Origin of the sequence: Cohnella soli (assembly GCF_042655525.1) — a bacterium.
GTDB classification, from domain to species: Bacteria; Bacillota; Bacilli; order Paenibacillales; family Paenibacillaceae; genus Cohnella; species Cohnella soli.
Window position 1 is genome coordinate 288,848 of the sequence record NZ_JBHSMI010000023.1, and the last position, 115,343, is coordinate 404,190.

The following is a 115,343-nucleotide window of genomic DNA, read 5'->3' on the forward strand; positions in this document are numbered from 1 at the left end:
TCATCAGCATATTTTTGAAAAAGCCCACGTTCTGCCGCGCCCCTCTCGTCCGAAATTACAGGGTATTGTTTCCAGAACGGAGGGGGGCTATTCGGCTAAACGGGGGATCGGACTTGTTACAGGCCCAGATGCAGCTTTCGCGTGTTTAGCATGCCTTCGAGGCCCGTCGGATCGTTTTGCGTTTTATGGGCGGTGAAAGCTTCGGCGGCTTCAGAAGTGCGCAGCCGAAGCGGCTTCTCTTCCCGCAGGACAACGTCGAACACGACTTCGGCTACGGAATCCGCGCTTTGCGGGACGGAGGCTCGCTTGGCGAAATTGCCTGCGTAAGTATCTATTAAAGATTTATATTCGTCATCAAGGATGCCGCCGGTCTCGCCCAAATTTTTATAAACAGTCTGGACGAAGTTTGTCGCGATTGCACCTGGCTCCACGAGCGTCACGTCGATGTTGAACAACGGCTTATAGTAGGTCGCCAAGCTTTCAAGCAGACCTTCGACGGCGAATTTGCTGGCGCAATAAATTTCGTTGAATGGCTGTCCAACCAGCCCGCCGACGCTTGAAGTAGCGAGAATGTGGCCTTTGCCGGCTTCGCACAGGAGGGGTAATCCGATTTTAATCGTGTTCATGACGCCGTAGACGTTCGTATCGAATACGCTTCTGATCTCGTCCATGGACGCTTGCCCGAGTGCTCTAAGGTAACCGAAGCCCGCATTGCAGAATAAGACGTCCAGCTTGCCGCCCGTCTTCCCGGCAATTGTTGCGAAAGCCTGCTGCAAGGAATCGGTGTCCGTCACATCCATCTTCAGCCAATGCAAATCGGGTTCGTTACCGTACGTGGCTTGCTCCCGTTCCAGATTCCGTGTGCCGGCGAATACCGTCCAGCCTTTTCTCGCAAATAACAAGGCGGTCGATAAGCCGATTCCGCTGGAGGCTCCTGTAATGGCGATTGTTTTGTTCATGAGGGTTCACTCCTGTTCAGAAATTAATTTGGATTTATAGTCTTCTCATCATAACAAATGCGGAGGTGAAGGAGGAGAAAGGTCGATCTGAAGAGAATGATTTGGGACCTGCATCTGCGGAAAGGAAGGGATGGCATGACGCTAACGATAGATGACGTAATGCTCCAGCTTAAGGAACTCGGAACGGAACAGACGAAGATGACGTTCATTCGCCATGGGGCTGGAGAGCCTTTATTCGGAGTGAAAGTCGGTGATTTGAAGAAACTCGTAAAAGAAGTCAAGAAGGATCAACAGTTGGCAAAAGCGCTATACGATACCGGTAATAGCGATGCGATGTACTTGGCGGGACTGACGGTGAACCCGAAGGCGGTCGATGCGGATATGCTGCGACGGTGGGCGCGGCAAGCCTATTGGTATATGCTCGCGGAGTATACGGTGGCAGGCGTTGCCGCCGAAAGCGAGCATGCGCTTGAGCTGGCGCAGGAGTGGATCGATTCTCCGGACGAGTTCGTAGCGGCTTGCGGCTGGAGCACATGGGCGAATTATATTTCCATTACGCCAGACGGAGAGCTCGACTTGGACAAGCTTCGTACACTGCTGCGACGCGTGGAACAGGAGATTCACGGGGAACGGAATCGTGTCCGTTACACGATGAACGGCTTCGTTATCGCTGTCGGCTCCTATGTGGCGCCGTTGACCGCGGAAGCGTCCGCAGTGGCCGAGGCGATCGGCAAAGTGCACGTCAACGTTGGCCAAACCGCCTGCAAAGTACCGCTCGCAACCGAGTACATCGGCAAAATAATCGACATGGACCGTGTCGGTCGCAAAAGAAAAACATGTATTTGCTGAGTTGCTTTCAGCGGAGCGGCGACGCAAGCGCCGGGAACGATTCCAACGCCAGTCCTTTTTCAGGGCTTGGCGTTTCTGTTCGCGCGCCTGGACTAGGTAGACACAACAGTGACAAAACCGGTTGAGATTCAAGCCAAGTCGCCTGGTTGCTGACGGGCAACTGGTGGAGAGATCCTGAGGTTGAAGCCTGCGACCGTAACATGAAGTGGATCCTGCCGTATCGTCAAAAGAACCCTATAAAGGCAAGAAAGAGCCGAGCCCTGGAATGCTGGGCAAAGACCATGTTTGCGTGAAGCTCAACCACTCCAATACGCACTTCCTTGCCGGCGAAGACGACCGTCAACTTCGATATGCAGCGGGCGCCGCGTCTTTTTGAACTCGAGAATGATGCTTTTGTCGTGAGATTTCGGAATCAGCATAGAAGGGTTCCGGAAAAATTAGGACACCCTTTTGAGGTGAAGTGTCGAGCATTGTTTCCGGCGTTTCGTCCTTCGCACGTTTCTTAAATCATAATTGCTTGCCATGCTTGCCGCAGCAGCCGAATGCCTTGTTCCATTTCTTCCCCGTTCAGACCTCCGTACCCGAGATATATTTCCGCTTCGTCTTGGTTGGCACGCTGCGTCGTATTCTGGTTGCCGTATACGAGCACCCCGACCTCTCTCGCCGATTGAATCAGCGATTCTGCACTTGCATCTGTCGCGATTGTCAAGGCCAAATGCAGGCCTGATCCACTGCTCGTAATTCGCACAGCGGCGGGCAATTCGCTGCGAATAAGCCGCACCAACTGCTCATGTTTGTCTCTGTACAGCCTGCGCAGCCGCCGCAAATGCCGATACCAATGCCCGCGTGCGATAAACAACTGCATCGCCCACTGGTCCATCCGCGAAGGAGAGGACAGCGTGCGTGCGAACGCCCGAAGCCTTTCGAGCAGATTCGGCGGCAAAATCATGTAGTTCAAGCGTAAAGCAGGCGTAAATACTTTCGAGAAGGTGCCAATATAGATGACGGCGCCTTTCTTGTCAAGTCCTTGCAGGGACGGAACGGGCTTACCGGACAGCCGCAGCTCGCCGTCGTAGTCGTCCTCGATTATGAAGCCTTCATGGTCATAAGCCCATTGCAGCAGCCGAAGACGTTCCGCATAAGGCATGGAAGCGCCGTCCGACCGATGCGAAGGCGTTGCGTACAGTAGCGGAGCGGGACGGTGGAGGCCGTCCGGCGAGGGCAAGTTATACGCTAGTCCCTGTTCGCTTACGGTGTAGGGTGCGATGTGAAAGTCGTTCTGTGTGAAAATCGGCCTGACTTGCGCTATGCCGGGATCTTCGATACCGATCGTGGCACCGTTGCCGAACAGCCGGGACAGCACTTGAACGCTGTAGCCAAAGCCGGAGCCAATGATCATCTGGTCTGGCGTGCATACGACGCCTCTGGAATGGCGCAAGAAAGCGGCAAGGCTTTCCCGAAGCGTCCATTCGCCGAAAGGATCGGAGTGATATTCGTGTAAGGAGCTGTTGTTCGCCGACAGCGCCTCCGCCATGGTCGATTTCCACAAGCGGAGTGGGAACGATTGCGGGTCGATGTTCAGAAGGCTGAAATCGATCATGCCGCTTGCCGGACGGGGGTTCGGCGCTTCCGGCAGTAGCGCGAGCCGGGCAGCTTGCTTCGGCGGCGCTCCGCTGGAAGCCGGACGAGTACGAATGTCGGGATTAATGACAATAATACCCGACCGTTCTTTGCTTCGTGCATAACCCTCCTCAACAAGCATTTGGTAGGCAGTTTCGATGGTCGTCTTGCTGACGTTAATTTGTTGGCGCAGCGAGCGGATCGAAGGCAACTTGACGCCATCCTGTACAATTCCGTCTTGGATTAATGTCCGAACATGGAGATAGAGCTGTTGATAGAGCGGCTTATCCGATTGGAAAGCAAGAGAAAGCTCGATGAGGCTCTCCTCCTAATCTGTACTCTAAATATATTGAAAATCTGCACCTTATTTAAGGGTCAATTTAATTATAAACTTGGAGCAGGCTATCAGCAACAGAGGTTATTTCTTAGAGGGACTGTGAGAAACAATGAGAATGGCGTTTATTTTATTCGATGACATGACGATGCTGGACTTTTCCGGCTTTCACAACGCCGTTACATGGCTGAAAAAGTGTGGAGTCATGGACGATCTGACATGGGATTATTGCTCTGGCTCATCAACGGTTCGGGATGATCGGGGCATGGTCGTGCAAGCGGATGCAGTCTATCCCGATCTATCCACGTACGATTTGATTTTTATTCCCGGTGGCATTGGGACGCGGACCCTTATTCACGATCAAGCTTTTATAGAGTGGATTCGGGCCGCGAAGGATGTTCCGTATAAATTTTCCGTCTGTACCGGAGCTCTCGTGCTCGGAGCTGCAGGTTTCACCAAGGACAGGACGATTACGACGAACCCGCTGTCCCTTGAGTTGCTGGAGCCTTATTGCAAGGAGGTGGTGAAAGCTAGGGCAATGCGGGACGGAGATGTTTTTACTGGAGGCGGCATTACGGCATCGATCGATCTTGGCTTATTTTTTATTGAAACGATTACGAATCGAGCGATTATGCAAGAAATTCAACTTCGTATGGATTACCCCTACTACAAATCGAAGGAGGAACAGACATGTCTGAAATCGTGAAAAGATTAAACGCATTAGGTATTACTCTGCCGGAGGCCAGTGACCCTGCCGCCCAATATGCGAACTATGTAAGGGTGCAAAATCTGTTATTTGTTTCTGGTAAAGGTCCGGTGGGCCATCCGAAAGGCAAGCTGGGCAGCGAGTTTACGACTACAGAAGGATATCAATATGCAAGAGAGGCTGGAATCGAGGTGCTCGCCGTCGTTCAGTCTGCTTTGGGCTCATTGGACAAGGTCAGGCGCGTCGTCAAAATCCAAGGATTCGTTAACGCGACTGCCCAATTCGAAGAGCATCATAAGGTGCTTAACGGCTGTTCCGATTTAATGCGGGAGGCGTTTGGCGAACGGGGAACGCATGCACGATCGGTATTCGGCGCTGCGTCGGTGCGCGATAACCTGCCGATAATTATCGATTCTATTTTTGAAGTTGAGGAGTAGAGAGCACTGCAACAGGTGAAAAGCGCAGCAAAGGAGTGAATTAAATGAGATGAAATATATGCAAATTGTATCGCTATTTAGTCTGACCGTTTTGCCGCAATGCCAAGTGACGCTGCGAAATGAGCTGAAGCAGCTTTATTTATTCGAAGGTTCCGCTGCAGTGGAGGTCACCTGGAAAGGTAAATCTACCGTAGCGAATCAAGAGGATATTGTAGTCGGAGAAACGTTTCAAATTAAGAACACGAGCGCAATCGCCGTGAAGCTGAAGGGCATTGCGCTCAGAACGACTCATTTCAAGTTGCCAAGTAAAACGATTGTGTTGGATCGTGAATCCGCGCCGCACATCGCTTGTCTCATTCACTCGAACGAAGAGACGGTCGAACGTCTTCTAACCGAAGCCGAAAATCAAATTGCGCAGTTGTGCGAAGCATCGGTCGAGCAGGTAAACGGTAGACCCGGTTCCAGAGAGGCAACCGATTCGTTGCGAAAGCAGACGGGGAGAATCGATAATCGGCTCATTGTTGCCAACCGACATATCCGGAGGCATTACGATCAGCCGCTTACTTTGCAGGTACTCGCTGATTTGATTTGCTGTAATCCGGTTTATTTTTGTAACACGTATTCGAAAGTGTTCAAAATATCGCCGATGAAAGAATTACAGACGATTCGAATGAATAAAGCGGCAGAATTGCTGCGTTCGACGCACAAGAGCATTAAAGAAATAGCGGCCAATCTTTGTTATGTATCCAGCTCCCAGTTTTCAATGAAGTTCAAGGAATATTACAATTGCACTCCTAACGAGTACCGAAGAGCCACGAGCCTTCAACGTAGCAACGAGGACGCGCGGGATACAGTCAGCTTGTAGGAAAATACGGAAGAGGCCTAGGGAACACTCTCAAGATGGTAGAACTCGAGTACTCGAGTCTGCAGGGGGCGTAGGAACATTCCCGTCTGTAGCACCTAATGGCATTTTCCCAAGGACAGCCCAAGATGGTAAATACCTAAATCTTCGTCCTCCGGGCCGCTCCCGCGCTTCGCTTGGGCTACGTCCTCCACCGGGACAATTACATTCAGTTTTCAAGGAACAAAATCAGAAGAGCAACACCTTAACCAGGAGCTGCTCTTAGCATACAAGGGGATATAAGATGCCAAATAGAGAATATTCGGAAGGTCAGCATAGATGCTCACCGGCAAGTTGGGCTAGCTGTACTTCCCATTCCGTACGAGATCGGCGATGTCCTTGGCATCTTTGTAATCGTTCTTGGTCGGTGAATTTATCCTCTAGCTCCTTGCTTTTGCATACGTTATGCGGGAAACAATAACGAGCCTGGCATAGATTGTTCTTAAACTCCATTTGAACACTCCAATGCTTGTTGCTAAAAAAGTCTATTTTCTTTAGTATATACTAAGGCATTGCTGGATGATAATTCCTTCCATTTAATTGTTTTGCTGTTCAATGATTATATGGAAAATTGAGAATTTACAGGGAAAATCAGTGTAACTCAAGTGATTCATTTCAGAAATTTTTTTGAGGGGGTTAAAAACCAGTAGAGTAATACCACTGAGAAGGTTATCTGGTATGTACTCAATATTGTAAACAAGGAATAAAACAGGTTTTCTAGAAAGAGAAAAATGCCAATTTATTATTTAGGATGTGAGTTAATATGATGAAATCTCTCAAAATTGATTATTATCATGATGCATATAGTACAGAAGCAGTAAATTGTATTGACCAGCCAATTGCCGGTGCGGCAGGAAATTTTAATTATCATAATTTTTTTTATTATTGCTTCTACTTGACTCTGCATAAGAACTGGGGGTTTGCACAAAACAAAGACTTTGTAGAAACTAGAAATCAAATTCTAAATAAAATGGGATTAACATTAAAATATTGTTTAATTGAAGACCCTAATGAACTTCTATCATCAATACATAATTTATTGGACAATAACTGCCCTGTAGTTATTGTTCCAAAAAGGAGAACTTTACCATATGATTATACATATGGGGATTTAAATGTAAATATAATGCATGGGGTTTTATTTACTGATTATGATTTAAATAGATCCGTATTTGTTGTAAGAGATGTTGCGCATATTGAATTGAGTGGAGCCAAATATGCAGGTACTGGGTATGGACTTTTTAAACTTTGGTTAAGCGAGGAAATAGTAAGAGATATTTGGTTGAAAACAAATGAAATTTATAGGAAAGAGGATTTATATTTTCTAAATAAAATTCTTTTTATTGAAAAAAATCGCAGCTCAAAAATTAATAGTTTTTCTGAATTGATTGAGGATTTTATTGAAAATTTTAATTTTAGCCATAATAATTTTGCCAATGCTATTGCTGATTGTAGTGTTGAGGACTTTTTGGATAATGGATTCGTCGCAAACTTACGGAACACTTACCAGCTATCTATGACTGTAGTTTTTGATGTACTTGAAAAATCATTCGAGTCGTTAAGTCAAAATATTGAGGAAAGAAAAACTTTTCATGAATTTAAGGATAAGTATTTAAGGTCAAGATACTTATTGATCTCTAAGCTTCATGCTGCGGCGTTAAGGAATAAATTTATTGAATCCGACGAGAAGAAGAAAATTATTAATGAGATACTTAAAAATGACAATGAATTATATTTACTAATAAACGAACTTTATATTAGAGATAAAAAGAAAATTCAAGGTGACTAACTTGTTAATTTCTCGAATTTTTCAACTGTAGTTGCTGATAGCGAAAATGTAAATCACCCGGCTTTTTTTGCTACTAACGGAAATCTTGATACTATCTGGGTAATTAGCACATTTGACACACATTGGTTAATCCTATGTTTAAAATCATGAGAATTTCCCCAAAAAAATCGCGATGATCTTAGGATGAGAATTTCCAGTACAGTAGACATGGTTTACATGGAGTGGCGGGCATGATAGGCTCAATAGCCTCTGCGAAGCTCGTGGCTTCGCCCTTCGCAGTGAATCATGCTCGTAGAGGCTCCATGTCAACCATGTCGTCAATTTCCAGCTACATACGATTTTTATGGGGAATCTCAGTTGATCAAAGTGGGGAAATTGTCGGGATTAAATACAATCCTAGACTTAGGGCAAGGAAAGATAGGCGACGGCCTGTGCCAGTTGTGCTTTGCGTGATGAGTTTTGCTCTTCGGTAGCTGCGAGCAACCGGGATGCATCCGCCGGCATTTTTCCAAAATGCTCCGGTAGTGGTGGCCGCTTACCGGCTCTTTCCCCAATAACGAGCTCACGAACGCGCCATGCTAAGGTGAAGGACTGAAATAAATTCAGCCCCTCTTCATCCCTCTACAGATTTCCGATGTTCGTCATTCATGTGCATGCGATTACCAAAGCGTTTTTAGTCCGTTACATTTGGCTTAACCACTTAACCTCATGCTCAAAACTGCGCCAGTTACTTCGCTGGCGCTTCTTCGCGTACCACTTCATAAGCCGAGTTCGGATAACCAGTCTAACCGCACCGTCTACGCCTGCCGCAAGGATGAACAGCGTGCTTCGGAAACATTCGAGAAGGAGCATCGCTGCGGGTTTCATACTGTGCAGAAAGTCATTGTCGAAGAGAGAGTCAGCAAGGCAACCCCACCGGGTGAGACCGCCCGTCAAAGGATGCCCGGCATCGAGTAGTTAGACGATCTATCGCTTGCACATCGAGATCGTGGCTCCGAGCGAAGAAGCGCTAGCCCACTTTCGTCACTAGGAGTCGGCATTTGATCTGATGACCGACTTTCGCGACGACCAGCGACTGCCTGACGTACAAGTGTTGCAGCTTTACAAGGAACAGCATGAGGTAGAGGGGCTCCTGAGGAGGCACTATGACCAAATATCGTTAATCCTGCGGTTGTATAGTCAGGGAATCAGCCAACGTAGCATCGCCCCCAGGTACTCCTTCCTACGCAATTCCGTTTCCAATATCATTCAAAAGGTAGCAGAAATTAAGCATCGCCTGGCCGTTAGTAAAAGGAAAAGGAGGGCTCGCGCCTTCCAATGAAATTTCAATTCACTACTCTACTGTGAGGCTTTTAGCTGGCAAAAGCGGGCTCGACTTCGTTCTTAACGAGCGAATAATATTCAGATTCATTGGAGAGTAGTTCATCATGTGTGCCGCTCTCAATAATCGTTCCTTTCCGCAAGATGAAGATACGATCGGCATCTTGTATGGTAGATAAACGATGGGCTATGACGATTATTGTCCGGGTTTTGCGAAGCAGGTCCAGTTCCTGTTGAACTTTTCTTTCGGTTACCAGATCGAGAGCTGAGATCGCTTCGTCCCAAATAAGCAACTCCGTATCCTTCAACAGCGCCCTCGCAAGAGCGATTCGCTACCTTTGCCCGCCCGAAAGCGTAACGCCGCGTTCACCAATGACGGTGTCGTATCCGAGCTGCATGGCTCAACGCCCAACTCGGTTATGACAGTTTCAATCTTTATACTAAAACCCATGGTCGGCCGCCATCGCCTTCTGAGCTATCCAAAATCGTTCTTTTTTTGCGCTTTCACGGCTGGCACGAGCAGATTGCTGGTCGAAAAAACGATTAGTATTGACGAGTACCTAAGATGATGGGATACGAGGTGGATAGGCTTCACGACATTAATCCGATGGATGGCAATGTGCCTGGGTGAAGGCGCATGAGGAGCGAACTGCCCGCAAAGGCTAGTGCCATGTCATGTACTATGTGCTGCCACCTTGACCGCTCCTTCCATCCGCGCTACAATTAAAGACAACTCGAGTCCATAATAACAGGAGGCCTCCCATCATGAAATACTCCAGTGCGACGAATTACGCCCTTCATACGATCGTTTATTTGGTGATCGCGCCTGCGGGCAAGTCGCTTGGGGTGAAACCTCTCGCCGACAAGCAGAATCTATCGCAAGCTTATCTTTCCAAAATTATGGCGAAGCTCGTCAAAGCCGGTTTCGTCGAATCGACGGTTGGTGTCAACGGAGGTTACCGACTGACAAGGCCGCCGGAGAGTATCAGTTTCATGGAAGTTATCGAAGCGATCGAGGGAGAAGAGGCTTTGTTTGCATGTGGCGATACCCACGAGCATGCGATTCGCGTCTCGGGTTGCTTGATTCAAGGCGTCATGGATGAAGCGGAACGCGCGATGGAGCAAGTGCTTCGCGAGCGAACGATTGCGCAAGTCGCCCAGCGGATGGGGGAAGAATGCCGGGCGTTCGTGAGGAGAGAGGCGCAATAATTTTTTTTGTCGGAATTAAAGACAAGTTGAGTCCATAATAGGTAAACATACAAAGGAGATGAACGAGATGTTGGATTGCGCAATTATCGGCGGAGGGCCGGCTGGTTTAAGCGCCGCTCTTGTGCTTGGAAGATCGAGAAGGAATGTCGTTCTGTTCGACGATAATCAGGCACGCAACAAGGTGACGCATGAGTCGCACGGCTTTCTGACACGTGACGGTGTGAAGCCGAGCGAACTGAGAGAAATCGCGCGCCGGGATTTGGCGAAATATCCGTCGGTCGAGCTGCGGGATGTGTCGATCGCGCAAGCGTCCAGGCAAGCGGACGGGACGTTCCTGTTGACGACAAGACAGAACGAACATGTGCGCGCCCGCAAAATCATTCTCGCGACAGGACTGAAGGACATACTGCCCGACATCGCGGGACTCAAAGCATTTTATGGCCAAACGTTGTTCAGTTGTCCGTATTGCGACGGTTGGGAAATAAGAGATCAACCTTTGGTCGTGATTTCTGAGCAGCCGCACGCGTACCATATGGCCATCACGGCGAGCAACTGGAGCATGGATCTTGCCGTGTGCACGAACGGCGTGGATGCGCTGACAGCAGAGCAGATCGCGAAGCTGGCAAGCAAAGGCATCCGCACTTACAGTCAGCGCATCGCCGAACTGCAAGGACGGGAAGGCAAGCTGGAAAACATCGTCTTCGCGGATGGAACGGCGCTGCCGCGAGCGGCGGGTTTCGTCGGCGGTCAGCTTGCGCATGCGGCACCCATCCCCGAGATGCTGGGTTGCGCGATAAATGGAAAAGGCGGCATTGTTGTCGACGAACTAGGCAAATCCAGCGTTGAAGGGGTATATGCGGCTGGAGATAACGCGATCGTGTCGCCGTCGCAGATTGTCATCTCGGCTGCGGGAGGAACCCGCGCGGCGATGGGCGTGAACTCCGCGCTGACGTTCGAGGACTTCTAGAGGTAGTTAACCTTCTCGGTGCTGATTATCGGGCGCTTTGAACACCAACCTCCAATCTTTTCCACCCTGGAAGGAATTGCCCTCTCAACAAGCGAATAAGGATGAAGAACAGCGCATGTATGCGATTTCAATGCTGGTCTAATCACGAATGTTGCGGGGGTACTTCCATGAGAAGCAAGTATGTGAATTCACCGATGATGTACGCGTTCGGCATGCTGGCGATGATGATTCCGAGCCAGGCGTTCAGCACCTTCTACAGCTATTATTATGTCGATACGCTCGGCCTCAGTCTTGCTCTTGCGACGGTCGCCCGCACCGTCTTTCTGATCTGGGATGCGGTCAATCAGCCGCTTGTCGGCTATTGGTCGGACAGGACGAATACGAAATACGGCCGCAGACGTCCATGGATTTACGCGGCGATTCCGCTCTTCATGCTTACATTTACGATGGTGTTCTCCCCGCCGAAGGACTTATCCGAAGTCGGTTTGTTCACTTGGTTCCTGATCGCACTCGTCTTGTACGAAGCGGTTGCGACGGTCATTTGGGTGAACTACGGCGCGCTTTTCCCCGAGCTTTTCCGCGGCGATCGCATCAGGGCGAAAGCATCCGCCGTCCAGCAAGGTTGGCAAATCGTCGGGATTCTAATCGGTACGGCTGCGACGCCGATCCTATATAAGGCGATCGGTTTCGGACCGATGGCGATCGTCTACTCGTTCCTGTTCGCCGGATTCATGCTGCTGTGCCTTCGGAACGTGAAGGAGGACGAGGAAGCGGTCAAGCTGCCGCAGCTCGGCTTAAAGGAAGCGTTCCGCGAGACGTTCAAGAACAAAACGTTCTGGCTCGTCAACGCCGCCAATTCTTTCGCTCAGACGGTGAACGGGCTGCTTGCGGCGACGATTCCTTTTTACGCGAAATACGTCCTCCGGATTCCGGAAGAGCAAAACACGTATTTGCTCGCTGCAGTGTTCGTGTCGGTCATTCCGCTTGTCGGGGTCTGGTTCTGGCTCATTCGAAAAATGGACCCGGTTAAAGGCTGGAGGCTGTCGCTCGTCGCTTATGCGTTGTCCGTAATTCCACTATGGTTTGGCACCGACCTGACGAGCGGCATTATCGCCGGGGTTTTCGCAGGCTTCGGATTAGCAGGTTTCCTCGTGACCCCGCCGATCGTGAACGGTATCATCATCGACAGAGACTCCGAGAAAACCGGAAGTCGCCGGGAGGGCGTCTACACGGCAGTCAGCGGTTTCATTATTCGCTCGAGCGGGCTTATCTCGGCGGTCGCTTTCCTGATCGTCGGCGTGATTTTCGGTTACAAAAGCGGCGACGAGCCCGGGCCGGATCCTGAGTCGACGTTCCGCTACTTGATATGTGTCGTTCCGCTCATTTTGCTGGCTGTATCCGTCGTCATCTCGTTATTCGTTCGTCTGGAAAGGACGTCAACTCATGAGCCGCGCGTCTAATAGACATTTGATCATCAACTGCGACGACTTCGGGCAAAGCGCGCCGATGAACGCCGCGATTATGCACTTGCTGGAGGAGCGTAAAGTATCTTCCGCCACGATTATGGCGCCGGCGCCAGGCTTCGAGGAGGCGGCTGCCTGGTGCAAACGCAGAGGTCAGACCAACGTCGGGCTCCATCTGACGCTGACGAGCGAATTCGATGCCATCCGCTGGCGCAGCTTGACCGGTCATCCGTCTTTGCACGACGAGAGCGGGTACATGCACAAGACAGTCGAGCAATTCGAGCGTCAGGCGGACACCGAAGCTGTCGTGAAGGAACTGCTTGCTCAGCATGAGAAAGCGACGGCGGCAGGCATCTCGCTCAGTCATGCCGACAATCATATGGGCAGCCTGTACGGCACGGAGACGGGCAGAACCCATATTCCCCAAGCGCTTCGCCTATGCGCGAAATGGAAGCTGCCGTTTCGCCTGTTCCGTAAAGTCCATCCTGCCGACCCGTTGCTGGCGGGCATTCCGGGCGTCGAGGGTATCGTCGCTAAAGCATCTGCGTTGGCCGGCGTCATGGGGGTCGCCATTCCGGACTACTTACTGTCGCACTCGTTCCATATCGAGGAAGGCGAGGATTATGAGCGCTTTAAGGCGATGATGATCTCCAAAATGTATGACTTGCCGGAAGGGATCAGCGAGACGTACATCCACCCGGCGATCGAAGATGCGCGGTTGTCGGAAGAAGTGCCCCATTGGGGAAAAAGGGTATGGGAATACCGGCTCATGCTGGATGATGACTTCGCCTATGCCCTGCGAGATGCGGGTGTGAATCTGACGAATTACGATGAAGTGAGGAAGCACGGCAAGCGATCGAGGGTGGGATCGGCGTTCGCGCTTGCGCGGGCGCTCATGCGTAAATAACCGATGCGCCGGGCGACAACGCCCGGCGCATAATTTTTCCATGTGCGGCACAACGTAGAAACGGCCGATCGACATCGGACTTTCACCTCGAACAGGAGCTGCGCGATAGCATGAATGGAAAGAAGATCGGATTATGGACGTGTGCGCTTGTTATGGCTCTTTCATTAACGGGTTGGCCCGCGGGGCGCTCATACGCGAAGCCGGCGACCGGCCTCGAAGCGGCGTTCGTCCGCGATGGGGACTTGTGGGCGAAGAAGGCGGACGGCAAAGAAAGGCGGCTTACGCAAGGGGATAAGGTCCAGCGGCCGCTATGGTCCAACGACGGGGAATGGATCGCGTATCAAGTCGCAAGCGATGCCCGGCAGACGCTTAAGCTGCTCCATGTGCCGACGGGAGCCGTACGGGAGATCGCCTCGGGCGGCTGGATTACGGCGCAGTGGGCGTCGGAGAAGAACGATCTGGCCTACGCGGTCGAAGGCAAGCTAAGCTGGCTGCGCGCGGACAAACCGAAGGAAGCTCCGAGCGAGATCGCCCGGGACATTAGCGGTTTCTCATGGCTACCGGACGGTCGAGGCTGGATCGCTTCCACGCAATCGAAGCTGCTAAAGGAAAACGACTGGACGCCCGTCCGCATTGTTCGCTACTCCAAAGCGGGGACGGCTCCGAAGACGCTAAGGGAACTGCCGAAGCCTTCGGACGCTTTTTTCGTCGTCGGCACGAGCGCGTTCAAATTTTCTCCGACCGGCAAATGGGTGGCATTCCTGGCCACGCCGACCGCTTCGTTGTCTGCCGACGGCAACGCGCTTTGCCTCATGTCTGCGGATGGAGGTGCATTTTCCAAAATCGCGGATATGTTGAACGACGAAGAGTGGTTCCAGTGGGCGGATAGAGGCGAAAGACTTGCGTACATTGAAGGCGTCGGACGAGAGGCGACAAGCAACAAGCGATTGATGCTGTTGAACGCGCCCGACGGCAAACCGATCCGGCTAACTCCCGAAGGATATGTCGACCAAAGCTTCACCTGGCAAGGGGGGGACCGTGTCATCGTCGCTCGCGCCGAAGAGCGCAAGGACGGCGTCAATTCCGCTTCGTACCCGCCGTCCAGCCTGGTCGAAATCAAGCTGCAAGGAAACCGTCCGCACCGGCTGCCGGCACCGCCCGCAGGTTATTCGGATACGGGTCCGCAATATTTTCCGCGCGCGAACCGATTAACCTGGGTTCGAACGAACCGGAGCCAGGCGGACGTCTTCGTCTCCGGCAAATCGGGCAACGGGTCGGCGAACTGGATCCCGAACCTCGATCCCGTCGCCGATTATTACGGCAGATGGAATTGGGAAACCGTACTGGCGATTCGTTCTTGACGATTCGCTGCCACGGTCCCTTGTTAGTTCGAACCTGCGGAAGCCATTCCATTAAAGGCGACCGGCCCGTCCAGAATGAGGGCGTTATCTCCAAGTCTCGCGGTCGACGTAATAAAAAGGCTGTATCGAATTTGTCCTGGAGCGACGACGGAGGCGGACGGGAAATCGCAAGCTGTGATCGAGATCGGTAAAATCGTCAACTGGTTCGTCCCAAAAGTAACGTTCATCGTATAGATGATCGTTCCCGTACTGGGTATGCCGGTACCGTCACGAGTGATCCATAGCGTCATCGTGGGGGGCTCTCCTTCGAAACTGCTTGGCCTTCTTACCGTAACTGTTCCGGACAACCATACCCTTACATTGCTTTGATTCGGGGTTCCGACGACTTGCAGCGTCTGAATACCCAGATCACCGATAAAGAGGGGAACGTCCATTGTGATTTCCTGAGTACCTAAGTTGTCGGAACGGTTTTCCGACAATCGCATGTCTAGAAATTGAATCGACAAGACCATCACTCCTTTTCTACTAAGCTATGCTTGAGTCGGACAAGGAGTGAGCCTGTTTGCGATGAGCGGCGTTTCGGGTTACGATTATCGGTAAAACAAAGCGAATCCGCGCTCTCGCCGGCATAAGCCGTAGCGGCAGAAAGGACATGCCTATGCTCATCGCATTCGTCATCCTTGTCTCTCTCGTATTGATTGCAGTAATCTTCGTCTCCGTGTACCCCGTACTCGGCGGCAGCCCTTTCCGGGCAAGCAGATTGCCGCTGCTGCGTTCCCCGAATTACAGGGACGGTAAATTCATCAATCAAGTCCCGACCTCGCTAAGCATGAGCTTCGGCCAGACGCTGAAGCTCATGTATGAATTCGCCAAAGGCGAACCGAATCGCAAGCCGAAGCAGCCGTTGCCTGTTGTTCCGTTGTCGGTGGACAAGCTGCTGGCAAAGAACGAAGAAGGGAAGGCGCAAGCATCCGTCACCTGGTTCGGGCACTCCGCCGTACTGCTCCGCATCGACGGACTCACCTTGTTTCTCGATCCGATGCTTGGCAGGGCTCCGTCTCCTTTTCCGATATTCGGGAATGCGCGGTACAGCCGAAAGCTGCCGATCGAGATCGAGGAGTTGCCGGAGATTGACGCCGTTATTTTCTCGCACGACCACTATGACCACCTGGATTACGGCACGATTCGGAAGCTGCGTCATAAGGTCAAACGTTTCTTAGTGCCGCTTGGCGTTGCCGCCCATCTAGAAAGGTGGGGCGTTGATCCGTCGTGCATCAGCGAGCACGACTGGTGGGAAGAGATCGAGTATGCGGGCTTGAAGCTGGCTACGGCGCCTGCCCGCCACTTCTCGGGGCGTAACGTCGTCGGCCGGAACGGGACGTTGTGGTGCTCCTGGATTATCGAGGGTAAAAACGAGAAAGTTTTCTACAGCGGGGATAGCGGCTATGGGCCTCATTTCAAGGAAATCGGCGAGCGGTACGGTCCGTTCGACTTGGCGCTTATCGAATGCGGCCAATACGACGAACGCTGGTCTGCCATCCATATGATGCCGGAGGAGACGGTGCAAGCGAATGTAGACGTACGCGGCCGTGCGATGGTGCCGATTCATTGGGGCGGATTCACGCTTGCGATGCACGACTGGTTCGACCCGCCGAAGCGCGCGATCAAGGCGGCCCGGGAGAGGGGCGTAACGATAGCGGTGCCGCGGATCGGGGAGACCGTCGCTTTTCCTGCAGCCGAATACCCGGCCGACGAGTGGTGGAAGTAGCGTCACATTTTCCCACTGGCAATTCTCTCCCATCCTCGCATGGAAAATATGCTAGAATGGGCTTACGAATGTTTGATGTCTGTCTATTGGAGGAGAACGCGATGATCGATTTTTCTGCAGCGGAAACCGGGCATCGGGAGCCTTTGCAGGGGGACGACACCAAGACCGGCCACTACGAGAAAATCAGGGAAGACATCCGTCATGAGATGAAGCTGCGCATGCGCCAACGCGACCGATACGCGGCCCAGATGGCGGTATTGCTTACGCTGTTGTTCGTTGCGGGCGCGATATCGGCCCAATGGCTGCTCGCGCTTGTCGCGGTGCCGTTCCTGTCGGCGTTCTACACGGCGCAATTGCTGTACAGCTATCGAAAGCATGATCTGCTGGCCCAGTATATGAGAGAAGTCGTCGAACCGGAGCTCGCTGATCTTCATGGCACAGACCCGGCACGGGAATGGCAGACATACGAGTACAAGCTGGCGGGAGCGGGCCATTTAAGGGGCTTTTATTTGTGGACGATGTGGGCGGTCGGAGCAGGTGCGCTCTCTTACATTTGGTTTAATATGAACGACGGCTGGCGGACGGCTTATTACGTTTGCGCGGGAATCGGGGCCGTCGGCATGCTGCTCGTGACAGCCGTATTCGCGGGCGATACGTCCAGACGAAGAAAAAGCCGGCGCAAAGGGGCTTCGCAGCGCTCGTTGTCCGGCACGTACTTGTCTTAATTGCACTTGCACTTGCTCGGGAAAATGGAGGAGAATGCGGTATGTTGCCTTTTACGGAACGGGTGGTCAACATCATTCTGGGAATCCCGGAAGGGCGCGTCATGACGTACGGTCAGATCGCGGAAGCGGCGGGCAGCGCGCGAGGCGCAAGGCAAGTCGTGCGTATTCTGCATTCTCTGAGCGAGAAGCACGGCTTGCCTTGGCATCGGGTCGTGAACGCGAAAGGGGAAATCGCCCTCCAGGACGAGGAAGGCCGCTATTCGCAGCGCATGTACCTGGAGAGCGAAGGCGTCGAGATCGGCCTCGGCGGCCGAATCGACTTGGACGAATACCGGTTTATTCCTGAAGTCCCCGCTGCTCATAAAGCTTGATAATCTCGACGATCACCTGGGTCGCTTGTACCATTGTGTCGACGGACACGTACTCGTAACGACCGTGGTAGTTCTCTCCCCCGGTGAAAATATTCGGAGTCGGCAATCCCATGAACGATAGCTGAGAGCCGTCGGTGCCCCCGCGAATCGGTTGGACAAGCGGCTCGATGCCGAGGTTCGTCATCGCTTGGTGGGCAATGTCGAACACGTGCTTCACCGGCTCGATTTTCTCGCGCATGTTGTAATACTGGTCTTTAATCTCCAGCTTCACGCGATCCGCCCCGTAAGTCTCCTGCAATTCCTCCACGATCGTCTGCATCTCGGCTTTGCGGCTTTCAAACCGTTCCCGGTCATGGTCGCGAATGATGTAGTGCAGCTTCGCTTCATCTACCGTCCCGTTAATGGCGACGAGGTGGAAAAACCCTTCGTAATTTTCCGTATACTCGGGCGCTTCCTCGGCAGGGAGGCGGTTGTTGATTTCCATCGCGATCTTCGACGCATTGATCATTTTGCCTTTGGCGGTGCCGGGATGCACGCTTTTGCCTTGGACGGTAATTCGCGCACCCGCTGCGTTAAAGCTCTCAAATTGCAGCTCGCCTAGCGGACCTCCGTCCAGCGTGTAGGCGTATTTCGCGTTGAAAGCGGCGACGTCGAATTTGTGCGGGCCTCTTCCAATCTCTTCATCAGGCGTGAAGGCGACACGCACGCGGCCGTGTTTGATTTCCGGATGTTTGATCAAGTAGTCCATCGCGGTCATAATCTCGGCGATGCCGGCTTTGTCGTCCGCGCCGAGCAGCGTTGTGCCGTCGGTCGTGATGAGCGTCTGATCCTTGTAGCCCGCCAGCTCCGGGAAGTCGCGCGGGGACAGTACGACGTTATCCCGTTCGTTCAGAACGATATCGCCGCCGTCGTAGTTCTCCACGAGCTGCGGCTTTACGTCTTTGCCTGTCAAGTCGGTCGCCGTGTCGAGGTGGGCGAGGAAGCCGATCGTTGGCACGTCTTTATCGGTATTGGCCGGCAGCGTCGCCATGACATAGCCGTTCTCGTCGATCGTAACGTCTTGCATGCCGATCTGCTTCAGTTCCTCGACGAGCATGCGGCCAAGCACGAGTTGACCATCCGTCGTCGGGCACGTCTGGTTGTTTTCGTTAGACTGCGTGTCGACTTTCGCGTACGCGGTGAACCTTGCGATGATGTCATTTTTCACTTTGAACTCATCTCCTTGCCGCTATTGTACCAGAGAACGGGGTCGTGGAAAAATCGCGGGAACAAGGGGGCATGGGAGGGAAGAAGATGGCGCTCACTTATTATGAAAGAACAGAGTTTACAGAACACGCCGATGAGATTGTCGAAAGAATCCTTAAAGACGATAAGTACAGTATGCTTTATTCAAATATTAATTTTGACTGTCAAAAATAGCGAAACAATTGCCTCGGATTGGGATGAGTCCCTGTTCGAAAATCCGAACAAATTTCAAACCAAGCTAGTCCAACTGCTGCGTCATGCTGCGGACGAAGCGTTTGCGATTAGTAAGCAATCGGCGGCGGCGTTGCTGGACCGGCCTCGCCCCCCCCCCTGCCAAAGTGGAGCTGAGAGGGTTCACTTCAACGGATCTGTCCCGATTTTTCGGAGTTTCGCAGACAACGATCAATAAATGGGTAAAACAAAACAGATTCGATATCGCGCGCAGCTATGAGGGGGAGAACTTGTACTTTTCCCCGGACAAATAAAGCTGCGCAGCCTTCGGAAACTAACGATGAATTAGAAATTGCGAGGCAACAGGTGGCCTACTACACAGACAAATATACAGGTTCATACGAAGAGAAACTCGGGGCTAAAAAAGGTCGGTGGACGCCGGAAGAGGAAATGGACGCCGACGCATGGATATTTTATTTGGAGAAGCTCAATGTCTCTAGGGATCCCAGCTAGTCAATTCTTTTTTATCGAACGGGATTTCTCCTACATTATCAATAAAGTCGTAGACGGAGCATTTGGCGACCAAAACATAAAGCCCATACCTTGGCGGTGTGGGCTTTATGTTTGAATCTGGAAAAATCAGTTCAGAAAAGTGGTCATGATTTGTTTGACGTGCCGTAGCTTGGTTCCGGAAATCGGGTTTGCGAACGTGCCGTCTTCGCGGACGGCGGAGCCGAAGTGAACTTCGGTAACCCCGGTCTCGCGAAGGACGAGTTCGAGTGTATCCGGGCTTAGCCCGTGGCCGGCCAGGATGCGCATGTGTGTAGACGCTGCTGCCTGTTGTAACTCGCGCAATCGCGGTAGTGCCTGAGGCGCGGGCTTGCTGCCACCGGAGGTGAGGATGCGGCTGATCTGCGAGTAGGCAGCTAGCGTTCGCAGCGCAGCGACTTGATCGTCGATGTCGTCGAACGCGCGGTGAAAAGTGACGTCGAGACGGGCTTTACTTGCAGTGTCGAGCACCGATTCCAGCAAAGGGATGTCGATGCCTCCGGCCGAGTCGAGGGCACCGAACACGATGCCTGCTGCTCCGGCGCGGCCGATAGCCTCGATGTCCCGCAGAATGACATGGCGGTCGCCCTCGCTGTAGCGGAAAGATTGGCTATGCGGGCGAACCATGACGTTCACCGGGATGCGAGAAGAGGAGACCGCGGCTTCGACGAGGCCGATGCTTGGCGTCAGACCGCCTTCGGCGATGCCGGTGACGAGCTCGATCCGGTCGGCTCCGTATTCGTTGGCGGCCTTCACGTCCGCAAGGTTGATGGCGATCACTTCGAGCAGCATGGCGTTGGCTCCTTTGGATGATTGGAGTTAGGGTGGATCGGTTGAGAGAGTCAATGATGGTTAAGTAGGCAGCACATAGTCAGCGAGCAGCCGAACGCCGAAGCCGGTCGCTCCGATGGCCTCATACCCTCGATCGGACGGGGACTGCACGGTGTTGGCCATGTCGATGTGGGTCCAGCGGACGCCTTCCCCGATGAACCGGCGAAGGAACAATGCCGCCGCCCCCGCGCCGCCGTACGCGCTGGAGCTGATATTGCTCAAATCTGCGTAATCGCTGCGGAGCAGCTCGTCGTCATCGTCGATGAGCGGCATCGGCCAGACGCGGTCGCCGCAACGGTTGCCCGCCGCCCGCAGCTCTTCTGCCATGCCGGCGTCGCCCCAGACGCCGGCGACTCGCAGGCCGAGCGCATGACCGACGCTGCCGGTCAACGTGGCGATGTCGACGATCTCTTTCGCTCCAAGACGTTGCGCGTGAAGAAGCGCATCTGCGAGAATCATTCTGCCTTCCGCGTCGGTGTTGGCGACCTGAACGGTCAGTCCGTTCGGGTATGTAACGACGGAGGAAGGCAGCAGCGCGCCCGCGCCCGGCACGTTGTCCGCGACGGCGATGAGGGCGACGACGTTAACCGGTGCTTCGGTCCGGACGAGCAGGTCGAGCGCCCCGACTACCGCCCCCGCGCCGCCCATGTCGAAGCGGGCTTCGCTGAGGTCGCGTCCGGTCTTGACGTTCATGCCGCCCATATCGAACGTCATGCCTTTGCCGACCAAGGCGACGAGCGGCTTAGAGGGGGATCCCGCGTAAACGACTTCGACGAGCGCGGGTTGCTGGCGGCTGCCTTGGGCGACTGCGCGCAGCCCATTCATGCCATGCCGCTCGAGATCGTCCCCGCGATAGACAGTGACGCTTGTTCCTGTACGCCCTTCGAACAGCTTCGCGATACGCGACGTCAACTCTTCCGGGGTCAAGACGTTGGCAGGCTCGTTGACCCAATCTCGCGCCAGCATCGTCGACTCGGCTCGGAGCCGGGCTCGGTGTACGGCGGCCACGCTGTCTTCCCGATCGAATGTTTTGGTGAATTTGATCGATAGTTTCACGGCTTCAGGTGGTACAGCGCTTGATTTGTATCTATTGAAAGTATAAGCCCCTAGCAGCCATCCTTCCACCCAAGCTTCGATCATAGCATCCATAGACGGAATCCGCGGACGGGAATCGAAACATACGGTTGCGGACTGAAAACCTTCTCTCGCCAACGCTCGAGAGGCAGCGCCTGCCGCACGACGCAGCTTCTCCGCATCGAGAAGAGCGGCGTCGCCGAGACCGACGAGCGCGACGGGCGATAGAGGTGCGGCTGTCGGATTCCCGCCCGCGCCGTACAGGAAAGTGACTTTGCCATATGCGGTCATTCCCGTTCGCAGGTCGAAGGCCAACTCGGGGACTGTTTCACCTTCTGCGACTAAGACGAGGCAAACTTCCGCATCGGCTATTTGACCAGAAGGTCCTTCCTCAGTGACTGTGTCCGCGTCCAGGATGTCGATTATCATCAGGTGTGTCTCCTTTCTTTTCTTGTCCTATGCGATTCATGGATAAATCCATTAAAAAGGCTCCAAATCGAACGGCGTGCCCTAAATTAATGGAAAAATCCATCAAAAATCGCCGTTCGAGTGATTTCAGCGTCGATGCTCGCGAAGTTAATGTAGATTTCCAGCAATTGTTTCCCCGCGGGCCAAAAGAAGATAAATAACTGGATTATTCCATGCGGCGAATGGTGGTCAGACGAAGCCGATCTCACAAGTCGCTAAAGCGGAAGCTTCTCGAATCAACCGAGCTCATCCAAATTAGCCAGCTCGTAGATCGCCCTCGCATAAATAGCGGTCGCTTTCAGCAAGCTGGCGACGCCGATCGATTCGTCGGGCTGGTGCGCCGTATCCGGTTCACCGGGAAATAGCGGGCCGAACGCGACGCAATTTGCCAGCTTGCAGGCGTAAGTGCCTCCGCCGGTCGAAAGCAGAGTCGCTTCCATCCCGGTTTCCTCGGCGTAGACGCCTTGAAGTGTCTGTATCATCAGATGCGCCGCAGGCACTTGGTGCGGACTCTTCAAAGTCGGCGGCGTTAAAACGAAGCCGTACGGCTCCAACCTTTTCCGTAAAGTATCGACGATCCACTCGCCGTTGCCGCCGCAGGCAGGGTAACGGATATTTAAATGAAAGCATCCTTCCTCGGTCTCCGGGTCGTAATTCAGTAAGCCGACCGTAACGGTCAGCGGCCCGGTGACGTCATCCGCGCATGCGATGCCAAGAGCTTCGCCTCGCGTATCCCCGGCCAGCAACTCGAAGGCTCCTCGAATGAACCGGCCGCCGTTGCCCGCGAACGGATGGGCGGCGAGAAATTCGAGCAGCTTCAGCCCGGCGTTAACGCCGGCTTCCGGCATCATGCCGTGAGCCGATACGCCGTTCATTCGGAATAGCAGCGAGCCGTTGGCCAAGGGAGTGCTGCTGCCGTCCAATCCGCGACGCAAACAAAAATAAGCGTAGTCGGCAGTCAATGCTCCAAGCGCATGCGGATCGCCCCGCACCGTCGCTTCGGCCCGGTCGGGAACCATATTGGCCGCAGTACCGGACTGGAAGGCGGCGAGCTCGAAGCGGCCCATCCGGGCGTCACCGGCGGCTGCGCGATTAAACCGCAACGTCATGCGCGTGTTCACTTGGCCTTTCTCCGCGTGCACGATAGGGAAGTCTGCGTCCGGCGTGAAGCCGAAGAGCGGAGGAGGCTCCTTCCTGTTATAGGCCTCCATGCAATTCATGCCCGTCTCCTCGTCCGTTCCTACGATCAGACGCACGCGATGGCGCAAAGGCAATCCGAGTTCCTTGACGATGAGCAGTCCATACAGCGCCGCGATTGCCGGGCCTTTGTCGTCGAGCGCGCCGCGGGCGTACAGCCTGCCGTCTCGAATCGTTGCCTCGAAAGGCGGGGAAGTCCATTCGCCGCTCGCGGGCACGACGTCAACGTGGCACAGCACAGCGACGTACCCGCCGTTAGAAGCATCATCGGTGAGCGAATCGTTCCCCCCGCCATACTCTCCGCCATAAGCAAACTCCGCATACCCGACGATGCCGTCAATCGTCTCCGTCCTCAGCCCCTCGCGCTCGGCCAGCACCAGCATGTGGGCGAGCGCCCGCGCGGACGCTTCTCCGAGCGGCTGTCCGGGACCTACCGTCGCCGGATCCTTGACGCTGGGGATGGCAAGAAGTGACGACAAGTCGCGCAGAAGCGCTTCTTGCCGTCGCTCGGCTTCATCGTTCCAATTGATAACCGAGCCGTCGCGCCTCGTCATGCCCGATCCTCCAGAAGCTCGAATACGGCGCGGTTTTCCCCGATGACTAGCCCGTTGTCGTTGCGAATTTCCCGAGGAACGATTTTGTACATCCGATCGATCGTTTCCCGGTTGTCGTAACCGATCTGCTCGAGAATGGAAGCGACAGCGATCGGCCACTCGTCTTCCGAACCGTCCGTGACTTTCAAGGCGAAAGCAAGCCGCTCCTTTTTCAAGCCGAAACAGTAAATGCCTTTCGCCCCTCCTTTGGCGACGATATTGTCGTCCATGAGCAGGTTCGGGCAGATAAGATATTCTGCAGAGATCATGAGCGGGTTCGCGTTCATGAGAGCTGTCATTTTCGAGACGGCGGCTCGTAATGCGGCGTCCGCGATCAGATCCGGGCAGGCCAGCTTCAGGAACGCCAGAGCCATGTTCCTCAGCGGCATGCCGAACACCGGGAATCCGCAGCCGTCGGTGCCGATGCGAATGTCCGCCTCCGGACACTCCGCCAGTTCCGCAGCGATGGCAAGAATACGCCGCTGCGCCGGATGCTCCGGCGAATAATAACCTTCAAGCGGATAACCCATGCCTTGGGCATAGGCGAGCACGCCGAGATGTTTGCCCGAGCAGTTGTGATAGACGCGTCGGGCGGGCTGGCGTTCAGCGACGAGCGCATCTCGCGCATCCGCGTCCAGCGGGAACGTCGGTTTGCACACGAGTACAATCTCGTCCAAGCCTAGCTTCGCCATCATCCCTTCCAGCGCTTCGACATGGTAGGGGAGGGCGCGATGCGATGCCATCATAATCGTCAGTTCCTCATCCGTAAAGCCGAGTTTCTCGTCCAGACCTTCGAGGAAGAACGGCAAAGCCTGGATCGGCTTCGCCGCCGACCTCATGAAAGTCACCCATTCCGGGTCGCCGTAACGATACACGACGCTTCCCGTCTCGTCTACGCCGCAGACATGCCCGTAGTGGACGTTCTCCAGCGTTCCGCCGCGGTATTCGTGAACGAGAGGGGGAGGCATGTTCGCCCCGCTTTCCATCGTTACGACCAAGTCGCCGCTATATCCCCCGCTCATGGCAGTAACTCCAACTCGATAACCGTATCGTTCTCGTCAGGCAACGCGGCGCCCTTCAAAGTAATGAAAGCTCCGCCTTCGATGTCGGAATACTGCTCTGCCATCCAAGGCAGTTCCACCTTCAACTCGCTGCCGTCGCGCAGCAGCCGCGCTCTTTTGATTTTGCCTTTCAGCCCGGCAAAATAGATCGGACCTACGCCGCGGTCGAACACGTGCGCGTACAGCTTGTTGCCCTTCTGCGTATAGCGGCCCCATTCCGGCTTGGCGAGCGCGGAGATGCCGCAGCCGTAGATGCTGTCGCCGTTCAGCCGCAGCCACTCGCCGACTTCCGCGAGCACGTCTAACGACTCGCGCGTAATTTCTCCTTTGGCGTCAGGTCCGACGTTCAGCAGCAGGTTGCCGTTTTTGCTGACGCATTCGACGAGCGTCCGAATGACTTGTTTCGGAGACTTATACGCGTTGTCCCCCGAGTGGTAGCCCCAGTTGTCGTTCAGTGTGATGCACGCTTCCCAAGGCACGGACACACCGTTCACGTCCACGATCCCGCCCGGCGGAATGATCTGCTCCGGCGAGTAGAAGTCCCCCGCATACTCTTCCGGCTCGGCAGCGCGAATGTCGCCGCCGAGGCGGTTGTCAATGATGATGTCCGGCTGAATGGAGCGGATCATGCGGATGAGTTCGGTCGCCTTCCATTTCTCGCCGGTCATGTTGTCGTAGGAGAAGTCGAACCACATGATGTCGATTTTGCCGTAGTTGGTCAGCAGTTCGCGGACTTGGCCGTGCATGTAGGTCAAATAGCGATCGAAGTCGATCGGTTTGTTCTTCGCCGCTTCGTTGTCGCGGTCCGGATGAATGCGGTCGCCGTAGCCCGGATAGTCGTCGTGATTCCAGTCGATGATCGAATAATAGAGACCGACGGCGATCCCTTCCTCGCGGAACGCTTCCACGTACTCGCGAATCAGATCGCGACCGGCGGGTGTGTTCGTCGCCTTGAAATCGGTAAGCTTGCTGTCGAACAGACAGAAGCCGTCATGATGTTTCGTCGTCAGCACGGCGTACTTCTGGCCGGCCGCCTTCGCCGCCCGCGCCCATGCGCGAGGGTTGTACCTGGACGCGTCGAATTCGTCGAAGTAAGTTTTGTACTGCTCGAAGCTCATGCGTTCATTGCCGCGAACCCATTCCCCCCGTGCCGGGATCGCATACAGTCCCCAGTGAATGAACATCCCGAATCGATCCTGCAAAAACCATTCTGTCCGCTCTTCTATTGTACTCATCTCACGTTGCCTCCCATGCGTTTTGCGTATAAGGAAAGACCCGTCCGAAGACGGGTCCCCCCGCAGGCATTCCGATTGCTCGTTTTTTTCTACGACGGCACAGTCAACAAAAAGACACTTAAATGTTAGCTCGCCAGCCTGTTTGTAACGCATCGTCTGCAGCTAACTCCCCTGCCCCCACCGCCCCCCAGGCCAATAACGTACTGAAAGACGTTATTGACCTGAGGCCAGGCTGCCAGCTTGGCAATAACGTACTGAAAGACGTTATAGACCTAGGATCAGGCTGCCAGCTTGCCAATAACGTACTGAAAGACGTTATCGATCTGTGACTAGGCTGCCAGCTTGGCAATAACGTACTGAAAGACGTTAACGACCTGAGACCAGGCTGCCAGTTTGCCAATAACATACTGAAAGACGTTATCGACCAACGACCCAACGACTAGCGGGCGTGTTTAGCTTGTTTGTGAATTGTGCTGCCGTTGCCGTAGTTTATTTTTTCGTTTGAGCGTTGTAAGCTTCTTGGTACAGCTCGATCAGACGTTTCAGGTTCATGCTGTCGAGCGTTTTCACGTACGTATCCCAACCTTTGTCGATATCCGCGTCGCCGATAACGAAGCGGGCGATCATCTCGTCGACGTAGTCGTTGACCGATTTGGACAGGTCGGCGACTTCGGTCGCTTGTTCGTTCGTCATGAAGAGCGGAGGAACGGTTGCGATGTTCGTCGGTTTGTAAGGCTCGTAGTTGTTTTTCGTTTCGTTGTAGAGAATGACTTCGAGATCGTCCGGACCTTTGGCGACGGCGCTCAGACGGAAATCGTTGGAGCGGAGAGCCGGACCGGTTTGCGCCCAGTTAACGTTTTGCACTTCGCCGAACGATTTGAGCTCGGACCATTTCGCAGGCTGGCCGTTAATGCCGACTTCGCCGTCTTTCGCATTGCGCCATTCGACGTCCGGACGACCGTAGTTGCTGCGCAGCGTGTGCTCGTATTCGTACAAGCCGTCTGCCCAGCGCAGGGCGACTTCCGGATTTTTCGCTTTATTCGTGATGATGAAAGCGCCTGTCGTCAAGCTGGTTGCGTCTGCTGGCGCGTACTGTACGCCTTGCGGTCCTTTCAGCGGCGGAACGGTGACGTATTCTTTCCAGCGTCCGCTTTCGCCCATCAGTTGCGTGAACACGCCTTCGTGGCCGCCCGTCGATGCGCCGAGGATGACGGTTTTCGGATTTTCGCCGACTTGAACGAGCTGCGTATCGTCTTGCGTGAACGATTCAGGGGAGATCAAACCGTCCTTGTACAGCTTGTTCAGGAACTTCAAGCCTTCTTTCCACTCCGGCTTCGTGAAAGCGACGTCCAGCTTGCCGTCTTGGACGAACAAGTGCTTCGTCGTGCCGTAGACCGGGTTGAACGTGAAGGAGTTCATCAGGAACGCGTCGATCGATGATCTCCACGATTTCTGGGCGACGGACAGCGGGATTTCGTCCGCTTTGCCGTTGCCGTTCGGATCTTGCGTCTTGAACGCTTTCAGCACGTTGTAGAGCTCTTCCGTCGTCGTTGGCATTTTCAGGCCCAATTTATCGAGCCACGGTTTGTAAATCCACATTTTCTGGCTCAAGGAACAGTGGTAACATTCGTTGATTTCCGGCAGAGAGTAGATGTTGCCGCCCGGCGCGGTGATCGCGTCTTTAATGTCGGGACGGTCGGAGAACAGCTTCTTCGTCTGTACGCCGTATTTCTCGATCAGATCGTTCAGCGGGAGGAACACGCCTTGGGAGCCGTAGATCATCTCCTGCGCCGGCGATACGTTCATGCCGAAAATGACGTCCGGATAGTCTTCGCTGGCGAGCACGAGGTTAAGCTTCTCTTGCATGCTCTGCTCGGGAACGACTTCCCACTCGATGTGAACGTTCGTTTTTTCCTCGTACCATTTGGTGAACTCGTTCGTGGAGAAATCCTCGACGAGCGGGTTGCCGCGCACCATCACTTTTAGCGTCGTTTTCTCTTTGGTGATCGGGTATGTGCCGGCTTCGGTCTGCGGTTCGCCGGACGCGCTGCCATTGCTGGCTGGAGCGCTGGATGCGGCATCGTTATTTTTGTTGGAGCTCGAGCAGGCGGACAATACCGCGGTAATCAGAAGCAACGCGGCAATGACGGAGAAGAATGACTTTTTCATATGGACCCTCCCTTAGGGTTGGCGAAATGGATTCTTCTAACCTTTCAGCGATCCGATCATGACACCTTTCACGAAAAACTTCTGAACGAACGGGTACACGATCAGGAGCGGTACCGAAGACACGACGATGAGCGAGTATTTCAGCAGTTCGCGCAACCCTTGACGGGCGGCGGCCGACTTGACGTCGCCGAGCATATCGATCTTCACTTCGTTCTGGACGAGAATGTCGCGCAGGATGAGCTGCATCGGATATAAATGCGGGTCTTTCAAATAAATCATCGCGTTAAAATATTGATTCCAGTGGCCGACCGCGTAGAAAAGCGCGATAACGGCGATAATCGGTCCCGACAGCGGCACGACGATTTTGACCAGAAAACGGAAATCGTTACAGCCGTCCAGTTGGGACGCTTCGAGCAGTTCGTGCGGAATCGTCGTTTGAAAATAGGTTCTCATGATGATGACGTTCCATACGGACAGCGCTGTCGGAATGAGCATCGCCCATACGGTGTCGATCATGTGTAAGTTTTTCACGACGAAGTAGGTCGGAATCAACCCTCCGCTGAACATCATCGTGAAAGCGAACATGAGCATGAAGCCATTGCGTCCCCGGAAGTCCCGGCGGGACAACGGGTAAGCGGCGAGCACCGTCATGACGACGTTGACGAGCGTTCCGGCGATGGTGTAGAACAAGGTGTTTTGGAAGCCGGTTATGATGTTCTTGTTTTTGAATACCGCTTTGTAGCCATCGAGAGACGGATCGACGGGCCACAGCCACACTTTGCCGGACAATACGGCATAGCTGGAGCTGAACGACGCGCTGACGACATAGATGAGCGGGTACATGACGGCGACGAGCACGAGCGCAAGCACAATGTAGTTGACGATCGTGAAGACGCGGTCGCTGCCGGACTCCCGGATGACGGATCGATTCATCGTTTTCGTTCCTCCTACCATAAGCTCTCCTGTCCGACCTTCTTGGCGGTCTGGTTGACGATGACGAGGAGCAGGAATCCGATGGCGGCTTTGAACAGCCCGATGGCGGTGGCATACGAGAAGTTAAGCGCTTGGGACACGAGCCCGATCTTATACACGTAAGTGTCGATGACCTCGGACGTCCGCAAGTTAAGCGCGTTCTGCATAAGCAGAATTTTCTCGAACCCGGTTTCCATAATCTGCCCCGTGTTCAGAATGAGCAGGATGACGGCGATCGGCAAGATGCCCGGAAAATCAATGTGCCGAATGCGCTGCAATTTGTTTGCGCCGTCGACGACGGCCGCCTCGTGCAACGACGGATCGATGCCTGACAGCGCTGCCAAATAAATGATGCAGGAGAAGCCGACGTTCTGCCAGACGTGGGACCAGACATAGATCGATTGGAACATCGACGCTTTGCCCATAAAACTGATCGGGTCGGCGCCGAACCATCCGAGAATGGTGTTGATGATACCAGTCCGAGGATCGAGAAACTGGAACAGCAGTCCGACAACGACGACGAGCGAGATGAAATAAGGAGCATAGGTAGCCATCTGCACCGTTTTCTTGAATCGCTCGTTCTTAACGTAATTCAATCCCAATGCGAGCAAGATCGGGAACGGCAAGCTGGCGATCAGCGTGTAGAGGCTGATGCTGAGCGTGTTCCGGAGAAGCCGCCAAAATTCATAGGAATTGAAGAAACGCTCGAAGTGGGCGAATCCGACCCACGGGCTTCCGAACAGCCCTTTGCTGACAGTAAACTGCTTAAACGCGATAACGCTTCCAAACATCGGCACGTATTTGAATACGATGATGTACAGGAGCGGCAACGCGAACATCGCGTATAACTGCCATCCTTTTCTTGCTTCGTACAACGTTTTCAGATGCGATCCCCCCTCGGCTTATGACTTGTTGTTCCGGCCGGTGATTCGAAGTATAGGGGGTGACAGCGCTTTCGTAAATGAGACAAAATCAAGCGTTATTCACGATTCAAGAATAGGCATGAAAGCGCTTCTATTCCGTGTTAAGGCATTATTCCTTGCTTTAGAAAAAGCCCGTGAGGCGCGTAGTGGCGGGCTTCTCGGGCTTCCCGGACTTAGGCGATCAGCTGCGTGCGGTTCTGCGAAACTCCGTAGCGCTCAGGCCATTGGCTCGTTTGAAAGCGCGGCTGAACGAGTTCAAGGAGTAATAACCGACCCATGCGGAGATCTCGCTGACCGGCATATCGCTTTCGGTAAGCATTCGCTTGGCGTGCGTCATGCGAACATTCTCCAAGTAGTCGGAGAAATTGACGCCGGTCTGTTCCTTGAAGAAATAAGAAACATAGGCTTCCGACGTGTTAAAGCGGTCGGCCAGCGTTGTCAGACTGAGGTCGGTTTGCATATAATGCTCGTCCAGGTAACGGATCAGATCGTCTTTAAGCTGTTGATTATGGCTTTTCTTACGTTCATTCTGCTTGCGGCAAAGGTGTAAAAATGCGGCAGCCAATTGGTCGAACGCGACTTTGGGCGCTCGTCCGGACTCCGAGGCGAGCAGTGCCGTCTCGACGGTCTCGTGCTGGCGGTCCGCCTCTACGGAAGCTTGCTCGCAGCATTTCAGCAATGTGCCGGTCAATTCGTTAACGAGAATCCGTCCGACGGCGGCAGGTAAGTTCCGCTGCTCCAGATTGCTTGCGCGGATTTGGCCGAGAAGCGCTTCCGTATCGGGCACGTTGCCGGACTTCACGAGATTGATCAGCCGCAGCTCGACGTCCGGAGGATAATAATAGGATGGCAGCGTCTGGCTGTCGTCGTCATGGAAGACGACGGGGCGATCCTCGCTCCAGCTTTCGCGCAACAGCAGCAGGCGGGCTTCCTCGTAGGATCTGCTAATTTCCGTCATTTGCGAATAACAACCGCCGACTGTCAGATGAATCTGGACGTTCAGCGCGCTGTCGACGCGGTCGTGCAGTTCTTTCAGCATGCGGCGAATGTCTTCCATGAAGGAGGGCGCGTCGGAGGCATCTCCGTTCAGCAGCAGGCCGATTCGGTTCTCGCCCAGGTCGTGCGAGGACATCGTCTTGCCATATGCCTTGGCGATAATGTCGCGAATGGCGATTTTGCGGAAATCGAGCTCCGTCAGCATCGCTTCGTTATAGGTGCCGTCGTAACCCGCGATCGCGATAATGCCGACGGCGAAGTATTCGCCTTCCCACGTCTGGCGGGAGTGCTCCATGGCCACGGCGATGTCTTTGTTGGACGTATAGTGGCCCCGGAGCAGGCGGTCATAGAAACCGCTGCGGATGAGAGGCACCTGCTGTTCCATTTTCTCGGAGAGAAAGTCGTTGCTGTGCACTAGATTTGTTACGGACGAGCGTACGAAATCCCAGGCGTTGCGGGCCGGCGAAGCTTCACCACCGGTCCGATAGGTCGGCAGCACCCGCAGCAGCATCCAGAGCGGACGGCTGTTCCGATAGGAGAACAGCAAAGCGGCCGCAAGACCGGCGAACAGCCCGATTCCGAGAATGGTCAGAATGAGCTGTTTAATATCAATGACTTTCTCCAATACGTAAGATTCCGGTTGCGCAGACACGTAAGACCAGCCGTTGTAGCGGGACGTCGTCTTCGTGACGAGCATGCGGCGGCCGTCGATATCGAGCGGCGTAAAACCGTCCTTCAAGCTCGATACCCATTCGATGTCGGTGCGCGTGCCCGTATGGCTAATGATTTCGTTGTTTCCGTCCGAAATAAATGCGAATCCGCCGTTGCGGGAATCGAGTTTGTGCAGATGGCTTTGGATCTGGGCGTTGTCGATCAGCATAAGAACGATGCCGCCGCGGTCCTGCGATCCGAAAGCCTGCATATAAGAGACGACGGCTGTCGTCTTGCCGCGGTAGGTTGCCGCCTGACCGGGAGTAAATGCCCTGATTTTCTGGCGGGACGTCACGGTAGACAACCAGTCGTCAAAGGACTGGCCGTTGTAACGGAATTCCAGCTCGTAAAATTGACGCAGGGAATAGGAGACGCGGGGAGATACGACGATTCCGCCGCGCGGATAGACGATATAGTAATCGAGAATAAAATGATTAAATAGCGAATAGTTAAAAAGATCCTTCTGCAGCTCCAGAATGCGCACCGGATTCGTTCCGGCGAAAGGCTTGTCTACATATTGGAAAGAGAGCGCTTTCGTTCCGCTGGCGACTTGTTCCGCCATCGTCTCCAACTCCTCGAAGCGCCGGTCCATAATTTCCTTCGTTTGATTAAGGACGGCGAGCGCCGTCTCCTTGGAATGATTTTCGACAAGAGAGGATGTCCGATTATAAGCGTACAAGCCGACGGCCATAAATCCGACCAGCAATAAAGCATAAGGAACAAAAAAGTGAATCCATACTTTCAGGTTGCCTTTGTTGCTTCGAAACATGGCGATCTCCCCTCGTGCCGGCTTTCGTTAAGCTCGAAAGAGCCGCAGTAACCCGATCATATCAAAAATAAGCCGGACGGGGTATGGAAGAAATAGGAGTATTCGGACGGAGCAGGTGAAGTCTGAACCGGCGGAGAAAAGAATATAGTGTAAAACGAGCACGATCATGTAAGCGCATCCACATCTCTGCGGCACAATCCGGGACGGAGGGCGATCACGATGGGAACTCGTTTATTGTCGGAACATTTGATCAAGCAATACCAGCCTCAATTGAAATACGTTAGAGCTTATACGACGGGGAAAAACAAAGCGACGCTGTATGCCTGGGACGAAAATCTCAGCTTGTCCGAGTCGGATGCGCGGGAACTTCAGCAATTCGCCGACAGTTATTTGCCGCCTTACGTCTGCTATCGGGTTAAAGCGTACTCCGAGCTGCAGAAAGATGGCGTGCAGCCTGCGGGGGAGCTTCCGGAGCGGATCGTCGAGACGGCGCTCAAGCGGGACCTCGATCAAGATGGGGTGATCGCCGTCATGAACGGCATGCTCGGCAACGGGGGGATCACCTTCAGTCGTTACGATTTTAACACCGGAACGCTGCATTTTAATGTCCACACGACGACATCTCTGACGAATATCGAAAAAGAACTGCTGAACAGATACATGGCCGAGGTAACCCCGCTGGGAGCGCGATGCGAGTTGTCGTACTGGAGCGGGGACGGCAACTCGCGTTTGCGGCTAGGTTAGGCGTGTCTGAAAACACGCTCAGGGGCGTATTCAGACGCGCCCTAGCCGAGAGAGAAGCGTTGCCGATATTGCCTAGGCGATAAGCCCTCACACTTAAGGAAACAAGAGCTGAAATACGCAGCTTGATTAAAACCCGTTTCTTCGGCGATTCGCGAGATCGGGAAATCCGTCTGCATAAGCAGTAGCTTGCTTTGCTCTATCCGATAATGAAGCAAATACGTCATAGGCGAGTAGCCATATTCCTTGTTCATGCAGCGAGCGATGTAGACGGGATGGAAATTCAATGCTTCGCCGAGTGCTTGCGCAGTGATCGCCTCTCGATAATGCATTCGCAAATAGGCGGCGGCTTGCTCTGCGCATGAGGTCGCGGGGACGGAACGATCGTCTTCGATACCCGCGGACAGCAGCCGAAGCACGTCCAAAAACAGCGTCTGCTCCTTGAAGCGCGAAGCTGTCAGGTGTGCGCTTGGCCCTAAGGCAACAATCTGCGCGAGAAGCTCTTCCATTTTGGTTGGTTGTGCGATCGCAGCGTATTGCGGGACAAGCAGGGGGAAGTGCATGGCATTGAACTTGAGCGATTCGACCGTAGTCGCATCCTGAGGACGAATCGGCTGCGGAGGTCTGGCGTCCGTCGCTTTCCAATTTCCCGAAGCTTGAAAATGGAGCCAATAATATTCGGTGGGCTCGCTGCAGCCTGCAGTGGCGTAATGATAACAATCCGGTCGCAGAATAAGGGCGTGTCCGCCTGCCACTTCGTATTGCCGATCCTCTTCGCCCATATAGAGGCAACCTTTTGTGACGACGAGCAGGTCGAATAAGAGGATGTTACGTCTGCTCATATGCTTATCTCCGATTCGGAAGCTGGTACGACCGCTTGCAATGTAATAGGGCAGCGGCGGCGCGGCGAGTTCGAGCAGATTCATGGTAATCGCTCCCGCAAATCAAGTTTGGATTCTGATAATCGAAGTTGGATACGTGACACAGAGACTCTGTTAACCCCACTATAATTTGTAATGAGCGCAATGTCTATCAAGGAAAGCGCGCACTTACAACTTGGGGTTACTGGAGTTGGGATTATGAAATCCGAGCAACGTTATGGTTTATGGACGCTGGCATGGCCGATCTTCATTGAATTGCTGCTGCAAGCTCTGCTTGGCATGGTCGATACCATTATGGTCAGCAGAATATCTGATGATGCGGTGGCCGTCGTCGGTTTGTCGGGGCAACTGTTCAACGCGCTGACGACATTGTTCATGACGATCGCCGGCGGTGCGGGTATACTCATCGCACAGAAGCTGGGCTTAAGAAGAAATGAAGACGCCCGCACGATCGCGATCATGGGATTTACGGCGAGCGTTGCGATCGGGCTTGTCATAAGTGTCATTCTCTATACGCAGTCAGGAGCGATTGCCGGACTGCTGCATGTGGAAGAGAAGATGCTCCCGCTCTGGAACGTATACGTCAGCCATTTCGGCGGCGGGATGTTCTTGCTGGCGATGATCGCATCTTTGAATACGGCCATTCGCAACACAGGGAACACGCGAGCGCCGATGTACGTTGGCATAGGGATGAATATGCTTCATATCGGCCTGAATTACGTATTTATTTTCGGAAAACTTGGCTTGCCCGAGTGGGGGCTGTTCGGCGTCACGGTATCGGGAAACGTCAGCCGGTTGCTCGCATCGCTTGTTTTGTTTTACGTGTTTATGTACGCCTTCGACAGGAAAATAACTTGGCCGGATTTACGAATTTTCAAGCCGAAGCTGTTTCGCGAAATTGTGAACATCGGCTGGCCGATGGGTGTGAATATGGCTGGATGGGTGTTCTCGCAGCTGGCGATATTCGCGTTTATCGCTTTACTAGGCACGCAGGAGCTGGCTGCTCGAACGTATATGAATACGTTGGAATCGTTCTGCTTTATGCTCGGCGCTTCCATCGCGATGGCGATCCAGATTCGCGTCGCCCATCTGTTCGGAGCAGGCCGTGTGCATGAAGCTTACAATGGTGCGTTTCGCGCATTATACATCGGACTTGCGCTTGTGATGGCTAATGCGGCGTTGCTGTACGCGGTCGGAAGCTCTTTTCTGCGCGTGTTCACCTCGGATCCGGACATCTTGGAGATCGGTCGGTCGTTGCTTGCGTTTAATCTTATTTTGCAGCCCGCCAAAATGCTGAACATGGCCATGAACAACTCTTTAAGCGCGGTCGGGGATACACGGTTTACGATGATCGTTGCGATCGTCTCGATGTCGATCGTCGCGACCGGGGGCTCGTATTGGCTCGGCGTTCAAGCCGGATGGGGGCTAATCGGCATCTATGGCTGCATGATCGCGGACGAAATCGTACGCGGGACGATCGTGTTGATGCGGTGGCGCGGCCGCAAATACCTGCTTCGCAAAGTTGCGGAGCGGGAACGTTCGACATCGGTTGCGCATCGGCAAGCCCCTTCGGTACAATAGACGGATAAGGGGTGAGCGGAATGGCAGCGTCGAACAAAAACGTGCAAATCGGTCCGCCGCGTTTTGCGGTAGCGGTTCATATATTGGTGTGGCTTGCGAAATGCAACTGCGTCGTGTCCAGCTCGGCGATTGCGGGACAGGTGAAATCACATGCGACGTTCATGCGCAGAGTGCTTGCAACACTGGCTCAGAATGGCTTCGTGGAAGCGCGAGAAGGCCGTGACGGCGGTTACAGCCTGAAGGTGTCGCCCGAGAAAATTACGCTGGCAGACGTATTTGCCGCCGTTACTTGCGATGGCTCGGGCGAGTGCGAAGGGCATTCGGAGTGCGGGGCAGAAGGCGAGAAACTCGACGCCCGATTGTTGGAAATTATGGCCGAGGCCGAGAGACGGACAGTGGCGTATCTGCAGCAGCATACGATTGCGGATTTTATTGAACGGGATTGACAGTTTTGTGAACTCGTATTAATATGTGCTTAGATCAGATGCAGTTAACGGACGTTGGCTGCATTTTATTATGAGCTATACTGTGCCTTTGTTGGATGCAGTATGGTGATATGGAGGATGTGTGAAAGTATGGATATTGTTTCTTACATTTTGCAAGGATTGCTTGGCTTGGCGTTCTTGGGTGCCGGTTTTTCTAAAGTAACCGGTGCCGAGGCCATGGTCGCAGGGTTCCGCAAATGGGGTTTGCCGCAATGGTTCCGCGTCTTTACTGGTCTAGTCGAAATTGTCGGTGCGGCGGGTCTGGTCGTCGGTTATTGGGAACCGAGCTGGGCGGCGCTAGCAAGCTTGGGTCTCGGCGTCACAATGGTTGTCGCTGTGTTGGTCCACGTACGCGCCAAAGACGACATGAAAGCAACGATGCCGTCAATCTTGCTGGCGATCCTGTCGTTCGTCTTGTTCGCGATTCAGGCGGGCGAATTGGCCAATTTCCCTGGGTAATCGATGCCGGGGCTCAGAAGATGTAAATGCGATAGGGCTGCCCCATGAGGGACAGCCCTCAGACTGTAGAGAAAGTCTCGGCAGTCTGAAACGCTACCTTGGTGTGTATACTTTATTGTTTGTGGACCAAAGCGCCCCTTATGGCACCAAATCTAACGGTTACCACAGTCGTTAATCAGTCAAAAATGGTGTCATTGAATCTCTAACGGTTATGAGCACCGTTATTTGTTGCAGGTTTACTCTTGTGGCGTCAAAACATTGGAATAGCCGCGATATCAACCGTTAGAACCACAAAAGGCCAAAAATCTGCGATTTAACGGCGTTAGCAACCGTTAGAATTCGCTGACCCCATGAGGATTGCCCGCTCTTAAACACATGCACACCTGCCCATTGAGCGAAGTTTTGCATGACGACAATGGCACAGAACATAAAGAAGATCGCCCTCCACCTGGCCAAGTAGAGGGCGATTATTGTTTGTTCTGCTTCGCACCTGAATCGGTTCGTTCTAGGTGTAATGTGCACACGAGTTAGATTAGACGACTATTTCGCTCCCCTAATTATCGTGCGCTTTCGAGGCGGTCGGCCGCGAGCAGCGATTTCGGCTTAGGAAGATAGCCGATCGACGTTGCGTAATCGATCAACTTGCCGAGATAACTTTCGTCCGCAGCTGCGCAGTGGATCGTCGATCCTTCCAGGAAGGATGACGTAACCGGGCAGGCGTAGCGGTAGTCGGAGTCTTTGGCGCCGTCTCCCTCTAGCTGTGCGATCGCCAGCTTGACCGCCTCCGGGTCTTTGGTGACGGAGGGGTCGAACAGCCAACTGGAATAGGCGGCGAATTCCATCGTCTCCACTTCATAACCGAAGCTGTTAATCATATCGATCATGTCGGCGTAACGAACGGAGTTCGGATTACAGATATGGAATACGCGACCGGCGCTGTCAGGCAGCATCGCCAGATGAGCGATCGAGCCAGCGGCGTAGTCGATCGGCGTAAAATCAACCTCCCAGTGCGCTGCTGGAGCTTTGCCGAGCAGCAGCATCGCCTTCAGCATCCGGTAGAAGGCGTTACTGTCGATGTTCCGCTGGAATTTGCCGTTCGCGGAATGGCAGCTCAGATTGCCCGCGCGGTACATACTGACCGCGAGGCCGCGCTTCGCGGCGGCTGCCAGCAGCAGTTCGGCTTCGAGTTTGCTCTGGGTGTATGGATTGTCCACTTTCAGGTCTTCCGTTAACTCCGGTAACGAGAGTACGTCTTCCCATTGCCCGCTCAAAGCGAGATCTTCGGGGATCCCAAGCGTCGACACATGATGGAAGCGGACCTCGCGTTCGCTTGCTTCGGCGAGTGCGATCAGATGGCGAGTTCCAGCGATATTCGTGACGGCAAATTGCTCGACGTCGCCGAAATGCCTCACGTCGGCCGCGCTGTGTACGATAGCGTCAAGCTTCGCCTTCAACAACAAGCCGGTTTCTTCGGATAGCCCAAGCCCAGGCAAGGACAAGTCTCCTTCGGCGACGAATACGCGGCCGTCCATCAGGTCGAGCGACAACGGGCCGAAATAATAGGTCATCGTCGCCTGCAGTCTTTCCCAGGCAGAACCCGTCTCATTCGAGCGGACGAGACAATAGACGGAAGCTTCGCTTCGGACGAGCAGCTCGTACAGCAGGTGGGAGCCGAGGTATCCGGTCACTCCCGTCAGCAATATGGTAGACGGGCGCTCGAAGCGGCGCTCCGTCAGTTTTTCGTTCAGCACAGCAGGATGCTCTTCGAGCAAAACAACTTCACCGCCCGAATAGGCTTGCCGCGCGCCGGACGCTTCGCGTTTTCGATCGGCACGCTCCGCCAGCTTCTCAATCGTCCGGCATTCGTAGAAGTCGGCGATGCCGATGTCCGGGAAGCCAGGCTTCAGCAGCACGAGCACGTGGATGATCGCGAGCGAATCGCCTCCGATATCGAAGAAGTCATCGCGAATACTAATGCGCTTCACGTCGAGCCCTTCCTGCCAGGCGGCCGCGATCGCAGCCTGCGTCTCGTTCTCGGGAGGCGCGTAGTCAGCTCGCGCTTCGTGCTCTTCCGCTTCCAAGTGTTCCGACTGAAGCTCGAAACCCGCTAATTTTTTGCGGTCAATCTTACCCGTCGGAGAGATCGGAATCTCGTTCAATTGCACGATGTGCTTCGGTACGAAATAGGAAGGCAGCTTTCCGGCAAGAATCCGTTTGACTTCGGAGACTGACATCCGACTTCCATCCTTCGACGTAAAGAAGCCGACGAGCATATTCTGGCCGTCCCGGTCTTTTTTCGGAACGACGGCGAGGTTTTGCACGTTCGCGATTTTGGCGAATGCGTCCTCGATTTCCCCGATCTCGATCCGGTGCCCGCGAATTTTGATCTGCGAGTCTCGGCGGCCGACATACTCGATCGTTCCGTCGGGAAGCAGCTTCGCGAAATCCCCGGATTTGTAGATCAGCTCGCCAGGCTTAAACGGATTGGGCACGAACGCTTCCGCCGTCTTACCCGGCTGGTTTAAGTAGCCTTTGGCAAGGCCGACGGTGGAGATAAGCACTTCTCCATGAACGTTGACCGGACATAAACGGTTCTCTTCGTTGACGATGTACACGTTGTAATTGCCGATCGGCCGCCCGATCGGGATGTTGGTCACGTCGTCCGGAACGAAGCCGCTAACGGTATAGGTCGTCGTACACACCGTGCACTCGGTTGGCCCGTATACGTTCACGATGTCGATGGCATCCTTGAATTTGCGCTGGAAGGCGCGGACTTGCTCGCCGTACAGCGCTTCTCCGGCCACTGTAACCAATTTTACCCGCGACAGCTTCGCGTAGCCTTCCTCGGACAAATACGCCGACAGCTGATTAAAGAACACTGTAGGCAGGATGGCGACGATCGTCGTTCCCGTCCGCTCAACCGCTGCCGCGAACGATTCGACAGATACACGTTCTTCCGGCGACAGCAAGTACAATTCAGCTCCGTAGAACAATGCTCCAACCGTATCCCACACCGAGGCATCGAAGCTGTATGTCGCGAACTGGGTCAAAACGTCGTCGGGTCCAATATGGCAATCCCGTCTCACAGTTTCGCCGAGGTTAACGACTCCTTCGTGCGCGATAAGCGCGCCTTTCGGCCGACCGGTGGAGCCCGACGTGTAAATGACGTATGCGAGATCATCCGGGCCGACATCAGCATTAGGGTTCGTCGACGAGAAGTTCGGAAAACCCGCATCCACGCCAATGATTTCTTTGACTGTCTTAATCCCGGCGCAAAGGGCGTTTGCTTGTTGCGAATACCGCTCTTTCGTCAGAACGAACGCCGACTTCGTGTCTTCCACGATGTAGCTGTTCCGCTCTTCCGGATGTTCCGGATCGACAGGGACGTAAGCTCCGCCGGCTTTCAGGACGCCGAGCAGGCTCGCGACGAGTTCAAGGCTTCGCTCCATTAGAAGGGTGACGAACTCCCCTTTGCGAAGTCCGCCGTCGATCAGCATGCGAGCGGTTTGGTTCGCCTTCTCGTTCAACTGCCGATAAGTGAGTTTCCCTTCGCTGGATGAGATCGCCGTCTTGTTCGGATACAGCGCCGCCATCTGTTCGACCATTCCGTGAATCGTCTGGTCTTTCGAATAGTTCATCTCGGTCGAGTTCAGCTTGGCGTAGACGGCCGCGTCTTCTTCGACGAGAATGTCGACGCCGGCGAAACTCGCCGAACCGTCTGCCAGAGCCGCTTCCAGCAACGCGGTATAATAACGCACGTAGCGGATAATCGTGGCTTCGCGGAACAGCGACGAGTCGTATTCGGCGCGAATGCGCCAACCGCCTTCGTCTCCATCCTCGAGCAGCTGCCATACGAGAAGCTCCCGTTCTGCCATAAGAGGTCGGTGTACGGAGAATCGGGTTTCTGGCTCGAATTGCGTCGTACCAGTCGTCGTTTTACTAGCCGCCGCTAAGCTTGGGCTGATTGAACCTTGCAACTCGTCGAACGTCTTCGCCGATTCCGCCGTGACGAACACCGATGCAAGCTCGCCGTTGTCCGCGACGATTCCTCCGGCCATTTCCTTCTCGCCAGACAATCGGTAGATCAAGGCGAAGTATACGGCGGCGAGCCGGGCGATTTCCTCATTTCCCTCCTTTCGACGTTGCCGGAGCATCCGGCTTATTGATTCGTCCAATGTATATTCGACTGTTGCGTAAGAGTACGTCCGGTTATGTCTCGAGTAGTCCATAGGAAGCAAAAGAACCGGCCCGTGCGATCCGCCCGTCAGGGACGGATCGATCGCGCTTGGATTAAGCGTCATTATAGGCGACCTCCACTGTTAAAATAGAGATGCCCTCCTTCCCCGAGAATCCCGAGAATGGAAGGCATCTCGGCTGATGTTCGGAGAATGACGATAGGGACTGATTCGTTTGTTCCGTTAGTTTTTCCGTTGTACCTTAAACCGTTCGACCAATTGCTGAAGCTCGGCGGACATCGTCGTCAAGCCGGTGGACGATTCGACGATGGAGCGCATCGATTGTTTCTGTTCTTCGATCGAAGCGGCGATCTTCGCGCTGTTGGCCGCGGTCACGCCTGCAGATGCGGACAACTCCGCCGAAGTGGCGGTCAGTTCTTCGGTGCCGGCCGACATTTGCTCCGTCGCGCTCGACACTTCCTGAATTTGCTGGGTCACGGTCTGGGTCGCTCTCAGAATACCGCCGAACATCCGCTCGGCGTCCGCAGCGATTTCTTGACCGATCTTGACTTCGGAAGTGCCTTGTTCCATCGCCTGCACGGCGGTATGAATTTCGCTCTGGATATCTTTGATGAGATCGGTAATCTGATTGGCTGACTGCTCGGACTGTTCGGCGAGCTTCCGTACTTCTCCCGCGACGACGGCGAAGCCTTTGCCTTGCTCGCCGACCCTCGCCGCCTCGATCGCCGCGTTGAGCGCGAGCAGGTTCGTCTGGCTGGCGATTCCCGTAATCAGGGACACGATATTCTCGATTTCCTGCGAGCGGCCGTTCAACATGCGGACCGCGTTGGTCGTCTGGGAAACGAATTCCTCGATTTGCCCCATCTGGCTCGACATTTGTCTGACGATTTTGTTGCCGTCCAGCGAGATGTGCTCCATTTCCGTCGCTTCGTCTGCGACTTTGGCGGAGTTGGCCGCGATGTTCTGGATGACGGTCGCCATCTCGGCCATTGCCCGGGCGCCGTCGACGGCCGCCTGCTCTTGGGTAACGACGCCATCCGTAATTTCCTTCATGCTGGCCGTGATCGTCTCCGCATTGTCGCTGTTTTTGTCCGATATCGCATAAAGTTCTCTCGCGGACACGGTCAACGATTGCGAAGCGATCTGAACTTTAGCCATCGTATCGTTGATCCGGCCAACCATGCTGTTGAACTTATCGTTCAACATGCCAAGATCGCTGTTGCCCGTACGAAGCTTCACGTCGAGATTGCCTTCGCTCACTTGCTCGATGCCGCGCATGAGTTCCTTGATCGGCTTGAGCGTCTGGCGGGAGACGAAGTATTGGATGCAAAGAATAACAGCTAGGAAGAGGAGCAAAATGACGATGCCCGACGTCAGCAGCTTGTCCAAACCTTTCGGGACGGCACTAGCGTCAACATCGACAGCGAAATAAGCGAAAGTCTGGCCATTCGCGTCTTTGATTGGATAGGCGATCGTCGTCCATGTGCCGAAATCGTCCGAATAGAAGCTCGTGAACGTCGGTTTCCCGCTCTTCAGCATGGAAGCGAGGGCGTCAGCGACCGTTTGCGGTTGCTCGTACATGTCTCCGACGTTTAGCTTCGCTTCCTCAAAGGCCTGTTCAAGGCTTGTTGGCATGGCCGCGATCGACGTTTGGTTGCCGTCTTTGAGCTCCGTGCCGAACACATAGGCCTGGGCGATGTTCGGATTGTTTTTGTTAACCTCGTCCAAGTAGGCTCTGAGTTCCGTCTGAACGGGGCCCTTATAGCTTTTTTCGTCCATCGCCTTCCGGATTTTATCTGCATCGATGCCTTTGGCCCAGTTTTCGGTAACCACTTTGATTTGCCCGTGCAGTTGATCGACGAGAATGTTTTTTTCGATCAAATATGCGGAAAAGATCAAAGCCGCTCCGATCAAAATAATGTTAATAAATGAAAGTAATAAATTTTTGGCGAAAAAGGAAAGCTTCATTAATTTGTTCAATCTGTTCACGAATCTCCGCTCCTGTATGTGTATATTCCCTATGCCTATAAAGCTTCGATACGATAACCCTCCTCTCTGGACCTATGTCTTGAGGTTCAGGTTTCGGCAAAAGCTGCGTTTAGTGTGAGTGATATTCCATTATTCGCCAAAATCCGTCTGTATAAAATACCATAAAATTGTTTGAATGAGGTTAACATTGCGTGAAAATAATCAATTCTACCTATAGGAGGGTTTGATAGGACTAAAGTTGTGGATTCGAACGGAAGAACACATTCTAACTCGAAGGGGTATTGACAACTATCTGCAATTGTATTATCTTAAAATCAAGATAAACGAAAGGAGCGCTTGCCGATGCAAGAACAATACGATAGTTCGCTTAATCTATACATTGCGCTAACCCGGGCAAGCCAGTGGGTTAATGCACATACAGATCGTGATATTAAGCGGCATGGGATGAACCGGACCGAATTCGGCGTGCTTGAGCTGCTTTATCACAAAGGCCCTCAGCCACTCCAGCAGATCGGAGGTAAAGTGTTGATGAGCAGCGGCAACATCACTTACGTAGTCGATAAGCTTGAGCAGAAAGGGTACGTCAGGCGGCGGGCATCGAAGGAAGACAGGCGATTGATCTATGCGGAGACGACCGACGAGGGCGCTAAGTTGATAGAGGCCATATTCCCCGATCACGCGCAAGTTATCGCATCGGCGACGAACGGTTTGTCCGCAGATGAGAAAGAAGTTGCTTGCAAGCTGCTGAAGAAACTCGGCAAATATGCGGAGAACGGGTTTTAGCGGCCTGTCTCTCACGTCATATATCTTAAATTAAAGATTTATCAAAACATTCGTTTTTAGGGAACTCTATACCACATTCCAAAGGAGAGCGATCACAATGACTGAACGCAAACAACAAACGGCTGGTATTCACCACGTAACGGCATTCGTAAGAAACCCTCAAGCAACGGTTGATTTCTATTCAGGAGCGCTTGGTCTCCGTCTGGTAAAAAAGACGATTAACTTCGACGCGCCGGAAGTGTACCATCTGTACTTCGGCAACGAGAACGGCAGCCCCGGAACGGTCATTACGTTTTTCCCGTGGCCGACATCCCGTCAAGGACGCATCGGCGGCGGCCAAGTTGGGATTACGACTTATGTCGTGCCGGTCGGCACCCTTGACTTCTGGGAACAACGTTTCGCCAAACTTGGCATCGAGGCGACCCGGGCAACGAGATTCGGCGAGAATTTCTTACAACTGTCCGATCCGGACGGTCTGCGCCTTGAGCTTGTCGAACGTGAAGCCGGACCAGCGAGCCAATGGGCTTTCGGCGGAGTATCCGCAGACAAAGCAGTGAAAGGTTTCGGTGGGGCGGTTCTGTTCAGCACAGCGCCTGAGCGTACCGCATCGGTTCTTCAGAACGTGATGGGTTTGGAGAAAATCGCGGAAGAAGACGGCTACGCCAGATTCCGGGCGACCGGCGATCTTGGTAACCTGATCGATGTGAATGTCGCTCCGATGGCTCACGGCGTAGGCGGAGCCGGTACTGTTCACCACATCGCCTGGCGCGCTGTGGACGACGCGGATCACGCCAGATGGCGCGCAGTCGTCGAAGAGGGCGGATACCATCCGACGCCGTTCATCGACAGACAGTATTTCAACGCGATTTATTTCCGGGAAGAAGGCGGCATATTGTTCGAGATCGCCACGGATCCTCCGGGTTTTGCTCGGGATGAACCCGCTGAAACAATGGGTGAAAAGCTGATGCTGCCGGATTGGTACGAACCGCATCGGGCACAGATTGAAGCCGGTCTGACACCGTTCGAAGTTCGAGTATTGGAGGCGGATCTCTAATGAAACATATTTATCGGCCAGGGAAAAGAGAAGGAGCGCCGGTTCTGCTGCTGCTGCACGGAACCGGCGGCACGGAGCACGATCTGCTGTCTGTCGCAGATGCGGTCTCTTCGGATTCCGCCGTCCTGAGCGTGCGCGGCAATGTGCTGGAGAACGGCATGCCAAGGTTTTTCCGCAGGTTGGCCGAAGGCGTGTTCGACCTCGAGGATCTTGCCTTCCGTACGAAGGAACTGCACGATTTTCTGGACGAGGCGGCAGCGCAATACGGCTTCGAACGCGGCAACGTGGTGGCGATCGGGTATTCCAACGGCGCGAACATTGCAGGCAGCTTGCTCTTCCGTTATGAAGGAACTTTAAAGGGAGCGATTCTGCATCATCCGATGGTTCCGCAAAGAGGCTTGCAGCTCCCGAGCTTGTCGGGCGTGCCCGTGTTCATCGGCGCAGGGGAGAATGATCCGATCTGCCGACCAGAGGAGACGGAGGAACTTGAGGGTATCCTAAGCGGCGCGGGCGCGGAAGTGAGCGTTCATTGGGAACGCGCGGGGCACCGATTGACGGGAACGGAAGTGGCAGAGGCCGCTGCTTGGTTCGCCGAGCGATTCGGGACAGGCGAGGAAGGGCAGGCTAAGTCATGATCGCCATTGACCCAAGCGGCCAGAGCGAGCGGGACAATTACAAGCTCCTGACGGGCGGCATCATCCCCCGGCCTGTCGCTTTCGTCACGTCATTGTCCTCGTCGGATGTCTTGAACGCCGCGCCGTTCAGTTATTTCAGCATCGTGTCGGCGAATCCGCCTATGGTGTCCGTGTCGGTGCAACGCAAGAACGGCGTATCGAAAGATACGGCTCGCAACGCGAAGGAGAACGGGGCGTTCGTCGTTCACGTCGCCGACGAAGGCTATATCGAGCAACTAAACGCAACTGCGGCGAACTTGCCGCCGGAGGAGAGCGAAGTCGAACTGGCAGGTTTGACGCCGGCACCGAGCGAGATGATCGGAGTGCCTGGCGTCGCAGAGGCGAAGTTCCGAATGGAATGTGTGTTGGAACAGGCGATTCCTCTTGGCGGCACGGCGGACTCGCCAGCCTGCGACTTGCTCATCGGTCGCGTCGTTCGCTTCCATGTCGACGAGAGTCTATACGAGAACGGCCGTATCGATGCGAAAGCACTGCGGCCGGTCGCGAGGCTGGCAGGGAATTCGTACTCCCGGCTGGGAGAACTGTTCGAGGTCGAACGGCCATTATAACTTGTTGTTGACAGGAAACCAAATGGTTTCATATAATAACGAAGTGAAACCAAAAGGTTTCCTATTGACAACAACTTTACGGGAGGCTCCCCTCAATGTCGCAACATGATCAAACACCGTCGCTGCCGGATATTCGCCAGACGCTCGTATACAACGCTCCGATTCGCAAAGTATGGGACGCGGTCGCCACTTCCGAAGGGTTGGCCGCTTGGTTTATGCCGAACGACATGCAACCGGTCGAAGGCCATGAGTTCCATCTCGAGGCCGGTCCTTTTGGCAAGTCGCCATGCAAGGTGACAGAAGTCGATCCACCTAATCGTCTCTCGTTCAGATGGGGCAAAGATTGGACGTTAACGTTCGAACTCGCCGAGCAAGGGGACCAGACGGAATTTACCCTGATCCACAGCGGCTGGAGCGCGGAAGGTTTGACGGAGTTCGGCCAGACTCATACGGAAGTCCGCGAACGGATGAGCGGCGGCTGGATCGGCCTCGTTCAGAAGCTCAAATCTTATGTCGAAGCGTAATGCGGCCGGCGAGGCGACGGCTGAGAAGCATGACGTCTTCCAGGCGATCGCCGACCCGACCCGCCGGAGCGTACTCCGCTTGCTTGTCGATGGGGAGTTGCCGGTTAACGCGATCAGCGGCCATTTCCCGATGACGAGGACGGCGGTGTCCAAGCACTTGCGCGTACTTTCAGACGCCGGCCTTGTTCAAGAGCGCAAAGTCGGCCGGGAGACACGGTACAAGCTGAACGCCGATCCGCTTCGCGAACTGAAGAGCTGGCTAGCCTTCTACGAGCGATTCTGGGAGAACAAACTGGAAGCGCTGCGTCGTTACGTGGAAGAACCGGACGACAGTATATAAGAAGAGACGAATCCGGCAAAGGTCGTGCTGACCTTCCGGATTCGTCTCTTTTTTACAGAAGCAATACTAGCGAAACTCGCTTGGAATCCCATGTTCCGCCGAAATAACGGTGCTACGCGCGGCTACCTGCTTGGAATCCAAGCCATGGGGTGCACAACGGTTTTACGTTGCGCTTACTTCTTGCCAAGAAGCTTCAAGGATGCTGCAAGGAATACTTTCATGCCGACGAGCAGCGACCGTTCGTCGATCGTGAATTTCGGATGATGATGCGGATATACGATTCCTTGTTCCCGATTGCCTGCGCCGATGTTGAAGTAGGTGCCGGGCGCTTCATTCAGGAAAGCGGAGAAGTCGTCGGCGGACATGCTAGGTTCTATTTCGTACAAAGCTTCCTTGCCGAACAACTCCACAATAGTATCCGCCACGATCTGCGTAACTTCCTTATGATTGATCAGCGGCCGATAACCGTAAACATACCGCAGTTCGTATTCGGCGCCGTGCGCTTGCGTAATGCCGTCGATGATTCGTTCCATCAACTCGGGTACTTGATCCCGGAGCTCGGGGTCCATGCAACGAACCGTACCGCATAACTCGACGCTGCCGGGTATAACGTTGTGGGCGTGTCCGCCGATAAACTGGGTGACGGAGACGACCAGAGGTTTCATCGGATTGGCGGCTCGGGATACGATGTGCTGAAGGTTCGTGACGACTTGCGCCCCAATGGCAATCGTATCGACAGCACGATGAGGCTCGGCGGCGTGGCCGCCTACGCCTTTGATCGTGATATAGAACGTGTCCGGGGAGGCGAGCATCGGACCGGCGACAACGCCGACCTTTCCGACTTCGACCGGGGATTGCAGATGCGCGCCGATTACCCAATCCACGCCTTCCATGACGCCGGCAGCGACCATCTCGTCCGCCCCGCCGGGAGGCAGTTCCTCTGCATGCTGAAAGAGGAAACGAATCTCGCCTTCGAACTCATCCGTATGCATTTGCTCTGCGGCGATTCGGGCTACTCCGAGCACGGTTGCCGTATGCCCGTCATGTCCGCAGGCGTGCATCACTCCCGCGTTCTCCGAGGAGAACGCCAGTCCCGTATCTTCTTCGATAGGCAACGCGTCGATATCTGCTCGAATCGCCAGCACTTTGCCCGGACGGCTTCCGATCAGTCTAGCCATTACGCTAGAGGGAGTAGGCTGAGAAACGACTAGGCTGCCGCCGCCGAAAGTGCGTAACAACTCAGCGATATAGGCCGCAGTCTTCTTCTCGGCGAAGCTAAGCTCCGGATGCCGGTGCAAATAGCGCCTCCACTCCACGACTTTCGGATAGATAGCTTCGGCTTGCGCCAATAAATGTTCGAGTGTCATCGTGCCCCTCCTCTATTTCGCGAGATAAGCGGCTTTGTTCCGTTCGATCTGACCGAGATGCTGGTTCACGTGATTGCAGATGAACGTATCGATAATATGGGCGATCGAGATCTGATCTTCATGCTTCATTCCGAAACGAAGCCATTGCTCTTCGTCCAGCTTGCGCAGCAGCAATGCGTTGTAACGCGTGATCGCGTCGTATGCTTCCAGAAACTCCGTTATTTCCGTCTCGTTAAAACGCTGGACGCTCGTCCACTCTTCATGAGCGAACGTCACGATCGGAGTGACGGGCTCCGAGATGATTTTGCGAATGCGGTAGGAATTGACGATATTGGAATCGAGCAAGTGGCCGACGATTTCGCTAATGCTCCATTTGCCGGGGCCGGGTTTCCACGTAAGCTGTTCCTCGGTCAAATGTTGCACGCTATCCCGGATTTTCGTTGCCGTCTGCAAGTAATTTTGAATCGATGCCGCTCTCGCTGCGCTCATGGCAAAGTCCTCCAGACAATTGTTTTTCCGTGCGCGCTCAGGCGCCGAAATTATTTCTTAGAAGCTTCGAAGTAAGAGTTGTCGTACACTTTGCTAACGTCGAGTTTCTCTTTGATCGTGCCGGATTCGAGCAAAATGTCCGCAGTGGACTGAATGGCGGCCGCAGTATCCGGCGTAACAGGCTCGTTGATGTAATGCGTGTTCTGGACCAGCTTCTTAACGAGTTCTTTATCCATTTTCTTCTCGGTTGCCAAAATGTCTGCCGCTTCGTCCACGTTCTGAGCGACCCAATCAACGGCCTTCTGGTACACTTTCAAGTAAATTGCGGTCAAGTCAGGATGTTCTTTCAGGAATTTGTCGCGTCCGATCATAACGGCGGGGGCGACGAAGCCCATCGTTTTCACGCTTTCGACGATCCGTGCGCGGCCTGCATCGACTTCGGTCGTAACGAACGGGTCCCAGATGGCCCAAGCGTCGACTTGTCCGGCTTGGAACGCAGGATTTGCTTCGTCCGGCTGGAGCTGAACGATTTTGACGTCGGATTCTTTCATGCCGTTTTTCTGCAGCGCTTTGATCAGGAAAATGTGACCGGAGGAACCCTTGGCTACGGCGATCTGTTTGCCCTTCAAATCCGCGATCGATTGGATTGGGCTGTCAGGCTTGACGATTACGCTGTTTTGATTGCCTTCAACGCCGGTGACGGAGATAACCGTGAACGGGCTGTTGGCGGCTTTGCCGGTTACAACCGTGCCGTCCCCGATGAAAGAGAAGTCGACGCGGTCGGAGACGAGTCCTTCCAGCAGAGGGACGCTGCTTTGGAATTCGTTCCACTGGACGTCCGCGTTCGCTTTTTTGAACTCCTCTTCGAACCAGCCTTTCTTCTTGGCGATCGTGAGCAGGTTCAAACCGCCGTTAATGGCGATGTTCACCGTCGTTTTATCTTTGGAGCCTCCGCTCTTGCCGCATGCCGAAAGGCTAAATAATCCGATAGTCAGGGCCAAGAGCAGCAAGCTTGCTTTCTTGAATTTGCGGTGTGCTGTCGTTTGCATTGCGCATTCTCCTTCTGGAATTAAACTTTTGTGATATTTGCATTGTATTATTTCCGAGTAATCTAGTAAAATAACTATGGATTATAGTTATATAACTCACGGTTATGGAAAGTGGTGTTTAATATGAACATCGAGCAATTCGAATATATCGCAACGATTGCCAAGACCGGGTCGATCTCGATTGCAGCCGAGAAGCTGCATGTCAGCCAGGCGGGCATCAGCAAATCGCTGTCCAAGCTGGAAGAGGAGCTTGGCATTAAAATTTTCAAACGATCCCGCATGGGGACGGAGCCTACCGATCGCGGTAAAGTGATTATCGGCAAGGTGCAGGAGATTCTGACCAGAATCGAAGAGATCAAAGAGGAATCGCAAATCCAGAGCGCGCTCATAGAGGGCGAGGTCCGATTCTCGATCGGGCCGAACATCGTGGCGATCATGTCCAATTCGATTATCTCGTTCAAGAAGGACCATCCGAACGTCCGTCTGGCCATTACGGGTAAAAATTCGGAGGATATCATTCAGGACTTGAAGGACAACCGCACCGATCTCGGGCTCATTTACTTCGACATCCACAAGCAAGACGACGTGAAGGAACTGACGATGAATAAGCTGCTGGACTCGCGGATGGTTGTCTATGTCGGCCGCAAATCGCCGCTTGCATCCAGGCTGAGCGTAACTCCGCAGGAGCTGTTGGATCAGACGTTCGTGAATGCCGACAACAATTACTCCAACTGGTTCATGCGCGATTTTATGGACAAGTACGGTCCGATCAACATTATTTTCACCTCGAACAACGTGGATATTCTCAAAAGGACGATCGCCGAGAGCGTGGCGATCGGTATATTCATCGAAATCAGCATGAAGAACGATCCGCTCGTCGCAGGCGGAGATATCGTGGGCATTCCCCTTGTGAACCATGAGCCGAGTACGATTTCGCTCGGGTGGGCGAGGCTGACGAACAAGCACTTTTCCATCGCGCAAAGAGAATTTCTAAAATATTTAATTCGGGAGTACGACAATTTTAAGTAGAAGATTAGCCGCTGAAGGCTTGTTGACAATCTTTTTGTGCGTCTGCTAAGATTCACCGTAAATTCAAGAGAGTCAGTAGGAATAAGGCGCGGGGGGCATCGAAATGACAACGGCAGCTTTGGAAATTCAGCATTTGAACAAAACATTTCGCTCATCGGACAAGGCCACGCACGTACTCGACGAGATCCAATTTACGCTCGCCAAAGAGGAGTTCGTCTCGATCATCGGACCGAGCGGCTGCGGCAAAAGCACGTTGCTCAAAATCGTAGCAGGACTCGATGCGGAATACGAAGGCACGGTTCGATTGGACGGCGAAGTTGTGCGAGGCCCGGGCAAGGAAAAAGGGTTCATTTTCCAGGAACATCGCCTGTTTCCTTGGCTTACCGTAGAGAAGAACATCGCCGCCGACCTCTCGTTGAAAGACCCTGACGTGCGCCGCAGAGTCGACGCGATGATCGAGCTCGTCAGGCTCCAAGGTTTCGAGAAAGCTTATCCGAAGCAAATTTCCGGAGGGATGTCGCAGCGCGTGGCGATCGCCCGGGCATTGCTGCGCAAGCCGCAAGTGTTATTGCTCGACGAGCCGTTCGGCGCGCTGGACGCGTTCACCCGTAACCATATGCAAGAGTCATTGCTCGACATTTGGCGGGAAAACCGAACATCCATGTTGCTTGTGACGCACGATATCGACGAAGCGATTTTCCTGTCCAACCGCATCGTCGTCATGGATGCGCGTCCGGGCAAGATCAAGGCGATCATTACGGTCGACCTGCCATACCCGAGAAACCGTGTAAGCCCGTCTTTTCAGGCGCTTCGAACGGAAGTGCTTGGCGCTTTGAATCATATCGAGGAAGACGACGCCGGCTGGCAAATTTAACAACTAAGGGACTGTTGCGAAATAACGTGAAGGGATAGACGAATGGTTATTTCGTAACTGTCACTAAGAAAGGGTGTCTGACCTCAATGATGAGAAAAGTTAAAGCGATCCGTATCGCGCTCGGCAGCGCTATACCGGTACTGGTGCTTGCGATCTGGCAGCTTGCGGTCGAATTCGACCTGCTTAATCCGATGCTGTTCCCCGGACCGATCTCGATATTCCACGATTTCTACGACATGGTCCGCTCCGGCGAATTGTTCCACCACTTGGGCATCAGCGTGATGAGAGCGATGGTCGGCTTCTTGATCGGCGGCGCTTCCGGATTGATTATCGGTATCGCGGTCGGGCTGTTCCGCCGCACGGAACAGCTTCTCGACCCGACGATACAGATGCTGAGAACGGTGCCGTTGCTGGCCATTACGCCGCTGTTTATTTTGTGGTTCGGATTCGGAGAATTGTCCAAAATCCTGCTCATCTCCATGGGCGCATTTTTCCCGTTGTACGTGAATTCTTTCCTGGGTGTCCGGAACGTCGATGCGAAGCTGTTCGACGTTGCCCGCGTGCTCGAATTCAGCCGTCTTCACCAGATTACGAAGGTGGTTCTGCCTGCGGCGATGCCGAATATTCTGCTTGGAATGCGCCTGTCGCTTAGCGTCTCCTGGCTATGCCTTGTCGTGGCGGAATTGATGGGGGCTGACCAAGGCATCGGTTATCTGATCCAAGATGCCCGCGCGTATTTGCGAACGGGCGTCGTCTTCGTCGGCATCTTTATTTTCGCGATCGTCGGCAAACTAACGGATTCTTTAGTTCGTGTCCTCGAGGCGAAGTTACTGAAATGGCAGGACAGTTATCGTGGTTAGATTGGGATAAGCCAGGGCAATCGCTTACGAAAAACATGCGCCTGTGCTCGGACGAAAAAATCGAGCAACTCCCCCTCGGACGAGGTTCACAGGAGGCAGTTACACGAAAAAATCGAGCAACTCCCCCTCGGACGAGGTTCACAGGAGGCAGTTACACGAAAAAATCGAGCAACTCTCCCTCGGACGAGGCTCACAGAAGGTAGTTACACGAAAAAATCGAGCAACTAACCTTCGGACGAGGCTCGCAGCAGGCAGTTACACGAAAAAATCGAGTAACGTAAGCGATTGCCCTGTGGGATAAAGCGGTTGCGGGTTGCGCACTTGAAGCGTATTATGCTACTGTAGAAGTCAAAGTAAACTAAGGAGGTGAAGGTAGGATGAACCGAGAGTTCGTGAACGATCAAGTGAGCCGGCTGCCCATCGCGATGGCTGGCATCGTACATGCAAAGCGCGAAGACGGGAGAAGTCTGTCTTTTTACAGCAATGCCCATACGATTTCACGACTCGCGAAGAGGCTCCTACCTTGACCACAACGGATCAATATCCGAGAGGGCGTAGGGAATTTTCCCTGCGTCCTCTTTTTTGTATTTCCCGGGCCGGGTAAGGCCTCCCGAACTTAGGGGGAACCTGAACATGTTAACGATTAATTGCCAAAATGTGAAAAAATACAATGCTGCCCAGCTCGTGCTGGCCGACGTAACCTTCGAACTTCATCATGGGGAGAAAATGGGCCTCGTCGGCCGCAATGGAAGCGGTAAATCGACGCTCCTGCGGTTGATCTCCAAGCAGGATACGCCCGACGAAGGGCTGCTGACGATTCGCAAAGATGCCCGGATCGGCTACCTCGAGCAAATTCCGGAAGACGCTAGAGACCGTACGGTATATGATGTGCTCGCCTCCGGACTCCGCGAGCTGCTTGATTGCCGCTCGTCGATGGAGCAGCTAGAGAGGCGTATGTCCGAGCCGAATGCGGAGGGTGATCCGCAGGCGCTGGAGAAAATGCTGAAGGCCTATTCGGAGCTGCAAGAACGATTCGAGCGGGAGGGCGGATACGAGCTTGATGCCCGAATCGATCAAGTGGCGACGGGACTGCGGATCGATAGAGATTGGTACGGCAGGTCGTTCGCGACTTTGTCCGGCGGGCAGAAGACACGCGTCGCGTTGGCGGCGCAGCTCATCGCCGGACCGGATTTGTTGCTGCTGGACGAACCGACGAATCATCTTGATCTCGGCGGCGTGGAGTGGCTGGAGGAGTTTCTTAAGAAGTACGATGGTTCATGCCTTATCGTCTCTCACGATCGCTATTTTCTCGACCGTGTCGTATCGAAAATCGTGGAGTTGGAGGACGGCGAATCGTCGATATACCATACGAATTACTCGGGGTATACGAAGGAGAAAGAAGTACGTCTGCTGCAGGAGTTCGCGAATTATCAAGAGCAGCAGAAGCAGATCAAGAAGATGCGCGAAACGATCAAGCAACTGATGGAATGGGGGAGGATCGGCAGCAATGAGAAGTTTTTCCGCCGTGCGGCGTCGATGCAGAAAGCACTCGATCGGATGGAGAAGTTGAAGCGTCCGGCCATTGACCGCAAGGAAGCGGAATTTGACCTTCGGCCGTCCGACCGCTCGGGCAAGCGGGTGATCGAATTCGCGGATGTGCACAAGCGGTACGGTGATTCCGTTGTGCTGGATGGAGCTTCGGGCGTGCTGGAGTACGGCGAGAAAACGGTGTTGATCGGAGGCAACGGTGCGGGAAAGTCGACGCTGATCAAGCTGCTGCTCGGCGAGTCGGAGGCGGATGCCGGTGAACTGTCTCTTGGCGCGCGCGTGGACGTCGGTTACTTGGCGCAGGATCAGGCGCCGCCCGATCCGAAGGCGAGCGTGCTGGACTACTTCCGTAAGGAGGCCGGATTGGAAGAAGGAGAAGCTCGTACGAAGCTCGCCGCCTACTTGTTCTACGGAGCCGATGTATTCAAGTCGGTCGGTTCTCTGTCCGGGGGCGAATGGACGCGGCTGCGGATCGCGCTGCTAGTGTTGCGGAAACCGAACCTTCTCATTCTCGACGAGCCGACGAACCATATGGACATCGCTTCGCGGGAAGCGCTCGAAGAGGCGCTTGAAGAATACCCGGGTACCATACTTGCCGTCACGCACGACCGGTACTTCATCAACCGCCTGTCTCGCAAAATATGGGAGTTGGAGAAGGGGCGGGTGCGCACATTTCTGGGCAGCTTCGACGACTACAAGGAGCAAAGCAAACGGTCTATTGCGGAAGCGCTGCCTGCCATTGGTGAACAATTTGTTCGAGAACGCACCATCGCCGGGGCCGCAACGGAGCGAACGAAATCGGCGGAGCGAGAGCGGGGCCAATCTGAGATTCGGATGGAGACGGAGGACGTCGCTCGGCTGGAAAGTGACATCGCGGATCTTGAGTATCGATTGGCAGAGTTAGATGCTGCACTCGATGCAATTGATGGGAGCGATGCTGCCTTGATCGAGAGCACGTGGACGGAGCGAGAGTGTGTACGGCTAGCGCTGGAGTCCGCGTACGAGCGGTGGTTGGAAGCGACTTCGGATTAATCGAGTGTTTGGAGCTCACTGCTGAGTTTTCCTAAGTTTTCCACAGCGTCGTGGCGCATCTCCTTTCGCATAGTCTCCGCTTTTCCGGGCAAGCTACTTGCGACAAAACGTCGTCGACGACCGCGTCAGCGAGGGGGATGCCTATGGCGAGAAGAAGGAAACTGATCGTTCCGGAAGCGGAGCGGGGAGTGACCGCTTTCAAGGCGGAAGTGATGCGCAAGGAAGGGTACGATGTCGATCCGGAGCGCCCGGACGACGTGAAGTACGAAGTCGCGGAGGATTTGGGCATCCCGTTGCATCCGGGTGGCGGCAACGGCAAGCTGACGACCGAAGAAGCCGGCAAGGTCGGCGGGCAGATCGGCGGCGCTATGGTGCGCGAGATGATCCGGCTGGCACAGGAAAAAATCGCGCGAAGAGAATAAAGTGAAGCGGAGGGTCCTCTTTGTCGAGGGGCTCTCCGCTTTTATTGTTAAAGGGCGGCGGCCTTCATAGAAACTCGTCCGACTGGTGTTTGTGCGCTCGAATAACGATGAAATTCATCGTACCATGCCGCCGCACTAGCCATTTCGATGTTGCAGCGATGTTTTTCATCGTTATCGGGTGGGGGGAACTCGCGGGCGAGGTGGATCGGGCGAAACAACGATGGCAGGGAATGGAGCCGGACAATGTCCGGACGAAGCCAGCAAGCCAGCCGAGCCCTCTACGCGCCACAAACGCGCCGCACCCTACAAGCCCCAAGCGCCCCGCCCTCTACGCCTCCGCCAACGTGCTTTTTCTTGCCGAAAAAAAGAGAACAGAAATGAATTTTACATCATTTCTCTCGATAGCTTTCCCTTGTAACCTTATACATATGACAAGAGATAGCGGCATCCGGATGACGCAGTTGAGCAAGGGAGAGGAACAGCATGACGAAATGGTCGCTTCGGACCAAAGAGCATATGTGGTGGGCGGCGTTTATCGCCCCCGCGTTTCTGATTTACACCGTAATTTTTCTTGGTCCCGTGTTGACTAGCTTCTACTACAGTATGACGAACTGGAACGGTTTCACGAGAACGATGGATTTCATCGGTTTCAGCAACTATTCTGACTTGCTTACGGATACGGCTTTCTTGAAGGCGATGCGCAACACGTTTGTTTTCGCGCTTCTCATCGTCATACTCCAGAACGGCCTAGCAATTCCGCTCGCACTCGCGCTTGACGCCAGAATCAAGACGAAATCGTTGCTGAAGGTTATTTTCTTCGCACCCGCTATTTTAAGTCCGCTTGTTGTTGGGTACACGTGGCTGTATATCTATGAGCCGCAGAACGGTCTGCTGAACATGCTGTTGGGCAAAGTCGGTTTAAGCACTTGGGAACAAATGTGGCTTGGCGATCCAAAGTATGCGTTGTATGCGATTGTGCTCATGGTGTTATGGCAGTACGTCGGCTATTCGATGATTATTTTTCTTGCGAATCTGCAGACGATCCCCGGGGACTTGTACGAGGCAGCGGATATCGACGGCGCGGGAGGCTGGCGGAAGTTCCGCTATATTACGTTCCCGCTGCTTGCCCCTTCCATGACAATTAACGTCGTACTGGCCAGCATCGGCTCGCTAAAGGCGTTCGATATTATTTACGTCACGACGAAAGGCGGCCCATTCCAGGCGACGGAGACGATTACGACGTTGCTGTTCACGACGGCATTCAAGAAAGACAACTTCGGATACGGAACGGCCATGGGCGTCGTGATGTTCCTGCTTATTCTATTGATCTCGATCATCCAGATTCTAGTGCTGAGAAAAAGAGAGGTGGGAGAAGCGTGAGAAGGAGAACCGCAGGACTTTACGTGCTGGAGGCGACGACGATCGCCGCTGCGATCGTGTTTTTCATACCGTTCTATTTTGTTGTCGCTATGACGTTCAAGACACCGGAGGAGATGACCGGCTTCCCGCTTTCTCTCCCGTCTTCTCTTAACTTCGACAACTATATCGAGACGTGGAAGCTGATGCGGTTCACGGAAGTATTGGGGAACACGCTGCTCATTACCGGGGCGACGGTGGTCATGCTGATCGTTTTCGGTTCGTTGGCTTCTTACCCTCTTGCGAGACAGTCTGGCAAAATCTATTATTTTGTATATATGTTTTTCATTGCAGGAATTATGGTTCCCTTCCAGCTGGCGATGGTGCCGTTGTACAAATTCGTAAACACGCTGCATCTCGTAAACACCTATCATGGCGCGGTTCTGATCTATACGGCGATTAACTTGTCGTTCACGGTGTTCCTGTTCACGGGATTCCTGAAATCGACGCCGAAGGAGTTGGAGGAAGCTGCGTGGATTGACGGGTGCTCGAAGCTGCGCGCGTATTGGGTAGCCGTATTCCCGATCATTAAGCCGGCAACGGCAACGGTAGCCGTGCTGACTTCGCTCAGCACATGGAACGATTTTCTGATTCCGATGCTGTTCCTGCAAGGGCAAACCCACCGGACGATTACGATTCAGCTGTACATGTTCGTCGGGGAGCATGTGACGAATTGGTCGCTGCTTTTCCCGGGAATGGTGCTTTCTATCGTTCCACTGCTGATCGCCTATCTTTTTTTGCAGAAATATATCATTAAGGGTATCTCGGCAGGGTCGGTCAAAGGGTAAGACGGAGAACGGGCATGATTCTCATCAGGATAAGGAGCCGTTGCGAGTGAAGACGAAGCTGCGAATCGCCTCGTTCCATAATTGGAATTTGAACGCCAAGCTGATCTCGATCTATTCGCTGACGATATTCATTCCAGTCGCGATCGTGACGCTTATCAGCTTTAGTCATTACAACGCCAACTTGCAGAACAAAGTCGGAGAGTACGGATTAAATTTGACGGATCAGGTCAGCAAAAATCTGGACACCTACATCCAGCAGATTGACCGACTGTCGCTCACGTTCTACCTCGATGTGTGGGACAACCTGGAGCTGAACCCGGACCGTAACAATCCGATGGATATTTTGCGGGAGAAGACGACCGTGAACCGCGCATTGACGAGCATTCTGGTCGTTCTCCCTTATTCCGACATCGTCGGCGCTTACTGGATCAAGGACGGAGAGGTGCTGTACTCCCAGTACGGCAACGGCAAAGCGGTGGATCATGGCAATTTCGCGCAGCAGGAATGGTATCGGGAAGTCGTGAAGAGGGACGGCAAAGGCGTGCTCGTTCCTCCCTATCCTTCGGGGATTCCCGCGCCGAACGAAATTGTGTTTTCTTATGCACGCAGCATCATAAACGTGAAGAATCGGCAGCCCTACGGAGTGCTGCTTTTTGACTTTTCCATGAAAGGCTTGGAAAGCGTCGTGCAGGACATGAAGAGCAAGTCTGCAGGCACGATGATCATTCTCGACGACAAAGATCAGATCGTGTACCATCCCGACGCAAGCCTCTTTCGCAGCGTTTTTCCACTGAAGGTTAACCAATCCTACGGCTATTACAAGGACGTCGTCTATGGCAAAAAAGTGATGGTGCACTACGTTCGCTCTCCGGTGACAGGGTGGACGGTCGTGAATATGATCGAGACCAAGCAGCTTGCCGACGAGCTGGCGATTTTGCGCAATCTGCTGTTCTCCTATACGGGCGTGATGCTGCTTGTGTCTACGGTGTTGTTTGCCTTGCTGACGTTCACGATTATTAAACCTCTGAAGGAAATGAAGCGACTGATGCGCCGCGTCGAGGTCGGGGACTACGACGTGCAGTTCAATGTTCGATCCGCAGACGAGATGAATCGCCTAGGGCACAGCTTTAACGTGATGGTCGCACAAATTCGTGAACTGGTAAACAAAGTTCTTCGCATGAAAATCCACCAGCAGCAGGCGGAAGTTCAAGTGCTTCGCAGTCAGATCAATCCGCATTTCTTGTATAACACGCTGGAATCGATCCATATGAAAGCCGAGATGAACGAGGATTACGAGGTGGCGGACATGGTCGCCATGCTGGGCAAGCTGTTCAGGCTGTCGCTCAGGCAGACGGCGGAGCGGATTCCGCTGTTCCAGGAACTGGAGTATGTCAAAGTATTTATGGGGCTGCAGAGCGTCCGCTATCGCAAAATGAACTACGAGGTAGATATCGATCCGGCATTCCTGCCGCTGCCGACTTTGCCGTGGATCATTCAGCCGCTCGTCGAAAATGCGATCATTCATGGGCTGTCTCCCAACAAGGGTGCAGGAACGATCCGTGTGTCGGCGCGGCAGGAAGAGGGCGATCTGATCATCGAAGTGGCCGACGATGGCGTTGGTCTGAGCGAGAGCAGGTTGGCGTGGATTCGCTCCATTCTTAAGGCGCCGGATTCGGAAGAGACAGGCGACCATATCGGGATCAACAACGTGCACAGAAGAATTCAGCATTATTACGGGCAGAATTACGGGCTGCGCTTGTCTAATCGGGCGGAAGGCGGAACGATAGCCGAAATTCGAATCAGGGTCGATGAGGAGGCGAAGGACGATGCCTAAATTGCTCATTGTGGACGATGAAGAAATGATACGCGACGGCCTGGCCAGCATGGTTAACCGTCTGCTTCCGGGCTGGAAGGTCGTTTCCAAATGCGAGGACGCGGAGCAGGCATGGGAGCAAGTGAACGCTTGCTCGCCGGATTTGGCGCTCATCGACATCGGCATGACGGGGATGAACGGCTTGGAACTGGCGGCCCGTCTGGACGAAGAGAAGCCGGGTATCTACAAAATAATGCTGACGGGGTACGATAAATTTTCCTATGTGCAGTCTGCGCTGCGTTCCGGCGTGTCGGACTACTTGCTCAAGCCGGTGCAGCGGAATGAACTTGTTGCCGCATTCCACAAGGCCGAGAAGCAGATTGTCGAGAGACGCCGCCAACGCCAGCTCAAGCTGGAGAAGGCGGCGACGGAGTGGGCCATAAGCGAGAAGCCGGAAAGTCTGGCGTTGCTGCAGCAGTTGCTGGCGGAAGAAGGCTGGGCGGGAGAGGGAACTCTCTATGGCGTTCGACTGGAATGCCAGTATCGCACGGAGGCGGAGTCGGGAAAAGAACCGGAGCGCATCGCCAATAATGGCGAGGATCGTTCGGAGGCTGGTTCTGAGCGATTGCTGCACAACGATGAAGTCTTGAAGGTAACGGTGCCCATCTCGAGCGTATGCGTGATGATGTTCGTCGCGGTCAATGGAACTGATACGTCTGCGGAGATGCGAACGGACTACGGTGATCTTACGGATAATTTATCGCAATTGCCGGCAATGTTTCGTCAGGCACAAGAAAGAATGTACCGCGACATGCGACCGGTCGACGAAACGATTCCCGCCGATGAAGCGGAGTTGATGAAACGGGTTGTCTTTGCCGTGGAGATGGACGATTTGAAGGCGACAACTTACTTACTGGAGCAATGGCGGCAAGAGCTTAGGCAGGCTGCGACCGATCATCCGATGCGGGAGTTTGTACGTCTATTCCGGTTTGTCGCTTTTGTTGCCGGACTGCAGACAAGGGTGCGCTCCGCCTTGCTGTCGGAGATGAACGCCGAGATCGTACGGTTGTCGAGCCGTTTGCTTTTTACGGGGGACCCTGCCGTGCTCCTGTCTGCTATCGATCATTTCGTTGACGGTGTAGCTCGGCTTCAACCGAAGCTGTTCGACGAGCGGAAGCTGATCGGCAAAGTGAAGGAAATCATGCGCAAGGAATTCATGAACCCGGACTTCTCCCTTGAGCTGGCAGCGGGACACGTGCACTTGAACGCGACCTATCTCAGCGAGCTGTTCAAGGAAACGACGGGTCGAAAATTTATCGATTATTTGACGGATATTCGACTGGAAGAAGCACGGAGACTTCTTCAAGAAACGGACATGAAGATGTACGAAGTATGTTTGTCCGTCGGGTATACGAGTTCCAAATATTTCAGTACGTTATTCCGGAAAAAATTCGATGTTACGCCGACGATGTACCGGGAAGGTCCGGGGGGCGGCGAGCACAGGGACGATGAGACGGGAGAGTCCGGGACGTTTTTTTAGGCTTTCGTTCTTTATTTTATGGCCTGTTTCCGGCTCCGAACAAGGTTCCGAAAATAAGAGAAGAAACAAGAATTTTACGTGATTTTCACGCTCGGGCGTTTTTCTTAGGATGAAGAGGAACTAAGAAATTAACTTGGAGGGTCGACTATGAAACAGAAAGGGTTAGGTTTACTGGCAGTATCGGCAATGCTGGCACTCACGTTAAGCGCATGCGGCGGCAAAAACAACGATGAAGGCTCTAGCGCATCCGCGAGCAATAAGCCGTCTTCATCGGCCTCTTCGTCGCCATCCGACGCTTCCCCGTCCGCACCGCCGGCGGAAAATGTCGTGCTCAAGGTGACAGGCTACAAGTCGGGCACGGAACTCGGAGCGATTCCGGAGCTGAACGAGAAATTCATGAAAGAAAACCCGAACATCAAAGTCGAGTATGAAGGCATGCCGGGCGCTCAATTCAAAGACTTCATCAAAACGCGCTTCGCCGCAGGAGACGCTTCCGATGTCATCATGCTTCACCCGGGATTGTCGGAGCTGCTCCAATACGGTCAAGCGGGATACTTGATGGATATCTCCGGCGAGCCTTTCCTCTCGAACTTCACGCAAGCCGCGTTGAAAGCGACGACGCAGGACGGCAAAGTGTATGGAATTCCGAACGACATGGCTGTCCTTGGCGTGTACTACAATAAAGAAATTTTCAACAAGCTGGGCCTGAGCGTCCCTACGAACTGGGATGACTTCGTCGCCGATGCCGACAAAATCAAGCAGTCTGGCACGTTGCCGATAGCCATCGGCAACAATGATGGATGGATGACGCTCGCGGCACTGTTCACGCTGGCTCCGTCCGCGGTATACGACGGCCATCCGGACTTCGACAAGCAGCTGAACGAAGGAAAAGCGACATTCGCGGGTACCTGGGACGACATGGTGAACAAGTGGTTTTCCTTGAACGATAAAGGCTACTTGACGCCGAAGAGCACAGGGGTCAGCCTGGATCAGGCGCAGAAAGCGTTCGCGAAAGGCGACGCCGCCATGTACATCGATGGCAACTGGTCGCTGCCGGGCATCAAAAGCGCCAACCCGAACATTCAAGTAGGCATGTTCGCGATGCCGGCTAATGCTGCCGGCAAGGATGTTGTCGCGTCCGCTGCAGTAGGGACGACGTTCGCGATCAACAAAGACACGAAAGTGGCTGACGCGGCGAAGAAATATTTAGCGTTCTGGAGTCAGGCGGAAAATCAAAAGGTATGGGCGAAAAGCCAGCAAAGCTTCATGACGATTAACGGGGAAACGGGCGATATCGACGAAGCGTTCAAGGAAATCGCGGCTGTCGTTGCGAGCGGCCACAGCTATCAGTTCCTCGATCAAGGCTGGACATACGGCGGTGCGGCGACGACGGAAATGATGACGTCTGCGCAAGGCGTCTACCTGAAAGCGATCAAACCTGCAGAAATGCTCACGAATATGGATAAAGCATGGGCGGATGCCGCGAAGAAAAAATAAAGAGGCCTTATTCATTAAGAAGGAAAGAAAGCTGTCGGAGTATGTATCCGGCAGCTTTTGTATGTTCATTAAGATTTTATTTTGTTCGCGATCCTCGTCAGTGTTGCGAGACAATCTTGAAGCTCGGCCAAATCTTCGTCGCCAAGCGACTCCAGCTTGGAGCGGATCTGCTCGAGGATAAGCGCGCGGAGACGGGAGCAGTAGCCTTCGCCCTCCGCCGTAATGACGACTTCCGTGACGCGGCGGTCTTCTTCCGAAGGCCGTCTGCTGACGAGTTCGAGCTCTTCAAGTTTATCGAGAAGAGGGGTCATATTCGGACGGGAAATATGCATGAGCGTGCAAAGCTCGGAAATCGACGTTTTGCGTCGTTCATTCAATATTCGCAGGATTTCAAAGCTGGAGCGGGGTAAACTCGGCGACTTATCGTCCGTCGGCAACGTACGCATCAACTTCTTATATAGCAACGGAACAACGTTGATGAAGCCTTCTGAGACCGATTGGCGCAATTCGGATGTCATTCTCTCACCGTCCTTCAACTGTAATCCCGAACATTGCCGCAGCGGCATGAATGTAGGATCAATTTCATATTGACGCACAACAGTTATGATTATATAACTATTATGACGGTTTGAGAAGAGATATATACGGACACAAAATTAAGTTTTTCTTTAGAAACGTCGCGGCGGTTTGGGAGTAAAATGGAAGAAGAGATTTGGGCATGTCACGCCCTAGAGAGAGAGAGAAAGCAAGATGGGGAAGGTGAAAACAATGGGATTTTTAATAAGAATGGCCAATCGGCGGTTTGTTCTTTTTACGTTGCTGCTTTTGTTCAAATGCTGCTTGGCCTGGTTCGTCGTCTTCGAGGACGGGCCTTCGTGGATGACCATGTTGACCGAGATTCCATTCTTCTGGCTTGTCTTCTGCATGATCGAATGGTTCGCGAAGAAGCGTAAGCTGCTCTACTATACGTTAGCGAATCTTGGATTTACGCTCTTGTATTTCACCGTTCTGATGTATTTCAAATATTACGGCATTATCGTGACGTACCATGCGCTGAGCCAGGCGGACAAAGTGACCAAAGTCGGCAATAGCACATATTCGCTGATGGACCCTTATTATTTGCTTGTTTTCGTCGACATACTCGTGTTAATCGTCATTCCGATCGTGCTGCGCAAGAAATCCATCAATATCCAGACGAGCTTGAAGCCGATCAGTCGCACGGCGTTGTCCGTTGTGTTCGCCGTATCGATCGCGTTATGTTTCTTCAGCATCTGGCCGAACCGCGCTAGCATGAACGAGAACAAACAGGCTGAAGAAATGGGCATTCTCAATTACGAGGTGTACACGATTTTTGCGGACAGTACCGAAGACGAAGCATGGACGGAGTTCGAGGACATCGACCAGGCAACGATCGACGGGCTGAAAGGCGTAACGCCGAAAATCAACCCCGCGTATTACGGCGTCGCCAAAGGCAAGAACCTCATTATCGTTCAGATGGAGTCGTTCCAGGATTTCCTTATCGGTTTGAATGTGGACGGTGTCGAAGTGACGCCAAACATGAACAAACTTGCTGCGAGTGACTTCCATTTCCGTAATTTCTATACGATGGTCGGTCAGGGGACGACATCGGACGCCGAGTTCGTCGTTAATACGTCGATGTATGTGCCGAAGCATGAGCCGGCGACGCAGGATTACGTGAAGAAAGACTTGCCAAGTTTACCTAAGCTGCTGAAAGCGGCAGGTTACCAGACGGCGACGTTCCACACGAACGAAGTGCAATTCTGGAACCGCAAGGAACTGTATTCGGCAGTCGGATTCGAGCGCTATTACGACAAGAAGTTTTTCGGCGACGACGACCATGTTGCGTTCGGTGCTTCGGATGAAGTGCTGTTCGCGAAAACGATGGATGAACTCAAGAAGATGGATGCGAACGAGCAGCCGTTCTACGCTCAACTCATTACGATGAGTTCGCACCATCCATATAACATTCCGGAAGACAAGGTCCGGATGCAATTGCCAAAAGAGTTCGAAGGCACCTTGATCGGTCGGTACATTAAAGCGCAGAATTATTCCGATTATGCGCTTGGTCAGTTTATCGATCAACTGAAGGCGAGCGGCTTGTGGGACGACAGCATCGTATTGTTCTACGGCGACCACCAGGGACTGCCGGTGTACTCTCTGGATAGCAAGGAAAAAAGTTTGATGAAAGAGTTGCTCGGCCACGAGTACGAATACCCGGATATGTTTAACATTCCGCTTATTATGCACGTACCGGGCGCTATGAGCCCGACCGAGATTGACAAAACCGGCGGGCAAGCGGATATTTTACCGACGGTGGCGAATTTGATGGGCATCTCGCTTGCGAATCAGCTTCATTTCGGCCAGGACCTGTTCAATACCGAGACCAACGTGCTGCCAATGCGTCATTTCTTGCCATCCGGTTCGATCATTACGGACAACGACGTGTTCGTGCCGGGTATCGCATACGATGACGGCAAAAACTTCCCGCTCGAGACGAACAAGGAGTCGATCGGCGGTGCAACGAAACAGCAGTACGAGAACGCGCTCGAACTGCTTCATCTGTCGGACAGCTATGTGAGCCAGCTCCCGGACAAAGCGGTGGCTGACGCCGAGTAATTGTATTGTGAGAGAGGCCCGCCGGCCATTTGCCGGTGGGCCTCTTTGCTGTTAATGCTTGCTGCTCGCGGTTCGCGGATAGAGCAGCCCTTATTCTCAAGCTCCGCAAAGTTCCCAAACTCCGCACTTACGCCCAGCCTGCCAAGTAACGTCCGCCAAACCGCGTCTGCCGAACCTATACGTCTAACCTAAGTCACTCCGGCCGTCGCCAATCACCGAATCCGAGCAACTCGCCTGAAGGAATGGTATAATGCCTACATTACCCACAAATCGGACAAGGAAACGGATGCGAAATCCATGAGCTTGACGGACATACTGTCCAACGCGACGGAAGACAATCTAAAACAATTGTTAGAGCATTATCGGGGATTCGGTCCTTTTCCCGGCATTGCGCTAACGTTCATGAAATCGTTCGTGCCGCCTCTTCCCACGATTCTGATCGTCGGCGTAAATGCAGCCGTCTACGGTTTATGGCTAGGTTTTCTATATTCGTGGATCGGCATCGTCGCCGGTTGCCTGACCACGTTCATCATCGTGCGGCGGATTGCGGATCATCCTTACTTCGTCAAATGGGCGCGCAAGCCGAAAGTGCAGAAGAGCCTGCAATGGGTGAGGACGAATGCGTTCAGCTATGTGTTTTTGCTTAGTCTGTTTCCCGTCGGCCCGTTCGTCGTCATCAACATAGCGGCTGCGGTCGCCCGAATGCGGCTGCGCTCGTTCTTGATCGCGATTGTATTCGGCAAGGCGATTATGGTCATGTCGGTGTCGATCATCGGCCATGATTTCGGGCGGTTTATCGAACGTCCTCTGGAGTTGCTGTATGTCGTAGCGTTCGTGGGCGCGTCGCTGTGGATCAGCAAGAAAATCGAGGCTCGTTTTACATCGCATCCGCAAAACGATGGGGATACGCGAACTTCGACCTCCCAGGAAAGTTTGCCTAATCATAAATGAAGGGCGTTGAGCCAATGTTGAGTTTTGAGCAGAAAATCGCGATCATGGAGTCGTTCCCCCAGCTGGAGCGTCGAAACGTATCGATGGGGCGCGTGAATTTCCATTATGAACGCAGCATCGAGGAGAAGAAAAACGTCGGGTACCATTTCCATCCGAACGGTAATGGCTATGTTTTCGCAGCGTACATTGACGGAGCGGATTTCGATGAAAAAGGTTACGTAAACGTTCGGGACTTCGGCGAGGAGGAGCTGCGCGCGCTCGTGAAAGCCTCGATCGATTCGTTGACGGGTTCCGGCGCAGACAGCTCTTGGGCGGAGGGCGATGAGGAGAAGTGGATTGACGCGGATAATTCCGTGTTAACGCTCAAGTTCGAGGACGATATGTATTATTTGTTCGCCGGGCTGAACTTGGAGATGGCTTTCGAGAGCTATGCGGAAGCGCTAGAGTATTTACAAGAAGAAGGCTTTAGCCGCGCGTGACAGGAGTCGGCGGTGGGGGCGAAGAGAGTCGTTGCGGCGGCTCTTTTCGTTCCTATTCCCGGTGCGCCCCGAACGACTCGAATAGCCCGGAAAAAGAGACTGTCGATTAATTTAAAGCCTACGACTTAATTTGAGTAACGGCCTGCAGCGAATCTCTTCCGGGAGCGGGATGTTCGAATTTTTCGAGCAATGGCTTGCAGCGCGACCCTTCCGAGAGTGAGATGTTCGAATTTTTCGAGCAACGGCCTGCAGCGAATCTCTTCCGGGAGCGGGATGTTCGAATTTTTCGAGCAACGGCTTGCAGCGCGACCCTTCCGAGAGTGAGATGTTCGAATTTTTCGAGCAACGGCCTGCAATGAGTCTCTTCCGGGAGCGGGATGTTCGAATTTTTCGAGCAACGGCCTGCACGAGTCCCATTCGAGAGCGAGATGTTCGAATTTTTCGAGCAACGGCCTGCAGCGCGCCCCATTCGAGAGCGAGATGTTCGAATTTTTCGAGCAACGGCCTGCACGAGCCCCATTCGAGAGCGGGATGTTCGAATTTTTCGAGCAACGGCCTGCAGCGAGTCTCTTCCAGGAGCGGGATGTTCGAATTTTTCGAGCAACGGCCTGCAGCGAGTCTCTTCCAGGAGCGGGATGTTCGAATTTTTCGAGCAACGGCCTGTAACTAATTAATCGACAGTCTCAAAAACCGGTCTACAGCGATGCCGGCACCCCCGAACGACCCGAATAGCCCGGAAAAAACCGGGCTACAATTCCGCAAACGTGCGCCTTTCACAGTCGTAAACCCCGGCAATCGAACGCAATCTGTTCCCCATCCAAGCCACGCATGAATTCATTTCAAATTTCTTCTTGTCAACGCTTACACCATCGTATTATAATAAGCACAAAGTTTAATCGCTTTAACTTTTGAGGAGATCATCGTTATTTTGCGCCATCCGGCGACGAACGAAGTTTCGGGTTGGAACGTTGTCCACAGAAATGAAAGGGCAAAGGCTGATCCGCCGACAAAAGAGAGCGATTTCTTTTTTTGTCACAAAAATTAAAGCGATTAAACTTTAACTCAGTAGACCAGTAAACAAAAGAAACCCGCGCTGCAGACGGACGAACGTTAGAAGGGGGTTACGCAGTTGAAGTCCACGAGAGAAAGCAGGCGCGAAGGAAGATGGTTTTACTTCTTCATATCGCCTTGGCTCATCGGATTTATCGTATTCGCGCTCATACCGGTACTTGCATCCCTGTACTACAGCTTCACGGAATATGACATTATCCATGCTCCCGAATATATCGGGCTGGGCAACTACAGGGAATTGTTCCAGGATGATTTGTTCTGGAATTCCATCAAAGTGACGCTCAAGTACACGTTTATTAGCGTGCCGCTGATGCTTTTCCTTTCTCTCTTCTTCGCGATACTGATCAATCAGCGCATACCTTTTCGCGGATTTATCCGCACGGCGATGTACTTTCCGAGCATGATCTCCGGGGTGTCGATGGCGCTGCTCTGGTTCTGGGTGTTCAACCCGCAAGCCGGTCTCTTCAACTACGCATTATCGTGGTTCGGCGTCGACACGATCAACTGGTTTCTGGATGAGAAGTACGCGATGTGGGCGCTTATTATTATGTCGTTCTGGGGCGTCGGCAGCGGCATGCTGATCTTTCTCGCAGGGCTGCAAGGCGTGCCGGAGTCTCTGCTCGAAGCGGCGAAGCTGGACGGATCGGGGCGGCTGAGAACGTTCTTCAAAATTACGCTGCCGCTTATTTCTCCGGTGTTTCTGTTTCAACTGATCATCGGTTTGATTGACTCATTCCAAGTGTTCACACAGGCGTATACGATTACCCAGGGTGGGCCGAACTATTCGACGTGGTTTTACGTGTACAACATCTACGTCAATGCGTTCAAAAATTTCCGTTACGGCTATGCATCCGCGATGTCGTGGATTCTGCTTATCGGAGTCATGGTCATTACGTTCCTCATTATGAAAATGTCTAATCGGTACGTGTACTACGAAGGAGGTCGGGACAGATGAGCCAGCTAGCTCTCCATAACGATAACGCTCCCGCCGTCCGCCGCAAAATCAAAATCGACATCGTTTCCATTCTCGGCTTTCTGGTGCTGATCGCGACGACGGTCGCCATGCTCATGCCGCTCTGGTTTATGCTTTCGACGTCGCTCAAGACGACGAAGGAGATGATGGCGTATCCGCCGTCATTTATTCCTCAGCATTTTGCCTGGGAGAACTTCAAGGAGTTGTTCGTCAATTCGGAGATCAAGTTCGGTCAGCAGTACTTGAACAGCGTTATCGTCGCCGTGTTCACGGTGATCGGCACCGTGTTCTCCTCGTCGTTCGTGGCATTCGGCTTCGCGCGGTATCGTGCCCGTCTTGCGCCGTTTCTGTTCATGCTGCTGCTGAGCACGCTGATGCTGCCGTACCCGGCGATCATGATTCCGCAGTTTCTGTTGTTCACGAAGCTGGGTTTACACGACTCGTTGCTGCCGCTTATTCTTCCGAACTTTTTCGCCTCGGCGTATATGGTGTTCTTGTTGAAACAGTTTTTCTCCGGGCTGCCCAATGAACTGTACGACGCCGGCCGCATCGACGGTTGCCGGGAGTTCCGCTTGTATTGGAACTTGACGCTGCCGCTCTCCGGGCCGGTCATCTCGACCGTAGCGATTTTCAGCTTCATCTGGAGCTGGAACGATCTGCTCGCACCGGTATTGTACCTCGATTCGCAGGAGAACTTCACCTTGCCGATCGGGATGGCGGCGATGCTCAGCTCGAAGTTCCGTATCGCCCCGTGGAACTTAATGATGGCCGCTTCGTTACTGTCGGTCGTGCCGATCGTCACGTTATTCGCCGTCGCTCAGAAACGTTTCGTGCAAGGGATTGTTCTTACCGGCATCAAGTAACCATTCACATAAGCTCAAGACCATATTCGAGGGGGAACACACATGAACAAGAAACTTGGCACGGCGCTGGCGGCGGCGCTTGCTGCAAGCACGGTGCTCGCGGGATGCTCAGGCAAGGACAAGAACGCGGGCGGAGAGACGGTTACGATTACGCACTACACGATCGATTCGCCGGACCGCACGTTCGTCGAGAAACTGATTCCCGAGTTCGAGAAGGCTCACCCGAATATCAAAGTTAAGGTGACGAAGGCGCCGTATGAGCAATTCGATTCCAAGCTGCAATCGGCGATCGCTGCGAAAAATTCGCCGGACGTGACGTCCCACTGGGGCTACGGCGGTTTTATGGAATATTACAACAAAGGCATGTTGGCGGATTTGACCCCGTACCTGGGCGACTTCAAGGCGTCCGACTACAACATTCCCGAAGACGTTATGAACATCTACAAAGTCGACGGCAAGACGTACGGCATCCCGCTGAACAGCTATGTGACCGTTATGCTTTACAACAAAGACATGTTCGACAAGGCCGGCCTCGAATATCCGCCTACGGACTACGAGGACAAAAGCTGGACGTTCGATAAGATGGTCGAATATGCGAAAAAGCTGACCGTCGATTCCAAAAACTTGGCGGAGGCGCAATACGGCGTCGACTTTGGCTTCGGGGAACGCGATCAACGTCCGCAATATTTCGGCGGCAACGTGTATTCCGATGACACATGGACGAACGGCGGCAAGCCATCCAAGATCAACTTGACCGAGCCGGCTGTCGTCGAAGCGTACAAGAAAATTTACGGCTTGATCTGGGATCAGAAAGTATCCCCGACGCCGGCGTTCTCGAAGTCGGTGTCCGGCCAATTCGGCGATCCGTTCCTATCCGGCAAGATCGGCATGTCCGTCGTTGGCTCATGGAGCCTCGCGGCCGCCAAAGATTTCAGCTTCCGCGTCGGCGTAGCTGCTGTCCCGCAGGGGCCTAACCCGGATGTCAGGAGCGTGCTGTACGTTGACCCGCTGTTCGTGCTGAAAGACTCTAAACATCCGAAAGAAGCGCTCGAGTGGATCAAGTTCCTGATTACGACGGAAATCCAGGAGAAATCGATCGAGCTGAGCGGCGGCAACCCTCCGGTGAACCAGAAGGCGGCCGAGAAGTTTTACAACAATTTCGAAGGCATCGATCCGAAGCAGATCCAGCAAATTTTCGCCGGCGCGTACAAGTACGGCTTCGAATCCTACAACCACCTCATCTCGAACTATTCGCAGATCAACGAGCTGTTCATCAACGAGCTCGCATCGGTCGAGAACGGCGACAAGAAGGTCGAAGACGTGCTGCCGGTCATTCAGGATAAACTGACAAAGCTGCTCGAGCGGGTCAACAAAGAATAACAACGCTTTAAGAAAAAAAGGGAGGGGATGGCGCGCAGGCGCGTTTCCTCCCACTTCCGTTGGTTAGCAAGGGTCGATTTGGCCCAGTTTGTTACAAATATTAAAACGCTTAAACTTTTAAATGATCTTTTGGCTCAACTGTGGTACTTTATAAATATATTACGACATATCGCGCGGGAGCGTTGGGCCATGAAGGTTAGTATTTTCGACGTCGCCAAGAAATCGGGATTGTCCGTCGTTACCGTATCCAGAGTTATCAATAATTCGACTTCCGTCCGAAAGTCCAACCGCGAGAAGGTACTGCAGGCGATGCGGGAGCTCGATTATCATCCGAACGCTTCCGCCCGCAGCTTGGCCCGGGGCAAGACGGGGATCATCGGTCTAACGCTGACGACGCTGCACGATTCGTTCTTGGACGCCGTCGTTAAAGAAGTGAACGACAGGCTTGCAGGCCACGGCTATTTTCTGGCACTGTCGATATCGAACCGTTACGATGACGCATTTCACCGTTCGCTGTTCCAAGAGGATCGCGTTGACGGCGTAATTCTGCTGTCTCCTCTGGAAGAAGACGAGTATGTCTTGGAGCTGAAGAAGAAGAGAATTCCATTCATCATGGTCGATAACTCGCAACGGAATTCTTCCGTCACTTCGGTGATCGTCGACAACTTCAAAGGCGGCTATGAAGCGACGAAACACTTGATCGAGCTCGGCCATACGGACATCGCGCATATCGGGGGCTCAAGCTCGTTTCTAAGCAGTAAAGAGCGTGAGAAAGGCTTTTTGTTCGCTCTCGAAGAAGCGGGGTTGAAGCCGCACTCGGTCGAGAAAGGCACGTTCGAAATTTCGACGGGTTATCGGATTGCGAAGCAATGGATCGAATCGGGAAAAATGCCGAAAGCGGTATTCGCGGCGGACGACTATATCGCGCTCGGCGTCATGGACGCCTGCAAGAACGAGGGCATACGCATTCCGCGAGACTTGTCCATCGTGGGCTTCGACGATCAATACTTCGCTTCCGAATTCCATCCGACGCTGACGACGATGCGCCAGCCGGCCGAGAAGATCGGGAGCGTGGCGGTGGAACTGCTGCTGGACGTCATGAACGATTCGACCAAGCGCAGCGTCACAGTCCAATTGGAGCCTGAACTTATCGTAAGAGAATCGACGGCACGTCCAACATAAGAGCGAGATAGCAGGAGTGAGTGCATTGAAATATTATTTGGGTGTCGACGGCGGAGGCACCAAAACGTACGCTTTAGTCGTTGACGAGCTTGGCAACATTGCAGGTAAAGGGCAAAGCGGGAACGGCAATCACCAGACAGGTTACGAAGTCGCGAAAGCCAATATCCGCGAGGCGGCGGAGGCAGCGCTAGTGCAAGCAAACCTGGCGAAGGCGGACATCGAGTTCGCGTACTTCGGTTTGGCCGGGGCTGACCGGGAAATTGATTATCGCATATTGCGGCCGATGATCGCGGAGCTTGGATTTCCAAGGCACGAGATCAATTGCGACACGATGATCGCGATGCGGGCGGGCACGGATCGGCCGTACGGCGTCGTTCTCATCTGCGGAACAGGCACGAACAGCGCGGGCGTAAATCCGGCCGGGACATTTCTCCAGTGCGGCGGCTTCTCTTATCCGTACGGAGACTTCGGCGGCGGAGGCTCTCTCGGCGTTGAAGCTTTCCGATCCGTCATTCGCGCATGGGACGGCCGCGAGCAGCCGACGCTTCTGACGGAGTTGGTGCTGGCGGAGCTGGGATATGACAGCGTGGAGGCCATGTATGATGACTTCTTGGACCATGAGAAACACCCGCCTAGCCGATTAACGAAGCTGTTGTTCGATGCGGCGGAACAAGGGGATGCGGTCTCGATCGAAGTTCTCCGGGCTCAAGGCGTCGAATTAGGCAAGTCGGCGACGGCGGTCATCCGCAGGCTCGGGATGGAAGGCGAGACGTTTGACGTCGTGCTTGCGGGCAGTGTCGTCGTCCGGGGCAAAGGCGAATATATTCGCTCTTACGTTGAACAAGCGGTTAAAGCCGTCGCCCCGAATGCGCGAATCGCGCGGCTGACGGTCGAACCGGTCGTTGGCGCCGTATGGCTCGCCGTCGAATCTAGCGGCATCGCGCTGCCAAGCGCGATCTACGAGAAGCTGCGCGGAGTATCGGAGTTTGCCCAAGTCTAGTCTTTTTATATAAATGGAGTTCCGCAAGCCCGGTTGTGAACACAATCGGACTTTCGGAAACTACCTACACCAAGGAGATGGATTGCATAATGGCACAGCAAGCAAAAGGGTTGAAAATCGCCGTCATCGGCGGAGGATCGTCGTACACGCCGGAAATCGTCGAAGGCTTCATCAAACATTACGACGAACTGCCGATTCGCGAATTGTGGCTCGTCGATATCGAGCAGGGCAAGCATAAGCTCGACATCGTCGGCGAGCTTGCGAAGCGGATGGTCGTCAAGTCGGGCTTGCCAATCGAGGTTCACTTGACGCTTGATCGCCGCGAAGCGATCAAGGGCGCGGATTTCGTTTCCACGCAGATGCGCGTCGGTTTGCTTGAAGCGCGGAAGTGGGACGAGCACATTCCGAACTTGCATGGCGTCATCGGCCAAGAGACGACCGGACCCGGGGGCATGATGAAGGCGCTCCGCACGATTCCTGTTCTGCTCGACATCTGCAAAGACATCGAAGAGCTTGCACCGAACGCCTGGCTGCTTAACTTCACGAATCCGGCGGGCATGGTGACCGAAGCGATCTCGCGCCATTCCAAAGTCAAGAGCATTGGCTTGTGCAATGCCCCGATCGGCTTGCATAAATGGCTGATAAACAAGTACGGCGTAGAAGCGAAACGCATCTACACCGAGTTTGTCGGTCTGAACCATCTGCACTGGGTGACGCGCATCGAGATCGAAGGCGAAGACAAGCTGAACGAGCTGCTCGACAAACGCGAAGAGTATTCCGGCAAAAACGTGCCTGCGACCGAGTGGGACCCGGAATTCCTGCGTAATCTCGGCGGTTTCCCGTCTTACTATTTGAAATACTTCTACATGCAGGACGCAATGCTCGAAGAGCAGCTCGCTTCCTTGAAAGCAAACGGTACTCGCGCCGAAGTCGTAAAGCGGGTCGAGGACGAATTGTTCGAGCTGTACAAGAACCCGGATTTGCAAGAAAAGCCGAAGCAGCTTGAGCAGCGCGGAGGCGCTTATTACTCCGAAGCGGCCGTTAACTTGATGGTGTCGCTGTACAACGACCGTCGCGACATTCAGACGCTGAACGTCACCAACGGCCGCGTACTCGACTTCCTTCCGGAAGACGCATCGATCGAAGTAAACTGCGTCGTTACAGGTCAAGGTCCGTTGCCGCTGCCCGTCACGAAAGTGCCTGAGCATGCGAAAGGTTTGATCGCCGCCGTGAAGACGTACGAACGGTTGACGATCGAAGCGGCCATCACCGGAGACCGCGGCATCGCCCTTCAGGCGATGGTTGCGCATCCGCTGGTACCATCCGTGCGTGTGGCGAAAATTTTGCTGGACGAAATGCTGGAGAAGAACAAGCCTTACTTGCCGCGGTTTTTTCAGTAAATTTAACGCTTAGGGGCTGCTGCTAGCTTCTGAGATCATAGAGAACCCCGAGTGTTTACGACGACACTCGGGGTTCCTTTGTTTGATCACTTGTTACTCATTCGCACACTAACCAGGCCCCGAGCACCGAGTTACTTCCTCGCCCGAAATGAAACAGCAGTGCCTTGGCCCAGAACGCTGACGATGCGCAGGCCTTCGCCGTAAAGCTGCTTTAATCGGCGGTCCGTATTCATCAGACTTAGGCCTCTTTTACGTCCGGTCGCAATCTGCGGAGCGGAGAATGCTTGGCTGATCGTCTCTTCGTCCATGCCGACACCGTCGTCTATAACAGAGATTTCAGCGTAATGATCGAAATGGACGATGCGGATTTGTATCGCGCCCCCTCGATCGCGTTTTAACACCCCATGCCGGATGGCGTTCTCGACGAGGGGCTGAATGGACAGCGGAGGCAGTTGGAGCGGCAACTGCTCGTCGATTTCCCATACGACGTGGATGCGATCCTCGAAACGCTGCTGCTCGATATACAAGTACGCGCGAACAAGCTCCAGTTCCTTCTGCAACGGGATAAGCTGGTCCCAGTTGCGAAAATCAAAGCTGCCTCGCAAATAGTCTCCGAACACATCCAGCAAGTTTCGCATGCGTTCATTGTCAATTTCGCTGAGCGCGGCTATTGCATTTAGCGTGTTAAACAGGAAGTGCGGCTGAATTTGAGCTTGAAGCAAGGCTGCTTCCATGCGCGTCTGAATGCGAGCGGCCCTGGCCATCTCCGTTAAAGCCCGTACTCGGGAGCGGAGTTCAAGCGCATCAACCGGTTTGGCGATATAATCGTTCGTGCCCGACCGGAATCCAGCCTCGATGTCTTCCGGTCGGCTTCGCGCCGTAAGCAGCAGAACAGGCAATTCCGATCGGGAAAACCTTTCCCGGACGGCCTTGGCGACTTCGTAGCCGGACATGCGCGGCATCATAACGTCAGAGACGATAAGATCCCATGCTCCGGCTTTCAGCAGAGCCAATGCTTCCGGACCGCTTGTCACAGTCGTAATCTCGTAGCCGTCAGGGGAAAGCACGCCGACGAGCACTTTCAAGTTAACCGGGTCGTCATCGATCGCAAGTATTCGCGGCCTGTCGATAGGTTCAGGCGCAACATCGAGATTAGGGCCATCGCGTTCGGATATGGCCTCTTCCGCCTCGCTTGCGGCTGCTGACTCCTCCGCGACAGATGAGCCGGGGATTCGATTGCTGTGCTCAACTTGTTGCCCGCCAGACAAATCGAACAATGGCAGCGTCAGGCTAAAGACCGATCCTTGGTTTGGAGCGGAGCGAACGGTTAAGTCGCCGTGATGCAGTTCTGCAAGCTTTTTGCTGATTGTTAATCCAAGTCCGATTCCCGTGGCGGACGCGTCGGCGCCTTGTTCGTAAGGGAGGAAGATTCTCCGCCGAGTCTCTTCGTCCATCCCGATTCCGCTATCGGTTACCCTTATAGTCACCTTGCCTTTTGCCGCTGAAGCATCGATTCGAACTTGTCCTTTATCGGTGAATTTAACCGCATTGTGAAGAAGATTAAACAAAATTTGAATGAGCCGATTCTCGTCCGCGCGGACAGGGGGAAGCGTGTCCGGGATCGCGTTGACGAGTTCGATCGGTTTCCCTTCCGTCATAAACCGGATCATATCGAACAGGCCTGCGGTTAAATCTTGAAGCCAAACGCTTGTCGGCTCCAGGTGGATGCGGTTTTCCTTCAGTCGGGTCAAGTCCATCAGATCGTTCAACAGGAAGGACATCCGCCTGCCTACCGATACGAGGAGCTGCATACGGGCCCGATTCTCCTGTTCGTCCTGACGACGTCCTTCGCTTTCCAATACGGCCTGGGCAATGTTGAGAATGCCGTGCAGCGGATTTTTGAGCTCATGGGACGTATGGACGAGGAATTCGTCTTTCAACTTGTCCGCCGCTTGCAGCTGTGCCGTCAGTCGGGAGGCTTCGGCAGCGTTGCGGAAGTAGCGTTTGAACCAGAACAAGGCAAAACAGATGAAAGTGGCCAACGCGTCGAAAGGGTAGAAGCCGATTTCGAGCGGTCCTGCGTTTTTGATAATGCCCCAAACAATGTTTGACGTGAGAGCGGTCGAGCCCAACATCAAGAAAACAGCATCGGGCTGGCCATTCCTGACGGCCTTCACAACGATGATGGGAATGATCAAATAAGGCAAGATAATGAGCAATGTATGCAAAACATCAATCTGAGTGAGCGACCGGATCGGCAGCAGCAATACGAGCAGGGCATAAAGGCCGCACAAAGCCGCATATCCGGGAGCCGTCCTCAGAATGAAGAACGAGGGCACTAATTGTTTGAAAACCATGAGAAGAAACACGGCGGCGCCCAAGAAGGACAGGTAGTACAGCCGATAAGTCCACTCGTATCCGACGGGAAACCAGGCAGGCAAAATGCGGTCGTCGTCTATAAGGATCGTAACGATCGCGCTGACAGCTAGCAGCACGAAGTAAATTAATGCTTTCTGTCTCGCACCGATAAAAAACAGCATAACCGCATAGATCGCATGCAAAGCCAAAATCAAACATACCGCCAATTGCGTGCCGACGGAGAACCAGTAAGCGCGGTTTACGGCTTCTTCCGTCCCGAATTTAATCGGCTGCGTGATCCCGCCGGTCAGACGATCGTCGAAATTGGCGACATGGAGAACGATATCGATAACGCCCCGATCGGCGGTAAACGAAGCGGAGTACGGGACGCTGTCAGGCACATACATGTCCGGAAGCTCGGACGGTTGACCGGATGAGGCAATTAATCTTCCGTTGACGAACAACGAGGACGAAGCTGGAATAGCCGGCACTCGCATTCGGAAAGTTTGTTTGTTGTCCGGGTCGATGGCAATACGCAGACGATATGAACCGTAGCCGAAAGTAGTTGAGTTTTCGGCAGCTAAAGATTTCACCCAGCTCCCGGGCAGACGGGCGATAATGGCCCCAGCATTAGTCGCGCTATTAGGTTCGATTAATTGATAAGGATAGAATGTCCATTGGCCCTTCAGCGAGAGAAGCGGCTCGGAGGAAAGATCCCAATCCCGCAAGTCCAGTTGACCGTTGACGGCTTCTACCCCGGGCGGAGGTGCCAGGGATGCGATCCATACGAATCGAAGTCCGGTTAAGAAAAGCAGGAATAGACCGATAATCGCAGCAATTTTTCTTTTCTTCATCATATGCCAGTCATTCGACAGGAAGATTCGGAACTCCTTCAAACGTCGTCGAAGCATGCGAAATTGTGCTAAAATGGTGGAACGAATGTTCGGCTCGGAGGCTCTGGGATGGAAAATACATTGGCGATAGCAATCTCTGTAAGGCCGTTGGTCGAATATGCGTATGCAGGGGGCGATATCGACGTTCGCATACGCGCGATTACTGCGATGACCGAAGGGACGAAGGCGCACCAGAGAATCCAGCGGCAATACGGCGAGCAAGATCGCAAAGAAGTGTTGCTAAAGGTGGAAATTCCGTGCGGTAATCTCATTTTCTCCGTGGAGGGACGCTGCGACGGGCTGCTTATAGGCGAAGACGGCGTCGTTACGATCGATGAGATCAAGTCGACTGCGCGGGATGTCGCCGGGATGACGGAAGATGAAACGGCCCCTGTGCACTGGGCTCAAGCGATGTTCTATGCGTACATGTACGCGGTGGAGAGCGGAATCGGGCAAGTACGCACGCGGCTCACGTACGTGCGGACGGATACGGACGATCTGATCCGATTCGAGCGGGAGCATACGGCTGCCGAGCTTGAAGCGTTCGCGAGAGAGATGGTCGAACGATACGCGCCCTATGCGAGAATGCTGCTGCGCAACCGAAGCGAACGCGATGAGAGCATCGCGGCGCTTGATTTCCCCTTCTCCTCTTACCGGGAAGGGCAGCGGAAGCTGGTCGGCGCGGTGTACAAAGCGATCGACGAAGGACGCAAGCTATTCGCCAGAGCGCCGACGGGCATCGGCAAGACGATGTCGACGCTTTTCCCGACAATCAAGGCGCTTGGGAACGGGAAGCTTGGTCAGTTTTACTATTTGACGGCGCGGACGCTCACGCGCACGGCGGCTGAGGAAGCGATGGCGCTTATGGCGGAGCAAGGATTGAAGCTGCGGTCAGTGACGCTTACGGCGAAAGAGAAAATATGTTTTCAGGAAGAAGTCGACTGCCGGCGGGAATGTTGCCCGTACGCAGAAGGCTATTACGATCGGGTCAACGGGGCTGTGCTCGATTTGCTGGGCCACGAGACGCTCGCGACCCGCCCGGTCATCGAAACTTATGCACGCAAGCATCGGGTGTGCCCATTTGAGTTTTCTCTTGACGTGGCCTATGGAGCGGATGCAGTCATCTGCGATTACAATTACGTATTCGATCCAAGGGTCGCTTTCAAGAGAATGTCCGGGGAGCAGAAGAACGGCAGCGCGCTATTGATCGACGAGGCGCACAATCTCGTAGATCGGGGCAGGGAAATGTATTCGGCAGCATTGGATAAGCGCGTGTTTCTGGAACTGGGACGGGCGTTCAAGAGCCCCAAAGGCTCCAAGGGCGCAAGCCGGGACGTCGAGCGAACGGCCAAAGCGATTAACAAATGGTTCGTGGAGCGCAGGAAAGTATTCGAGGAACAAGGCAATGGAGGCAAAGGCGAGCTTGAGGCGCAAGATGAGCGTCCCGACGATTTGCTCGCCCTTGTGGACGATTTCGCGGTGGCTTCCGAGCGCGCATTGGCGGAGATGTCGGGTGCCGCGGAGGACGGTGTAGACACGACTCCGACATTGACGGAAGCATACTTCTCCGCACTGGCTTTTCAGCGGATCGGCAAGCTGTACGCTGGCAACCATGTGACGTATTCGATGTTCCGTCGGGGCGAAGAGCGGGTGAAGATGTTCTGCATGGATCCTTCGGATGCGCTCAGAAAAGCCGGCAAAGGCTTTCGCGCGCACATCTTCTTCTCGGCAACGTTGACGCCGCTGAACTATTATATGGACATGCTTGGCGCGGACGAGGCCGACTATTCCTTGACGCTCGGGTCGCCGTTCGCCAAGGAGCAATGGGACGTCACGGTCGTTCCGCTGTCGACCAGGTATGCGGACCGCGAGCGGACGAAAGGCGCGGTAGTAAATGCGCTGCTGCGGATGACCGGAGATCGCCCAGGCAATTTCTTGGCTTTCTTCCCCTCCTACGAGTATATGAATGCTATCTTCGAGGTTTACTTGGCCGGACTGGCCGAAGGTTCTGGCGTTCGGACGCAGTTGCAAAGACCGGACATGGCGGAAGCAGAGCGCGAAAGCTTCCTGGCGGAGTTCCAGGCGGGTGGCGAGGGTACATTGATCGGCTTCGCGGTTATGGGCGGCATTTTCTCGGAAGGCATCGATCTTGTCGGAGACCGATTGAACGGCGTGGCGATCGTCGGCGTCGGCATGCCGCAGCTCGGACCGGAGCGCAACCTGATCCGGGATCACTTCGAAGCGGAAGGCCGGAACGGATTCGACTATGCATACGTGTACCCCGGCATGAACAAAGTGCTGCAGGCGGGAGGCCGTCTCATTCGGACGGAGAACGATAAGGGCACGTTGCTGTTGATCGACGACAGATATCGGAAGCTTCCTTATGCCCGATTGCTGCCGGAGGAATGGAGAACGGGGGACTAGGCCCGTGTTAACAGTTGTCGGGACTGCCGCATTATGATATAGTAGGCGCGGAAAACGCAGAGGAAAGGGGCATGAATGGCATGTCCGTGTTAAATATCGTACCTTTCGGCGAATCGATCTTGCGCAAAAAAGCAAAACCCGTGGAGACGATTACGCCCAAAATATTGAAGCTGCTCGACGACATGGGGGAGACGCTTCATGCCGCAGAAGGACGTGCAGGTCTCGCGGCGCCGCAAGTAGGCATCCTGAGGCGGGTGATCGTGATGGATTGCGGAGAGGGATTGATCGAACTGATCGACCCGGAAATCGTGGAGATGAGCGGCGAGCAAGACGGCGCGGAAGGCTGCTTAAGCTTTCCGGGCTACCACGGTTACGTGAAACGCGCGAACAACGTGAAGATCACGACGTTAAACCGGCAAGGCGAGCGTATCGCAATGGAAGGCGAAGGATTCTTGGCTCGTTGTATCCAACACGAGATCGACCATTTGGACGGCATTCTCTACGTGGATCGCGTGACCGAGCCGTGGTTATTCGATGATAAGACGCAGCGCAAAATCAGCGTGTTCGACGTGTCCAAGCTGACGAATCAAGGGTTGTAGGTTCGGGGAAAATGAAGATGAAGACCTATGCGAGTCGTTTGGCGGCGGATCGGGCATACTGATCGAAGCACCATCACTCATTCGCAAGGAGGCTATTCCGTGTCCGAACTTAACCATGTCGTCAACAAAGACGGAAACGTCGACGCCAGCAAAGTGGCAAGCGCGATTTCCAAGATCAGCGCTTCAGAGAAAGAGCGGATTCTTCAGGATTTCGACGATTTCAGAACGTACTTGAAGAAACGTATTAGTATGGCCGAGAACATCGGACTGAGCGAAGAGCAGATTGCCACAATCGCTCAGAAAGTCGCCGATTACCTGTCCAGCCACGAGGAGCCGCGTAACCACGAGGAGCAATTGCTCTCCGAGCTGTGGAAGGTAGGCACCGAGAACGAACGCCATAGCCTTGCGCATATGCTCGTTCGTTTGGCCGATTCTCGGCCGCAGCACTAACGTTGGAACGATGACGGTTTGTTTGTCCCCTCGCCTTCGGGTGCAGGGGATTTTTGTTTGCGTGATGGTGCAACCTGGCATTCCCTTTTTCCGTCAGAAGGATCAAGGAGCGGATGCGCAATGGGAAAATGGAAAGCGGTCGTAATCGCCATCGGACTTGCAGTTATGCTCGTCGGGTGCGGCGCACGGGAATCTGAGCAAGGAGCTGTCGGCGCGTCTTCTTTGGCGGGAGAGGTAAGTGAAGCGGCGCAGACGAGTTGGAGCGGGTTCTCTCCTACGTCCGCAACCGTCAGCCGCTCGCAAAGATTCGGAAGCGTGTATTCCGCGGCGCTCGGGAAATTATCGGAAGCGAAAGAACTGAAATCTATCGTCGGTGCCATGAAAAACGCCAAGCAAATCCCCGGCATGCTTGACGTCGCCAACCCGGAGTACGATGTTGTGCTGACGGACAAAAACGGAGGAAAGCGCGAGCTGCACTTGTGGCTGGGCACTCTCAAAGGGAAGGATGGCATGTACATGTTCGTGTCTGACACGGGGACCGGTTATAAGATCGACTCTGAAGATGCGGACGACCTGCGAGAGCTTATCGGGAAGATCGAATATAGCTCCGAGCAAGCGATCGCCAACGGGGAAATCGTACAGTCGATTAGAGGTTTGGCAAATACGGACCGATGGCTCGATTTCGTGAAGAGCGTTGGAGAAGGCAAATCGGCCGAAGTGCACATCGTCACTTACTCGATCGAGGGCGACCCGATTTTCCAGGACCTGCTGTTCGAGAACGGAACGATCGTCTACACGACCGACACGACGATGGATAAGTTCGGCGTTCCGGAACGGACGAGATCGTTCTGCAAGGGCATCGATAACGCGAAATCGGAACAAGGAACAAAATATACGTTGAATCAGTGCGATGAGCCTGTCCATTTCGAGTTTGATATTCCAATGGAGAACGATTGAGCGTGATTCATAAGAATAAGGAAAAAGCCTCTCGTGGGAGCGGCTTTTTCGAGTTTTGCTATCGTGTCTCGCCCACCTTCCCCCGAACAAGGGCAGGAACACGTTAGCGGCGGCACCGATTGCTTTTTGTGTTCCAAGTGTTCCCGATAGTTTATTCGCAGCTTGGCCAAGCCGACTCGGCAGATGGAACGCGGTCCGTGCCATCCCGAGAGAAAACCCCCGCGACATTGATCATTGATCGCAGGGGTTTTCGTTTACCTGATCAAGAGTAAGCTCGGCTGCTACTTGTTCGTGCTATGCTGTTTACCCGGGAGCTTCTTGCCTGCATTCTCCCCACCGTTGCCGCGGCTCTGCCGATCTTTGTTGCGCTTGTCCTTCTGTTGCGTATCGTGCAGCTTCTCAACGAATTGATGCGTATCGTCCATAGGGTACTGGGCCTCCTGTCGTGCGGATCGTCATTACTTTCCCCGCGAAACCGGACGCTCATACGTATAAGCACTCTCTGGACGAGGATTCTGCATCATATACGGATAAAGCAGGATCAGTCCGATAACATAGAGCGCTGCCGCAAAATAAGCCGGAAGCAGGTGCACGAAGTCGGTGTACGCGATGCCGTAATGCACGCTAAGCCCGGCGACGAATGCGGGGGCGCCGCCCGCGAGCAACGTCCACCACAGCCAACGTTCCCCTTGCCGGATTCCCCATAACGAGACGGCGAGGAGCATGACGGCATCGGAGAACAAAGCGCCGCCGAACCCTGCCCGATCATGGGCGATAAGCGGAATCAAGTTCGGGTTCGCCGCCCGCAGCGTCTCCCTGGTCGTCTCCATGAACGTCAAATCTTGCGGCACGAACACTTGGGTCACGCCGACTGTCGCAATGACGAGGCCGCCCACGGCCAATGAAGCGCCTAAAGCGACGAAACAGAGCTGTCCCCACATCGCACGCTTCCAAGTAGGGTCATTGCGCAAGTTCACGGGACGGCGGAACGGCTGATCGGGATTGCGCCTCATCGCCAGCAGAAACATCGGAAACAGCACGATGGCTGCGAGCGCGTGCAGCGGATCGAAGAAGCCGTAGCCCAAGTAAAGAAAGAAGCTCGGAAAACCGACGGCGCCCGATATGAAAACGGCCGTTCTCGCCCAATGCTGTCCGTCCTTCAGGCCGTATTTAGCCAGCCGACTGTACAAAATGCCGATCGAGATCATCGTACCGGCAAGCGTAATCCGGTCATGGGACATGAAGTGAAGCAGATGTTCGTTCAGGCGAGAGAGCTCGTCGCGGGACATGGCGAGAAAATGTTCGTCGTAAGGCAGCACGACCGACGAAGCGGCGATCGCCCAAGCGAGAATGCCGCCGACGATCATGCCGAGGCCAAGCAGACGCATCCATCCCCAGTGTCGCCAAAAAGAAGGCGACTCCGGAGCGGGCTCCGCTTTGATGGTTTCGTAAATAATCGCTTCATTAATGCGTTTCGGTAACCCGGGTCCCGCGTAGACAAGGCCGCTACCAAGCAGCACATGGCTGGCGCCCGCCGCGAGCAAGTCGAGCGCGTCTTGCGGTTCGTGAACACCAGCACCGGCGACGATCGATTGATGTGGGAGAGCGCTCGCTTTCAACTGGCGGACGAGCGACAATGCGTAGGGCTTGCCGCTGCGGCCGATTTCTACTGCACGATCCGTCTCCTGTTGCGGGAGAGCCTCGCCTACGACAAAGCCGGCCCACACGGACAGATCGGCCTGCGACAGCAAGAAACTCACCTCTTCCGGAGGGTAATCGAGCGGGATACGCAATAACGCAGGATCACGGAAGTCGTCATCCAATCGGAGCCGGTGAATCATGGCACACATTCGCTCCAGTAAGCGAACATTAAGCGCGATGCCGCCCTGGGAATCGAGAATATCGACATGAAACCCGGTCGCATTGTTCGAACGAAGAGCGAGCATCAACATACGAAGCTGGTCAACCGCCTCATCTGTGCGAGCGGCAGGCATCGGCGACACCCGAAAGAATCGAGGCAGGCGATGGTCTGGTTCTGCGAATCTTTCCTGGACATGCATCAAACCCTCGTTCTCGTATTCGTCCGGATAAGAGAGAAGCTCTCCCTTCGTGTCGTTATGGATCGGTTTTCCGCCGCCAACGGGCTTTATTGTGACCGGACCGATTTCCATGAAGCCGAAGCCGAACTGGGCAAGTGCTCGGTGAGCGATGCCATTCGGGTCGACGCTGCCCGACAACCCGACCGGAGTGGCCGCAGGGACGTTCGCGATACTTGTTTCGAGCAAAGGGGACGGCTCCATATGACCAAGCGTCTTAATGAGAAGCGTACCCCCGGGAAGGCGGCTGACTCGGCGCATCGCCTTTAACGTCACATTGCGTGCGACACGGGAAGGCAGACGGAACAGCAAAGGGCGAAAAATCGTCTGATAAGACCAATCCGGCATGAGGGCAACCCCCGTTCCATTTTCAGGATGAGTATACCATATGAACGGAAGCTTTCGGAGGTTGTCGCGCCGGGACGAACCTGATAAGATGCGAATAGGTTTCAATCGATAGCGTCACGACATTCCGATTGCGGGAGGCCGAAGTTTCATCATGAAATTTGCCGTGCAATATTTATCTTTTTTCGTCATTCAGAACGAAGGCGCCGATCCGAACGGTCCCAAGAAATATAAGCATTATCAGACGCTAACGCACGAAGAGTATCAAGACAGCGAGTTGAAGGCGTTCCTCGACGGGGAATTCAAGCGGATCGCCAAGCGAAAAGCCGAGATCAACCCTATTTCCGAGCAGGTGCCGACGAAGATCGGGCGGTTTATCGTGGAGCCTGGATACGACTTGGACAGCAATCCGAATTTTAATCTATTCCAACGGCTCAGGATGGCGGAGAACAAGCAGGAATTCCATAACTTCGCCGACGACGTGCTGCGCATCTACATGGACACGAACTCCGTGCGGGGAGGAGCGTTCGTGCTGGCGACTGCCAAGCTGAACGAGCTGTTCGACGAACCGTTTCTATTCTTGTTCAAGTGCGACTTCGAGTCCAAAATCGCTCGCGTCTCGGACGAGCACAGCTTGATCTCCCAAGTCGAGATGGCGATTAATGCGAAGAACATCAAGTCGATCCAATATCCGCACATGCCTGAAGAAGGCATCATCGAACCGTGGGAGTTAAAAATTCACCAGGCGTCGCACGCGAGGTATTTTGAAGACTTCCTGAAGTACGTCAGCTATGAGAAATCGAAGCCGGAAATCGTCGCCGACCAGGTGATGGGGATGGTTCATCAGTATATGGAAGAAAAGTGGCAAGCGAGCGGGTCGGAATCTATCGCGGCGGCGATGGCGCTGTTCGATACGGCTGTCGGGGAAGACGCAGAGGAAGATGCGTATGCCGGTGCCCCTCAGGAAGTCCGGGCGATGCGGCAAGAGAAGCAACAGTTCGACGTATGGGCGGCCGGGGAGAAACGGGAGTTGCAGGAGAAGTGGACACACGACCATGTCATTGAGGCGACGAAGCAGATCGTCGAATTGCAGCCAGATCTGGAGCTGAAATTCCGGCTCGACGACATTCAGATTAAAGGCCACATGGACGATTACGGCAATAATATCCACATTGCGCGCTTGAATGGCAGGTACGTCGTCCTGATCGAAGGGGATGCGTTCCAGTTCGAGAAAGGCGTGTCGCCGATCGAGTTGCTGCATCCTGAAGAGATGACCGAGATGCTGCACCGCGTCGGCAACGGCGTGCGACGGGTTGCCCCGGGTGAAGCGCCGCCGCTTGATTGAGCGGGAGTAGATGCATAAGGAGTTGATGCGGGCGGCCTCCGGGCCGCTTTTTTCGTGTGAGGCGTGCATTTTGCTGGAATAACGTCGCCGTGCGCGGCTAAAGTTTTCGCTGGAAGCATCATGCGATTCGCGAAAACTTCGGAGTCACCCCGCGTCAGTCGGAAGAGGTATAATCGAGAGATAGCGGGCATGGCCGGAGGTGAACGTGATGAATGTGGAATACGAGCGGTCTGTTCAAAATCATCCTGGTCGATTCGCGCTCAAGCGACGACTGATAGCGACGTTCGAACGAGATAAGGGAGTCTGGCGAGTTGGTATCGTCGCCCTATGGCTGTTCGGTGGCGCAGCCGTTGCGCTAACGGCACTTGGTATGCCGACAGGATTGGGCGCGGCGATAGATATGACGGTGGGCGTCGTGCTGCATACGATTGCTTTCGTAGTTTCGTCGGCGATCGTGGGGGCATTGCTCCAACTCATCCGAGTTCGCGCGCCTCGTGCGACGATTGGCGCTTTCGTATACACGGGTGTGATCGCAGGGGCAATTCTCTATTATTCCGAATTTGGCTGGCAGGGGTCTACGATATACGCGACTGTCGCCTCGGTCGGCGTGCTCGGTCTCGGCCTTCTCGCGGGGGCGATCGCGCGTATGCCGCGCGTTCGAATCGCTGTGACAACGCTTGTGGCGCTTGCGATTGTGTTCGCGCTGACGGGGTTCCCGCGCCTAGGCGAACACTCGAACGACGATGCAGACGCGGACCGAGTCGACGACAAGGGCATCGTCCATACTTTGTCCTCATCGGTCGGTTCCGTGCCCGATCCATCACTGCCTGGCGAATATGCGGTGAGATCGTTGACGTATGGAAGCGGAACGGACAAGCGACGAGCGGAATTTGGTGAACAAGCGACGGAACGATCAGCCACCGTCGATGCCTCTGCTTTCATTAGCGATTGGACGTGGCAGCGCGAGAAATTTTGGGGGTTCGACGAGAAGGACCTGCCGTTAAACGGAAGAGTGTGGATGCCTGACGGTCCCGGACCGTATCCAATCGTGCTGATAGTACACGGAAATCACTTGATGGAGAAGTTTTCCGACACGGGATATGGCTATTTGGGGGAACTGCTCGCAAGCCAAGGCTTCATAGCGGTGTCGGTCGACGAGAATTTCTTTAATTACTCCGTATGGTCGGGCATTCCGAAGCGGGATATGGAACTGCGGGCATGGCTGCTGCTCCGGCACATCGGACAGCTTCAGCGTTTTGCCGCGGACCCCGGATCGATTTTTTACGGCAAAATCGACTTCGACCAAGTGGCCCTTCTCGGTCATTCGAGGGGCGGGCAAGCGGCGGCGATGGCGACCGACAGAGAAAGATGGTTTCCGGACGACAAGAGTCTTCCTTCGGCGGACAGCTACAAGGTGCAGGCTGTCGTCGAGCTCGCGCCTACGGACACGCTTGTCGGCGGCAAACAATCGGAGTTGAAAGACGTTTCTTATCTCACGCTGCAAGGCGCGAAAGATTCCGACATCGTCAATTTCTACGGAGATCGCCAGTATGGCAGAGTTACTTTTACGGGCGACGCTGCGGAGGATGAGGAGAATTTCAAAGCCTCCCTCTATATCGAAGACGCCAATCATAGCCAGTTCAACACGGCATGGGGCTGGTCGGACAATGCGATGCCGACGGCGCTTTTCATCCGTCCGAAAGGCTTGCTTGAGGCGGAGCAGCAACGGAAGATTGCCAAAGCTTACGTGTCGGCGTTTCTTCAAGCTGTGTTGAAGGACAATGAGACGTATGATCGTTTGTTACGGGATTATAGGGCGGGGCTTGAGTTTTTGCCGGGTACCCGCTATTTCAATCAATACGAAAACGGCGGTTTCCGGCGTCTCGCCGACTTCGGCGGTTCCGATCGGGAGCGGCTGTCTGACGGAGTGACCGCCGAAGCGTCGAACTTGTCGGACTGGCGCCATGTTGATGCACAAGATCGGCAAGGAGAGGGCAAAGAGGACGGCGGCGTCTTGCTCGCGTGGGAACGCGAAGGGCGGTATACCGTCAAGCTTGACGACACGAAGGCGGCTAGCATTGCGGACGATCCTGTTCTAGTGTTCTCGTTGGCGAATATGGCGGAAGATGTCTCGGATGAGACAGGGGCTACAGCGGATGAACCGCTGTCAATCGACGTCGAGGTACGGGATGAGCTTGGAAATGAAGTCAGGCTACCTTTGGACGAATTTATGGAAACGGAACCTCAGGCGGCGACAAGCTTCACGTGGCTTCCGGGCATGGAAGCGGTGCTTTCCGGCGGCAAGTTCAAAGATGCGGAAGAGGCAGTCTATCAGACGTATGAGCTGCCGTTGGCACGTTTCACGGAGGAGAACGGCGAGTTCGATCCGGAAGAGTGGTCGGAAGTGACCTTTGTTTTTAAGGAAGGTCCGGGCAAAGTGATGCTCGACGAACTGGGGTGGATGCCGGAGTAGGGTGGCAAAATTGTGTTGTGGATCGATTCAATGGTACGAGGGTGTGTCGGACCAAGGCTTTCGTACAACGGTTCGGCTGTAGCGATATTGTTCATCGTTACGCGCTGCTGACAGGAGTGTCGAGTGGGCTTTGCGATGTTTTTCATCGCTATCTGGGTCAAAACTCAACAATTTCACGTGGTGCATCGGCTGATACGATGATTTTCATCGTTACAATTTGTTGTAGGGTGGTTTGCGAGGCTGCAGTGATGTTTTTCATCGCTACAGATCGGGGAAATCAGCCGGGAGAGAGAAAATGCCGGGAAACCGGGCTTCAGCGCGAAGGCCCGACAACCCGACAACCCGACAACCCGACAACCCGACAACCCGACAACCCGACAACCCGACAACCCGACACTTCCACTAACCTGGCTCATCCCCCAATCCCACCAATCCGACAAACCTGAAAGACGCTGCTCCTTGGCTAGCTCCGTACCCGATCCCGCTCGTAAATATCGAGCCGCTGGAGGATGATTTCAAGCAGCGGTACCTCGCAGCCATGGCGGTGGGCGAGCTCGATCATATAGCCTTGCAGGTGAGCGGACTCCGTCGGGAGTCCGTTTTGCATATCGCGCAGCATCGAGCTTGTGCTGCCGGGGGACATGTTCGAGACGATCCGCAATTGCTTGTCCAACAGAGCGTGCCCCAGATGTCCGCCTGCGGCGGAGATAACAGCATTCGTCTCGGCGAAAGCGCGGCGGAATGTATCCAACCCTGCTCCGGCGTCCCGAATGTCGCCGACGGGGGCTTGGAATAGTGTCGTCAATCCGGATAGCACGTTGATGTAGGCGTATTTCTCCCACATGTCGGTTTCGATGTCTTCTTTTTCCGTGAAGAGCTGGATCTCAGACAATTGAATCCGTAGTTCAGAATAGTGTGCGTCATCGAAGGAACGGAATCTTCCGTATGTAAAAGATTCAAAAGGCGTCAGATGCTGCACCCGACCATCCCCATCCAGCGTTATTTCGATTCGAGCGACGCCTCCAAGCAGCGGCTGTCCCGGGAAGGCTTCGGCGAGCTTCTCCATATGCCGCATCCCGTTTAAATACGGCAAAATCGCCGTGCTTGTTGTCAAATACGGGGCCATATGCGCGAGCGCTTCGTCCAGGCCATAGGCTTTGGTCGCGATAATCGCCATGTCGAACGGACCGGCTGGTTCTCCCCAGGCGATGACGGGCGGACGTCCCGCGAAATCTCCGCTCGGACTTTGAATGATTAGCCCGTCGCGTTCTAGTTGCGCTTTCCGCTTGCCGCGCGCTAGCAAGGTGACGTCCGCTCCAGCTTCCAGCATTCGCGCGGCGACATAACCTCCGATCGCTCCAGCTCCGATTACCAATACTTTCATCATGCACGGCCCCTCTCCCAAGGTTCATTACCCCCATCATAGCGAAACAAAAAGCCGGCACGCAACCGCCGACCCCATATCTTATTTCGCATCTTATTCCGCCGATCATGCAAACATAGCAAGCTTATCCTTCCCACCAAGTGATGTTTGCGGTCGTGCTCAGCGTTCCCGCGACGGACAGGGAAGCGCTGAGAGAAACGATCAGCGTCTGGTTCGGGGGAACGACGATTTGTCCCGTCTGAACCGAAATGAATTGACCCGCGTTTACCGGCAGCGACATGAAGTCCGTTCCGCCTGAAGGCGCCGCACTCGAGGAACGAACGGTCATCGCACTCGTATTGGCACTAGCGAAGTTGCCGTTGACGGGGGTGACCGTTGAAGGTGAAGTTAGCGTGCCTCCTTTCAAGAAACTTAACGACGCGCTGAAGGAAGACAACAGGTTTAAAGTAACGCCCGTGCCCACGGCAACGGAGGATACATAAAGCGTCTTGCCGCTACCGTTCGGGTTGGCGATCTGCAGCGAAATAATGACGCTGCCGCCCAGTGCGCCCAGTGTCGAGGATGTCGTAGCCGTCGCGTTGTATTCGTTGCCGGAGCTGGCCGCGCCTGCATCCGGAGGCGCGACCGCTGCTGGAGATTGGTACGTATTCGTCGCGTGCGTATAGACCGGCTGGACGCTCGAGTCGAATACGGAATAGTTGGTCATTCGGCGACGCCTCCTTTCAATATTCCCACCAGGTCAAGTTGGCCGAAGCCGTTATCGCTCCGGTGCCGATCGTCAAGGACAGCGTCTGATTGGCAGTAACGACGATGCCTCCGTTAAACTTCAGTTCGTACATGCCTGCAGTGAGCGGCACGCTGGTGAAAGTCGTCGGTGTACCGGTTAAGTTGCCGGTATTTTGTTTGGCCGTGACAATGCTTGTGTTGGCGCTGCCGAAGTTGGCGTTAAACGGAGTCGGGGTCGTTCCGCCAGTAATTGTGCCATTCTTCTCTATCGTGATCGTCGCAGCTTCCGATACGCCTCCCATAACCCCGGAAATATAAACAGTTTTGCCGCTGCCGTTCGGATTCGTAATTTGCAGAAGAAGGCTGTTGCCTCCGCCGACGTTGACGCTTCCCGTCGTCAATATAAAGAAGGCGCCTGATTTCGCTGCATCGCCTCCTGGTGTGCCCTCGATCGCCGGGACGAGATAGGTGTTCGTCAACTGCGTATACAAGGGGTTGTTGGATTTGTTGAAAATCGTATAGTTCGTCATCGACTTGTCCCCTTTCGTGCGGAAGCTAAGTCTCCATACATGACAGTGTATGCGCATGGGACAACAACGAGGCTGTGCCGGTGTCATGCGAGCGAGGAAAAGGCGGGTGCCGTTTCGCATGATGAGGACGGCACATACATTATCGGAGATCGGGGGGTGATCCAGTGGGGAAAAGGACCGTATGTCGGCCGAAGCGCGGGAAACCGCGGCTAAGGAAACGAAAGCCGAAAACTTGCCGGATCCGCAGATCGCCCGCGCCGCCTCCCTTTTTTACCCAGAAACAAGTGCTCTCAATTGAAGCGAACGGTTCGATGCAGTACTCGCAGCCGATCGACGTTTCCAGGCAGTCCCTCTATACTTTCGGCATTGTAAATAAAGGAGACAAGGCGGTTGTCGCCCAGGTCGAGATCAGCCCGGACAGCGTGAATTACGCCAAAGATGCGGAAGAAATCATTCCGGGCGGTACAACGTTCGCTCTCGTTCCGATGCGCTTTTTACGTTTCGCGCGTATTTCCGTACGGACGGTCGATCCGACCGCGAAATCGCATGTCGATGTCTATTTTCAAGCTCAGGCTGCTGGTTAACGCATGTAGAAAATCGGGCCCGGGCGGGCCCGGGAGAGGAAGATGGCGCTTGCCTAACTTTTCGGTGTTTAATACGAACCCGGATCATTTGCGTACGTTGATTTTCGGACAAGACGCTACTGGGACGTCCCACGCGGTGGCGACGGATACGAGCGGCAACGTGCTGACGGTTATTATGGACGGTACGATCAGTCATCTGCAAGTATCGGCGGCTACGATTACCGGAGGAACGCTGACGAACTTGCTGAACGGTACGATCACAAGCGTCATGGGCGCGACGATCACCGCAGGAACGCTGACGAACTTGCTGAACGGTACGATCACAAGTGTCATGGGCGCGACGATTACAGCGGGTACATTGACGAACTTGCTGAACGGTACAATAACAAGCGTCATGGGTGCGACAATTACGGCGGGTACATTGTCGAACTTGCTGAACGGTACGATCACAAGCGTCATGGGCGCGACGATTACAGCGGGTACATTGACGAACTTGCTGAACGGTACGATCACAAGCGTCATGGGTGCGACAATTACGGCGGGTACGCTCAGCAGCGTGACGTCAATCTCGCAAAAAAGCTTCGTAGAAAGCCAGACGACGAACGTCATCACAGCGGACGCGTTCACTGCCATTCCGGCGGTGACGACAAGCGTGCTTGGCACTTACTCTTTCTTCGTCTACAACAAAGGACCGGGAACGAACAAAGTCGATGCCCGGGTTGAAGTGAGCGCCAACGGATCGAACTGGTTCGATGACGTGGACACGGTAACCGGCATCGCGGTCGGTTCGGTGGACGTGCTCGTTCCCCAGCGTTTTCTCAAATACACTCGGTTGTCCTATCGCTCAAGCGCAACGGGCAGCGCCACGACGATTGACGTCCTGTTTAACGCGCAGGGCACATGATGCGATGATGAAGAGGCTCCTTTCGGGGAGCTTCTTTTGTTGGATTTCACATCCGCCAATCCTCGTTCGGCTACAACCGGCTCAACTCACAGATTCGTATATTCGCACATATCGATACATATGACGGCTGCCGCATCCTTAAGGTGCCGAGAGCAAGCGCATGACTGCGCGAAAGGGTGTGAGATGGCGATGAGGCCGACAATCGGAGTTCATGTGATTGCGCGCAACGAGGAGGATCGATTGCCGAGATGTTTAAGTTCGGTGCGGTTCTGGGCGGATCGGATCGTTATCGTCGATACGGGATCAACGGATAGCACGCCGGAGATTGCGTTGGCGCATGGTGCGGAAGTTGTACGGTTCCAATGGACGGACGACTTCTCGGCAGCACGGAACGTTGCGTTGGCACATGCGACGACGGACTGGATACTGGCGATTGATGCGGATGAGGCGATCGTCGAGGGAGGGGAGAAGCTGCGGACATTCGTCGCAGAATTGGCAGATTCGGGGGCGGATTGCGCGACCGTCGAGATCGAACACCGGCTCGGAAGCAGGCTTGAGGATGCGATAACGAGTTATGCTGTGCGGCTGTTTCGCGGTGGCGAACGTTTTCGATACGAGGGGCGTGTCCATGAGCAGCTTGTGCGAGTTGAACGACCCACGGGGGATAGCGGTGATCGAGTGTCCCCGTTGCGTATGACGCATACGGGGTATTTGCCGGACGAATTAGCGCGGAAAAAAACGGCGGAGAGGAACGCGCGGCTGCTGGAACGGGAAATCGCCGAGCGGCCGGACGATCCGTTCGCCGCATATAACTTGGGCGTCTCTTTCGTTCAACGGGGCAAGCTCGAACAGGCTGTCGAATTCTTCGAGAAGGCTCTCGGAAGCTTGCAGGATGATGCGCCTTATGGGGCAACGCTTGCGCGTGACTGCGCGGAAACGATGCTCACGATCAGCTCGCGTGAACGGGCCGCCAGATTGCTTGAGTCCGCGTCGTCTCGCTATCCCGATTATCCTGACCTGCATCTGATGCTTGGGCGAATGCGCCGGGAAGAAGGGGATTGGGCGGGGGCAGTCCGGGCGTACGATGCGGCGTCGGCCTGCAATCATGATTGTATGCAGGCATACGTCTGTTTGGCGGGAGCGAACAGCTATCGACCGGAGACGGAGGCGGGCGATGTATGGCGGCTTCTCGGCGAGCCAGAGCGTGCGGCGGAACGGTACGCGGCCGCCCTCCGCGCGGAACCCGGCTACGGACCGGCTTGGCGAGGATGGACGGAAGCGCGCAGGGAGCAGGGGCTGCCATACGGGGAAATCGCCGAACGAATGGAGCGTGATTTGCTTCGGGGAAGCCATATTGAGGCGATACGGGAGGCGGCGAACGCGCTCGCAATCGCTGGCGGATTCGAGGAGGCGATCAAGCTGGCGAGAGCGGCTGATATTGGCGAGCCGCATAGGCTTATCGCTTGGTTAATCGCAGCAGGGAGGCTCGCGGAAGCTTCGGCAGAAACGCGAGCGGCATTTTCGGAAAAGCAAGGAGACTTGGCCGGTTCCGCCACGGGCGAAATCGCCGGACTTGGCCTGCTTGCCTTCTGGGGGCAAAGCTTGCCTGAGCCTGAGTGGTTGCTTGCCGATTACCCATTGGCGGAGCGTCAGGTCGTGGCCGCACTGTCTTGTGCGGCAAGAGGAGAATCGTTGCCCGGGCTGTTCGCCGCTGAAGAGCTGAAGGCACCTGCCGATGCGATTGGCGAGCTTGCGCTGGCATGCCGACTGCCGGATATCGCTTGCAGGCTTCTGCAGGCTGGCGGTTGGGGCGAGCTTGCGATTGCCCAAAGATTGTACCGACGCGGATACACGCGTCGGAGCGCGGAGATGCTGCTAAGTCTGCTCGGAAGCGGAGCGCTGGACGCCGATGGGCTGATCGTACTTGGCGAAATTCTCTATGCCAAAGGGCATTGCGACGCTGCGGCGGAGTTGTTCGAGCAAGCGCTAGAGCGGCAACCAGAGTTGGTGAAGGCGAGACTGGGAGCCGCCGCTTGTTATGTCCGGCTCGCGCACGAGGCGGCGGAATACGCGCTTTCGGGGAATCCCGGCAACGTTCGGCTGGCGAAGCAGCGCGAGCGTCTGCTGGCGAGCGAGAAGCGGATGGCGGGATTACCGTGGAGGACGGAATGGTCGGGCGCGGATAGGGGGAACGCAGATGGATGAAGCCGGCAAGGACAGCAAAGGGCCGCTCGTCACACTTTGCATGATCGTCAAAGATGAGGAAAGCATGCTCGCGTCCTGCTTATCGAGCGTCGCTGGAGCTGTGGATGAGATCGTTGTCGTCGACACCGGTTCAACCGACGGCACCGTCGCGATTGCGGAGCGTTATGGCGCATGCGTCATTCGACAGGCGTGGCAGAATGACTTCGCTGCCGCTCGCAACGCGGGAGTCGAGGCGGCGCGCGGCAAATGGATATTGTTCCTCGATGCGGACGAAGCGCTCGAAAGCTCACACATTGCGCAGCTTAGGGAATGGGCGATGGAAGACGGAGTTGAAGGCTTTTTTCTGCGGATTCGCAACTATGTCGGGGAGGGCGATCAGGGGGCGACCGTCAACCCGATTCTGAGATTGTTCCGCAACCGGCCGGAGCATCGTTTCCGCGGACGCATTCACGAGCAGATCGCCGCCTCGATCGTGGAACGGAACCCCACCGCTGCATTTCGCCTGACGGATATCGTCGTTCACCATTACGGCTACCGTAAAGTCCATGTCGATGCGAAAAACAAAGTGCGCCGAAACATGGAGCTGCTGGAAGAGGCGCTGCGGAGCGAGCCGGACAACGCATTTTATCGCTACAACATCGGTGTAGAGTATTTGCGGACCGGCAGACCTGCCGAAGCGCTCGTCCAGTTCACGGAGGCGGCGGGGCGAATCGACCCGGTCGCGACGAGTTACGCCCATCTGCTGCGCAAATACGAGATTCGTTGTCTTCAGGCGTTAGGCCGCTTGGAAGAAGCGCTCGAACGGGCGGAGGAGGCAAAAGCTCTCTATCCGGGTTATACCGACATGCTCCACTGCAAGGCCGCATCGGAAAAAGCGCTCGGTCGTCTCGGCGAGGCGGCGGCCACGTTGCTGGAGGCGATGAAAGCCGGCGAGTCCTCCCCGATCTATCATACCGAGGACGGCATCGGTACGTACGTGACGGCGTACGTGCTGGGAGAAGTTCAAGAAGAACGCGGGCAGTACGACGACGCTCTCTCATGGTATACGGAGGCGCTGAGCTACAGGGCGAGTTTGACGCCGCCGCTCTATCGGTCGTTCCAATTGCTTCGCGTCGTCGGTCGTGAAAAAGAGATTGTACCGCTTCTGAAGTCGGCTTACCGGATCAAGGAACCCGAAGCATGGGCGAAAATTGCTGCGATTTTGCTGCAAAGCCGCTGCGGACGGGCGGCGGCGGACCTGCTGCGGGAGAAGCCGACGAGACGGCTTCCGTCCAGCTTTCGCAGCTTGGCGGGCGCCGAAGCGGAACTGCAGCGAGGAAGGCTGTCTGAGGCACGCGTTCTTCTTCAGGCGCGTCCTGGCTCTCGGAAAAACCCGATTGCGGGTGCGCAGGCGTTGCCACTGGAGGCGTTCGCAGAGCAGCTTCGCTGGCTGGCGGGTGAACAGAAGGGAAGGTGGAGCGATCCGCTTGCGACTTTGTTGGCGGGGATGGATCGCGATGGATTGTTGTCGGAACAGCGGGACGGTGGACCTGAATCGCTCGGTAAACCGCCGACCGAATGGGCGCAATGGATGAGGCTGCTGGAAGGAAGCTTTGCGTGCGCCCGTCCGGATGCAGGCTTGCGTGTGCTGCGGGCGTGGCGGAGTGTGCTGCGTTCAGAGGCCGGCGAGCCGGGTGCCGACGCGACAGGGACGGACGCGCTTGTGCAAAGCTTGTCGGCGCTGGCGGATCGCCACTTGGAGAAAGCGAGCGAGGCGGCTTCAGGGCGTGAGATCAGGCCTGCTTTAATTGCAGCGCGGCTGACCCTTCCAAGGGAGGACGGCTTATGAGTGGTAACGGCAAAGCTGAATCCGATTTGTCTTTGTGTATGATCGTCAAAGACGAGGAGAGTTTTCTGGATGGCTGCCTGCGGTCTGTCTCGGGCATCGCGTCGGAGATCATCGTCGCCGATACGGGATCGTCGGATCGGTCGCGCGACATCGCGAGGGCGCGGGGAGCGACGCTCGTGTCCGTGCCTTGGCGCAATGACTTCGCTCAGGCGAGGAATGTGGCGCTTGCGCTTGCGACGTGCCGCTGGATTCTCGTTCTGGACGCCGACGAGGAGCTTGTCTGCGACAATATGTCTTCGATAGCTGCGCTATTGGAAGAGGCGGATAGAAGAGGCGTTATCGGGCTGAACTTGACGATCGTCAGCGGCGTTGGCTCCGGTGAGGAGCACGTGACCGATTCCGTCTGCCGCTTGTTCCGCAACGATCGTCGTATTCGTTTCTCCGGTATTCTTCACGAGGAAGTCGCTACTTCAATTCTGAAGCTGAAGCCGGACGGCATCGTGGGAGTAGGAAGGGGAGTTCATGTTCGTCATTACGGTTATTTGGATCGGGTCATCGCGGCCAAAGGCAAGAGCGAGCGCAATATGCGTTTGGCGGAGCGGGCGTCCCGGGAACAACCGGACAATCCTTTCTGGTCATACGCGCTCGGCACCGAATATTATCAGCGGGGCGAATACGCTGAGGCGCTTCGGCATTTCGCGGTATCGCGCCACCTCGTACAGCCGGGAGAAGGATACTTATCGGATCTGTTGCTCAAGATCGCTTTTGCTTGCCGCGAAACAGGCCTAGTCGGGGAAGCGATAGAGGCGGCGGACGAGGCGTTGCGAAGGTTTCCCGATTTCCCTGATGCACTTGAGCTGCGGGCGATGCTCGCGGAGGAGCAAGGCGATCCGACGCAGGCGCTTTCCTTGCTCGGGCGCGCCTTGGCGGCCGGGGACCGATCGGACCGCTATTCGTCTTGCTCGGGAGCGGGGACGTACCGAACGCTTCACTTGCTCGGCAACGTACTCGAACGGCTTGGCCGCCTGCCGGAGGCGGAGGACGCTTACGAGAGATCGCTGCTTGTCCGTCCGGGCTACGCGCCATCCCTCTCGCGATTGGACGCAATAAGGGAGGGCAGGTGCAAGCGAGTTCCGATCGTTCTACAGCAAAACCGCAGGGATAATGGGAGTTGAAAATGCTACTATGGATATTCCTGCAAAAGTGCAACCATTCCCGCCGGTAGAAGCACGTTTCCATGAATGCCTGCCAATGTACAGGCTTTTTATTGCTGATAAGGAAGAATGAGTTCTCTGACCGGGAAATAAATGCATTTTAGCAGGAATTCGCTCTATCAGAGCGATAATCGGAATCAAAAGATGTACAATTGCAGTTTTGACTTACTGGCTCGGTACGAGGATCGTGCTGCGAGCGAAAATTTCACTCCGAGAACCGTGCGGCGGAAAAAACGGAGCGACCTCACCCGTCGGACAAATAACGCTCGAGTACAAGCCGCCACCGCTCCCGCCACCGCCGCTTATCGAACGCGAGCGCAGTTTCCCGAGCGTTGCGGCCGAGACGTCGCCTCAGCACGGCGTCGCCGGCAAGCCGTTCGATCGCGGGAAGCAGCGCTTCCGTCGTCGGCGGGACGAGCAGACCGTTAAAGCCGTCGATGACAAGATCGTTTAAGCCGCCGACGTTGGTAGCGACAACGGGCAAACCGCAGCTCATCGCTTCAAGGCAGGCGTACGATGTTCCTTCCGAGAAGACGGTCGGAATGACCGCGATGTCGGCGGTTGCGTATGCTTCTCGAATGGAGGAGAAGTCGTATGTCCGGTGGAAAATCGAATCGCGTTGTGGGTGTTCGGCGAGCCACATCTCGAAAGCGTCGCTAACCTGGCTGCCTTGAACGAGCTCCCCGGCGAATTCGATTTCGACGCGGCGGTCCGGGTCGTCGAGAAGCCCGTCGGCGGCCCGCATCATCGGTATGAGCCCACGCTCGAGACTCAGCCTTCGCGGGTACAAAATGCGCAGTTTCTTCAAGCTGTTATTGTCAGTGTTCTGAGGCAAGAAATAGTTCGTATCGACGCTGTTAGGAATGAGAGTTACGCGATCGGACGAATCATAGCGGCATACGGCACGGCAATACGTCTGAAAATGGGAGTCGACGGACACGATGCCGACGAGCCGGTCGAGCGCATTCTGTACGGCGGAAGCGACATCGGCTTTCACGTCGCGGGGCAGCTGCGGCGAATCCCAGTTAATGCCGTGGCAGATGCCCAAGCTGCCTTCCCGGTACCGGATCGGGTGCCAGATGCAACTGGCATAGATCAATCGGCCGTTCGCTTTATCGGCCATTTCGCCGAACGCTTCGGCAATCTTGTCGAAATCGTATGGATAACCGAATACGCGTATACCGTTCCACTCCGTCTCGAATGGTTCGAAGTATGATAACTGATGAACTTCCGGCGTCGCTCCCAGCTCGCGAATGACCTCGCACAACTCCGCGATATACCTCTCCAATCCGCCTCCGAACACCCTCCCGTACTCCCGATTGTAACCGTCGAGAAAGCTATGCGTAAGCAGGCTGACCGTTGGCAATTCCGTCGTCATCCTGGCGTCTCCTCCCACTTGGTCAGCTTCGGGTTAAAGTCGATAATCGATTCGTACTGGGCGAGACTACCCCATCGGCCTTCTGGATCAAGCGCCTTGTAGCGGCGATATTTGGCGATTTTCTCTTCCCAACCGCCTGCCCAGCCGAGATGTTTGACCCGAAGATCGGTCTCGAGGCCCGGTAAAGCCGCGTAAGAATAAGGAAGCCTGGGAACATGGTGATCGCGCTGCGGGTAAGGGCAAGGAAATCCGAGAATTGCCCGAACGAGCGTCATCGTCGGCCGGGTATGGATGTTCCACAGCTCGTCGTCCCTGTAGTGGGTAAGCCCGTTCCAAAAGTCATGGAAACGGAAGGCGACCCAGTCGTAACGATCCTGATCGATAAGACTCCTCATGGAGGCAACGGCACGCTCCTCGTACAGTTCGTCCGCATCGACGGAGAGAAGCCAGTCCGGCTCTGTGGACATGGCGGCTTGCCATAGCAACGTTCGCAGCTTCCATTCCTCTCCGAATAGCGGGCGCGGCAGCTCCACCAGCCGGACAACTTTCGGATAGCGGCGGCATATCTCTGGCGTGTCGTCCTCGCTCGCGTCGTCTACGATGACTAGCTCGTCGGCGAAAGCGCTCAGTTGATCGAGCACCTGCTCCAAATATTTGCCTTGCTCGTTGCGAACTTGAAGCATGGCGGTCAGTTTGTTGCCGCTCGCTTTGCGAACACGTCGAACTTGGTGGACGAATACAGGGGCAGTGTGCTCATTGTGGTCCAACGGTCGAACCCCCCTTCTCGCCGGCAATGCCGGAAACCGCCTCGCGCCGCAGTTCTTCCCGCAGACGATCAAGCGCCGCGGCTTCCGATTTCATGCCTGCAATGTGCTCGAGCGCATCCCGGTCGAGCTCGGCTGCGGCGAGGAAAGAGCGGATCGCTCCATGACGGTCGCCGCGTAGCTTGCGAACTGCGCCTTCCAGAAGCAAAGTGTCGCGCGAGTCCGCGAGAGATACGCCTGCGCTGTCCTCGGGAATGATCGTCGCGTGCGCTTCCTCCCAACGCCCGCATTCGATTAGCGCCCGCCGCCTTACCCGAACGGCTTCAGGATCGTCAGCCTGGTCGAGCAATGCGATCGCGCCGGCGAGATCGTCGTTCCAACGCAAAAGGCGCGCTTTCGCGAGAAGCTGTTTGCCTTGTTCAAGATCAAGGCATAAGCGTGCATATCGATCCTTGTCTTCCTCTGTCAGCGCCGTCACGCCGAATGCGTCCACCGCTTCGTCAAGTTCACCATTGCGGGCGAGAATGGCTGATAGAAATCGGTAGTGCGTGCGCAGGCAGTCTTCTCTTCCGCAAGCGGCCGCATGCAGGAACGCTTCCCGCAAATATTCGTCGGCGCCGAATTCGCCGAGCAAATAGCTGTAGACGGACAGCAGGAAAGAGACGGTTTCGTGTGCGCCGACCGTTTCCCGAATGTCCGCATAATGACGCAACCAAGATTGCCTCTGCACGACGACTGCCCAAGAGGGAGGGATGCCGTCCGCCAGCAGGCGGACAAGCGCCTGACGGAGTAACGTCTCCCACTCGCGCTCCGTCTTCCTTCCGACAGCCTCTCGTTGCATCCCCTTACCTGCCGATTCAGCCGCCGCGCTGTGCCTGAACTCTCCGCCGTAATCCGACTCTCGTCGGCCCACTTCGCCAACCGCTGCATCGTTGCTCACCTTCCCGGGCAAGGCGTCGGGATCGCGAAGCAGCAAGGCGGCATCGTTTTTGAACGACTGTTCCAAATAGACGGCTTCCGATTCCGCCCCGAACAAATCCGCCACGCCGACGCCAAGCAGCAGACAGCGCGTCCACCAGGCCGATTGAGCCTCGAAAGTACGTTCAGGCAGCAGAAAGACGAAACGGCCCGGATGTAATGCTGCCGCCTTTTCTAACCAATAAGGGTGAGTGATAATGGCAAGCTTCGGTTCGGCAATGGAGGTCAGCCGATCGGGAGAGAGGGACGCGACACCCTCCGGATAACTTTCTGCAGACGCCTCGTCGTCCGTTACGAACGAAATCGGCCCGAAAGCTCTCAATGATTGCAATATTTTCCGATAAGGAAAGTAAGACCACCCCGTATGGGGAAACACGACGCAGGCCAACGAGGCTTCACCCCTTGATTCGTGTGTGCGGCAAGGCCGGATATGGAAGCAGTGTATGGATGCTTCGGGCAAAGGGTGCCGCGCGCGAACGGGGATAATTGCCGGAATTGAACTACATAGAAAAGGCAGGGAGCTGTATGGCCCAAGGTTATCGGATTGGAGTGATCGCTCCCAATCTTGACGGGGAGTATTACGGGCGTTTGTTGCCCCACATCCACGAGGCGGTCAAACAAAGAAACTCGGAACTGATCGTCATTCGGGTGGCGGATGATGAACTTGGCATGAACGCGCTCGAGGAGCCCGTTTCGTTCGAACTCGTCGACGCATGGATTGTGATTTTGCCTTCGGCAAGCCCCAAATTCCTCAAGATGCTTTCGGCAAGCAAGAAGCCGTACGTCTGTATCGGTTTTCCTTCTCCTTGCCCGCGCGGCAGATCGGTGCTCGTCTCGAATCGTGCCAGCATGAAGCAACTCGTGCTTCATTTGATCGATCATGGGCATCGAAGCATTGCGTTCATCGGTCAGACGCAGCAGTACGACTTATATGAACGTTACATCGGCTATTTGGATGCGCTGACGGAAAGAGGCATCGATGCGGACGAGCGGCTTGTCGTCAGAACGATGGGCAACCTGCTGGAAAGCGGAATGGAGGCGACCGAACGGCTTTTTGCGTCAGGCGTTACGTTCACGGCCATCGCCGCCGGTACGGATTTGTCGGCGCTCGGGGCGATCGATTATTTGAATACGCACGGCTACTCGGTGCCCGGGCAGTTCGCTGTGACCGGGTTCGACGATATCCATCAAGCGAAGCTGAACTATCCTCCGTTAACGACGGTTGGTCAGCCGTTCGTCGAGATGGCCGATAAAGCGGTGGCAGAAGCGTTCGACCTCATTGCGGGACGCGGACCCGAAGCGGACGAGTTGTTCATTCCAGCAGAACTTGTCGTGCGGACATCGTGCGGATGCGAAGAGGAAGAGAAGCTCACCCCGCAACAATATTTTGATTTTCACAGGTACAACCTGTCGAAGATGAGAATCGCGCTCCATCATGTCACAGTCAACAATTATAAAGTGACCCAACGTCTTATCGCGGCGACGAAAGACGAGAGAATTCATATTTCCAAACTGCTCTGGGGCAATTTTCATTGGGGCTTCCTTGCTCTAAGGGAAGTGGATGGGCAGGGAGGCAATCGGCTCGTCGTCAGTCAGACGTTCAGCAAGAAAGGCGACCCGTTGCCTCCCGAGGGGCTCGAAGTGCCGTTAGAGCGATTCCCGCCCGTCGGATATTTGCCCAAGAGCACCGGCCCGGGCGGGGACGACTGTATCGTCCTGCATCCGATTCGTACGGAACTTCAGAATTGGGGCTATCTCGTTCTTGCCGGACCGTTGGACGAGATGGGCGATTTTGTAGCGGACGATCTGTCGAGGCATAGCTTCACCATCCTCGCCGTCGCGCTCGAACGCGAGCTGCTGCTTAAGCAAACTCGCTCGATGGCAGAGAAGCTGGAAGTCGTGTCGCGGACATCCAACGATGGCATCTGGGACTGGGATCTAGCGGCGGGAACAATCGATTGGACAATTCGCGCACATCATATTCTGGGCGGTGTGGCCGATAGATTGCTGGTAACGCCGCAGAAATTCATCGAGCTCGTCCACCCGGAAGACCAGCAGATGCTTCGGCTAGCATTCATGCGTCCGTTCCAGAAAGACCGTCCGATTCAGGTCGAGCTGAGGTTTAAGACGATGGAAGGGCATTATTTGTGGTTGTATTTGGCCGGAGACGTTCTGTATGACGAATCCGGCGTACCCGTCCGAATGATCGGCTCGATTACGGACGTGACGGATAAGAAGATGAACGAAGAGAGAATTACTCAGCTTGCCTATCAAGATGCGCTGACGGGATTGCCGAATCGGCTGCGGTTCAAGGATCAGCTAAGAGAAGCGATGGCGGAGAGAGACTTGGACGGCAATCGACTCGCCGTTCTGATGATCGATCTGGATCGGTTCAAGATCGTCAACGATACGCTTGGCCATCAGGTGGGTGATCTCTTGTTGCAACGAGCGTCCCATATGCTTCGAGATTGTGTTGGAGATGAAGACATTATTGCGAGGCTCGGAGGCGACGAATTTATCGTCCTGTTGCGGAAAGTGGAGAATGTCGACGATGTGTTCGCTGTGACGCAGAAAATGCTGGATGCGCTGGAGCAGCCTTTTATTCTGGAAGATCAACCGTTCTATCTGTCCGCGAGTATCGGTGCAAGCTTGTACCCTGCGGAAGGCGAAGGAACTGAAGTCGATCCGGACACGTTGATTCGCGATGCCGATCTAGCGATGTATCATACGAAGGAGAATGGCGGCAATCGGCTTGAAATCTATGTCCCTGCGTTCAGCTCGAAGCGGGTGGAGAGGTTTAACATGGAGACAGGCTTGCGATACGCACAAGAACGTGGAGAGCTTACGCTCCATTTTCAACCGCAAATTTCTCTCTCGACGGGTAAAGTGTATGGCGCGGAGACGCTTCTGCGTTGGAATGCTCCCGGGGGCAAGACGATCCAGCCAGGCGAATTCATCCCGCTTGCGGAGGAAACCGGTCTTATCGTGCCGATCGGCCAGTGGGTATTGGAGCAGGCATGCGAGGAATGTAAAAGATGGATCCGCGCCGGCATGCCGCAGCTCGTCATCTCGGTTAACATCTCGGCATTGCAATTCCAGCAAGAGGATTTCCCGGACATCGTCCGTCGGGTGTTAAAGCGTACAGGAATCGAGCCGTACAACCTCTGTTTGGAGATTACCGAGCATACGGCCGTTCAGAATATGGAGCACAGCGTGAAGATGCTCGGCCAATTGATCGACATTGGGGTGAAAATCGCGATCGACGACTTCGGCATCGGCCAATCCTCGCTATACTGGCTCAAGAAGCTGCCGGTGCATATCGTCAAAATCGATCCAACGTTTATCTTAAACATGATCGAAGACTCCGATGATGATGCGATTGCCAAGGCGGTTATCGAGATGTCGCACAATCTCGGTCTGTCGGTAACGGCTGAAGGGGTCGAGACGGAGCACCAGCTTCTGCGGCTGCAGCAGCTGCAGTGCGACCGAATTCAAGGTTACTACACCGGAAGACCGATGACGTCGGATCAGTTCATCGCGTATTTCCTCGAAATTCACGGCGGGATGGGCATGTGATGGCCCCCAAGAAAGTTGCGCTCTCTTGGAGCGGCGGCAAAGATAGCTGCATGGCGATGGACAAGCTTGCGAGGAAAGGGTACGAAATCGCGTGTCTGGTGACAACGGTGCCGAAGGAGATTGGCAGAACGTTCGGTCACGGCGAGCGAACCGAGGCGATTATGGCGCAGGCGAATGCGCTGGGGATTCCCGTTGCGTTCATCGCATGCACGTTCGACACGTATACGGCAGATTACGAGGCGAGATTAAAGGAACTTGCGACCGAGTTCGGCTTCGACGCAATCGCGTTCGGCGATCTATTCTTGCAAGAGCATCGGGACTGGGGTATGGGCGTAGCCGAGGCAGTAGGCATAGAGGCATTGTATCCATTATGGATGGCGCCGGGTGACACTTTGGCCGCGCTGCGGACGTTCGTGGACTCGGGTTATCGCGCGATCGTCATTCGAACGAGCGATCGGGTATTCGCCGAAAGTTGGCTGGGCAGAGAACTCGGCGTATCGTTCTATGAAGACATCTCTTCCTTAGGACCGGCGGTATGCCCGATGGGCGAAGGCGGCGAATATCATACGTTCGTCTACGACGGGCCGTTGTTCCGCCGCCCCGTCCAGTTCTCAAAGGGGGCTGTGGTGCAGCTTGAGACGACAAAGAGGCTGGAAATCGTTTTAGGGTAAATCGTTCTTCTTAAAGGTCTCGATTGCGGCGGTCAACTCTTCGAGTATGCCGCTACGCAGCGATTCGGGCGAGAGAGCAATTGCGTCGCGTCCGTAGCCGAGCAGCACCTTGTGCGCGTACGCCTCCGTATGGAAATCGGCTTCGGTTTCTATCCATAGCGCGTTTCCGTCGGAATCGCGCCCCCATTGTTGCGCCCCGGTTGCGTTGACGTAAGCTTCGCGCTCGAATTCGTCCCATCGCGAGGCTGCGATTCGCACCTTCGCGGTATAACGCGGAAGCACGGCGACGAACCGCTTCGTCGATTGCTCCCAATACGCTTCGAGGTCGAATGATTCGGGCCGGTCGAATGGTTCAGGGAGCAGTTCGGCGCCTGCCAGCCGGGAGATGCGGAACGTACGCAACTCCTCGTTAGGCTCGGTTTGCGCCACCATGTACCAAATGCGGGACTTGGCGACGAGGCCAAGCGGCCGAACGACACGTTCCGAGAGTCCGGCGGCATCGCGCGAGCGATAAGAGATGCGGAGCCGCCGCTGTTCCCAGACGGCTGTCTGAACGACGCCGAGCTGGGAAGTGTCCGGCGCACTTCTCCAGCCTGCGCCATCGACGTGAATGAGCCGGCGCGCGAAGTCGGCGTCGTGCCTCGCGGTCGCGGGAAGTGCGGACAACAGCTTGTTCATCGCGATGTCCGCGTTCTCGGTCAGTCCGAGATCCTTTACGACGCTGGACGCCTGCAAGAGCAATAACGCATGAATTTCCCCCGTTGTCATGCCGGTCATTCTGCTCCGGTAACCTTCAGACAACATCCATCCTCCCCGCGAGCCTCTTTCGGCGTAGACGGGAATGCCTGCGGCGCTTAGCGCTTCCATGTCGCGGTGAACGGTTCGATCCGACACTTCGAGACGGCCCGCCAGCTCCCTTAGCGTTAATCTTCCTTCGTTCTGCAACAGCATTAGAATTTGCAGCAGGCGATCGGCTTTCATTCTTTTTCTCCCTCCGTTAGGACGATACCAGGTTTATTTAGGCTAGCCTGATTATATCACGGTTATAAGACATAGGTTGTCATATTAGGGGCGGTACATTGGAGGAAGCTGGTTTGTCGACAAATGAGTCGTCACTATGAATCGGCGGAGAATCGGAGAGGAGCGAGTCGGATGAAGAAACCGTTAGAAAACAAGGTGGCCGTCGTCGCCGGAGCAACGCGGGGAGCGGGGAGGGCAATCGCGGAAATGTTGGGAGCGGCGGGCGCTATCGTCTACGCAACCGGCCGAAGCGTCAGAGGGCAACCTTCCGATATCGACAGGAGAGAGACGATTGAAGAGACGGCGGAACGAATAACGCAAGCGGGTGGGAGTGGCATTGCCGTACGGGTTGACCATACGGAGCCAGAGCAAGTAAAGGCACTGTTCGAACGAATCGATCGAGAACATAACGGCAGATTGGACATACTCGTTAACGATATATGGGGAGGCGAGAAGTTGACGGAATGGGGAACGCCGTTCTGGGAAGGTTCGCTCGGGAAAGCGCTGACGATGCAGAAGCGGGCCGTTCACACGCACATGATTACGAGTTATTACGGAATTCCATTGCTTGCGCGGAGGCGGAGCGGTCTGATCATTGAAGTAACGGACGGTTATGACTATCGCTATCGCGGCAATCTGCCTTACAGCCTGGCGAAAATTTCGGTCATCCATCTGGCTGAAGCGCAGGCGGCGGAACTTAAGTCCTACGGCGTGACTGCGGTAGCCGTTACGCCCGGGTTTCTTCGCTCGGAAGAAATGCTCGATCACTTCGGCGTAACGGAAGCCAATTGGCGGGAAGCTGGGAAGCAGGATATTCATTTCCTGCAATCGGAAACGCCTTATTTCCTTGGCAGAGGACTAGCGGCTCTGGCAGCCGATCCCGCCCATATCGAGAAAACGGGCAAAGCGCTGACGTCTTGGGGCCTGTCGGACGAGTACGGATTATCCGACGTGGACGGAAACCGGCCACACTGGGGGAAGTATGCGGCTGAAAACGGGTTCTGAACCTAAATAAAACAGTAACCTCCCGTTTTGGTACCGGCGGGAGGTTACTGTTTTAGCGTTGCTCGACGCGGATATTGCCGCTATCGGTGCGAGCTTTAATATAATCGGTCGTCTCGTTCTTCGAATCGGGAGAGCGAACGGAACCGGCATTAGCTCGCAGGTCGTACGCACCGGCGAATTCGGCGGGCACTTCTACATAGACGTTGCCGGAATCGGCTTTCAGATCGGCGCTCGCGGTGTCCAGCTTATACAGCTTGATATTGCCGGAATCGACGGAAAAGTGAGTTGGTCCGGACATGTTTTCGAATTTGATGTTGCCGGAGTCGGCGCTGGCTGTCGTGTTCGCGGATACGCCGTCGCCGGTGATGTTGCCGGAATCGACGTCGACGATTAAGCGCTCGCTCTTGTAGCGGTTTAATTTGATGTTGCCGGAGTCGGCGGACAGATTCGCTTCCCCGAGGCGTACGAGCGAAGCGTCGTCGACCGTGATGTTGCCGGAATCGAGCTTGATGCGCAGCGAATCAAGCATAGCATCGTCGGACAAAGCAACAATAAGTTCTTCTTTTTCTCTATGGAAGGTCAGGTCGAAGATTTGAATATATCTTTTCGGCATGCGGGTAAGATTGAGCTTTAGCGATTTGTCGACGATACTGGTCGACTTCGTGTTCTCGATCATTTTTTCGGTGCCTTTGCCGTTTAACTTAATCGTATTGCGACCGTCTTCGCTTTTTACGAATTTTACTGACACGTTATAATCGCTCGTAATATCCAGCTTGCGCAAATCGCTCGCAGAGAATGTCCATTCTTTCTCGAATTCGGTAAGCTTCTTTCCGTTCGACTTCCAGTCATAGGTGAGAGCGCCGGCCGCACCGACGACGATCAGGCAGAAAGCTGTGAAGAACCAAAATTTTTTCATCGTTTATGATTTTCCTTTCCATGTCCGATAGTTCCAGAGGATGTAAGCTTTCGTCGCTTTGTACAGCAATTTTCCGGCCGACAGCGCGAGTCCTGCCAGCAACATGCCGATACCTGCTATACCGAGCGAGATCATAAGCTTGTGATAATCAAAGCCGCTATCCCACACGACTTCCGCAGCGTAAGCAAGCGGAGACAGCATGCCCGCCAAGGCGGAGGCGACTAATGAAATCAGGACGGACCAGACGGATGCCAGCAACGGAATCGCAAGCATGACGTTTAAGAAGAAGAGAGCGATACCGACGCCAACCAATCTTGCCATATCGGGCTTGCGGCCGTCGGTCGAATAAATAGGGGCTGCCTCGGGCGGCGGAGGCAAAGGCGGCAACGAAGACTCCGTCCACGAGGAGGAAGGAGGCGCGGAGAAAAGCGCGTCTTTGGCGACAGAGAGCGGATGTCCGAGCTCCCGGGCAATGTCCTCTTCGGTTAATCCGTCCAGTTGGCGTTGCTGATAGTAAGCTTCGTAATCTCGCAATATCGCGAGTTGGTCTTGTTCGGGTAACGATGCGAAACGCTGACCCAGACTATCGATGAATTGTTGCTTGTTCATGGCGTTCTCCTTTAATCGACGAACTTGTTATCTTCATCATAACGCATCGCGTTGAAGTACAGAAACCGACGCAAGTTCATGTTGAACCTCGACTAAAGTTGGGGTTTTCTTTAATGAACTTTAAGAAAAATTTAACAACTGTTCATAGTATTACATGGTACGATATGTAAATGGATGATTTTCTTAGGCGACTGGGGGCTGTAGGTTACTGTTATTTTAACAAAAGAATGTGGAAAGGTGTGGAAGCATGAAAAGATCCCGCGTGGCGGCGATAGCCGTCGTGTTTACGATGAGCGCTAGCCTTCTATCGGCTTGTAATTTGGGAAGCGACAAAACCGATAAAGATGAAAAAATGACGCTGAAAGTGATGTACTACGACGAAAGAGGCTTCTATCAACAATATGGCATGTTGTTCTCGGCCGTGTATCCGAATATCGACATCCAAGTCGTATCGACGGACAGTATCAAATACGAAGAAGGCAAGGACATGCAGAAGGCTCAGGAAGATTTCATCGCGGAGCAGAAACCGGATATTCTAATGCTCGAGCCTACCCTGTTGAAGAAGATGGCGGAGGAAGGCAAACTATACGATCTCGATGCCCTCATGAAGAAGGATAAGTATGATCTCGAAGGCATTGTGCCTGGAATCGTCGATTACATGAAAACGCTCGGAGGCGGCAAGCTATACGGGCTTACTCCTAATTTCTATAGCCAGGCCATCTATTATAATAAGGACTTATTCAAGAATCATGGGGTGCCTTTCCCGGAAGATAAGATGACCTGGGAACAAGTATTGCAGCTTGCGCAGCGGTTCCCGACGACGGGAACGGACAAAGATCGTGTCTACGGGATGAAAGTCGGTTATCAGACGGACTTGTATAACTTGGGCATGATGATCGGTTCGTCCGAAGGGCTTACTTTCTTTAATCCATCGACGAAGCAGTTGACGCTGAACACGGATTCGTGGAAAAAAGCGTTCGAAACGGCGGACAAAGCGATCAAGTCGGGCGCCCTCTACTCCGAAGATCCGAACCGGCCGAACAGCGGCAGCACTTATGAAGACTACTTGCTGCAAGACCCGTTCATCGGGGGCAAAGTAGCCATGCTGATCGAGGGCAATTATATGATGGATCAGCTAAAGGAAAAGGACAAGCGTCTGAAGGACAAAGGCGTGCAAAATTGGGATCTAGTCACGATGCCGGTTAATCCGCAAGCTCCGGATGAGACGACGAGCATGTCGCTGTACCAGATTATGGCGATCGATGCGAAATCTCCGAATGCGGAGGCGGCGTGGAAGTTTCTGAGCTACGTAACGGGAGACGAATTCGCGCGCGTCACTTCCAAGTCGATGATGGGCGGCGGGTTCCCGATCCGCACGAAGTATCTCGGCAACGACGATGGAGCGCATCATATGGAAGCCTTCTACAGCTTAAAGCCGGTCGAGAACCCGCAGTATGCCAATTATGACAAGCTGCCGCAGCAGTTTTGGATGAACTTTAACGGGATACAGCAGCAAACGATGCAAGCCGCCAAAGACGGCAAGAAAACAGTGGCTGAATTGCTTGACGAGCTGCAGGCCAAAGGCCAGCAGATGCTGACGGAAGCGTACGCCAAAGAAAAAGGAGCCAAACCGTCCGCCTCGCCGGAGGGCGAAGCATCCGGTAGCGGGGCGTCCGGCGGCGCGACTGCGGTCGAGGCGGGTTCGGCAGCGGCATCGCCGGCGAAGTAAGACGGATGAAAGGACTCCCTCGGGGAATGCTAAGTGAACGGCGCCTATTTTGTCGAACCGGTGAACTTTGACTTTATTTTGACACATAGATGTGCTAAAATGTTCACATATAGCGCTTTCACGTAAAGGGGGTCATCCTCGCCATGAACAAAGAAATGTCCAGAATGCTGAAGTGGGTCGCCATGGTTGTCATTGCTGCAGGTATTATCTGCTGCGTCTTGAACCTTTCCCAATTCAACGACCGCAATCTTGGATTGATGGTCGGCATCGGATTTCTCGTCGGCGGCAGCCAAATTCTGCTGTTCGGCGTCATCGCACCGTTAATGCAACGCAACCAGGAGAATGCCGCTCCGGCCAACTCGCCGGAAGAATTGGCCTAATCGATCGGTTAATAGAGCCGCCCGCCGGGGCTGACCCGGTGAGGCGGTTTTTTGGTGCGCTGTAGTTGTGTTTAGACCAACTAAATGCTATTCGGAGTTGCTGCGGAGCGCTGTAGTTGTGTTTGGTCCAACTAAATGCCTGCTCGGAGTTGCTTCGGTGCGCTGTAGTTGTGTTTAGACCAACTAAATGCTACTCGGAGTTGCTGCGGAGCGCTGTAGTTGTGTTTGGTCCAACTAAATGCCGGCTCGGAGTTGCTTTGGTACGCTGTAGTTGTGTTTAGTCCAACTAAATGCAAGGTTTGTGCGTTCCGTAAGCGATTGCACGGGGCCAAAATACAATGTTAGTTGCGTATCATATAGCTACTGATAACATAAAATAAGAAAAGAACAGCGCTGCCAACGCTGTCCCTTGCATAACGTTTGGACGTTTCACCCCGCAATTCAATGAGCAGATGCGACCCGCCTTCGGCTACCAACCTTGGGGCGGGTTACTTCTTGTTACGGAATGATATGATTGCAATAACAAGCATTGCGTATCCGATCAAATCCTGGACCAAATTATACCATTTATTAGACTCCAGCAGGGGTCTTTTTTTGTATTGGAGGTAGTTATAGGATGGCGACCATCTGCCGATATGTGTCTAAGCTCAGTTCCCCCACTCGTTTCGCACAAAATTATGTACTTTTTTTCACAATGTGAACAAGTGGTGACTAAAGTGTTGCGAAATTTCAACGGATATTTGTCTCCTTTGTTAACTGTGCGGAACATCGCAGAGCTTTCTGATATGTTGGTAGCAGGATAGGGAACCCAGATAATTGTGGGTAACCCGAAGGCGATGGATCAATCGTTCTCTAAGCGGATCGATCGAGGGCGGCTTCCGCTTGGCGAGACACCGAGAGGAAGCGCGCACATCGCAGCGAATATATTCAACGACACAGGCAAGAGCAAGAGGATGGGGGAGATGCACATGGGTAACAAGCTCAAGCGGATGCTGGCTGCGGCGACCGGAATCGCGATGACGGCGGTATTGACGGGCTGCGAAGGCGACGGTGTCGTCGTGCTGAATCCGAAAGGCGAAATCGGGCAGCAGCAATTGGATTTGATTTGGATCTCGACATTATTATGTTTGGTCGTGCTTGTCCCTGTACTGGTACTGACCTTCTATATCGTATGGAAATACCGGACTAACCAGAAATCCGCAAAAGCGGCGAAATACGATCCCGAGTGGGAGCACAGCGCGAAGCTGGAGACCATCTGGTGGGGCATTCCGATTATCGTCATCGCCATCTTGGGCGCGATTACGATCATCTATACGCACAAGCTGGAGCCGTCCAAGCCGCTTAAGCATGAAGCGAAGCCGATCGTTATCCAGGTGACGTCGCTCGATTGGAAATGGCTGTTCCAATATCCGGAGCAAGGGATTGCTTCGGTGAACTACTTGCAGTTCCCGGAAGACGTGCCGGTCGAATTCCGGCTTACGTCAGACGCGCCGATGAACTCCTTCTGGATTCCGCAGCTCGGCGGGCAGATTTATACGATGTCCGGCATGGAGATGAAGCTCCATTTGATCGCGGACGAACCCGGCGACTACTTGGGCATGGGCGCGAACTTCAGCGGCAAAGACTTCGGTAAAATGAATTTTACGGCTAAGGCATCGTCCCAACAGGAGTTCGACGACTGGGTCGCCAGCGTCAAAGCGTCGTCCCCTGCGTTAACGGACGAAGGATATACTCAACTTGCCAAACCCGGCGTATCTGACGTCACCACGTACTCCGCGATTCCGGACGGCTTGTTTGAACGAATCGTGCACAAATACGGCGTTCATCATCACGGCGGCGGAGCGAAGGAAGAACAATCGGGCGAGGCTGAGGCAGCGAAGCAGCCCGAACGGCCCGACCAACCGGCAACGCAATCGACAGAGCATCACCACCATGAATAGAGAGAAAGGAAGGTGCAGCCATGTGGGATAACATTAAAGATTTCGCTTCAGATTTCTTCGTAACGGGCGATCCTCTTATCTACGGAGCGGACGTCGCGATCGTGCTTACGGTCGTCGCAATCGTGTCCGCGCTCACGTTGTTTAAGAAGTGGAAATGGCTTTGGAGCGAGTGGATCACCACCGTTGATCATAAAAGAATCGGCATCATGTACGTTATCGCGTCGCTTCTTATGCTTTTCCGCGGGGGTATGGACGCTCTCCTCATGAGGACGCAACTCGCCGTTCCGAATATGGAATTCTTGTCGCCGGAACACTATAACGCAATCTTCACGACGCACGGCGTCATTATGATTTTGTTTATGGCTATGCCGCTAATGTTCGGTTTGTTTAACCTCGTCGTTCCGCTTATGATCGGGGCGCGCGATGTCGCCTATCCATTCCTGAACTCGCTCAGTTTCTGGCTATTCTTCTTCGGCGCGATGCTGTTTAACATGAGCTTCGTCATCGGCGGTTCGCCGGATGCGGGCTGGCTCAGCTATCCGCCGCTTTCGGAGATGTCGCATAGCCCAGGCGTTGGGCAGGACTTCTACATTTGGGGGATTCAAATTTCCGGTATCGGCTCCTTGGCGACCGGGATCAATTTCATCGTCACGATACTGAAAATGCGAGCACCGGGCATGAAGCTGATGAAAATGCCGATGTTCGTCTGGTCAGTGCTTTCGAGTTGCTTAACGATTATTCTGGCATTCCCGATTCTGACTGTAACGCTGGCACTGCTGTTCATAGACCGTTACCTGGGCGCTCATTTCTTCACGCTTGACGGCGGCGGCAACCCGATGATGTATATCAACTTGATCTGGATGTGGGGTCACCCCGAGGTGTACATCGTTGTTCTTCCGGCATTCGGCATATTCTCGGAGATCGTGGCTACATTTTCGAAAAAAAGGCTATTCGGCTACAAGTCAATGGTGTTCGCTCTGATGAGCATCAGCCTCATGTCGTTTTTCACCTGGGCTCACCACTTCTTTACGATGGGCTCGGGCGCGAACGTCAACGCCTTCTTCGCGATATCAACGATGATCATCGCCATACCGACAGGGGTCAAAGTGTTCAACTGGCTGTTCACGATGTATCGCGGACGGCTAAGCTTCCCGACACCTATGCTGTGGATGCTAGGATTTATTCCGTGTTTCATTGTAGGCGGAATGACGGGCGTGTTGCTGTCGGTCGCTCCGGCAGACTTCCAGTTCCACAACAGCTACTTCCTGATCGCCCACTTCCATCAGGTGCTGATTGGCGGCGTGGCGTTCGGTTACTTCGCTGGTCTCTACTACTGGTGGCCTAAAGTGTTCGGATTCAAGCTGAACGAGAAGCTCGGCAAATGGGCGTTCTGGCTTTGGAATATCGGATTCTATGTCTGCTTCATGCCGCAATATGTGCTTGGCTTGATGGGGATGACGCGTCGGGTCAGCTCATATGGTTGGGATAGAGGTTGGTTCGAACTGAACTTGACGTCGACGATCGGCGGCTTCCTGATGGGTATCGGCTTCTTGTTTCAAGTATGGCAAATTCTTCATAGCATCAAGTTTATGGAGAAAGCGCCGGCGGATCCGTGGGATGGCCGTACACTCGAATGGTCGATTCCTTCACCGGCTCCGATGTACAACTTCGCAACGACTCCTGTCGTGACGGAGAAAGACGACTTCTGGGAAGAAAAGCAGCGGATTGCCGCTGGCGGCGTTCCGAAACCGAAGCCTGCGCTGGAACCGATCCACATGCCGAAAAACTCGGCCATTCCGTTCCTCATGTCCGCTTGCTGGTTCATGGTCGGATTCGGTTTCGTGTTTGACTGGTTGTTCATCGCGATACCGGGGCTTGTTGGTGTTGTGGGATGCATGCTGTATCATTCGTTTAACTACGACACGGACTATTACATTCCGGTCGATGAAATCAAACGCACGGAAGCTGCTGCGGGGAGGGCTGTCTAATGGCGCAATCGCAATCTCAATCGCATACGGCGAATCAGGCGGGTCAAGGTTCCCATGACGGACATCACGATCTCGAAGCGCTCCGAATGATGGGGTTCTGGATTTTCCTGATTACCGACTGTATTCTGTTCGGCAGCTTGTTCGCGACCTATGTTGTTCTGGAAGGCAATACGGCGGGAGGCCCAACCGGGTCCGAACTGTTCGAAATGCCGGGCGTCATTGCGGAAACTTTTATTCTCCTGACGAGCAGCTTTACGAGCGGGCTTGCGGTGCTTTCGATGAACCGCGGGGACAAAAAAGGTTTGATCGGGTGGCTGGCTGTTACGGTACTGCTCGGTGCGGCGTTCATTACTCTTGAAGTTACGGAATTCCTGAAATTGATCGACGAAGGCGCGAAAATCTCGACGAGCGCTCACTGGTCTGCGTTCTACACTCTTGTCGGCACGCACGGACTTCACGTCTCGGTTGGGCTTGTATGGATGGTGTCG

The 115,343-nt window shown here is 54.4% G+C and carries 97 protein-coding genes (2 of these 97 running past the window's edge); 63 read left to right on the forward strand and 34 right to left on the reverse strand.

Annotated features, from left to right (window positions below; all coding sequences use genetic code 11):
* Positions 1–28, reverse strand: partial view of a spore germination protein gene (locus ACFPOF_RS11895; RefSeq protein ID WP_378132779.1) — the start only. Its footprint begins 1,550 nt before the window's first position; only the first 28 of its 1,578 coding nucleotides appear in the window; the start codon lies at positions 26–28; its stop codon lies off the left edge, out of view.
* A gap of 88 nt (positions 29–116) precedes the next feature.
* Entirely contained in the window at positions 117–959 is an 843-nt protein-coding gene (locus ACFPOF_RS11900; RefSeq protein WP_378132781.1) for an SDR family oxidoreductase, read from the reverse strand.
* A 135-nt stretch (positions 960–1,094) separates the two neighbouring features.
* On the opposite strand from ACFPOF_RS11900, the gene ACFPOF_RS11905 reads away from it, so the two are divergent.
* Positions 1,095–1,808 carry a DNA alkylation repair protein gene (locus ACFPOF_RS11905; protein ID WP_378132783.1) on the forward strand — a complete coding sequence of 238 codons (714 nt, stop codon included), beginning with the start codon at positions 1,095–1,097 and terminating at the stop codon, positions 1,806–1,808.
* 502 nt (positions 1,809–2,310) lie between these two features.
* On the opposite strand, the gene pdxR is transcribed toward ACFPOF_RS11905, so the two are convergent.
* The gene (gene pdxR / locus ACFPOF_RS11910) at positions 2,311–3,744 is read right to left on the reverse strand and encodes a MocR-like pyridoxine biosynthesis transcription factor PdxR (protein ID WP_378133135.1); all 1,434 of its coding nucleotides are present in this window, start codon (positions 3,742–3,744) and stop codon (positions 2,311–2,313) included.
* A gap of 136 nt (positions 3,745–3,880) precedes the next feature.
* Here pdxR and ACFPOF_RS11915 point away from each other — a divergent pair, with 136 nt between their 5' ends.
* The 4 genes from ACFPOF_RS11915 (at position 3,881) to ACFPOF_RS11930 (ending at position 7,595) form a co-directional block, all read left to right on the forward strand.
* Positions 3,881–4,468: a DJ-1/PfpI family protein gene (locus tag ACFPOF_RS11915; protein ID WP_378132785.1), complete on the forward strand. Its 588-nt coding sequence runs from the start codon at positions 3,881–3,883 to the stop codon at positions 4,466–4,468.
* Positions 4,453–4,905 carry a RidA family protein gene (locus ACFPOF_RS11920; RefSeq protein WP_378132788.1) on the forward strand — a complete coding sequence of 151 codons (453 nt, stop codon included), beginning with the start codon at positions 4,453–4,455 and terminating at the stop codon, positions 4,903–4,905. The genes ACFPOF_RS11915 and ACFPOF_RS11920 overlap by 16 nt, the downstream gene beginning before the upstream one ends.
* Before the next feature lie 49 nt (positions 4,906–4,954).
* Entirely contained in the window at positions 4,955–5,770 is an 816-nt protein-coding gene (locus tag ACFPOF_RS11925) for a helix-turn-helix transcriptional regulator (protein ID WP_378132790.1), read from the forward strand.
* A gap of 799 nt (positions 5,771–6,569) precedes the next feature.
* A complete protein-coding gene (locus ACFPOF_RS11930) occupies positions 6,570–7,595 on the forward strand; it encodes a hypothetical protein (protein ID WP_378132792.1) in 1,026 nt (341 codons plus the stop codon).
* Positions 7,596–8,947: 1,352 nt separating this feature from the next.
* Here ACFPOF_RS11930 and ACFPOF_RS11935 read toward each other — a convergent pair.
* Positions 8,948–9,223 carry a P-loop NTPase family protein gene (locus ACFPOF_RS11935; RefSeq protein ID WP_378132794.1) on the reverse strand — a complete coding sequence of 92 codons (276 nt, stop codon included), beginning with the start codon at positions 9,221–9,223 and terminating at the stop codon, positions 8,948–8,950.
* 457 nt (positions 9,224–9,680) lie between these two features.
* Between ACFPOF_RS11935 and ACFPOF_RS11940 the strand changes: the two genes are divergently transcribed.
* From ACFPOF_RS11940 to ACFPOF_RS11960, 5 genes are all read left to right on the forward strand, one after another.
* Entirely contained in the window at positions 9,681–10,124 is a 444-nt protein-coding gene (locus ACFPOF_RS11940) for an RrF2 family transcriptional regulator (RefSeq protein WP_378132796.1), read from the forward strand.
* Positions 10,125–10,191: 67 nt separating this feature from the next.
* Positions 10,192–11,091, forward strand: coding sequence for an NAD(P)/FAD-dependent oxidoreductase (locus tag ACFPOF_RS11945; protein ID WP_378132798.1), 900 nt, complete (start codon positions 10,192–10,194; stop codon positions 11,089–11,091).
* Between the two features lie 167 nt (positions 11,092–11,258).
* Complete coding sequence (locus ACFPOF_RS11950) at positions 11,259–12,551, forward strand: MFS transporter (protein ID WP_378132800.1); 1,293 nt, start codon at positions 11,259–11,261, stop codon at positions 12,549–12,551.
* The gene (locus ACFPOF_RS11955; protein ID WP_378132802.1) at positions 12,535–13,461 is read left to right on the forward strand and encodes a polysaccharide deacetylase family protein; all 927 of its coding nucleotides are present in this window, start codon (positions 12,535–12,537) and stop codon (positions 13,459–13,461) included. The genes ACFPOF_RS11950 and ACFPOF_RS11955 overlap by 17 nt, the downstream gene beginning before the upstream one ends.
* 110 nt (positions 13,462–13,571) lie before the next feature.
* The gene (locus ACFPOF_RS11960) at positions 13,572–14,822 is read left to right on the forward strand and encodes a TolB-like translocation protein (RefSeq protein ID WP_378132803.1); all 1,251 of its coding nucleotides are present in this window, start codon (positions 13,572–13,574) and stop codon (positions 14,820–14,822) included.
* Positions 14,823–14,845: 23 nt separating this feature from the next.
* Here the strand turns inward: ACFPOF_RS11960 and ACFPOF_RS11965 are convergent, their stop codons facing one another.
* Positions 14,846–15,328 (reverse strand): hypothetical protein, encoded by a 483-nt coding sequence (locus ACFPOF_RS11965; RefSeq protein WP_378132805.1) that lies wholly within the window; start codon positions 15,326–15,328, stop codon positions 14,846–14,848.
* Positions 15,329–15,474: 146 nt separating this feature from the next.
* On the opposite strand from ACFPOF_RS11965, the gene ACFPOF_RS11970 reads away from it, so the two are divergent.
* The 3 genes from ACFPOF_RS11970 (at position 15,475) to ACFPOF_RS11980 (ending at position 17,686) form a co-directional block, all read left to right on the forward strand.
* A complete protein-coding gene (locus ACFPOF_RS11970) occupies positions 15,475–16,590 on the forward strand; it encodes an MBL fold metallo-hydrolase (protein ID WP_378132807.1) in 1,116 nt (371 codons plus the stop codon).
* 101 nt (positions 16,591–16,691) lie between these two features.
* Positions 16,692–17,315, forward strand: coding sequence for a hypothetical protein (locus tag ACFPOF_RS11975; RefSeq protein ID WP_378132809.1), 624 nt, complete (start codon positions 16,692–16,694; stop codon positions 17,313–17,315).
* Positions 17,316–17,356: 41 nt separating this feature from the next.
* Entirely contained in the window at positions 17,357–17,686 is a 330-nt protein-coding gene (locus tag ACFPOF_RS11980) for an MGMT family protein (RefSeq protein WP_378132811.1), read from the forward strand.
* On the opposite strand, the gene pepT is transcribed toward ACFPOF_RS11980, so the two are convergent.
* The gene (pepT, locus tag ACFPOF_RS11985; protein WP_378132813.1) at positions 17,652–18,893 is read right to left on the reverse strand and encodes a peptidase T; all 1,242 of its coding nucleotides are present in this window, start codon (positions 18,891–18,893) and stop codon (positions 17,652–17,654) included. The genes ACFPOF_RS11980 and pepT overlap by 35 nt on opposite strands.
* Before the next feature lie 102 nt (positions 18,894–18,995).
* Between pepT and ACFPOF_RS11990 the strand changes: the two genes are divergently transcribed.
* The gene (locus ACFPOF_RS11990) at positions 18,996–19,340 is read left to right on the forward strand and encodes a hypothetical protein (RefSeq protein ID WP_378132815.1); all 345 of its coding nucleotides are present in this window, start codon (positions 18,996–18,998) and stop codon (positions 19,338–19,340) included.
* A gap of 401 nt (positions 19,341–19,741) precedes the next feature.
* Here the strand turns inward: ACFPOF_RS11990 and ACFPOF_RS11995 are convergent, their stop codons facing one another.
* The 9 genes from ACFPOF_RS11995 to ACFPOF_RS12035 form a co-directional block, all read right to left on the reverse strand.
* Complete coding sequence (locus ACFPOF_RS11995; protein WP_378132817.1) at positions 19,742–20,443, reverse strand: copper homeostasis protein CutC; 702 nt, start codon at positions 20,441–20,443, stop codon at positions 19,742–19,744.
* 60 nt (positions 20,444–20,503) lie between these two features.
* Complete coding sequence (locus ACFPOF_RS12000; RefSeq protein ID WP_378132819.1) at positions 20,504–21,985, reverse strand: leucyl aminopeptidase family protein; 1,482 nt, start codon at positions 21,983–21,985, stop codon at positions 20,504–20,506.
* Positions 21,986–22,260: 275 nt separating this feature from the next.
* Positions 22,261–23,775 carry a dipeptidase PepV gene (pepV, locus tag ACFPOF_RS12005; protein ID WP_378132820.1) on the reverse strand — a complete coding sequence of 505 codons (1,515 nt, stop codon included), beginning with the start codon at positions 23,773–23,775 and terminating at the stop codon, positions 22,261–22,263.
* Positions 23,772–24,836 (reverse strand): asparaginase, encoded by a 1,065-nt coding sequence (locus tag ACFPOF_RS12010; protein WP_378132822.1) that lies wholly within the window; start codon positions 24,834–24,836, stop codon positions 23,772–23,774. The genes pepV and ACFPOF_RS12010 overlap by 4 nt, the downstream gene beginning before the upstream one ends.
* Entirely contained in the window at positions 24,833–26,110 is a 1,278-nt protein-coding gene (locus ACFPOF_RS12015; protein ID WP_378132824.1) for an alpha-L-fucosidase, read from the reverse strand. Before ACFPOF_RS12015 ends, ACFPOF_RS12010 begins: the two co-directional genes overlap by 4 nt.
* A gap of 489 nt (positions 26,111–26,599) precedes the next feature.
* Positions 26,600–28,279: an ABC transporter substrate-binding protein gene (locus ACFPOF_RS12020; RefSeq protein WP_378132826.1), complete on the reverse strand. Its 1,680-nt coding sequence runs from the start codon at positions 28,277–28,279 to the stop codon at positions 26,600–26,602.
* Between the two features lie 36 nt (positions 28,280–28,315).
* Positions 28,316–29,212, reverse strand: a complete 897-nt coding sequence (locus ACFPOF_RS12025) for a carbohydrate ABC transporter permease (RefSeq protein ID WP_378132828.1) — start codon at positions 29,210–29,212, stop codon at positions 28,316–28,318.
* A gap of 14 nt (positions 29,213–29,226) precedes the next feature.
* Positions 29,227–30,090, reverse strand: coding sequence for an ABC transporter permease (locus ACFPOF_RS12030; RefSeq protein WP_378133137.1), 864 nt, complete (start codon positions 30,088–30,090; stop codon positions 29,227–29,229).
* 265 nt (positions 30,091–30,355) lie between these two features.
* Positions 30,356–32,650, reverse strand: coding sequence for a helix-turn-helix domain-containing protein (locus ACFPOF_RS12035; RefSeq protein WP_378132830.1), 2,295 nt, complete (start codon positions 32,648–32,650; stop codon positions 30,356–30,358).
* Between the two features lie 219 nt (positions 32,651–32,869).
* Here ACFPOF_RS12035 and ACFPOF_RS12040 point away from each other — a divergent pair, with 219 nt between their 5' ends.
* The gene (locus ACFPOF_RS12040) at positions 32,870–33,394 is read left to right on the forward strand and encodes a hypothetical protein (RefSeq protein WP_378132832.1); all 525 of its coding nucleotides are present in this window, start codon (positions 32,870–32,872) and stop codon (positions 33,392–33,394) included.
* A gap of 41 nt (positions 33,395–33,435) precedes the next feature.
* Here the strand turns inward: ACFPOF_RS12040 and ACFPOF_RS12045 are convergent, their stop codons facing one another.
* Positions 33,436–34,317, reverse strand: a complete 882-nt coding sequence (locus ACFPOF_RS12045; protein ID WP_378132834.1) for a helix-turn-helix transcriptional regulator — start codon at positions 34,315–34,317, stop codon at positions 33,436–33,438.
* A gap of 153 nt (positions 34,318–34,470) precedes the next feature.
* Between ACFPOF_RS12045 and ACFPOF_RS12050 the strand changes: the two genes are divergently transcribed.
* From ACFPOF_RS12050 to ACFPOF_RS12060, 3 genes are all read left to right on the forward strand, one after another.
* The gene (locus ACFPOF_RS12050) at positions 34,471–35,853 is read left to right on the forward strand and encodes an MATE family efflux transporter (RefSeq protein ID WP_378132836.1); all 1,383 of its coding nucleotides are present in this window, start codon (positions 34,471–34,473) and stop codon (positions 35,851–35,853) included.
* A 20-nt stretch (positions 35,854–35,873) separates the two neighbouring features.
* Complete coding sequence (locus tag ACFPOF_RS12055; RefSeq protein ID WP_378132838.1) at positions 35,874–36,299, forward strand: RrF2 family transcriptional regulator; 426 nt, start codon at positions 35,874–35,876, stop codon at positions 36,297–36,299.
* 129 nt (positions 36,300–36,428) lie between these two features.
* Complete coding sequence (locus ACFPOF_RS12060) at positions 36,429–36,797, forward strand: DoxX family protein (protein WP_378132840.1); 369 nt, start codon at positions 36,429–36,431, stop codon at positions 36,795–36,797.
* Positions 36,798–37,354: 557 nt separating this feature from the next.
* Here ACFPOF_RS12060 and ACFPOF_RS12065 read toward each other — a convergent pair.
* Both ACFPOF_RS12065 and ACFPOF_RS12070 read right to left on the reverse strand, forming a co-directional pair.
* Positions 37,355–41,098: a non-ribosomal peptide synthetase family protein gene (locus ACFPOF_RS12065; RefSeq protein WP_378132842.1), complete on the reverse strand. Its 3,744-nt coding sequence runs from the start codon at positions 41,096–41,098 to the stop codon at positions 37,355–37,357.
* A 117-nt stretch (positions 41,099–41,215) separates the two neighbouring features.
* The gene (locus ACFPOF_RS12070; RefSeq protein ID WP_378133139.1) at positions 41,216–42,973 is read right to left on the reverse strand and encodes a methyl-accepting chemotaxis protein; all 1,758 of its coding nucleotides are present in this window, start codon (positions 42,971–42,973) and stop codon (positions 41,216–41,218) included.
* A gap of 351 nt (positions 42,974–43,324) precedes the next feature.
* Between ACFPOF_RS12070 and ACFPOF_RS12075 the strand changes: the two genes are divergently transcribed.
* The 6 genes from ACFPOF_RS12075 (at position 43,325) to ACFPOF_RS12100 (ending at position 46,926) form a co-directional block, all read left to right on the forward strand.
* On the forward strand, positions 43,325–43,765 hold the full coding sequence (locus tag ACFPOF_RS12075; RefSeq protein ID WP_378132844.1) for a MarR family winged helix-turn-helix transcriptional regulator: 441 nt from the start codon (positions 43,325–43,327) through the stop codon (positions 43,763–43,765).
* Between the two features lie 97 nt (positions 43,766–43,862).
* Positions 43,863–44,819 (forward strand): ring-cleaving dioxygenase, encoded by a 957-nt coding sequence (locus ACFPOF_RS12080; RefSeq protein ID WP_378132846.1) that lies wholly within the window; start codon positions 43,863–43,865, stop codon positions 44,817–44,819.
* Positions 44,819–45,454, forward strand: coding sequence for an alpha/beta hydrolase (locus ACFPOF_RS12085; protein WP_378132848.1), 636 nt, complete (start codon positions 44,819–44,821; stop codon positions 45,452–45,454). The genes ACFPOF_RS12080 and ACFPOF_RS12085 overlap by 1 nt, the downstream gene beginning before the upstream one ends.
* A complete protein-coding gene (locus tag ACFPOF_RS12090; protein ID WP_378132850.1) occupies positions 45,451–46,062 on the forward strand; it encodes a flavin reductase family protein in 612 nt (203 codons plus the stop codon). Before ACFPOF_RS12085 ends, ACFPOF_RS12090 begins: the two co-directional genes overlap by 4 nt.
* Positions 46,063–46,157: 95 nt before the next feature.
* Complete coding sequence (locus ACFPOF_RS12095) at positions 46,158–46,586, forward strand: SRPBCC family protein (protein ID WP_378132852.1); 429 nt, start codon at positions 46,158–46,160, stop codon at positions 46,584–46,586.
* Positions 46,573–46,926: an ArsR/SmtB family transcription factor gene (locus tag ACFPOF_RS12100; protein WP_378132854.1), complete on the forward strand. Its 354-nt coding sequence runs from the start codon at positions 46,573–46,575 to the stop codon at positions 46,924–46,926. The genes ACFPOF_RS12095 and ACFPOF_RS12100 overlap by 14 nt, the downstream gene beginning before the upstream one ends.
* 173 nt (positions 46,927–47,099) lie before the next feature.
* On the opposite strand, the gene ACFPOF_RS12105 is transcribed toward ACFPOF_RS12100, so the two are convergent.
* Genes ACFPOF_RS12105 through ACFPOF_RS12115 form a run of 3 tightly spaced genes read right to left on the reverse strand, consistent with a single transcriptional unit; the run spans position 47,100 to position 49,831 of the window.
* The gene (locus tag ACFPOF_RS12105) at positions 47,100–48,293 is read right to left on the reverse strand and encodes an amidohydrolase (RefSeq protein ID WP_378132856.1); all 1,194 of its coding nucleotides are present in this window, start codon (positions 48,291–48,293) and stop codon (positions 47,100–47,102) included.
* A 12-nt stretch (positions 48,294–48,305) separates the two neighbouring features.
* Positions 48,306–48,782, reverse strand: a complete 477-nt coding sequence (locus ACFPOF_RS12110) for a DinB family protein (RefSeq protein WP_378132858.1) — start codon at positions 48,780–48,782, stop codon at positions 48,306–48,308.
* Positions 48,783–48,832: 50 nt separating this feature from the next.
* Positions 48,833–49,831 carry an aliphatic sulfonate ABC transporter substrate-binding protein gene (locus ACFPOF_RS12115; RefSeq protein ID WP_378132860.1) on the reverse strand — a complete coding sequence of 333 codons (999 nt, stop codon included), beginning with the start codon at positions 49,829–49,831 and terminating at the stop codon, positions 48,833–48,835.
* A gap of 123 nt (positions 49,832–49,954) precedes the next feature.
* Between ACFPOF_RS12115 and ACFPOF_RS12120 the strand changes: the two genes are divergently transcribed.
* The 11 genes from ACFPOF_RS12120 to ACFPOF_RS12170 all read left to right on the forward strand — a co-directional run bounded on the left by ACFPOF_RS12120 (position 49,955) and on the right by ACFPOF_RS12170 (position 62,650).
* On the forward strand, positions 49,955–50,860 hold the full coding sequence (locus tag ACFPOF_RS12120; RefSeq protein WP_378132862.1) for a LysR family transcriptional regulator: 906 nt from the start codon (positions 49,955–49,957) through the stop codon (positions 50,858–50,860).
* Between the two features lie 103 nt (positions 50,861–50,963).
* Positions 50,964–51,734 (forward strand): ABC transporter ATP-binding protein, encoded by a 771-nt coding sequence (locus ACFPOF_RS12125; RefSeq protein ID WP_378132864.1) that lies wholly within the window; start codon positions 50,964–50,966, stop codon positions 51,732–51,734.
* An 86-nt stretch (positions 51,735–51,820) separates the two neighbouring features.
* Positions 51,821–52,594, forward strand: coding sequence for an ABC transporter permease (locus ACFPOF_RS12130; RefSeq protein WP_378132866.1), 774 nt, complete (start codon positions 51,821–51,823; stop codon positions 52,592–52,594).
* Between the two features lie 377 nt (positions 52,595–52,971).
* Positions 52,972–53,121: a hypothetical protein gene (locus ACFPOF_RS12135; RefSeq protein WP_378132868.1), complete on the forward strand. Its 150-nt coding sequence runs from the start codon at positions 52,972–52,974 to the stop codon at positions 53,119–53,121.
* 106 nt (positions 53,122–53,227) lie between these two features.
* On the forward strand, positions 53,228–55,174 hold the full coding sequence (abc-f, locus tag ACFPOF_RS12140; protein WP_378132870.1) for a ribosomal protection-like ABC-F family protein: 1,947 nt from the start codon (positions 53,228–53,230) through the stop codon (positions 55,172–55,174).
* A gap of 143 nt (positions 55,175–55,317) precedes the next feature.
* Positions 55,318–55,596 carry a small, acid-soluble spore protein, alpha/beta type gene (locus ACFPOF_RS12145; RefSeq protein ID WP_378132872.1) on the forward strand — a complete coding sequence of 93 codons (279 nt, stop codon included), beginning with the start codon at positions 55,318–55,320 and terminating at the stop codon, positions 55,594–55,596.
* A 483-nt stretch (positions 55,597–56,079) separates the two neighbouring features.
* The gene (locus tag ACFPOF_RS12150; RefSeq protein ID WP_378132874.1) at positions 56,080–56,976 is read left to right on the forward strand and encodes a carbohydrate ABC transporter permease; all 897 of its coding nucleotides are present in this window, start codon (positions 56,080–56,082) and stop codon (positions 56,974–56,976) included.
* Positions 56,973–57,800 (forward strand): carbohydrate ABC transporter permease, encoded by an 828-nt coding sequence (locus ACFPOF_RS12155; protein ID WP_378132876.1) that lies wholly within the window; start codon positions 56,973–56,975, stop codon positions 57,798–57,800. Before ACFPOF_RS12150 ends, ACFPOF_RS12155 begins: the two co-directional genes overlap by 4 nt.
* Before the next feature lie 46 nt (positions 57,801–57,846).
* Positions 57,847–59,634: a cache domain-containing sensor histidine kinase gene (locus ACFPOF_RS12160; protein ID WP_378132878.1), complete on the forward strand. Its 1,788-nt coding sequence runs from the start codon at positions 57,847–57,849 to the stop codon at positions 59,632–59,634.
* Positions 59,627–61,153 carry a response regulator gene (locus ACFPOF_RS12165; protein ID WP_378132880.1) on the forward strand — a complete coding sequence of 509 codons (1,527 nt, stop codon included), beginning with the start codon at positions 59,627–59,629 and terminating at the stop codon, positions 61,151–61,153. The genes ACFPOF_RS12160 and ACFPOF_RS12165 overlap by 8 nt, the downstream gene beginning before the upstream one ends.
* A 147-nt stretch (positions 61,154–61,300) precedes the next feature.
* Entirely contained in the window at positions 61,301–62,650 is a 1,350-nt protein-coding gene (locus ACFPOF_RS12170; RefSeq protein ID WP_378132882.1) for an ABC transporter substrate-binding protein, read from the forward strand.
* A 68-nt stretch (positions 62,651–62,718) separates the two neighbouring features.
* On the opposite strand, the gene ACFPOF_RS12175 is transcribed toward ACFPOF_RS12170, so the two are convergent.
* On the reverse strand, positions 62,719–63,168 hold the full coding sequence (locus ACFPOF_RS12175; RefSeq protein ID WP_378132884.1) for a MarR family winged helix-turn-helix transcriptional regulator: 450 nt from the start codon (positions 63,166–63,168) through the stop codon (positions 62,719–62,721).
* Between the two features lie 250 nt (positions 63,169–63,418).
* On the opposite strand from ACFPOF_RS12175, the gene ACFPOF_RS12180 reads away from it, so the two are divergent.
* The 9 genes from ACFPOF_RS12180 to ACFPOF_RS12220 all read left to right on the forward strand — a co-directional run bounded on the left by ACFPOF_RS12180 (position 63,419) and on the right by ACFPOF_RS12220 (position 74,586).
* Complete coding sequence (locus tag ACFPOF_RS12180; RefSeq protein ID WP_378132886.1) at positions 63,419–65,287, forward strand: LTA synthase family protein; 1,869 nt, start codon at positions 63,419–63,421, stop codon at positions 65,285–65,287.
* Positions 65,288–65,584: 297 nt separating this feature from the next.
* A complete protein-coding gene (locus ACFPOF_RS12185; protein WP_378132888.1) occupies positions 65,585–66,238 on the forward strand; it encodes a TVP38/TMEM64 family protein in 654 nt (217 codons plus the stop codon).
* 14 nt (positions 66,239–66,252) lie between these two features.
* Positions 66,253–66,717 carry a hypothetical protein gene (locus ACFPOF_RS12190; protein ID WP_378132890.1) on the forward strand — a complete coding sequence of 155 codons (465 nt, stop codon included), beginning with the start codon at positions 66,253–66,255 and terminating at the stop codon, positions 66,715–66,717.
* 1,129 nt (positions 66,718–67,846) lie between these two features.
* Positions 67,847–68,743: a carbohydrate ABC transporter permease gene (locus ACFPOF_RS12195; RefSeq protein WP_378132892.1), complete on the forward strand. Its 897-nt coding sequence runs from the start codon at positions 67,847–67,849 to the stop codon at positions 68,741–68,743.
* Positions 68,740–69,624 (forward strand): carbohydrate ABC transporter permease, encoded by an 885-nt coding sequence (locus ACFPOF_RS12200; protein WP_378132894.1) that lies wholly within the window; start codon positions 68,740–68,742, stop codon positions 69,622–69,624. Before ACFPOF_RS12195 ends, ACFPOF_RS12200 begins: the two co-directional genes overlap by 4 nt.
* A 42-nt stretch (positions 69,625–69,666) precedes the next feature.
* On the forward strand, positions 69,667–71,004 hold the full coding sequence (locus tag ACFPOF_RS12205; RefSeq protein WP_378132896.1) for an ABC transporter substrate-binding protein: 1,338 nt from the start codon (positions 69,667–69,669) through the stop codon (positions 71,002–71,004).
* A 189-nt stretch (positions 71,005–71,193) separates the two neighbouring features.
* Complete coding sequence (locus ACFPOF_RS12210) at positions 71,194–72,186, forward strand: LacI family DNA-binding transcriptional regulator (RefSeq protein WP_378132898.1); 993 nt, start codon at positions 71,194–71,196, stop codon at positions 72,184–72,186.
* Between the two features lie 25 nt (positions 72,187–72,211).
* On the forward strand, positions 72,212–73,186 hold the full coding sequence (locus ACFPOF_RS12215; RefSeq protein ID WP_378132900.1) for an N-acetylglucosamine kinase: 975 nt from the start codon (positions 72,212–72,214) through the stop codon (positions 73,184–73,186).
* Between the two features lie 89 nt (positions 73,187–73,275).
* Complete coding sequence (locus ACFPOF_RS12220) at positions 73,276–74,586, forward strand: 6-phospho-beta-glucosidase (RefSeq protein ID WP_378132902.1); 1,311 nt, start codon at positions 73,276–73,278, stop codon at positions 74,584–74,586.
* A gap of 131 nt (positions 74,587–74,717) precedes the next feature.
* On the opposite strand, the gene ACFPOF_RS12225 is transcribed toward ACFPOF_RS12220, so the two are convergent.
* Entirely contained in the window at positions 74,718–77,801 is a 3,084-nt protein-coding gene (locus ACFPOF_RS12225) for a hybrid sensor histidine kinase/response regulator (RefSeq protein WP_378132904.1), read from the reverse strand.
* A 105-nt stretch (positions 77,802–77,906) separates the two neighbouring features.
* On the opposite strand from ACFPOF_RS12225, the gene ACFPOF_RS12230 reads away from it, so the two are divergent.
* From ACFPOF_RS12230 to ACFPOF_RS12245, 4 genes are all read left to right on the forward strand, one after another.
* Positions 77,907–80,261: an ATP-dependent DNA helicase gene (locus tag ACFPOF_RS12230; protein WP_378132906.1), complete on the forward strand. Its 2,355-nt coding sequence runs from the start codon at positions 77,907–77,909 to the stop codon at positions 80,259–80,261.
* Between the two features lie 80 nt (positions 80,262–80,341).
* Positions 80,342–80,860, forward strand: coding sequence for a peptide deformylase (gene def, locus ACFPOF_RS12235; RefSeq protein WP_378132908.1), 519 nt, complete (start codon positions 80,342–80,344; stop codon positions 80,858–80,860).
* A 99-nt stretch (positions 80,861–80,959) separates the two neighbouring features.
* Complete coding sequence (locus ACFPOF_RS12240; protein WP_378132910.1) at positions 80,960–81,310, forward strand: DUF3243 domain-containing protein; 351 nt, start codon at positions 80,960–80,962, stop codon at positions 81,308–81,310.
* Positions 81,311–81,430: 120 nt separating this feature from the next.
* Entirely contained in the window at positions 81,431–82,267 is an 837-nt protein-coding gene (locus ACFPOF_RS12245; RefSeq protein WP_378132912.1) for a DUF4362 domain-containing protein, read from the forward strand.
* A 281-nt stretch (positions 82,268–82,548) separates the two neighbouring features.
* On the opposite strand, the gene ACFPOF_RS12250 is transcribed toward ACFPOF_RS12245, so the two are convergent.
* Positions 82,549–82,692: a DUF4023 family protein gene (locus ACFPOF_RS12250; protein WP_378132914.1), complete on the reverse strand. Its 144-nt coding sequence runs from the start codon at positions 82,690–82,692 to the stop codon at positions 82,549–82,551.
* Between the two features lie 33 nt (positions 82,693–82,725).
* A complete protein-coding gene (locus ACFPOF_RS12255; RefSeq protein ID WP_378132916.1) occupies positions 82,726–84,711 on the reverse strand; it encodes a dihydroorotate dehydrogenase in 1,986 nt (661 codons plus the stop codon).
* Between the two features lie 151 nt (positions 84,712–84,862).
* Between ACFPOF_RS12255 and ACFPOF_RS12260 the strand changes: the two genes are divergently transcribed.
* Complete coding sequence (locus ACFPOF_RS12260; RefSeq protein ID WP_378132918.1) at positions 84,863–86,053, forward strand: DUF3900 domain-containing protein; 1,191 nt, start codon at positions 84,863–84,865, stop codon at positions 86,051–86,053.
* A 208-nt stretch (positions 86,054–86,261) separates the two neighbouring features.
* Complete coding sequence (locus ACFPOF_RS12265; RefSeq protein WP_378132920.1) at positions 86,262–88,526, forward strand: alpha/beta hydrolase family protein; 2,265 nt, start codon at positions 86,262–86,264, stop codon at positions 88,524–88,526.
* Positions 88,527–88,989: 463 nt separating this feature from the next.
* Here ACFPOF_RS12265 and ACFPOF_RS12270 read toward each other — a convergent pair whose 3' ends face one another.
* From ACFPOF_RS12270 to ACFPOF_RS12280, 3 genes are all read right to left on the reverse strand, one after another.
* Positions 88,990–89,913, reverse strand: coding sequence for a ketopantoate reductase family protein (locus ACFPOF_RS12270; protein WP_378132922.1), 924 nt, complete (start codon positions 89,911–89,913; stop codon positions 88,990–88,992).
* A 121-nt stretch (positions 89,914–90,034) separates the two neighbouring features.
* A complete protein-coding gene (locus ACFPOF_RS12275; RefSeq protein ID WP_378132924.1) occupies positions 90,035–90,616 on the reverse strand; it encodes a hypothetical protein in 582 nt (193 codons plus the stop codon).
* Between the two features lie 16 nt (positions 90,617–90,632).
* Positions 90,633–91,166, reverse strand: a complete 534-nt coding sequence (locus tag ACFPOF_RS12280) for a hypothetical protein (RefSeq protein ID WP_378132926.1) — start codon at positions 91,164–91,166, stop codon at positions 90,633–90,635.
* A 164-nt stretch (positions 91,167–91,330) separates the two neighbouring features.
* Here ACFPOF_RS12280 and ACFPOF_RS12285 point away from each other — a divergent pair, with 164 nt between their 5' ends.
* The 5 genes from ACFPOF_RS12285 to ACFPOF_RS12305 all read left to right on the forward strand — a co-directional run bounded on the left by ACFPOF_RS12285 (position 91,331) and on the right by ACFPOF_RS12305 (position 97,862).
* Positions 91,331–91,750, forward strand: coding sequence for a DUF6385 domain-containing protein (locus tag ACFPOF_RS12285; RefSeq protein WP_378132928.1), 420 nt, complete (start codon positions 91,331–91,333; stop codon positions 91,748–91,750).
* 49 nt (positions 91,751–91,799) lie between these two features.
* Positions 91,800–92,654 (forward strand): DUF6385 domain-containing protein, encoded by an 855-nt coding sequence (locus ACFPOF_RS12290; protein WP_378132930.1) that lies wholly within the window; start codon positions 91,800–91,802, stop codon positions 92,652–92,654.
* A 189-nt stretch (positions 92,655–92,843) separates the two neighbouring features.
* On the forward strand, positions 92,844–94,859 hold the full coding sequence (locus ACFPOF_RS12295) for a glycosyltransferase (protein WP_378132931.1): 2,016 nt from the start codon (positions 92,844–92,846) through the stop codon (positions 94,857–94,859).
* A complete protein-coding gene (locus ACFPOF_RS12300) occupies positions 94,852–96,687 on the forward strand; it encodes a glycosyltransferase (protein ID WP_378132933.1) in 1,836 nt (611 codons plus the stop codon). The genes ACFPOF_RS12295 and ACFPOF_RS12300 overlap by 8 nt, the downstream gene beginning before the upstream one ends.
* Positions 96,684–97,862 carry a glycosyltransferase gene (locus ACFPOF_RS12305; RefSeq protein WP_378132935.1) on the forward strand — a complete coding sequence of 393 codons (1,179 nt, stop codon included), beginning with the start codon at positions 96,684–96,686 and terminating at the stop codon, positions 97,860–97,862. The genes ACFPOF_RS12300 and ACFPOF_RS12305 overlap by 4 nt, the downstream gene beginning before the upstream one ends.
* Before the next feature lie 283 nt (positions 97,863–98,145).
* Here ACFPOF_RS12305 and ACFPOF_RS12310 read toward each other — a convergent pair whose 3' ends face one another.
* From ACFPOF_RS12310 to ACFPOF_RS12320, 3 genes are read right to left on the reverse strand one after another with little or no spacing between them, the layout of a single operon-like run.
* Entirely contained in the window at positions 98,146–99,279 is a 1,134-nt protein-coding gene (locus tag ACFPOF_RS12310; protein ID WP_378132937.1) for a glycosyltransferase family 4 protein, read from the reverse strand.
* Positions 99,276–100,046 (reverse strand): glycosyltransferase, encoded by a 771-nt coding sequence (locus ACFPOF_RS12315; RefSeq protein WP_378132939.1) that lies wholly within the window; start codon positions 100,044–100,046, stop codon positions 99,276–99,278. Before ACFPOF_RS12315 ends, ACFPOF_RS12310 begins: the two co-directional genes overlap by 4 nt.
* Positions 100,033–101,409, reverse strand: a complete 1,377-nt coding sequence (locus tag ACFPOF_RS12320) for a tetratricopeptide repeat protein (RefSeq protein ID WP_378132940.1) — start codon at positions 101,407–101,409, stop codon at positions 100,033–100,035. The genes ACFPOF_RS12315 and ACFPOF_RS12320 overlap by 14 nt, the downstream gene beginning before the upstream one ends.
* A gap of 137 nt (positions 101,410–101,546) precedes the next feature.
* On the opposite strand from ACFPOF_RS12320, the gene ACFPOF_RS12325 reads away from it, so the two are divergent.
* The gene (locus ACFPOF_RS12325) at positions 101,547–104,597 is read left to right on the forward strand and encodes an EAL domain-containing protein (protein WP_378132942.1); all 3,051 of its coding nucleotides are present in this window, start codon (positions 101,547–101,549) and stop codon (positions 104,595–104,597) included.
* Positions 104,597–105,268 carry a Dph6-related ATP pyrophosphatase gene (locus ACFPOF_RS12330; protein ID WP_378132944.1) on the forward strand — a complete coding sequence of 224 codons (672 nt, stop codon included), beginning with the start codon at positions 104,597–104,599 and terminating at the stop codon, positions 105,266–105,268. Before ACFPOF_RS12325 ends, ACFPOF_RS12330 begins: the two co-directional genes overlap by 1 nt.
* On the opposite strand, the gene ACFPOF_RS12335 is transcribed toward ACFPOF_RS12330, so the two are convergent.
* Positions 105,260–106,249: a helix-turn-helix transcriptional regulator gene (locus ACFPOF_RS12335; protein WP_378132946.1), complete on the reverse strand. Its 990-nt coding sequence runs from the start codon at positions 106,247–106,249 to the stop codon at positions 105,260–105,262. The two genes, ACFPOF_RS12330 and ACFPOF_RS12335, sit on opposite strands and share 9 nt — an antisense overlap.
* 171 nt (positions 106,250–106,420) lie before the next feature.
* Between ACFPOF_RS12335 and ACFPOF_RS12340 the strand changes: the two genes are divergently transcribed.
* On the forward strand, positions 106,421–107,293 hold the full coding sequence (locus ACFPOF_RS12340; RefSeq protein ID WP_378132948.1) for an SDR family oxidoreductase: 873 nt from the start codon (positions 106,421–106,423) through the stop codon (positions 107,291–107,293).
* Positions 107,294–107,345: 52 nt separating this feature from the next.
* On the opposite strand, the gene ACFPOF_RS12345 is transcribed toward ACFPOF_RS12340, so the two are convergent.
* Both ACFPOF_RS12345 and ACFPOF_RS12350 read right to left on the reverse strand, forming a co-directional pair.
* Positions 107,346–108,209: a DUF4097 family beta strand repeat-containing protein gene (locus tag ACFPOF_RS12345; RefSeq protein WP_378132950.1), complete on the reverse strand. Its 864-nt coding sequence runs from the start codon at positions 108,207–108,209 to the stop codon at positions 107,346–107,348.
* 3 nt (positions 108,210–108,212) lie between these two features.
* Positions 108,213–108,818 (reverse strand): HAAS signaling domain-containing protein, encoded by a 606-nt coding sequence (locus ACFPOF_RS12350; protein WP_378132952.1) that lies wholly within the window; start codon positions 108,816–108,818, stop codon positions 108,213–108,215.
* A 247-nt stretch (positions 108,819–109,065) separates the two neighbouring features.
* Between ACFPOF_RS12350 and ACFPOF_RS12355 the strand changes: the two genes are divergently transcribed.
* From ACFPOF_RS12355 to cyoC, 5 genes are all read left to right on the forward strand, one after another.
* The gene (locus ACFPOF_RS12355; protein WP_378132954.1) at positions 109,066–110,547 is read left to right on the forward strand and encodes an ABC transporter substrate-binding protein; all 1,482 of its coding nucleotides are present in this window, start codon (positions 109,066–109,068) and stop codon (positions 110,545–110,547) included.
* A gap of 143 nt (positions 110,548–110,690) precedes the next feature.
* Positions 110,691–110,927 carry a hypothetical protein gene (locus tag ACFPOF_RS12360; RefSeq protein WP_378132956.1) on the forward strand — a complete coding sequence of 79 codons (237 nt, stop codon included), beginning with the start codon at positions 110,691–110,693 and terminating at the stop codon, positions 110,925–110,927.
* Positions 110,928–111,916: 989 nt separating this feature from the next.
* Positions 111,917–112,867, forward strand: coding sequence for a ubiquinol oxidase subunit II (gene cyoA / locus ACFPOF_RS12365; RefSeq protein WP_378133141.1), 951 nt, complete (start codon positions 111,917–111,919; stop codon positions 112,865–112,867).
* Positions 112,868–112,887: 20 nt separating this feature from the next.
* Positions 112,888–114,855 (forward strand): cbb3-type cytochrome c oxidase subunit I, encoded by a 1,968-nt coding sequence (locus tag ACFPOF_RS12370; protein ID WP_378132958.1) that lies wholly within the window; start codon positions 112,888–112,890, stop codon positions 114,853–114,855.
* On the forward strand, positions 114,855–115,343 hold the 5' portion of the coding sequence (gene cyoC, locus ACFPOF_RS12375) for a cytochrome o ubiquinol oxidase subunit III (RefSeq protein WP_378132960.1). 138 nt of this gene lie beyond the right edge of the window; only the first 489 of its 627 coding nucleotides appear in the window; it begins with the start codon at positions 114,855–114,857; the stop codon falls past the right edge of the window. The genes ACFPOF_RS12370 and cyoC overlap by 1 nt, the downstream gene beginning before the upstream one ends.

What these genes read in the sequence shown, in the direction of transcription:
- ACFPOF_RS12170 (WP_378132882.1), top strand. Translation starts at nt 61,301, where the DNA reads ATGAAACAGAAAGGGTTAGGTTTACTGGCAGTATCGGCAATGCTGGCA.
- ACFPOF_RS12260 (WP_378132918.1), top strand. Translation starts at nt 84,863, where the DNA reads ATGAAATTTGCCGTGCAATATTTATCTTTTTTCGTCATTCAGAACGAA.
- ACFPOF_RS12015 (WP_378132824.1), bottom strand. Translation starts at nt 26,110, where the DNA reads ATGAGTACAATAGAAGAGCGGACAGAATGGTTTTTGCAGGATCGATTC.
- ACFPOF_RS11925 (WP_378132790.1), top strand. Translation starts at nt 4,955, where the DNA reads ATGAAATATATGCAAATTGTATCGCTATTTAGTCTGACCGTTTTGCCG.
- ACFPOF_RS12175 (WP_378132884.1), bottom strand. Translation starts at nt 63,168, where the DNA reads ATGACATCCGAATTGCGCCAATCGGTCTCAGAAGGCTTCATCAACGTT.
- ACFPOF_RS12020 (WP_378132826.1), bottom strand. Translation starts at nt 28,279, where the DNA reads ATGAAAAAGTCATTCTTCTCCGTCATTGCCGCGTTGCTTCTGATTACC.
- ACFPOF_RS12180 (WP_378132886.1), top strand. Translation starts at nt 63,419, where the DNA reads ATGGGATTTTTAATAAGAATGGCCAATCGGCGGTTTGTTCTTTTTACG.
- ACFPOF_RS12370 (WP_378132958.1), top strand. Translation starts at nt 112,888, where the DNA reads ATGTGGGATAACATTAAAGATTTCGCTTCAGATTTCTTCGTAACGGGC.
- ACFPOF_RS12110 (WP_378132858.1), bottom strand. Translation starts at nt 48,782, where the DNA reads ATGAGCGCAGCGAGAGCGGCATCGATTCAAAATTACTTGCAGACGGCA.
- ACFPOF_RS12130 (WP_378132866.1), top strand. Translation starts at nt 51,821, where the DNA reads ATGATGAGAAAAGTTAAAGCGATCCGTATCGCGCTCGGCAGCGCTATA.
- ACFPOF_RS12115 (WP_378132860.1), bottom strand. Translation starts at nt 49,831, where the DNA reads ATGCAAACGACAGCACACCGCAAATTCAAGAAAGCAAGCTTGCTGCTC.
- ACFPOF_RS12095 (WP_378132852.1), top strand. Translation starts at nt 46,158, where the DNA reads ATGTCGCAACATGATCAAACACCGTCGCTGCCGGATATTCGCCAGACG.
- ACFPOF_RS11915 (WP_378132785.1), top strand. Translation starts at nt 3,881, where the DNA reads ATGGCGTTTATTTTATTCGATGACATGACGATGCTGGACTTTTCCGGC.
- ACFPOF_RS12305 (WP_378132935.1), top strand. Translation starts at nt 96,684, where the DNA reads ATGAGTGGTAACGGCAAAGCTGAATCCGATTTGTCTTTGTGTATGATC.
- ACFPOF_RS11920 (WP_378132788.1), top strand. Translation starts at nt 4,453, where the DNA reads ATGTCTGAAATCGTGAAAAGATTAAACGCATTAGGTATTACTCTGCCG.
- ACFPOF_RS12100 (WP_378132854.1), top strand. Translation starts at nt 46,573, where the DNA reads ATGTCGAAGCGTAATGCGGCCGGCGAGGCGACGGCTGAGAAGCATGAC.
- ACFPOF_RS12125 (WP_378132864.1), top strand. Translation starts at nt 50,964, where the DNA reads ATGACAACGGCAGCTTTGGAAATTCAGCATTTGAACAAAACATTTCGC.
- ACFPOF_RS12270 (WP_378132922.1), bottom strand. Translation starts at nt 89,913, where the DNA reads ATGATGAAAGTATTGGTAATCGGAGCTGGAGCGATCGGAGGTTATGTC.
- ACFPOF_RS12200 (WP_378132894.1), top strand. Translation starts at nt 68,740, where the DNA reads ATGAGCCAGCTAGCTCTCCATAACGATAACGCTCCCGCCGTCCGCCGC.
- ACFPOF_RS11995 (WP_378132817.1), bottom strand. Translation starts at nt 20,443, where the DNA reads ATGCTGCTCGAAGTGATCGCCATCAACCTTGCGGACGTGAAGGCCGCC.
- ACFPOF_RS11905 (WP_378132783.1), top strand. Translation starts at nt 1,095, where the DNA reads ATGACGCTAACGATAGATGACGTAATGCTCCAGCTTAAGGAACTCGGA.
- ACFPOF_RS12065 (WP_378132842.1), bottom strand. Translation starts at nt 41,098, where the DNA reads ATGACGCTTAATCCAAGCGCGATCGATCCGTCCCTGACGGGCGGATCG.
- ACFPOF_RS12275 (WP_378132924.1), bottom strand. Translation starts at nt 90,616, where the DNA reads ATGACCAACTATTCCGTATTCGACTCGAGCGTCCAGCCGGTCTATACG.
- ACFPOF_RS11940 (WP_378132796.1), top strand. Translation starts at nt 9,681, where the DNA reads ATGAAATACTCCAGTGCGACGAATTACGCCCTTCATACGATCGTTTAT.
- ACFPOF_RS12030 (WP_378133137.1), bottom strand. Translation starts at nt 30,090, where the DNA reads ATGTTCGCGTTGCCGCTCCTGTACATCATCGTATTCAAATACGTGCCG.
- ACFPOF_RS12090 (WP_378132850.1), top strand. Translation starts at nt 45,451, where the DNA reads ATGATCGCCATTGACCCAAGCGGCCAGAGCGAGCGGGACAATTACAAG.
- ACFPOF_RS12210 (WP_378132898.1), top strand. Translation starts at nt 71,194, where the DNA reads ATGAAGGTTAGTATTTTCGACGTCGCCAAGAAATCGGGATTGTCCGTC.
- ACFPOF_RS11980 (WP_378132811.1), top strand. Translation starts at nt 17,357, where the DNA reads ATGTTGCCTTTTACGGAACGGGTGGTCAACATCATTCTGGGAATCCCG.
- ACFPOF_RS12205 (WP_378132896.1), top strand. Translation starts at nt 69,667, where the DNA reads ATGAACAAGAAACTTGGCACGGCGCTGGCGGCGGCGCTTGCTGCAAGC.
- ACFPOF_RS12255 (WP_378132916.1), bottom strand. Translation starts at nt 84,711, where the DNA reads ATGCCGGATTGGTCTTATCAGACGATTTTTCGCCCTTTGCTGTTCCGT.
- ACFPOF_RS12295 (WP_378132931.1), top strand. Translation starts at nt 92,844, where the DNA reads ATGAGGCCGACAATCGGAGTTCATGTGATTGCGCGCAACGAGGAGGAT.
- ACFPOF_RS12120 (WP_378132862.1), top strand. Translation starts at nt 49,955, where the DNA reads ATGAACATCGAGCAATTCGAATATATCGCAACGATTGCCAAGACCGGG.
- ACFPOF_RS12085 (WP_378132848.1), top strand. Translation starts at nt 44,819, where the DNA reads ATGAAACATATTTATCGGCCAGGGAAAAGAGAAGGAGCGCCGGTTCTG.
- ACFPOF_RS12225 (WP_378132904.1), bottom strand. Translation starts at nt 77,801, where the DNA reads ATGATGAAGAAAAGAAAAATTGCTGCGATTATCGGTCTATTCCTGCTT.
- ACFPOF_RS12265 (WP_378132920.1), top strand. Translation starts at nt 86,262, where the DNA reads ATGAATGTGGAATACGAGCGGTCTGTTCAAAATCATCCTGGTCGATTC.
- ACFPOF_RS11955 (WP_378132802.1), top strand. Translation starts at nt 12,535, where the DNA reads ATGAGCCGCGCGTCTAATAGACATTTGATCATCAACTGCGACGACTTC.
- ACFPOF_RS11950 (WP_378132800.1), top strand. Translation starts at nt 11,259, where the DNA reads ATGAGAAGCAAGTATGTGAATTCACCGATGATGTACGCGTTCGGCATG.
- ACFPOF_RS12330 (WP_378132944.1), top strand. Translation starts at nt 104,597, where the DNA reads ATGGCCCCCAAGAAAGTTGCGCTCTCTTGGAGCGGCGGCAAAGATAGC.
- ACFPOF_RS11990 (WP_378132815.1), top strand. Translation starts at nt 18,996, where the DNA reads ATGAAAGAACAGAGTTTACAGAACACGCCGATGAGATTGTCGAAAGAA.
- ACFPOF_RS12350 (WP_378132952.1), bottom strand. Translation starts at nt 108,818, where the DNA reads ATGAACAAGCAACAATTCATCGATAGTCTGGGTCAGCGTTTCGCATCG.
- ACFPOF_RS12280 (WP_378132926.1), bottom strand. Translation starts at nt 91,166, where the DNA reads ATGACGAACTATACGATTTTCAACAAATCCAACAACCCCTTGTATACG.
- ACFPOF_RS12345 (WP_378132950.1), bottom strand. Translation starts at nt 108,209, where the DNA reads ATGAAAAAATTTTGGTTCTTCACAGCTTTCTGCCTGATCGTCGTCGGT.
- ACFPOF_RS12335 (WP_378132946.1), bottom strand. Translation starts at nt 106,249, where the DNA reads ATGAAAGCCGATCGCCTGCTGCAAATTCTAATGCTGTTGCAGAACGAA.
- ACFPOF_RS12050 (WP_378132836.1), top strand. Translation starts at nt 34,471, where the DNA reads ATGAAATCCGAGCAACGTTATGGTTTATGGACGCTGGCATGGCCGATC.
- ACFPOF_RS12000 (WP_378132819.1), bottom strand. Translation starts at nt 21,985, where the DNA reads ATGATAATCGACATCCTGGACGCGGACACAGTCACTGAGGAAGGACCT.
- ACFPOF_RS12075 (WP_378132844.1), top strand. Translation starts at nt 43,325, where the DNA reads ATGCAAGAACAATACGATAGTTCGCTTAATCTATACATTGCGCTAACC.
- ACFPOF_RS12010 (WP_378132822.1), bottom strand. Translation starts at nt 24,836, where the DNA reads ATGAGCGGGGGATATAGCGGCGACTTGGTCGTAACGATGGAAAGCGGG.
- ACFPOF_RS11960 (WP_378132803.1), top strand. Translation starts at nt 13,572, where the DNA reads ATGAATGGAAAGAAGATCGGATTATGGACGTGTGCGCTTGTTATGGCT.
- ACFPOF_RS12025 (WP_378132828.1), bottom strand. Translation starts at nt 29,212, where the DNA reads ATGAATCGATCCGTCATCCGGGAGTCCGGCAGCGACCGCGTCTTCACG.
- ACFPOF_RS12080 (WP_378132846.1), top strand. Translation starts at nt 43,863, where the DNA reads ATGACTGAACGCAAACAACAAACGGCTGGTATTCACCACGTAACGGCA.
- ACFPOF_RS11975 (WP_378132809.1), top strand. Translation starts at nt 16,692, where the DNA reads ATGATCGATTTTTCTGCAGCGGAAACCGGGCATCGGGAGCCTTTGCAG.
- ACFPOF_RS12300 (WP_378132933.1), top strand. Translation starts at nt 94,852, where the DNA reads ATGGATGAAGCCGGCAAGGACAGCAAAGGGCCGCTCGTCACACTTTGC.
- ACFPOF_RS12145 (WP_378132872.1), top strand. Translation starts at nt 55,318, where the DNA reads ATGGCGAGAAGAAGGAAACTGATCGTTCCGGAAGCGGAGCGGGGAGTG.
- ACFPOF_RS12250 (WP_378132914.1), bottom strand. Translation starts at nt 82,692, where the DNA reads ATGGACGATACGCATCAATTCGTTGAGAAGCTGCACGATACGCAACAG.
- ACFPOF_RS12325 (WP_378132942.1), top strand. Translation starts at nt 101,547, where the DNA reads ATGGCCCAAGGTTATCGGATTGGAGTGATCGCTCCCAATCTTGACGGG.
- ACFPOF_RS12045 (WP_378132834.1), bottom strand. Translation starts at nt 34,317, where the DNA reads ATGAATCTGCTCGAACTCGCCGCGCCGCCGCTGCCCTATTACATTGCA.
- ACFPOF_RS12310 (WP_378132937.1), bottom strand. Translation starts at nt 99,279, where the DNA reads ATGACGACGGAATTGCCAACGGTCAGCCTGCTTACGCATAGCTTTCTC.
- ACFPOF_RS12135 (WP_378132868.1), top strand. Translation starts at nt 52,972, where the DNA reads ATGAACCGAGAGTTCGTGAACGATCAAGTGAGCCGGCTGCCCATCGCG.
- ACFPOF_RS12230 (WP_378132906.1), top strand. Translation starts at nt 77,907, where the DNA reads ATGGAAAATACATTGGCGATAGCAATCTCTGTAAGGCCGTTGGTCGAA.
- ACFPOF_RS11900 (WP_378132781.1), bottom strand. Translation starts at nt 959, where the DNA reads ATGAACAAAACAATCGCCATTACAGGAGCCTCCAGCGGAATCGGCTTA.
- abc-f (WP_378132870.1), top strand. Translation starts at nt 53,228, where the DNA reads ATGTTAACGATTAATTGCCAAAATGTGAAAAAATACAATGCTGCCCAG.
- ACFPOF_RS12185 (WP_378132888.1), top strand. Translation starts at nt 65,585, where the DNA reads ATGAGCTTGACGGACATACTGTCCAACGCGACGGAAGACAATCTAAAA.
- ACFPOF_RS12220 (WP_378132902.1), top strand. Translation starts at nt 73,276, where the DNA reads ATGGCACAGCAAGCAAAAGGGTTGAAAATCGCCGTCATCGGCGGAGGA.
- ACFPOF_RS12190 (WP_378132890.1), top strand. Translation starts at nt 66,253, where the DNA reads ATGTTGAGTTTTGAGCAGAAAATCGCGATCATGGAGTCGTTCCCCCAG.
- ACFPOF_RS12040 (WP_378132832.1), top strand. Translation starts at nt 32,870, where the DNA reads ATGGGAACTCGTTTATTGTCGGAACATTTGATCAAGCAATACCAGCCT.
- ACFPOF_RS12355 (WP_378132954.1), top strand. Translation starts at nt 109,066, where the DNA reads ATGAAAAGATCCCGCGTGGCGGCGATAGCCGTCGTGTTTACGATGAGC.
- ACFPOF_RS11945 (WP_378132798.1), top strand. Translation starts at nt 10,192, where the DNA reads ATGTTGGATTGCGCAATTATCGGCGGAGGGCCGGCTGGTTTAAGCGCC.
- ACFPOF_RS12055 (WP_378132838.1), top strand. Translation starts at nt 35,874, where the DNA reads ATGGCAGCGTCGAACAAAAACGTGCAAATCGGTCCGCCGCGTTTTGCG.
- ACFPOF_RS12105 (WP_378132856.1), bottom strand. Translation starts at nt 48,293, where the DNA reads ATGACACTCGAACATTTATTGGCGCAAGCCGAAGCTATCTATCCGAAA.
- cyoA (WP_378133141.1), top strand. Translation starts at nt 111,917, where the DNA reads ATGCTGGCTGCGGCGACCGGAATCGCGATGACGGCGGTATTGACGGGC.
- ACFPOF_RS12360 (WP_378132956.1), top strand. Translation starts at nt 110,691, where the DNA reads ATGAACAAAGAAATGTCCAGAATGCTGAAGTGGGTCGCCATGGTTGTC.
- ACFPOF_RS11970 (WP_378132807.1), top strand. Translation starts at nt 15,475, where the DNA reads ATGCCTATGCTCATCGCATTCGTCATCCTTGTCTCTCTCGTATTGATT.
- ACFPOF_RS12035 (WP_378132830.1), bottom strand. Translation starts at nt 32,650, where the DNA reads ATGTTTCGAAGCAACAAAGGCAACCTGAAAGTATGGATTCACTTTTTT.
- ACFPOF_RS12340 (WP_378132948.1), top strand. Translation starts at nt 106,421, where the DNA reads ATGAAGAAACCGTTAGAAAACAAGGTGGCCGTCGTCGCCGGAGCAACG.
- ACFPOF_RS12150 (WP_378132874.1), top strand. Translation starts at nt 56,080, where the DNA reads ATGACGAAATGGTCGCTTCGGACCAAAGAGCATATGTGGTGGGCGGCG.
- def (WP_378132908.1), top strand. Translation starts at nt 80,342, where the DNA reads ATGTCCGTGTTAAATATCGTACCTTTCGGCGAATCGATCTTGCGCAAA.
- ACFPOF_RS12060 (WP_378132840.1), top strand. Translation starts at nt 36,429, where the DNA reads ATGGATATTGTTTCTTACATTTTGCAAGGATTGCTTGGCTTGGCGTTC.
- pepV (WP_378132820.1), bottom strand. Translation starts at nt 23,775, where the DNA reads ATGACGAGGCGCGACGGCTCGGTTATCAATTGGAACGATGAAGCCGAG.
- ACFPOF_RS12245 (WP_378132912.1), top strand. Translation starts at nt 81,431, where the DNA reads ATGGGAAAATGGAAAGCGGTCGTAATCGCCATCGGACTTGCAGTTATG.
- ACFPOF_RS12165 (WP_378132880.1), top strand. Translation starts at nt 59,627, where the DNA reads ATGCCTAAATTGCTCATTGTGGACGATGAAGAAATGATACGCGACGGC.
- ACFPOF_RS11930 (WP_378132792.1), top strand. Translation starts at nt 6,570, where the DNA reads ATGATGAAATCTCTCAAAATTGATTATTATCATGATGCATATAGTACA.